This window comes from Streptomyces sp. NBC_01723, assembly GCF_036246005.1.
Taxonomy (GTDB): Bacteria; Actinomycetota; Actinomycetes; order Streptomycetales; family Streptomycetaceae; genus Streptomyces.
This window is the reverse complement of sequence record NZ_CP109171.1, coordinates 1,184,785-1,285,000: the sequence shown is the minus strand read 5'-3', so window position 1 is coordinate 1,285,000 and position 100,216 is coordinate 1,184,785. Positions and strand designations below refer to the sequence as shown.

Below are 100,216 nucleotides of genomic sequence, written 5' to 3'. Positions count from 1 at the left end.
TAAGTCGGGACCTAAGGCGAGGCCGACAGGCGTAGTCGATGGATAACCGGTTGATATTCCGGTACCCGCTGTGAAGCGTCAAACATCGAGCATCGTGATGCTAAGGCCGTGAAGCCGCCCTGATCTCTTCGGAGTTGAGGGGAGTGGTGGAGCCGCCGAACCAAGCGGTTAGTAGGTGAGTGATGGGGTGACGCAGGAAGGTAGTCCATCCCGGGCGGTGGTTGTCCCGGGGTAAGGGTGTAGGCCGCAAGGTAGGTAAATCCGCCTTGCATACGGCTGAGACCTGATGCCGAGCCGATTGTGGTGAAGTGGATGATCCTATGCTGTCGAGAAAAGCCTCTAGCGAGTTTCATGGCGGCCCGTACCCTAAACCGACTCAGGTGGTCAGGTAGAGAATACCGAGGCGTTCGGGTGAACTATGGTTAAGGAACTCGGCAAAATGCCCCCGTAACTTCGGGAGAAGGGGGGCCACATCCGGTGACGAGTCTTGCACTCCGAGCTGGGGGTGGCCGCAGAGACCAGCGAGAAGCGACTGTTTACTAAAAACACAGGTCCGTGCGAAGCCGTAAGGCGATGTATACGGACTGACGCCTGCCCGGTGCTGGAACGTTAAGGGGACCGGTTAGCTTGGATTCGTCCAGGCGAAGCTGAGAACTTAAGCGCCAGTAAACGGCGGTGGTAACTATAACCATCCTAAGGTAGCGAAATTCCTTGTCGGGTAAGTTCCGACCTGCACGAATGGCGTAACGACTTCTCGACTGTCTCAACCATAGGTCCGGTGAAATTGCACTACGAGTAAAGATGCTCGTTTCGCGCAGCAGGACGGAAAGACCCCGGGACCTTTACTACAGTTTGATATTGGTGTTCGGTTCGGCTTGTGTAGGATAGCTGGGAGACTTTGAAGCTCACACGCCAGTGTGGGTGGAGTCGTCGTTGAAATACCAGTCTGGTCGTGCTGGATGTCTAACCTGGGTCCGTGATCCGGATCAGGGACAGTGTCTGATGGGTAGTTTAACTGGGGCGGTTGCCTCCTAAAGAGTAACGGAGGCGCCCAAAGGTTCCCTCAGCCTGGTTGGCAATCAGGTGTTGAGTGTAAGTGCACAAGGGAGCTTGACTGTGAGACCGACGGGTCGAGCAGGGACGAAAGTCGGGACTAGTGATCCGGCGGTGGCTTGTGGAAGCGCCGTCGCTCAACGGATAAAAGGTACCCCGGGGATAACAGGCTGATCTTCCCCAAGAGTCCATATCGACGGGATGGTTTGGCACCTCGATGTCGGCTCGTCGCATCCTGGGGCTGGAGTCGGTCCCAAGGGTTGGGCTGTTCGCCCATTAAAGCGGTACGCGAGCTGGGTTTAGAACGTCGTGAGACAGTTCGGTCCCTATCCGCTGTGCGCGTAGGAGTCTTGAGAAGGGCTGTCCCTAGTACGAGAGGACCGGGACGGACGAACCTCTGGTGTGCCAGTTGTCCTGCCAAGGGCATGGCTGGTTGGCTACGTTCGGGAGGGATAACCGCTGAAAGCATCTAAGCGGGAAGCCTGCTTCGAGATGAGGACTCCCACCCCCTTGAGGGGTTAAGGCTCCCAGTAGACGACTGGGTTGATAGGCCGGATCTGGAAGCACCGCAAGGTGTGGAGGTGACCGGTACTAATAGGCCGAGGGCTTGTCCTCAGTTGCTCGCGTCCACTGTGTTGGTTCTGAAACCACGAACAACCCGCCCCCGGTCACAGGGGCGGCTGGTTGTCTGTTTCATAGTGTTTCGGTGGTCATAGCGTAGGGGAAACGCCCGGTTACATTCCGAACCCGGAAGCTAAGCCTTACAGCGCCGATGGTACTGCAGGGGGGACCCTGTGGGAGAGTAGGACGCCGCCGAACTCCTTTTAGAGCTCTGGCTCTTGGGCACACAGCCCGAGAGCCAGAGCTTTTTTGCGTTGAGGTAAGGTCAGTGAGCATCATTGGCTCGTTTCCCACCAGGAGGCCCCCGCGTGGAGGTCCAGGAGACCCGCGTGCAGACCGACCGGGTCCTCACCATCCCGAACATCCTGAGCATGGCGCGCCTCGCCGGCGTGCCGCTCTTCCTGTGGCTCATCCTCCGCCCCGAGTTCGGCGGCCCGCAGAGCGACGGATGGGCGCTGTTGGTGCTGGCTCTGAGCGGGGTCAGTGACTACCTGGACGGGAAGCTCGCGCGGCGCTGGAACCAGATCAGCAGCCTCGGGCGGCTCCTGGACCCCGCGGCGGACCGGCTCTACATCCTGTCGACGCTGGTGGGCCTCACCTGGCGGGAGATCCTCCCACTCTGGTTGACACTTGTACTTCTTGCCCGCGAGGCGGTCCTGCTCGTGATGGTGGGCATCCTCCGTCGGCACGGCTATCCGCCGCCACAGGTGAACTTCCTGGGCAAGGCGGCCACCTTCAACCTCATGTACGCCTTCCCCCTGCTGCTGCTCAGCGACGGCAGCGGGTGGATCGCGTCACTCGCCGCTGTTTTCGGATGGGCGTTCGCCGGATGGGGTACAACCCTGTACTGGTGGGCAGGTGTTCTCTACGTGGTGCAGGTCCGCCGCCTGGTCCGTGCGGACGCCACTGCCGATTGAACTCCCAGATGGTGCGGCCCAGTGGCCGGATGGCCCGCGCTGGAAAAGTGCGGGACCCTGGACGGGTGAAGTCGGCTTAACCGTCGTCTCTTAGAGGAGGACGCTTCCGACATGAAGGCCGTCGTGATGGCTGGAGGCGAAGGCACCCGCCTTCGTCCCATGACCTCGAGCATGCCCAAGCCGCTCCTGCCGGTGGCCAACCGGCCGATCATGGAGCATGTGCTGCGGCTGTTGAAAAGGCATGGGCTCAACGAGACCGTCGTCACCGTTCAATTCCTGGCCTCCTTGGTCAAGAACTACTTCGGTGATGGCGAAGAGCTCGGGATGGAGCTCACGTATGCCAATGAGGAGAAGCCACTCGGTACCGCCGGAAGCGTCAAGAACGCCGAGGAGGCATTGAAGGACGATGCCTTCCTCGTCATTTCCGGCGATGCCCTGACCGACTTCGATCTCACCGACCTGATCAATTTCCACAAGGAAAAGGGCGCGCTCGTCACCGTGTGTCTGACACGCGTGCCCAACCCGCTGGAATTCGGCATCACCATCGTCGACGAAGAGGGCAAGGTCGAGCGCTTCCTGGAGAAGCCGACCTGGGGCCAGGTCTTCTCGGACACGGTGAACACCGGTATCTACGTCATGGAGCCCGAGGTCTTCGACTACGTCGACCCCGATGTGCCCGTGGACTGGTCCGGCGACGTCTTCCCGCAGCTGATGAAGGAAGGCAAGCCCGTCTACGGCTACGTCGCCGAGGGCTACTGGGAGGACGTCGGCACCCACGAGAGCTACGTCAAGGCCCAGGCCGACGTTCTGGAACGCAAGGTCGACGTTGACATCGACGGCTTCGAGATGTCTCCGGGCGTCTGGGTGGCCGAAGGCGCCGAGGTGCATCCGGACGCCGTGCTGCGGGGGCCGCTGTACATCGGTGACTACGCGAAGGTCGAGGCCGGCGCCGAGATCCGCGAACACACGGTCGTCGGCTCCAACGTCGTCGTCAAGAGCGGCGCCTTTCTCCACAAGGCCGTGGTGGCCGACAACGTGTACGTCGGCCCGCAGAGCAATCTGCGGGGCTGCGTGGTCGGCAGGAACACCGACATCATGCGTGCCGCGCGGATCGAGGACGGCGCGGTCATCGGCGACGAATGCCTGGTCGGCGAAGAATCGATCATCCAGGGCAACGTGCGGGTCTACCCGTTCAAGACCATCGAGGCCGGAGCCTTCGTCAACACCTCGGTCATCTGGGAGTCCCGGGGCCAGGCGCATCTGTTCGGGGCGCGGGGCGTGTCCGGCATCCTGAACGTGGAGATCACGCCGGAACTGGCGGTACGGCTGGCCGGCGCCTATGCGACCACCCTGAAGAAGGGCTCCACCGTCACCACGGCCCGTGACCACTCCCGTGGTGCCCGTGCGCTGAAGCGGGCGGTGATCTCCGCGTTGCAGGCCAGCGCCATCGACGTACGCGACCTGGAGAACGTACCGCTGCCCGTGGCGCGGCAGCAGACCGCGCGGGGCAGTGCCGGCGGGATCATGATCCGGACCACCCTCGGGGTGCCGGACTCCGTCGACATCATGTTCTTCGACGGGCAGGGCGCCGACCTGTCGCAGGGCAGCCAGCGGAAGCTCGACCGGGTGTTCGCGCGGCAGGAGTACCGGCGCGCGTTCCCCGGCGAGATCGGGGACCTGCACTTCCCGTCCAGCGTGTTCGACTCGTACACCGGATCACTGCTGCGGAACGTCGACATCACGGGGATCGCGGACTCCGGCCTCAAGGTGGTCGTCGACGCCTCCAACGGCAGTGCCGGGCTGGTGCTGCCCAGTCTGCTCGGCAAGCTCGGTGTCGACTCGCTGACCATCAACCCCGGACTCGACGAGTCCAGGCCGACCGAGACCGCCGACGTGCGGCGGTCGGGGCTGGTGCGGCTCGGGGAGATCGTGGCGTCCTCCCGGGCGGCCTTCGGGGTGCGGTTCGACCCGGTCGGCGAGCGGCTGTCGCTGGTCGACGAGAAGGGCCGCATCATCGAGGACGACCGGGCGCTGCTGGTGCTGCTCGACCTGATCGCGGCCGAGAGGCGCAGCGGGCGGGTCGCCCTGCCCGTGACGACCACCAGGATCGCCGAGCAGGTCGCCGCGTACCACGGCACCCAGGTGGAGTGGACGACCACCTCGCCGGACGACCTGACACGGGTCGGCGGTGAGGAAGGGGCCATCTTCGGCGGCGACGGCAAGGGCGGCTTCATCGTCCCCGAGTTCAGCAGTGTCTACGACGGCACGGCGGCGTTCGTGCGGTTGATCGGGCTCGTCGCGCGGACGCAGCTCACGCTGAGCCAGATCGATGCGCGGATCCCGCGGGCGCACGTCCTCAAGCGTGACCTGGCGACTCCGTGGGCCGTCAAGGGCCTCGTGATGCGGCGCGTCGTCGAGGCCGCAGGGGACCGCTCGGTCGACACGACCGACGGTGTGCGCGTGGTGGAGGCCGACGGACGCTGGGTGATGGTGCTCCCCGACCCGGCCGAGGCGGTGACCCATCTGTGGGCCGAGGGTCCGGACGACGCCTCCGCGCAGGCGCTGCTGGACGAGTGGGCCGCGGTGGTGGACAGCGCCGGCCGCTAGACCACACCGCACGCGTGCGTGCCGGACAAGTGTCCCCAAGGGGGCCTGTCCGGCACGCCGGTGGGGCCATTCGGAGGTAGTGGCGGCGACGTGCGACGATGTGCGGCATGCCGCAGCAACCCCCCGTTCGGAGCACATCCACGCGGCCCGCGCGCCCGGACGCGTCCATGTCCTTGCTCACCAACGTCATGGACCACAGCCTCGACGACGGCTACGCCGAGGCGGCCGAGCGGAAGAAGGCCGAGGGCGGCGGCGGTATGCCGAAGACCCTGCGGGCCAAGCTCGGACTGGCCGCCGGCCTGGTGCTGGCGGCCCTGGTCGTCACGGTCGGCGCGGCTCAGGCACGGGTGGCCGCTCCCGTGGTCGCCAAGGAGCGCGAGGAGCTGATCGACCGCATAGAGGGGGAGACCTCGGCGGCCGACAAGCTGGAGACGAGCGTCGACGAGCTGCGGGACGAGGTGGGCGCGCGGCAGCGCGAGGCGCTGGACAAGAGCGGCGCCGGCGACCGGGCCGACCTGGTGGGCATCCTGTCGGGCGCGGTCGAGGTGCACGGCCCGGGCGTGAAGCTCGTGGTGAACGACGCCAAGGACGTGGGCACGGGCGGCGACGGGCAGCCGCGCGGCACCTCCGGGTTCTCCGACACCGGCCGGGTCCGGGACCGGGACATGCAGCGCGTGGTCAACGGGCTGTGGGAGTCGGGCGCCGAGGCGATCTCCATCAACGGTCAGCGTCTGACGGCACTGTCGGCGATCAGGGCCGCCGGTGACGCGATACTGGTCGACAACAGGCCGCTGGTGCCGCCGTACACGGTGCTGGCGGTGGGCGGCGGCGAGCGGCTGAGCAGCACCTTCCAGGACAGCGCCGACGGGTTGTACCTGCACGCCCTTCAGGAGAACTACGGCATCCGGACGGCCATCTCCGTGGCGAAGGACCTTCGGCTGCCCGCCGCACCGAGTGTGATCGTACGTACAGCACAGCCGATAACCGAGAAGGGCACATCGTGATCGCCGTACTGGGCCTCGTCGTGGGAGTCGTGGCCGGACTGTTGGTCCGGCCCGAGGTGCCGGCGGCCGTGGAGCCTTACCTGCCGATCGCCGTCGTGGCGGCGCTGGACGCCGTCTTCGGTGGTCTGCGGGCCATGCTCGACGGCATCTTCGACGACAAGGTCTTCGTGGTGTCCTTCCTGTCGAACGTGGTCGTGGCCGCGCTGATCGTGTTCCTGGGCGACAAGCTGGGCGTCGGTGCCCAGCTGTCCACCGGTGTCGTGGTCGTTCTCGGCATCCGGATCTTCTCCAACGCCGCGGCGATCCGACGCCACGTCTTCCGGGCGTGAGGCCGATGAGCGACCACGACGAGCAGCCCGCGAACCGGCTGCGCAAGGAACTGCCCGACGAGGTGGCGCCGGCGCAGGACGCCCCCGGCGCCGACACTCCCGAGGAGCCGCAGCCGGTGCAGGGCGGGCCGAGCGGCCGGGAGCGGCTGCTCAAGGGCCTCTGGCCGCCACGCCTGACCAGGGCCCAACTCATCGTCGCCCTGCTCCTGTTCGGGCTGGGATTCGGGCTCGCGGTCCAGGTGGCGTCGAACAGCGAGAGCGACGGCGCGCTGCGCGGTGCCCGGCAGGAGGATCTGGTGCGCATCCTCGATGAACTGGACGACCGTACTCAGCGTCTTGAAGACGAGAAGCAGGGCCTCGAGAAGCAGCGCGACGAGCTGGAGAACAGCTCCGACCAGGCGGAGGAGGCCCGCAAGCAGACGCTGGAGAAGGAGCGGCAACTGGGCATCCTCGCGGGCACCGTGGCCGCGCAGGGGCCCGGCATCACGGTGACGGTCCAGGACACGAAGGGAGCGGTCGAGGCCGACATGCTGCTCGACGCGATCCAGGAGCTGCGTGCGGCGGGCGCGGAGGCGATCCAGGTGAACGGTGTGAGGGTCGTCGCCGGCACCTACCTCGCGGACTCCGACAAGTCCGTGAGCGTGGACGGGAACAAGATCAACGCGCCCTATCGTTTCCAGGTCATCGGCAAGCCGCAGGACCTCGAACCGGCTCTCAACATTCCTGGAGGCGTGGTGCAGACTCTGGAAAAAGAACAGGCCACCGTTACTGTTGAGCGGTCGAGCAAGATCGTCGTGGACGCCTTGCGAGCGGCGGAGCGGCCTGACTACGCTCGGTCGTCCTCCCAGTGAACCGGCGGTGCATGGGGGACGTCCGGCTAGGGCATGAGGTTGCGGGGGGTCGGCGCACCGATTGGGTGGTGCGTGGTGGAAACTGTCTGGTGGAGACGGACGTTGTGAAGATGTCCGGGTCGGTCAGTACGGTCAGTCAGGGTTCGTCCTGCCCCACGGGCGGGTCTGTTTCGGTCAAGGGGAATCGCCCGTGAAGTTGTTTGCGAAGTTGTTCGGCAAGAGCGCGCGAGAGGGCAGTGACAACGCGACCGCCCGCCATCGCGCCCAGCCCGACGCGGAGGGCCGACGCCCGATGTTCCGGGACCAGGTGGGTGGTCCGGGCGGTGACATTCCCGGTGGTCAGGGCGCGCCGTCTGTTGACCCTGCACAGTCCGGCGGCATAGGTTTCGGGCAACCGTCAACCTCAGGTGCGGGTGGAGGGTTCAACCCCGGTCCGTACGCGTCGAACGCCCCGGCGGGGCAGCCGCGGCAGGAGGATCCGTCCATGTCGGCCCTGGTGTGTACGAGGTGCGGCAACCGCAACGCGGAGAACAGCCGCTTCTGCTCCAACTGCGGTGCCCCGCTGCGTGCCGGCGCGGTTCCGGAGCGTGCCTCCGAGACGACCTCCACGATCTCCATCTCGGGTCTCGAGGCGTACGACGCCGAGGTCACCGGTCAGACCGCGGTCCCGGCGCTCTCGCCCGAGGCGCAGGCGGCCGTGGACGCGTTGCCGCTCGGCTCCGCGCTCTTGGTCGTGCGCCGCGGTCCGAACTCGGGCAGCCGCTTCCTGCTGGACGGTGAGCTGACCACCGCCGGGCGTCACCCGCAGAGCGACATCTTCCTGGACGACGTGACGGTCTCGCGCCGGCACGTGGAGTTCCGCCGTAGTCCGGACGGTTCCTTCACGGTCGCCGACGTGGGCAGCCTGAACGGCACGTACGTCAACCGGGAGCGCATCGACCAGGTCGCCCTGTCGAACGGTGACGAGGTGCAGATCGGCAAGTACCGGCTGGTGTTCTACGCGAGCCAGCGGGGTTACTGACCCGAACCTCCAGGGAAGGTCCATGCTGCATACACCGAGCGGCGGTGCCGGTCACGGCGCCGCCGCCACGGACAGTGGGCTGATGAGCATCGGCACGGTGCTGAACGTGCTGCGTGACGAGTTCCCCGACATCAGCATCTCCAAGATCCGCTTCCTGGAGTCCGAGGGCCTCGTCGAGCCCCGGCGGACCCCGGCCGGGTACCGCAAGTTCAGCGCGCACGACGTGGAGCGTCTGGGCCGGGTGCTGCGGATGCAGCGGGACCACTATCTGCCGCTCAAGGTCATCCGTGAGCACTTGGACGCCGTGGAGCGCGGTGAGGCGGTGTCGTTGCCCACGGTCGGCCGGCAGCGGGACGGGGAAGCGGTTGCGGAAGCCGCCGAGAGCCCGACCGTCGCCCGGATCGGACGGGACGAGCTGCTCGCCGCGGCCGGGATCGACGACCAGGAGCTGAAGGAGTGGGAGTCCTACGGGCTCCTCGCCCCCCTGCCCGACGGGGCGTACGACGCCGAGGCGGTCACCGTGGCGTCGCTGGTGACGCAGCTGGGGCGCTTCGGGATCGAGCCGAGGCACCTGCGGGTGATGAAGGCCGCCGCCGACCGGGACGCCGGGCTCGTGGACCAGGTGGTCGCCCCGCTGAAACGACACCGCAACCCCCAGACCAGGGCACACGCGGAAGCGCGCACCAAGGAGCTGGCGGGCCTGGCGGTGAAGCTGCACGCGGCGCTGGTACAGACCGCGCTCGGCGTGCGGCTTCCCTGAAACGGGCCTGTTCGGAGCCCCGGATCGCCCAGTCGATCCCGGCCCGACTACCCAAACGTCCCGGGCACGGCCTAGGGTTGCTGTGTGAACGAGCTCGATGTCGTAGGTGTCCGGGTCGAGATGCCCTCCAACCAACCGATCGTGCTGCTGCGCGAGGTGGGAGGCGACCGCTACCTTCCCATCTGGATCGGACCGGGCGAGGCGACGGCGATCGCCTTCGCCCAGCAGGGCATGGCTCCGGCACGGCCGCTGACCCACGACCTGTTCAAGGACGTGCTGGAAGCCGTCGGCCAGGAGCTCACCGAGGTACGCATCACCGACCTGCGCGACGGGGTGTTCTACGCCGAGCTGGTCTTCGCCAGCGGCGTCGAGGTCAGCGCCAGGCCCTCCGACGCCATAGCGCTGGCCCTGCGCACCGGGACGCCGATCTACGGCAGCGACACGGTCCTCGACGACGCGGGCATCGCGATCCCGGACGAGCAGGAGGACGAGGTGGAGAAGTTCCGCGAGTTCCTCGACCAGATCTCGCCGGAGGACTTCGGGACGAGCAACCAGTAGGGTTTCCCCAAATCAGGGCACGCGAAACCACTCTTAGGGTGATTATCACTCGGCGTGCCGAGTGTGGCGATCGTTGACGCACCCTTGGTGACTGCCTACCTTCGAGGAGGCAGGTCAAGGACGGAGGTCGGCGTGAGGATCAGCGGCGACGGTACGGCTGGGGGTGGCCCCGGGCACGGTCTCGGGGCAAGTGGTCCGTACCCTCCCCAGGACTCTCGGCTCCGCGCGGGCGGGGGGTACGCCCAGCAGGCAGGCGCGCCCGATTCCGCTCCGCAGCGGCCGGCCGCCGTGCCGACCAGCGGAGGGGCGGCGTCCATGACGTCCGAGGAGATCGGCTACCGCGGGCCGACGGCCTGCGCGGCCGCCGGCATCACCTACCGGCAGCTCGACTACTGGGCCCGCACGGGGCTCGTCGAACCCAGCGTGCGTCCGGCCCACGGCTCGGGCACGCAGCGCCTGTACAGCTTCCGCGACGTGGTCGTGCTGAAGATCGTCAAACGCTTCCTCGACACCGGGGTGTCCCTCCAGAACATCCGGACCGCCGTCCAGCACCTGCGGGAGCGCGGCTTCCGTGACCTGGAGCGGATGACGATGATGAGCGACGGCGCCACGGTCTACGAGTGCACCTCGCCCGACGAGGTGCACGCCCTGCTCCAGGGCGGTCAGGGCATCTTCGGGATCGCCGTCGGGGTGGTCTGGCGAGACGTGGAGAGCGCGCTGTCCCAGCTGCACGGCGAGCGGATCGACACGGGGGAGACCCTGGTCGGGCACAATCCGGCGGACGAGCTGGCGCGACGCCGCAACAGGGCGGTCTGAGCGGCGCGCCGGTCCGCCCGGCGCGCGGGCCGTCCGGTGGCGGCCGCATTGTCAGTGGCGTAGGGCAGCATCGGAGATGTGAGAACCGCGCCCACGATCCTGCATCTCGACATGGATGCCTTCTTCGCCTCGGTGGAGCAGGCGTCCAAGCCGAGTCTGCGCGGGAAGGCCGTGGTGGTCGGCGGCCTGGGGCCGCGAGGCGTCGTCGCCACCTGCTCGTACGAGGCGCGCGTCTTCGGCGTCCACTCGGCGATGCCCATGGGCCAGGCCAGGCGGCTGGCGCCCAACGCCGCGTATCTCGTCCCGCGGTTCGAGCTGTACCGGTCGATCAGCGAACAGGTGATGCGGCTGCTCAGGGAGTTGTCCCCGCTGGTGGAGCCGCTGAGCCTGGACGAGGCGTTCGTGGACCTGGAGGCCGGTGGGACGGCCTGGGACGCGGCGTCGGCGCGGCTGGCCGGGACGCAGCTGCGCACGGACATCCGCGCCGTCACGGGCCTCACCGGTTCTGTGGGACTGGCCGCCTCCAAGATGCTGGCCAAGATCGCCTCCGAGGAGGCCAAGCCCGACGGGCTGGTCCTGATCCCGCCGGGGACGGAGCGGGCCATGCTGGAGCCCATGTCCGTGCGGACCCTGCCCGGCGTCGGCCCGGCGACCGGCGACCATCTGCGCCGGGCCGGCATCACCACGGTCGGGGAACTGGCCGAGGCGGGCGAGGACGAGTTGGTGAGGCTGGTGGGCAAGGCGCACGGACACGGCCTGTACGCCATGGCCCTGGCGCTCGACGAGCGGCCCGTGGTGGCCGAGCGGGAGACCAAGTCCGTGTCGGTCGAGGACACCTACGACGTGGACATCCACGACCGGGTGCGGGTCGGCGTGGAGGTGGGCCGGCTGGCCGACCGGTGTGTGCGCCGGCTGCGCGCGTCGGGGCTGTCCGGGCGGACCATCGTGCTCAAGGTGCGCAGATACGACTTCTCCACGCTGACGCGCTCCGAGACGCTGCGCGGGCCCACGGACGACCCGGCGGTGGTGCGGGAGGCCGCCGCCCGGCTGCTGGACTCGGTGGACACCACGGGCGGTGTGCGGCTGCTCGGGGTCGGCGTCAGCGGCCTGGCCGACTACACGCAGGAGGACCTGTTCGCGCAGGCGGCGGGGGGCAGGGCCGGTGAACTGGCCGAGGAGCCGGAGACCGAGCCCGCCGCGGAGCACCGCCCGGCACCCGCGGAGCGCCGCTGGCCGTCGGGGCACGACGTGCGGCACGCGCGGTTCGGGCACGGGTGGGTCCAGGGGAGCGGGCTGGGGCGGGTCACCGTGCGCTTCGAGACGCCGTACTCGCGGACCGGGCGGGTACGGACCTTTCCGATGGACGACCCGGAGCTGACGCCCGCGGATCCGCTGCCGCTGGTTCCGTCCGAGACGCGAAGACCCGGCGAAGGGCCGGCCAGACCGGTGGCCGGCTAGCCGTGCGTCGCGTACGTTCCGCGTCTTTCGCGGGGGCGGTGCGTCAGCTCTCCTCGTTGCCCTTGCCCGCCAGCTTGCCGAAGTCGTGGTCGGGGAGCGGGGGAGCGGCGGCCACGTCGAGGCCGTAGTGGTGGTACAGCTGGAGTTCCTGTTCCGGCGAGAGGTGGCGGCCGACGCCGAAGTCCGGTGCCTCCTTGATCAGGGCCCGGGCGAAGGGCACGCGCAGGGCGCCCTCGACCAGCTCGCTGGGCTCCAGGGGTACGAAGGCGTCCCTGCTGAAGAGGCCGGTGCGGATGGCCGCCCACTCGGGCACGCCGGTGGCATCGTCGAGGTACACCTCGTCCACGGTGCCGATCCTGGTGCCGTCGCGGTCGAATGCCTTGCGGCCTATCAGGTTCCGCGGGTCGATGTCAGTACGCACGGGCCCTCCACTTGGTCGCACTGGAATCGCACACCAGCCGCCGAATCATCCGTAAGTACTACAAAAAACTACATATGGCCGGTCGGCCACTCGAAGGTTCGTGCCGCGGGCTCGCTGGTACGCTGGCAAACGGCTGCTGACCCCGCGCGGGAGAGTCCTCCGGACATCATCGGAGGCGCCGAAGGAGCAAATCCTCCCCGGAATCTCTCAGGCTCACGTACCGCACGGACGAGGTCACTCTGGAAAGCAGAGCGGGTGTCGACGGCTTCCGCTCTCACCGACGGTGAAAGCCGGGACGCCCTCGGGCCGCCCCGGTGAAGCTCTCAGGTTGAGATGACAGAGGGGGAGGCCGTCCGGGTACCCGCGCCGTGGTGCCCCTCGCAGGTCGTCAGACCAGGAGGCCTCCGCAATGACCGCCCACCGCACTCCGCTCACCGAACTCGAACAGGCAGCGCCGTTCGAGCAGCGCCACATCGGCCCCGACCACGAGGCCCGGGCCAAGATGCTCGCGCAGGTCGGTTACGGTTCGCTCGACGAGCTGACGGCCGCCGCGGTGCCGGATGTGATCAAGAACGCCGACGCGCTGGACCTGCCCGGCGCCCGCTCCGAGGCCGAGGTACTGGCCGAGCTGCGCTCGCTGGCCGACCGCAACCAGGTCCTGGACTCCATGATCGGCCTCGGTTACTACGGCACCTTCACCCCGCCGGTCATCCTGCGCAACGTCATGGAGAACCCCTCCTGGTACACCGCGTACACGCCGTACCAGCCCGAGATCTCCCAGGGCCGCCTGGAGGCCCTGCTCAACTTCCAGACCATGGTCGCCGAGCTGACCGGCCTGCCCACCTCCGGTGCCTCCCTGCTGGACGAGGGCACCGCCGCCGCCGAGGCGATGGCGCTCTCCCGGCGCATGGGCAAGAACAAGAAGGGCCTCTTCCTGGTCGACGCGGACGTGCTGCCGCAGACCATCGCCGTGATCCGGACCCGAGCCGAGCCGACCGGCGTCGAGGTCGTCGTCGCCGACCTGAGCGAGGGCATCCCGGCCGAGATCGCCGAGCGGGAGATCAACGGCGTCCTGCTCCAGTACCCGGGCGCCTCCGGTGCCGTACGCGACATCAAGCCGGTCGTCGAGCGGGCGCACGAGCTGGGCGCGCTCGTCACGGTCGCCGCCGACCTGCTCGCCCTCACCCTGCTCACCTCGCCCGGCGAGCTGGGCGCGGACATCGCCGTGGGCACCACCCAGCGCTTCGGCGTACCGATGGGCTTCGGCGGGCCGCACGCCGGCTACATGGCCGTGCACGAGAAGTTCGCGCGGAGCCTGCCCGGCCGCCTGGTCGGCGTCTCCGTGGACGCGGACGGCAACAAGGCCTACCGCCTGGCCCTGCAGACCCGCGAGCAGCACATCCGCCGCGAGAAGGCCACCAGCAACATCTGCACCGCCCAGGTGCTGCTCGCCGTCATGGCCGGCATGTACGCCGTCTACCACGGTCCCGAGGGCCTGCGGGCCATCGCCCGGCGCACCCACCGGTACGCCTCGATCACCGCCGCGGGCCTCGCCGCGGGCGGCGTCGAGATCGTCCACGGCGCCTACTTCGACACCGTGACCGCGCGGGTGCCCGGCCGGGCCGACGCGATCGTGCACGCCGCCCGCGCGAACGGCATCAACCTGCGGCTCGTCGATGCCGACCACGTCTCCTTCGCCTGCGACGAGACCACCACGCGCGCCCAGGTCGGCGGCGTGTGGCACGCCTTCGGCGTCGAGGGCGACATCGAGGTGCTGGACGGGGAGACCGCGGAGACGTTGCCCGAGGCGCAGCTGCGCGCGGACGACTTCCTGACCCACCCCGTCTTCCACCAGCACCGCTCCGAGACCGCGATGCTGCGCTACCTGCGTCGCCTCGCCGACCGGGACTACGCGCTGGACCGCGGCATGATCCCGCTGGGCTCCTGCACCATGAAGCTCAACGCCACCACCGAGATGGAGCCGGTCACCTGGTCCGAGTTCGGCGCGCTGCACCCCTTCGCGCCCGCCGAGCAGGCGCAGGGCTACCTGACCCTCATCCGTGAGCTGGAGGAGCGGCTCGCGGAGGTCACCGGGTACGACAAGGTCTCGCTGCAGCCCAACGCCGGGTCGCAGGGCGAGTTCGCGGGCCTGCTCGCCGTACGCGGGTACCACCGGGCCAACGGCGACGAGCAGCGCACCGTCTGCCTCATCCCGTCCTCCGCGCACGGCACCAACGCGGCCAGCGCGGTGATGGCCGGCATGAAGGTCGTCGTCGTCAGGACCGCCGAGGACGGCGAGATCGACATCGAGGACCTGCGCGCCAAGATCGAGCAGTACCGTGACGAGCTGGCCGTGCTGATGATCACGTACCCGTCCACGCACGGTGTCTTCGAGGAGCACGTGGCCGACATCTGCGGCCGGGTGCACGACGCCGGCGGTCAGGTCTACGTGGACGGCGCCAACCTCAACGCCCTGGTCGGCCTCGCCAAGCCCGGACACTTCGGCGGCGACGTCTCCCACCTGAACCTGCACAAGACGTTCTGCATCCCGCACGGCGGCGGCGGCCCCGGCGTCGGCCCGGTGGCCGTACGGTCGCACCTGGCGCCGTACCTGCCCAACCACCCGATGCAGCCCGCGGCAGGCCCGCAGACGGGCGTCGGACCGATCTCGGCCGCCCCGTGGGGCTCGGCCGGCATCCTGCCGATCTCCTGGTCGTACGTGCGGCTGATGGGCGGCGAGGGCCTCAAGCGCGCCACGCAGGTGGCCGTGCTGTCCGCCAACTACATCGCCAAGCGGCTGGAGCCGCACTTCCCGGTGCTGTACACCGGCCCCGGCGGGCTGGTCGCGCACGAGTGCATCATCGACCTGCGCCCGCTGACCAAGGCGACCGGCGTGAGCGTCGACGACGTCGCCAAGCGGCTGATCGACTACGGCTTCCACGCGCCGACGATGTCCTTCCCGGTGGCCGGCACGCTGATGATCGAGCCGACCGAGTCCGAGGACCTGGCCGAGCTGGACCGGTTCTGCGAGGCGATGATCGCCATCCGCGCGGAGATCGAGAAGGTCGGCTCCGGCGCCTGGCCCGCCGACGACAACCCGCTGGGGAGGGCGCCGCACACCGCCGCGGCCCTGGGCGGTGCGTGGGAGCACGCGTACACGCGCGAGGAGGCCGTCTTCCCGGCCGGGGTGTCCGCCGCCGACAAGTACTGGCCGCCGGTGCGCCGCATCGACCAGGCCTTCGGTGACCGGAACCTCGTCTGCTCCTGCCCGCCGCTGGACGCCTACGAGGACTGATCCCCCAGACGCCCGTTACGACAGGAGGCTCCGTACCGCCCATCGGGTCGGTACGGAGCCTCCTGTCGTGTCAGGCGGTCGCGAGCGACACCTCCGTCGACTTGATCAGCGCGACGACGGGAGCGCCGACGGACAGGCCCAGGTCCTCGGCGGCCTCGTTGGTGACGACGGCGGTCAGCGCGCCGCCCTCGACGGCGATCCCGACGGACGCCATCGCACCCCCTGTGGTGAGTGCGGTGACGGTGCCGGGCAGCCGGTTGCGGATCGAGAGGCTCTCGACGCGCCCGGTGGCCAGGGCGACCTCCGTGGACTTCACCAGGGCCCGGACGGCGGTCCCCGCGGCGAGCGCCAGGTCGTCGGCGGCGTCCCGGGTGATCGCCGAGGTGAGGTCCTGGCCGCCGGAGAGGCGGACCTTGACCGTCGCCATGGCCTCGCCCGGGGTGACGGTGGTGACGGTGCCGGGGAGCTGGTTGCGGATGCTCAGGCTCATGGGCGGCACCGTAGCCCTGGGATGGAAGCTGTGCAGGGCACCCGGGGCGTTGGGTGTAACGCGATACAGCGCCAGGATGTCGTGTGGCGGGGTGTATACGGGGTGCCCCACCACCCAGCCGTCACCCCTCCCGGTGGGCGGGCCCGAGGCTTGGGGGAGGCGGCCATGACCGCGTCGGCACGGCGGATTACGGGGAGTGATCAGCCTTGGACACGCGTCGGGGCCGGTTCGCAACCGTGGCTGCGGGCCGGCCCCATGGTGCGCCGGGCGGAGTGATGTCACCCCGGCCGGCGGGTGCTCAGGCGGCGGTGATCAGACCCGCGCCGACGGGGCGGTGCGGGGCGATGATCTGGCCGTCCGGCAGAAGCTCACCGGTGTCCTCGAAGAGGACGACGCCGTTGCACAGCAGGCTCCAGCCCTGCTCCGGGTGGTGCGCCACGAGGCGGGCGGATTCCCGGTCGGCGGAGTCGGCTGACGGGCACGGTGGCTGGTGCTGACACATGAGTGGGGTCTCTCGGTCTGTGGTGATGGGTGAGTCTGCTGTCTTGTCTGTCCCGCGGCGTGAAGCGTTGTTCATGGCCGCCCCCCGTATGTTTAAGTCGGTCCGAACCCAGTGTTGCCCCACGGGCGCCGATCCGCAGGTATTTCGCAGCACCGCTTCTCACAGGTTGATGACGCATCACCCGCGCGGACGGTTCAGCCCAACTGCACTGTCACTTCGGGTGGTTCGGCATGGCCGAATGGGACTAGTCCGCGCGGGTGGAACGATGCGGGTCAGGCGGGCGAGCCCAGCAGCCCCGTCGGCGTCACCCGGTGCGTGAGGACCGGCAGCAGCTCGGCGACCCGGTGCGGACGGTGGGCCGCGATGCCCGGAGGCGCGGGCGCCAGCGGAATCAGCAGGTCGGCGGCGGCGGGGTGCCCGGCGGCGGCGTCCGCGGCGCAGTCGCCGTGCAGCCACAGCGTGAGCATGTACAGCTCGGGGACCGACAGCAGACGCGGCTGGTAGGACTGGGGCACCGACTCGGCCTGCCGCAGCGCGCGTTCGGTCGAGGCGACGTAGGGGCCCTCGAAGAAGTGCGAGAACGCCCAGCCGTCCGGGGTCAGCATGGTCTCCGCGGCCGCCACCGCCCGTTCGCCGCAGCGGATCAGGAACCGCCACCCGGCCAGCCGCGTCCCCGTCGCGCCGTCCGCCGTGACCCGGTCCAGGACGTGCACGGGCAGCGGCAGTTCGGGCGCGACGGGGCCCTGGGCGCCGAGCAGCGAGGGAGTCCGGGCCTCCCGGACCGCGGTGGGCGAGGAGAGGGCGGTGAGGACGGAGCGCAGGGCGGGCGCGGGGGCCGGCGGGACACGCAGGGGCATGGTGGGTCGCCTCTCATTCGAAGGCACGGTGGCGCGAGGGCGGAGCGGGGCGGACGACGCTGTCAGCTCACGGGGCTGGGGAGGCAGGGGCCGGGGTCCGGGAACCGAGAAGGGGGTGAGGTCTGCCGCGTGTCAGCTCGACGACGGCATCCTTCGACCGTGGGCGCCGGTCTTCTGCCTTGTTCGCGGAGTTTATACGACACGTGTTCAGACTGTGTTTCGGCTAGCCGATACCGGCAACCAGTACAAGGTTGCATTCGGTCGTGGAGATGCGGGATTTCTCCGGATTTCGAGGCGGGTGCACGACGGTGACCTCGGGGAATGTTCACCGAGCGGTCGGCCAATTGTCGTCGGCGTTTTTCACGAGTTACCCGACCCGGAAACTGCTCCACGCGCCATGCCTGGTGAATGTGCCACCGGTCACATCGGCACAGCGTAGCGGGTGCCGGGCCGCCGCGGGACGTTATCGATCGCTTCGGCTGGGCATCATCCAACCTGACCGGCCACCGGCGGCCGGATCTTCGACTGCCGCTCTCAGAAGGGAAGCTTCCATGGGGGAGAAGGTCGTGGCAGGTCAGTTCGACCTGTCCGATCGCCAGCGCTACCGCGAGAAGCTGCAGCGGTGCCTGACGGGTCTGGAGCGGCTTCTGGCGGAGAAGCGGTTCGACGAACCGAAGAACCTGATGGGGCTGGAGATCGAATTGAATCTCGTCGGTGCGGACGGGATGCCGAAAATGTTGAATGCGCAAGTCCTCGAACGCATCGCGAGTCGGGACTTCCAGACAGAACTCGCCATGTTCAACCTGGAAGTCAACATCGCTCCCCACCGGTTGGGTGGCCGGGTATTCGACCGGCTCGCCGAGGAGATCCGTACGTCCCTGGCATATGCGGACCGCAAGGCCGGCGAGGTCGACGCGGGAATCGCGATGATCGGAATTCTGCCGACGCTGGACCGGGACGATCTCGTTTCCTCCAACCTCTCCGCCGTGGACCGCTACGCCCTGCTCAACGACCAGATCGTGGCCGCCCGCGGCGAGGACTTCACCCTCGACATCGAGGGGGTCGAGCGTCTGACCTGCACCTCCAAGTCCATCGCGCCGGAGGCCGCCTGCACCTCGGTGCAACTGCACCTCCAGGTCACCCCGGACCGCTTCGCCGACGTGTGGAACGCGGCCCAGGCGGTCACCGCCGCGCAGATCGCCGTCGGCGCCAACGCGCCGTTCCTGTTCGGCCGCGAGCTGTGGCGCGAGTCGCGCCCTCCGCTGTTCCAGCAGTCCACCGACACCCGCCCGCCCGAGCTCCAGGCCCAGGGCGTCCGGCCGCGCACCTGGTTCGGGGAGCGCTGGGTGACCTCGGCCTACGACCTGTTCGAGGAGAACCGGCGGTACTTCCCGGCGCTGCTGCCGATCTGCGACGACGAGGACCCGCTGGAGGTCCTGGACGCCGGGGGAGTGCCCTCGCTCGCCGAACTCGTCCTGCACAACGGCACCGTCTACCGCTGGAACCGCCCCGTCTACGACATCGCCGACGGCGTCCCCCACCTGCGGGTGGAGAACCGCGTCCTGCCCGCCGGACCCACCGTCACCGACGTCATCGCCAACGCGGCCTTCTACTACGGTGTGGTGCGCGCGCTCGCCGAGGAGCCCCGGCCGGTGTGGACCCGGCTGCCGTTCGAGGCCGCCGCCGCCAACTTCGAGGCCGCGTGCCGGCACGGCATCGACGCCCGCTTCGAGTGGCCCCGCCGCGGCCGGCTGGGCGGCACCACCGAGGTCGACGCCGCCGTCCTCGTACGCGACGAACTGCTGCCGCTCGCCGAGGCGGGGCTGGACGCGTGGGGCGTGGAGCCCGCCGACCGGGACCTGTACCTCGGTGTGATCGAGGAGCGGTGCCGGCGCCGGGTCAACGGCGCGTCGTGGCAGGCGGCCACGTTCCACCGGGGGCTGGAGGCGGGGCTGTCCCGGGAGGACGCGCTGGCCGCCACGACCCGCCGGTACGTCGAGCTGATGCGCGAGGGTGATCCCGTGCACCTGTGGCCGGTGGGCCTGCCGGAGCCGGCGGCGCTGGGCTGACCCGCACCGGGCCGACGCCGGGTCGGCCCCGGGCCCCGCCGCGCACCGTCCCATACTGATCGGGCAAGCTGTGACGTCCCAGCTGGAGGCAGGTGTGCATGGCGGAGGCGGGCCCGGTGGACGATTCGTTCCCTCACAAGCCGGTCGTCGGGGAGCAGGGTCCCCCGGAGCGGCTCTCACGGCGGACCCTGCGTGACGAGACGCTGCTCGTCCTGGCGCTGTCGCTGGGCGCGAGCGGGGTGTCCGCCCTCATCAGTTTCATCGGCTCGGTCACCCGGCCCGGCGGGCTCAAGGACCAGGCGGCCACCCTCAACGCCTCCGCCGCGCCCGGCCGTCCCTGGCTGGACCTGGCCTGGCAGCTCTTCGGCATCACCACGGCCCTCGTCCCCGTCGCCCTCGTCGCGCACTTCCTGCTCCGGGAGGGCAGCGGCCTGCGCGCCCTGGGCTTCGACCGCACCCGGCCGTGGCCCGACCTGGGTCGCGGGGCCGCCGTCGCCGCCGTCATCGGCAGCACCGGCATCGCCTTCTACCTGGCCGCCCGTGGCCTCGGCTTCAACCTCACGGTGGTGCCCGAGGCCCTGCCCGACGTGTGGTGGAAGTACCCCGTACTGATCCTCTCGGCGGTGCAGAACTCCGTCCTGGAGGAGGTCATCGTGGTCGGCTATCTGCTGCGCCGCCTCGACCAGCTCGGCTGGAGCGCGGGCGCCTCGCTGGCGGCCAGCTCGGTGCTGCGCGGGTCGTACCACCTCTACCAGGGCATCGGCGGCTTCATCGGCAACATGGTGATGGGCGTCGTCTTCGTGTACCTGTACCGCCGTTGGGGGCGCGTGGGTCCGCTGGTGGTGGCGCACTCGCTGCTCGACATCGGGGCCTTCGTCGGATACGCGCTGCTGGCCGGCAAGGTGGGCTGGCTGCCGACGGCGTGAGCGCGCGGGGCGGGGAACGGCGTGCGCGTGCCGGATGACGCGGCGCATGAGCAGTACCGTCCGTCCCGGGTGGCGGGCGCGTGAGACTCCCCGCCCCGTCCCGACGGCCGGTCAGGCCAGCAGTTCGCCCTCGATCACCGTCACCGCACTGCCGTTGAGCAGTGTGCGCTCGCCCCGTAGCTCCGTGCGGACCAGGCCGGAGCGGGGCGATGCCTGGAGCCCCGTGAGGGCGGGGCGGCCCAGTCGCCCGGACCAGAAGGGCGCGAGGGCCGTGTGGGCACTGCCCGTGACGGGGTCCTCGTCGATGCCGACGTTCGGGAAGAAGCAGCGGGAGACGAAGTCGTACCCCTGGGCGGGGTCGTCCGCGCGTGCGGTGGCGATGACGCCCCGCTCGGAGTGGGCGCCCAGCGCCTTGTGGTCCGGCGTCAGGGCGCGCACGGTCCCCTCGTCGGCGACCTCGACCAGCAGGTCGCCGATGTTCGGCCCGGTGTCGAGGACGGTGCGGGGCTCGGCGCCGAGGGCCTCGGCGACGCCCGCCGGGGGCTCGACCGGAGTCAGCGGCGCGGTCGGGAAGTCCAGGGTGACGGAGCCGTCCTCGTGAGGCGTCGCGACGAGGACGCCGCTGCGGGTGGCGAACCGCACCGGGCCCTCGTGGGCGCCGGTGGTGCGCAGCACGTGGGCCGTGGCGAGGGTCGCGTGGCCGCACATCGCGACCTCGGTGGCCGGCGTGAACCAGCGCAGCGCCCAGTCGGCCTCGCCGCCCGTGGGCAGGGGGTGGGCGAACGCCGTCTCGGCGTGATTGACCTCCAGGGCGACCCGCTGCAGTCGGTCGTCGTCCGGGAAGGCGTCGAGGAGCAGGACCCCGGCGGGGTTGCCGGCGAAGGGCCGGTCGGTGAAGGCGTCGACGATTCGGATACGCATGCCCCGACGCTAGACGTCGCGCGGCGCCGCGGGCCAAGGCCAATCGCCGGTCGCTGGACCGGGTTTCACGTGGGTCGCGGGCCGGTGCGGGACATCCGACCGTTCAGCCGTCAGGGCTCGGGAAGCGAAACGGAGGCTTGCTCTGCGATAGGTTCCGATATATCGTTGAGGCATCGCGACAGATCAACGACTGAATGGAGTGATTGCGATGCGTACCCACGGATACGAGCGTGGACATGGTGGACAGGGCCGCGGCGAAGGCGGCCCCTACGGCCGTGGTGGCTTCGACGGGCGGCGTGCGGCCTTCGGTCCCTTCGGGCCGGGCGGTCCCGGTGGCGGCTCCGGTGGTCCGTTCGGGCCGGGCTTCGGTCACGGCGGCCCCTGGGGTGGTCGAGGGCGCGGCGGGCCCAGGGGAAGGGCGCGGAGGGGCGACGTGAAGGCGTCGATCCTGGCCCTCCTGAAGGACCGGCCGATGCACGGTTACGAGATGATCCAGGAGATCGCCGAGCGCAGCGGCGGGGCGTGGAAGCCCAGCCCCGGTTCGGTGTACCCCACCCTCCAGCTGCTGGAGGACGAGGGCCTGATCGCCAGCGAGAGCGAGGGCGGCAAGAAGCTGTTCGCGCTCACCGAGGAGGGTCGCGCCGCGGCCGGGGAAGGCCCCGACGCGCCCTGGGAAGAGGCCTCGCGGGGCGTCGACTGGGAGGCCCTGAACGACATCCGGCAGGCCGGGTTCGGGCTGATGGAGGCGTTCGGGCAGGTCTGGAAGACCGGCAGCAAGGAGCAGCGTGAGAAGGCGCTCACCGTCATCGGTGACGCCCGCAAGAAGCTGTACCTGATCCTCGCCGACGAGGACTGACGGAGTGCCGGGGTGCCCCGCGGAGTGATCCGGGGGGCACCTTCGCGTGCGCGGGCGAAACGGCTTGATCTCATCCGCAAGGAGGAGATTCCGGCCGTGCGGGTCCACTCTGTGTGGGACGCCGAAATGCTCCCCCTCGGGGATGACGCGCACGTCCGGGACTGGTGAGCTGGGAGATGTGCAACCCCGTATCCCCCGGCAGTCGGCCGGCGAGCAGGACGCCCGGCGCCCGGACGGCACCGACCTCGATCACCGGTTCACCGCGGAACTGGCGTCGGCGGTCTCCGGTGCCCGCCGACGGGCGGTGCGGGACGGGGACCGGCAGGTCGACACGGCCCATCTGCTGCACTCCCTCCTGGAATCCGACGGCGAGGTCCGGGCGGTGCTCGGGGACGGGCCCCGGATCGCCCGGCTGCTCGGCTACCTCGTGCAGCGCAGCATCGGCTACGGCCTCCGTTGGCAGAGCGCCGTCGAGGACTCCGGAGCCGTCCCCCTCGTGACCGGCGTCGCCGGTTTGTCGCCGCTGGCCGCGGCGGCCATGGAGGAGGCCGGTGCGCGTGCCGCACGGCGCGGGCACGTCCGGGCCTGTGGTGTCGACCTGCTCGCCGCCCTGGTCGCGGACCCGCAGGCGCGCGCCGTCGAGATCCTGGCCCGGGTGGCCGTCGAGCCGCGCACGGTGGTCGCCGACGTGGACCAGTACTTCGAACCGGCGTCCTGAGCCCCGGGGTTCGGCTGCTCGGCCTCAGGTGCCGCCGGCCCCCGTCCGTCGCCGACCGGCGAACCCCGCCCCCGCCCCGGACGTCCAGTCGGTGAGACAGGTGTCATTGGGGGTGACGGTCATGTCGACCCCTGTCATCATGTGCCGGTGCATACGTCTGACAGCGCTCGCGGCAGCCGCGGCAAGGGGACCGGGCTCGGCCTGGCGCTCGCGTCCGCGGTCGCCTTCGGCGGTTCCGGAGTCGCGGCCAAGCCGCTCATCGAGGCGGGTCTCGACCCGCTCCACGTGGTCTGGCTGCGGGTGGCCGGCGCCGCCCTGGTGATGCTGCCGCTCGCCGTGCGCCACCGCGACCTGCTGCGCCGCCGCCCGGGACTGCTCGCCGGGTTCGGCCTGCTGGCCGTGGCCGGTGTGCAGGCCTGCTACTTCGCGGCCATCTCCCGCATCCCGGTGGGCGTCGCCCTGCTCGTCGAGTACCTCGCGCCCGCCCTGGTCCTGGGCTGGGTCCGGTTCGTGCAGCGGCGGCCGGTGACCCGGGCCGCGGCACTCGGCGTGGTCCTCGCGGTCGGCGGTCTCGCCTGTGTGGTGGAGGTCTGGTCGGGCCTGCGCTTCGACGCCGTCGGACTCCTGCTCGCGCTCGGCGCCGCCTGCTGTCAGGTCGGCTACTTCGTCCTGTCCGACCAGGGCAGCGAAGCCGGTGACGAGGCCCCCGACCCGCTCGGTGTGATCGCCTACGGCCTGCTCGTCGGGGCCGCCGTGCTCACCGTCGTGGCCCGCCCCTGGTCGATGGAGTGGTCCGTCCTCGGCCACACCGCCCCCATGGACGGCACCCCGGTCGCAGCGGCCCTGCTGCTCGCCTGGATCGTGTTCGTCGCCACGGTCCTCGCCTACGTCACCGGCGTGGTGGCCGTGCGCCGGCTGTCTCCGCAGGTCGCCGGCGTCGTGGCCTGCCTCGAAGCGGTCGTCGCGACCGTGCTGGCCTGGGTGCTGCTCGGCGAGCACCTCTCCGCCCCGCAGATCGTCGGCGGCGTCGTGGTGCTGGCCGGTGCCTTCATCGCCCAGTCCTCGACGCCCGCCAAGGGCTCCGCGGAACCGGTGGCGAGCGGCGGGGAGGAAAGGGAGTTGTCCCGGCGGGGAACGGCGGCCTAGGTGTATTGACCCGCAACGTTGTTCACGCGGCTGATTGGTGGCTGGCCTCCGAGTGCGGTGTGGCAGCGGTGGTGGTTGTAGGTGTGGAGGAAGTCTGCCAGGGCTGCTGTTCGTTCGGTGTTGCTGGTGTAGGGCCGCAGGTAGGCCCATTCGTCGAGCAGGGTGCGGTTGAAGCGTTCGACCTTGCCGTTGGTCTGCGGCCGGTAGGGCCGGATCTTCTTGTGGGTGATGCCCGCGGTGGCCAGCGTCTGGGTGAACAGTCTGGACTTGTAGCAGGAGCCGTTGTCGGTCAGGACCCGTTCGACGGTGATGCCGTGAGCAGCGAAGAAGGCGTTCGCCCGCTGCCAGAAGCCGGCGGCGGTCTCCTTGCGCTCGTCGGTGAGGACTTCGCTGTAGGCCAGGCGGGAGTGGTCGTCGACGGCGGAGTGGATGTAGCTGTAGCCGATTACCGGTGTGCAGCTCTTGCGCTCGGTGGTGGTGGACTGGCGGTTGCGGTCACCGGCCGCGCGGCCGACAGTCCGCCATCCGCCGCCGTCGGGGATGTTGCCGAGTTTCTTGATGTCGACGTGGACCAGCTCGCCCGCTCTGGCTCGCTCGTAGCGGCGGATCGGTTCGCCGGTGGGCCGGTCGAGCCAGGCCAGACGGTTCAGACCGTGCCTGACCAGGATGCGGTGGACGGTCGAGGCGTGAAGACCCAGGATCGGTCCGATGCGTGCCGGGCCGAGCTTGCGCCCGGAACGCAGTCGGCAGACCCGGGCCTCGACCGCAGACGGCGTGCGGTGTGGAGTGGTGCGGGGCCTGCTGGAACGGTCGTGCAGCCCCGCATCGCCTTCGGTCCGCCAGCGGCGGACCCACTTGTGGGCTGTAGGACGGGATATACCCATCTCCGCGGCCACGTGCGCGACGGGACGGCCGGACAGGACGCGTTCGACCAGGATTCGTCTGCCGTGAACGGTAAGACGGGCATTACGGTGGGACACGAAGACCTCCGTGTGGTGAAGCCTAGACACCTCCACCACACCGGAGGTCTTCGCCATGATCAAGATCTCGACCCTGTTAACAACGCTCGTGGTCAATACACCTAGGGTGCGGATCATGCACTCCGACGCACTCGTCCTCCCGCCTCCGGCCGCCTGAGGCGGGCCCCTGTGACGAGCCCGGCGCGTGGTCGCCGGGCCGGACGGTGCTGCCCGCAGACGCAGTCCTCGCGCCCCCGGCAGCCCCGGGGCCGCTCCGAACGTCCGCGCCTCGTGCGCGTCTGCGGAGAGAACTCGTGTCGAATGCCGTCTCCGGCCTGCCCGTCGGGCGTGGCCTCCTCTATCTGATCGTCGCCGGTGTCGCCTGGGGCACCGCCGGTGCCGCCGCCTCGCTGGTCTACCGGTCCAGTGACATGGGCCCCGTCGCCCTGTCCTTCTGGCGCTGCGCCGTGGGGCTCGTCCTGCTGCTCGCCGTCCGTCCGTTGCGTCCGCGTGGACGGAGGGCGGCCGTGGCCGAGCCGTTCGCCCGCAAGGCGCGGCGGGCGCTCGTCACCGGTCTCGGTCTCGCGGTGTTCCAGACGGCCTACTTCGCCGCGGTGCAGTCCACCGGGCTCGCCGTGGCGACCGTCATCACCCTGGGCGCGGGGCCGGTGCTGATCGCGCTCGGCGCGCGCCTCGCCCTCGGTGAGCACCTCGGACTGGGCGGTGCCACCGCCGTCGTCGGCGCGCTCGCCGGACTCGTGGTGCTCGTCCTCGGCGGAGGGGGCACGACCGTCCGCCTGTCGGGCGTACTCCTCGCGCTGCTGTCCGCCGCCGGGTACTCGGTGATGACACTGCTCACCCGCTGGTGGGGCCGCCACGGCGGGGCGGACGCCGGCAGCACGTCGGTGGGGGCCTTCGCCGTCACCAGCCTGTGCCTGCTGCCGCTCGCCCTCGCCGAGGGGCTGCTGCCGCACACCGCCGAACCGGTCCGCCTCGGGTTGCTGCTCGCGTACGTCGCCGCCGTGCCGACCGCCCTCGCCTACGGGCTCTACTTCGCCGGAGCGGCCGTGGTCCGGTCCGCCACCGTCTCCGTGATCATGCTCCTGGAGCCGGTCAGCGCGGCGGCGCTCGCCGTCCTGCTGCTCGGGGAGCACCTCACGGCGGCGACCCTGGCCGGCACGCTGCTGATGCTCGGCTCGGTGGCGGGGCTCGCGGTGGCGGAGACCAAGGCGGCACGGACGCGGCCGGCGCCCGCCTGACGACCGGGGGCCGCTCGGTGCGAGCGGCCCCACGGGCGGTCTTCCGGCGCCGTCGGTCAGATCCCGCCGCGCCGTGCGAGGTGCGCCCGGGCCTCGGCGTCGCGCGGGCCGGCACGCTCGGCGAGCCCGACCGCGATCCGGTCCCGGACCTCCTCGGTCCGCTTGCCGGCGTACTTGAACTTCGCCCGTACGCCGGTCACCTCCAGCCGCAGCCCGCGGATGCCGGACAGCAGCCTGCCGTACGGCGCCTCGCCCGCCGCGGCCCGCGCGGAACCGCCGTCCGGCTGGAAGTGGCCGACCTGGCGGTTGAGCAGGTCGGCCTTCTCACCCGGATCGTCCACGACACGGGCGTGGCAGCGGAGCTGGACGGCCGCGTAGAAGCTGGTCGGCACACCGTGCTCGGGCGGCCCCTCCGGGGCGGCCTGCCAGGGGCCGGGGACGTACACGTAGTCGTCGACCACGCTCAGCAGGACGACCGGGTCGGCCTCCAGCGCGGACCAGAGCGGGTTGGGCCGGGCCAGGTGTGTGACCACCTCGCCGTGGGCGCCGCGGGCGGCGTCGAAGGCGAAGTGCAGCGGCTGGACGTGGGGCGGCTCGCCGGGCGGGCCGTTGACGGCGAGCTGGCCGAAGTCGTGTGCCCCGAGCCAGTCGCGCCACTCGTCGTCGTCCCGCGGCGCGTCCCAGGGGTGGACCAGCATCACAGGGCCGACAGGTAGCCGGGCAGGGCGGTGCCGGCGTCGAGGTCCGGGTCGGCGACCGGGGCGTCGTACCCCTTGCGCACCGGGACCAGACCCGCCCAGTGGGGGAGGGCGAGGTCCTCCGGTTCGTCGTTCACACCGCCGGTGCGGAGCTTGGCGGAGACCTCGTTCAGGTCGAGGCGGATCACGGCGGTGGCGGCCAGCTCCTTCTTGTTGGCGGGCCGGGAGTCCCGTGAGCGGCCGGGGACGACGTGGTCGACCAGGGCGTCCAGGGCGGTGCGCCGCTCTTCCGGGTCCGTCACCTCGTACGCCGTGCCGTGCACCACCACCGACCGGTAGTTGATCGAGTGGTGGAAGGCGGAGCGGGCCAGCACCAGCGCGTCCACGTGGGTCACCGTCAGGCACACCGGCAGGCCCGGGTCCGCGGCGCCGGTCATCCGCAGCGGGCGCGAGCCCGTCGAACCGTGTACGTAGAGCCGCTCGCCCACCCGCCCGTAGAGGGTCGGCAGGACCACAGGGGCACCGTCCCGGACGAAGCCGAGATGGCAGACGTAGCCCTCGTCGAGTATCGCGTGCACCAGTTCCCTGTCGTACGAGGCCCGGTCGGGGGAGCGGGTGGGGACGGTGCGGTCGGTGGACGGGTAGGTGGTCGCGGGCTGCGACGGCGTCTGCGCGGTCCCCTGCATGGCGTTCTCCATTGCACTAGTGCATAATGCTGTTTGTGCTAGGAGAGTATCTGATCGCAGGACGGGGCGCAGCGGAGATTTCCGCGAGCGTCGAGCGTGCGGTGGGCTCGGGGGATCTGGAGCCGGGGCAACCGCTGCCGCCGATGCGGGAGTTGGCGGAGCGGCTCGGGGTGAACCCGAACACCGTCGCCGCCGCCTACCGCACCCTGCGCGAGCGCGGGGTGATCGAGACGGCCGGGCGCCGGGGCAGCCGGGTGCGCGCGAAGCCCGCCACCACGGGCCGCGAGTTCATCCGGGTGGAGGTGCCCGAGGGGGTGCGCGACCTCTCCGACGGGAATCCGGACCCGGCACTGCTGCCCGCGCTGGGCCCGGTGTTCGCCGCGGCGGCCGAGCAGGGCGACCGGCATCCGGTGATGTACGGGCATGCGGCCGTCACCGCGGAACTCGCGGGCGTCGCCCGCGCCGAACTGGACGCCGACGGTGTGCCCGACGGGCCCGTGGTGGTCACGTCCGGCTCGCTGGACGCCATGGAACGGGTACTCGCGACCCACCTCAGACCCGGCGACGCCGTCGCCGTGGAGGACCCGGGCTGGGGCAGCCTCCTCGACCTGGTCCCCGCGCTCGGACTGCGCACGGTCCCCGTCCGCGTGGACGACGAGGGACCGCTGCCCGAGGACGTACGCCGGGTGCTGGCGGCCGGCGCCCGCGCGCTGGTCGTCACGGTCCGCGCGCAGAACCCGACGGGCGCGGCCGTCGGCGCGGCGCGCGCGGCCGACCTGCGGTCCGTGCTGAGCGACCATCCCGAGACCCTGCTGATCGAGGACGACCACGGCCACCGCATCGTCGACCTGCCCCCGCACCCCCTCGCCGGTACGACCCACAGCTGGGCCTTCGTCCGCTCGGCGGCCAAGGCCTGCGGGCCCGACCTGCGGCTCGCCGTGTTCACGGGGGACCCCGTCACGCTCGACCGGGTCCGCGGCCGCCAGCGGCTGGGACCCGGCTGGGTCAGCCATGTCACCCAGCGGGCCGTGGCCCTGCTGTGGGCGGGCAGCGCGGTGGACGCGCACGCGGTCGCGCCGGTGTACGGGCGGCGCCGGGACGCGCTGCTCGCCGCCCTCGCGGACCACGGGGTCGCCGCGCACGGCCGCAGCGGCATGAACGTGTGGATCCCGGTGCCGGACGAGACCGGTGCCGTCGCCCGGCTGCTGCACGCCGGCTGGGCCGTGGCCCCCGGCGCGCGCTTCCGCGTCAGTGCCCCGCCGGGCATCCGGATCACGGTCTCGACGCTGTCCGAGGAGGACATCGGCCCGCTGGCGGCGGCGGTTGCGGCAGCGGTGGGGCCGGGGGCGGAAGCCTCGCGGAGCTACGTCTGAGACGCGGTGGTCCGAGGGCGCTCCTGGAGCCTCGTGTCCTCGCGTTCCGGGACCGGGGCGACCGTGGGCGATCCGGCGGCCCTGGGCCGCGACTGGGTCAGCGCCGCCCCGGCGAGGACGACGACCGCGCCGACCGGGGTCGACCAGGACAGCGACTCGCCGAGGAGCGCCACGCCCGCCGCGGTGGCGATGACGGGGGTGAAGTACGTGACCATCTGGGCCGTCGTGGGTCCGACCTCCGCGACCAGGTCGTACTGGATCAGGAAGGCGAGCCCGGTGCCGAGGACGCCCAGGGCCGCGACCGACAGCACGGGAAAACCGGTCGGGACCGAGGTGAACAGCGGCGTCACGACCGCGAGTTGCAGCGTGGCGAGGCCCAGCTGGGCACCCGTCAGTGAGAGGTGGGAGTGGCTGGAGCCGGCCAGGGTGCGGCGCACGTAGATCCAGCCGACCGGATAGCTGAGGGAGGCCAGCAGCGCCAGGGCGGTGCCCGTGACGTCCAGTCCGTCGAAGCCCTGCCAGACGCCCAGCACCGTCAGGACGCCCAGGAACCCGATGCCGAGCCCTGCCACCCGGCGCCGCGTCGGCCGGTCCTCGGAGAGGGCGACCAGCGACAGGGCCATGCCCCACAGCGGCGAGGTCGCGTTGCAGATGCCGGCGAGCGACGACGGGATCGTCAGTTCCGAGAAGGCGAACAGCGAGAACGGCAGCGCGTTCAGCAGGAACCCGGCGACCGTCAGATGCACCCAGGTCCAGACACCGCGCGGCAGCCGCTCCCGCTTCACCGCCATCGCGGCCGCGACCACCGCCGTACCGAACGCCAGCCGCCCCAGCGTGACCTGGAACGGGGCGAAACCCTCCGTCCCCACCTTCATGAAGAGGAAGCTGAAACCCCAGACGAGGGAGAGAAACCCGAAGCGCAGCCGCCAGTCGAGGACGCGACGGGCCGCGGGCGAGGACGTACCACTGCTGCTCATGCGAGCAACGATGGAACAGATCCTCCTCGTAGCACAATCGAGATTTCGCACCGAGTATCTCGTAGTGTTGCTTACATGTTGAACCTGGAGCGCCTGCGCACCCTCGACGCCCTCGCCCGGCACGGTTCGGTGAGCGGCGCCGCCGCCGGTCTGCACATCACCACCTCCGCCGTCTCCCAGCAGATGGCCAAGCTGGAGCGCGAGGCCGGACAGCAACTGCTGGCCAAGAACGGGCGCGGGGTGCGGCTCACCGACGCGGGCCGACTGCTCGCCGAGCACGCGGCCCGCATCCTCTCCCAGGTCGAGCTGGCCCAGGCCGACCTGGAGGCGCAGCGCGGGCAGGTGGCGGGCGAGCTGCGGCTGTCCGCGTTCCCGACGGCCGCCCGCGGGCTCTTCCCCACGGCTCTCGCCGCCCTGCGCACCGAGCACCCCGCGCTGCGCCTGCGCTCCTGCGAGCTGGAACCGGAACGCGGCATCAACGGCGTGGTCCGCGGCGACCTCGACCTGGCCGTCGTCCTCGACTGGTACAACAAGCCGATGCCGCTGCCCGACGGCCTGGTCAAGGCGCCGCTCCTCGACGACCCCGCCGACGTGGCCATGCCGGCCGGCCACCGGCTCGCGGGCCGGGACGAGGTGGACCTCGCCGAGTTCGCCGAGGACGAGTGGATCACCTGGGGCGAGGGCGAGTTCTGCCACGAGTGGCTCATGTTCACGCTGCGCTCGAAGGGCATCGAGCCGATCGTCGGGCACCGTGCCGCCGAGACCCACACCCAGCTCGGTCTGGTCGCCGCGGGGCTCGGCGTGTGCATCGCGCCCCTGCTCGGGCGCCAGCCGATGCCCGCGGAGGTCGTCACCGTCCCCTTGAAGCAGCGGGTGCGCCGGCACGTGTACGTCGTGTGGCGCGCGGACGCGGACCGCCGCCCGTCGATCCGGGCGGCGGTGGACGCGCTGCGGGCGACCGCGGCGAAGGTGGGACAGGCGGACTGAGTCCGCCACGGTGAAGGCCAGAGCCGACGGAGTCCGCTACGGCGACGCCAGCTTGCGGAAGTCCCAGCTGACGACCTTCTCCGGCGTCAGCCGCAGCCAGGCGTGCCGGCCGTCGTGGGGCATCTCCTCCAGACCGAAGTTCTTGCGGGCGAACAGCGTCTCCGGGAAGTCGAGTTCGGCACACAGCTCACCGGTGCGCGGTGCCTCCCCCACGAACTCCACCCGGCCGGACAGCTCCGCGCCCCGCAACTCGTCGTACTCCTCACCGGTGTCCACCACGATCGCCACCCGCGGGTCGCGCCGCAGATCGGTCCAGCGCCTGCTGCGCACGACCGAGTACAGCCACATCGAGGCACCGTCCCAGGCGAACCACAGCGTGCTCACGTGCGGGGCGCCGTCGGCCGAGACCGTGGCGACCCGGCAGGTGCGCTGGGTGGTGAGGAACGCCTCCAGCTCGCCGGGGGTCATCATGATCTTCCGGCCCCGGCGCTGGGCCGCGGTCATCCGGCCAGCTGGATCGAGTCCCCGCTGACCGTGATCTGCACGGCGGGCAGCGGCTTGGGCGCCGGACCGCTCTGCACGCTGCCGTCGGTGATGGAGAAGTTGCTGTTGTGACAGGGGCAGTTGATGACCCCGTCGGACACGCTCTTCACGGCGCAGCCCTGGTGGGTGCAGGTGGCGGAGAACGCCTTGAACTCGCCCTTGGAAGGCTGGGTGACCACGACCTTCTGGTCGGCGAAGACCATCCCGCCGCCCTCGGGGATGTCGGCGGTCGCCGCGAGCGCGGCCCCCGCTCCCGCGTCCTCGCCGCCGCCCGCCTCCGCGGACGGGGAGCCCGAGGAAGCGCTGCCGGTGTCGCTCGACGCGTCCTCGTCCGAGCCTCCGCACGCCGCCAGCACGGCGGTGAGCCCCGCCGCTCCGGCCGCCGCCACGACGGTACGACGGGCCGGTCCGGCGGCGGGATGAAACGATGCGCTGGTCATGCTGGGGTTCCCTTCGGGGGGATGCGTGATGATCTGCCGAGAGGTACGGCCCCGTGGCACGTGCTGTTCAGACCGTGCGGTGATGCTGTCGGTTCGGCGGTCGGGCGGGCGTAAAACACGGCTGTCGATTCGCTGTCGACGGGTGGCTCAGAACGCCGCCGGGGGATTCACCGCTGGTCGGCGGTGTGCGCCGGTGGCGACACGGTCACGGAACCGGACGAGGGGATGGTGACCCGGCGGCTTCGGTCACCGAGGACGACGGTGGTGGTGCGGCCCGGGGCACCGTGCAGGGTCGCGGTGGTGACCTGCCCCGCCTTCCAGGCCACGTCGACCGTGAAGCCGCCGCGTACGCCGATCCCGGTGACCGATCCGGTGGCGGCCCAAGCGTCCGGGAGGGCGGGGAGCAGCTCGACGCGGCCCGGGCGGGACTGGACCAGCATCTCGATCATCGCCACCGGTGTGCCGAAGTTCGCGTCGATCTGGAGAACGGAGCTGCCTCCGAACGAGTACATGTCGAAGAAGTTGCCCGCCGTGCCGTTGCCGAAGTCCACGGACGGCTTCATGACGGTGAGCACGCACTGGTACGCCTTGTCGGCGTGCTTCAGCCGTGCCCAGCACATGGACCGCCATGCGGTGGCCCAGCCGAAGCTGTCCATGCCGCGCGCCTCCAGCAGCCTGGTGGCACCGCCGACGAGCGAGGCGGGGGAGTCCTGGAGGTTGACGCGGTCGCCGGGGAAGAGGCCCATGTGTGCGGACAGGTGGCGGTGCGTGGTCTCGCCGAGGTCGTCCTCGCTCATCCACTCCTCCAGCCGGCCGCTGCCGGCACCGACCCCGGGCAGGTGGAGCTTCTTCCGGAGACCGTCGACCGTGGCGGCGTACGCCGCGTCCCTGCCCAGCTCGGCGGCGGCCTCCCGGTAGTTCTCGAACAGCTGCCAGACCAGTTCCTGCGCGTAGGTGATGCCGCGGGCGTTCCGCGGGCCGTGCTCCGGTGACCAGTCGTGGTCGTCGACGAGGACCTCTCGCCCCGCCACCGTCGTCGTGATCAGTCGCGCTTCCCAGAACTCGCAGGCGCCCTTCAGCAGCGGGTAGATCTTCGCCAGGTCCGCGGGGTCCTGGGTGTACTCGTAGTGCTCGTAGAGCGAGTTGCACACCCACGCGTTGCCGGCCGGGTGCCACCACCAGCCGTTGCCGCCCCAGACGTTGGTGGAGATGGCGAGCGTCCAGCCGGCGACCTTGCCGGAGGTGTTCCGGAAGCCGTTGCGGGGGTCCTGGAAGAGGGCCTCCGTGGTGGCCCGCCAGCCCGGCAACTGTGCCACGCAGTAGTCCGTGAAGGCGTCGAAGCACTCGGGCAGCCCGGCCCGGTCGGGCAGCCAGTAGTTCATCTGGACGTTGATGTCGGTGTGGTAGTCGCTCATCCACGCCGGGGTGTTGCTGTCGAGCCACAGGCCCTGGAGGCCGGTGGGCAGGCCGTCCCGGGAGCCGCAGATGGTCAGGTAGCGGCCGAACTCCAGGTAGGAGGCCTCCAGCTCGGGGTCGGGGGCGGCGCCCGCCGCGGCGCGGGCGGCGAGCCGGGCGGGGGTCTCCATGGCACGCTGGGCGGCGCTGGAGCTGCCCAGGTTCACCGTCGTCCGCTTCTGCAGCCGCTGGAAGTCGGCGACGTGGCCCGCGAGCAGCGCCGATCCGCCGGCCCCCGCGGCCCGGGCGGCCTTGTCGCGGGCGACGGTGAGCGGAACGAGGTCAGCGTCCTTGTACTCGACGGACGCGTCCGCCTTGTAGTTGGTGCCGCCCGAGACGACCAGCACGACCTCGGCGCAGTCGCTGAAGGTCACCTTCGTGCCGGTCGCGGAGACGGTGCCGCCCTCGCTCGCCGCCTTCACGACGGTCGCGTACCTCAGCGAGTTGGTGAACGTCGCGGCGAAGGACGCCTCGGCGGCGCCCGCGTCGGCGGTCACCTCCTCGTCGCGTGTCCCGGCCAGCGTCAGGGAGCCGGTGTAGGAGCCGCCGCCGCTCTGGGACAGGCGCACCACGACGACGTCGTCCGGGTGGCTGGAGAACACCTCGCGGCGGTAGGTTACGCCGCCGGACTCGTAGGTGGCGGTCACCAGTCCGTTGCTCATGTCGAGCGTGCGGCGGTAGTCGCCGACGGCGGCGGTGGTGTGGGCGGGGATGTCGACGTACGCCTTGGCCAGCATGCCGAAGGTGCCGAAGTCCTCGGTGCCGTAGGGGAACTGGCCGTCGGACTGCAGCGCGGCGTTGGCGTGTCCCGTCCACAGGGTGGCGTCGGCGAGGACCAGGACGTCCCGGGACGGGTGGCCGGTGACCAGGGCGCCGAGCCTGCCGTTGCCGATGGGCAGGCCCTCCTCGATCACCTTCTCCTCGGCGCCCGGCTTCGTGTACCAGAGGGTGACCGCCTCGCTCTCCGGCACCAGCGAAGCCGCGCCGGAAGGGCTGTCGTCGGCGGCGGGGGAGGGGGTGCGGGAGCGATCGGACATGGGGATGCGGCTCCTTGCGAGGGGGAGGACGGGGGACTCCGCGACAGGCGGCAGTGCAGCCGGACGGATGGGGTGCTGTCAACACCTCCGACGCGATTCCTATAGGAAAAATCAAGATGGCTATCCTGATCCGCTGTGCTTGCCTGGTGTCTTCTCTGTCCCCGAGTTGGGATCTGAGGCCGTTTCCTATTTGATCGACGGCTGGGGATGGAGGGAGGGCGGACGCCCTCACATCGTTAAACTGCTGATGGCCCCAGCCCCCACCGCACCGACCAGTAGGAGACCCGGATGCCGGCGCACGACCCGTCCGTCCCGCCGGTCCGTCAGGTTCTGTCCGACAGTGTCTACGAGGACATCAAGGCCAAGGTCATGGACCACGAGATCGCTCCGGGCGCCCGCGTCGGCATCGAGGCCCTGGCCCGTGAGCTGGACGTCTCACCGACCCCGGTGCGCGAGGCGCTCGCCCGGCTGGAGTCCGACGGGCTCGTGGTCAAGCGCTCGCTGTCCGGGTACCGGGCGACCGAGTTGCTCACGCGCCAGGGGGTGGAGGAGCTGTTCGAGATGCGGCTGCTCCTGGAGCCGCGCGCCGCGGCCCTGGCGGCGCACAACGCCGAGGAGAGCCAGCTCGACGCCCTGGAGGCCACGCTGGAGGGCATGCAGGCCCACCCCGGGCCCACCGGGCCGTACGCCTCCTACCGGGACTTCGCCGCGCTGGACCAGCGCTTCCACGACACCGTCGCGGAAGCCGCCCACCGGCCGCTGCTCGCGGACGCGGTGGAGCGGCTCCACACGCACCTGCACATCTTCCGGCTCAGCAACGTCCAGGACATCCAGGAAGCGGACGATCCGACCCTGGGCGAACACGAACGCATCGTGCGGGCGATCCTGCGCCGCAGGGCCGAGCACGCCGCGGAAGCGATGGCCGAGCACCTCGACCGCAGCCTCGAACGCCAGCTGAGCCGGTTCGACGAGGAGTGAGAGGAGGGACCGGCACGCCGGTGCGGCCCCTCCCCGTCACCCCGGGTGTGCGCCGGGGACGCGGTAGACGCGCCGAGCGGTGCCGGACCACACCTCGGACCGCTCGGCCGGTTCCAGTGCGGCGGTGAGCGTCCGGGCCGCGTCGACGACCGCGCCGTAGCCCCCGGCGAGCGTGCTCACCGGCCAGTCGGAGCCGAACATCAGCCGCCGGGGGCCGAAGGCGTCGATCACGGTGTCGGCGTACGGCCTGAGGTCGTCGGCCGTCCATGACGACCAGTCGGCCTCGGTCACCATGCCCGAGAGTTTGCACACCGTGTTGGGCAGTGAGGCCAGCTCCCGTACCCGCCCGGCCCAGGGTTCCAGTGCCCCGGACGCGATCGGCGGCTTGCCGAGATGATCCAGGACGAAGGTGAGGCCGGGCACCGAGGCCGCCGCTCGCGCCGCGGCGGGCAGCTGGTGCGGCAGCACCACCAGGTCGTAGACGAGTCCGGCCCCGGCGACGGCACGCAGGCCGCGCAGGACCTCCGGGCGGGTCAGCCAGTCGGGGTCGGGTTCGCCCTGGACCTGGTGGCGGATCCCGCGCAGGAAGTCACCACCGGGCAGTGACCGCAGCGCGTCGAGTGCGTCGGCGACGTCCGGGGCCGTCAGATCGGTCCACCCCACGACCGCCCCGATCAGGTCGCTGTGCGCGGCCAGGGAGAGCAACTCGGGTGTCTCCTCGGCGACGTTGACCGTCTCCACCAGCACCGTGGCGGTGACCCCCGCGGCGCCGGCCGCGGCCGCCAGGTCGGCGGCGACGAAGGAGCGCCGCAACGGGGCGAGCCCGGGGCCGTCGAGCCACTCCTGGTCGCGCGCGGCGAGATCCCACAGATGGTGGTGGGCGTCGATGACGGTCACCCCGGCCTCCCATCCAGCACCGGCTCCGGCACCGGCACTCCGCCGGCCAGCAGGCCCTGAGCCCGCAGACCGTCCCACACGGCCCCGGGGGCGGGCCCGCGGACCTGTGCGACGGCGTCCACGACCTGGGCCGCCGAGCGCGCACCGACGAGGACCGACGCGACCGCCGGATGCCCGAAGGGGAAGCGGAGCGCGGCGGCCCGCAGCGGCAGTCCGTGCGCCTCGGTCACCGCGCGCATCCGCACCGCCCGGTCCAGGAGGTCCGAGGGCGCCGCCGCGTAGTCATACGTGGCGCCGGGCGCGGGGTCGGCCAGCAGCCCGGAGTTGAACACACCGCCGACGATCACGCTCTTGCCGGCGGCGGACGCGGCCGGCAGCAGCGTCTCCAGGGCGCCCTGTTCCAGCAGGGTGTAGCGCCCGGCGCAGAGCACCGCGTCGACGTCCGTGTCCGTCAGGAACCGGGTCAGCATCCGGCTCTGGTTCATCCCCGCGCCGATCGCCCGGACGACCCCCTGCGACCGCAGCTCCTCCAGCGCCGGGTACGCCTCCCGGAAGGCCTGTTCACCGTGCTCGTCGGGGTCGTGGAGCAGGACCAGGTCCACGCGGTCCAGCCCGAGGCGGGTGAGGCTCTCCTCCAGTGAGCGGCGTACGCCGTCGGCGCTGAAGTCCCACCGGCGCCGGTGGGACGCCGGTACCGCGAAGCCGTTGGCCCGGTCGTCGCCGCCGCCGTCGTGCGGTTCGAGTACCCGGCCCACCTTGGTGGACAGGACGAATTCCTCCCGGGGCCTCGTCCGCAGGGTTGCGCCCAGCCTGCGCTCCGAGAGGCCCAGACCGTAGTGCGGGGCGGTGTCGAAGTAGCGGATGCCCGCGTCCCAGGCGGCCTCCACGGTGGCCGCCGCCTCGTCCTCGCCGACGGCCTCGTAGAGTCCGGCGATGGCGGCGGCACCCAGGCCGAGGGCGGTGACCGGCACGCCGCTGCCTCCCAGGAGCGCCGCCCTCACCGTCCCTCCGGGCGCAGCCGGAGGCCCTGCATGCCGCCGTCCACGGCCAGGGCCGTGCCGGTGACGCTCGCGGCGGCCGGGCTCGCCAGGTAGGCGATGGCCGCGGCGACCTCTTCGGCGGTGACCAGACGGCCCATGGGCTGGCGGGCGTTGAGCGCCGCCCGCTCGGCCTCCGGGTCGGGCGCCCGGTCCAGGAGACGGCCCACCCAGGGAGTGTCCGCCGTGCCGGGGTTCACGCAGTTCACGCGGATGCCCTCGCGGACGTGGTCCGCCGCCATGGCGAGGGTGAGGGCCTGGAGCGCGCCCTTGCTGGCGCTGTACAGGGCCCGCTGCGGCAGGCCGGCCGTGGCCGCGATCGAGCAGGTGTTGACGACGGCGGCGTGCGCGGAGGCACGCAGGAGGGGAAGAGCCGCCCGGGTGGTGCGGACGACGCCGAGGACGTTCACGTCCAGGACCCGGTGCCACTGGGCGTCGTCGTTGTCCTCGACCGTGCCCGTCGCGCCGATCCCGGCGTTGTTGACCAGGATGTCGAGGCCGCCGAGCTCGTGGGCCGCGGCGGCGACGGCGGACCGTACCGAGGCGTCGTCGGACACGTCGGCGGCGTAGCCGCGCAGGGGTTCGTCCACGGCCGACGGGTCGAGGTCGAGGACGGCGACGTCGGCACCGCGCGCGGCCAGCAGGACGGCGGTGGCCCGGCCGATGCCGGAGGCGCCGCCGGTCACCAGGGCCTTGAGTCCGGACAGTTCGCTCATGAGGGGGTCCCCTTCTCCTGTACGGCGAGGTCGGCGGCCCAGAAGACGCCGTCGGGATAGCGGTAGGTCGCGATGGACTCGGGGTGCATCCGGGACGAGAAGCCGGGCGCGGTGGGCGCCGTGTAGTGGCCGTCGGTGATGACCACGGGGTCGTCGAAGTGCTCGTGGAGGTGGTCGACGTACTCGATGACCCGGTCCTCGGTGGTGCCGGACAGGGCGACGAAGTCGAACATCGAGAGGTGGCGGACCAGTTCGCACAGCCCGACTCCGCCGGCGTGCGGGCAGACCGGGACGCGGAACTTGGCGGCGAGCAGCAGAATGGCCAGGTTCTCGTTGACGCCGCCCACCCGTGCCGCGTCGATCTGGAGGACGTCGATCGCCTCGGCCTGCAGCAACTGCTTGAAGACGATGCGGTTCTGCACATGCTCGCCGGTGGCGACCTTGACGGGCGCGACGCCCCGGCGCACGGCCGCGTGACCGAGGATGTCGTCGGGGCTGGTGGGCTCCTCGATCCAGTACGGGTCGCTGTCGGCCAGTGCCCTGGTCCACTCGACGGCCTCGGCGACGTTCCAGCGCTGGTTGGCGTCGATGGCGATGCGGATGTCCGGGCCGACCGCCGCACGGGCCGTGCGCAGCCTGCGGACGTCGTCGGCGAGGTCGGCACCGACCTTGAGCTTGATCTGCGGGAAACCGTCGACGACGGCCTGCTTGGCGAGCCGCACCAGCTTCTCGTCGGAGTAGCCCAGCCAGCCTGGGGAGGTGGTGTACGCCGGGTATCCGCGTGACAGCAGCAGGGCTTCGCGTTCGGCGGCGCCCTTCTTCCCCTCCCGGAGCAGGGTCACGGCCTCCTCGCGGGTGAGGGCGTCCTCGATGTAGCGGTAGTCCACCTGGTCGGCGAGCCACTGGGGCTCCGCGTCGGCGAGGAGCCGCCACACCGGCTTGCCGGCCCGTCTGGCCGCGAGGTCCCAGACCGCGTTGACCACGGCGCCGACGGCCATGTGCATCACGCCCTTCTCCGGGCCGAGCCAGCGCAGTTGGCTGTCACCGTTGAGGGCCCGGCTCACCGTTCCCGGATCGGCGCACACCTCCTCCACGGACCGGCCGACGACATGGGGGCGCAGCGCGGTGACGGCCGCCGCCTGCACCTCGTTGCCGCGTCCGATGGTGAAGGTGAAGGCGTGCCCCTCGAGACGCCCCCGCGGGCCGTCGTCCGCGTCGGTCCGCAGGACGACGTAGGCGGCCGAGTAGTCGGGGTCGGGGTTCATCGCGTCCGAGCCGTCCAGCTCACGCGAGGTGGGGAACCGGACGTCGACGACCTCGACGTCCGTGATGCGGGCCGCGGGGTGGGTCTTCATCGCCGTCCTCACGCGTCCTCGAAGGTCCGACGCCGGCGGCCGAGACCGCCGATCTCCGGCTCCACCGTCTCACCGGCCCGCGCCTTGGACGGGCCGGTCGGGTTGAACGTCTCGCACGACTTGCCCAGGTCCCACCGAGGGGACGGCTCCAGACGGACGTCCCGTTCGTCGGCCAGGACCGCCGGGACGGCCAGGACGGCCGGGACGGCCGGGCGTTCGGCGCAGGTGGCGCCGAGGCGCAGCAGCTTCACGTGTTCTCCTCGCGGTCGCGGCACGGGCGGTGCCGCGGGGTCGGTGCGGTCGGGCTCGGCAGGCCGGGTGCGCTACTCCATGAGGTAGACCTGCGTCATGGACGCCCACCACTCGCCGGGCGCGGCCTCCTCGACGGGGTGCTGACAGGGCGCTGTCCGGCGCCACCACTCCTGGGTGGCCGGGTCGTCGGCCATCAGGGCGAGGTCCGCCGCCAGGTAGGCTGCCCCACTAGAATCAAATAGGATTTCGTTGCCCGCGATGCTGGGGCAGTGGTGGCGGTCACGTCAAGGGTCGTACCGGAGCGAGTGGCTGCTCGACTGCGTAGAGTCCCGATTTTCGGCCGATCGTGTGCAGATCGAGGTGGAAGGTGAAGGTCGGGTGATGGCGCGTGGATGAAGCGGCCCACTCGCTGTTCGCGACGGTGATCGCGTCAGATCATATAGAACAGAGGGGGCGAGGTCGTGGATCGGCCGATGCCGTTCCCGAGGGGAGAGCGCAACGATGTCGGTGCTGACGGTCAGCGTCTACGAGGCGGTCAAGGCCATGGTCATGGACCACGTGATCCAGCCCGGCGCACGGGTCGGTATCGAGTCCGTCTCGCGGTCCCTGGGAGTCTCGGCGACGCCGGTGCGCGAAGCGCTCGCCCGCCTGGAGTCGGACGGACTGGTGGTGAAGCGGTCGCTCTCCGGATACCGGGCCACCGAACTGCTCACCCGGCAGGGGGTGGAGGAACTCTTCGAGATGCGTCTGCTGCTGGAGCCGCGGGCCGCCGCGCTGGCCGCCGAGCACGTGGGCGAGGCGGCGCTGGACCGGATCGAGGCCGTGGTCGAGGAGATGCAGGGGCTGCCGGACAAGGGGCACAGTTATGCCGAGTACGGGCGCTTCGCGGTGCTGGACCAGCGGTTCCACGACGCGCTGGCCGTCGCGTCGGGGCGGACGATGCTCGCCGCGGCGGTGGAGCGGCTCCACACCCACCTGCACCTCTTCCGGCTCAGCCCCGTCTCGGGCGGCAGTCCGGCCACCGTCATCGAGCACGACCGTATCCTGAGGGCGGTGCTGCGGCGCAGTCCCGAACGGGCGTCGGAGGCCATGCGCGAGCATCTGGAGTCGAGCCTGCGGCGCCATCTCGACCGGTACGCGGAGGGCGAGGCGTGACGACCGGCCCGGATCACTATGCTCACTGCATGCGCGACGCAGATTCACCGACGGATGGCCCGGGAACATGCTGAAAGAGGTCACCGCGACCCGCTACATCACGCCCCTGCGCGAGGGCGGTTCGCTGCCGGGGCTCGTCGAGGCCGACGATCTCGGGACGTACGTCCTGAAGTTCACCGGCGCGGGGCAGGGACGCAAGACGCTGGTCGCGGAGGTGGTCTGCGGTGAGCTGGCCCGGCGGCTGGGTTTCCGCGTCCCGCGCATCGTGACGGTCGACCTCGATCCCGTCCTGGGGCTCGGCGAGCCCGACCAGCAGGTGCAGGAACTGCTCAAGTCGAGCGGCGGCACCAACCTCGGCATGGACTTCCTCTCCGGCGCGCTCGGCTTCGACCCGCTCGCCTTCGAGGTGAGCCCCGAGGAGGCCGGCCGGATCGTCTGGTTCGACGCGTTGGTGAACAACGTCGACCGGTCCTGGCGCAACCCCAACCTGTTGCGCCTTCGGGGCGAGACATGGCTCATCGACCACGGCGCGACCATGATCTGGCAGCACAACTGGCCCGGGGCCGAGGCCTCCGCGGCCCGCCCCTACGACGCGTCCGACCACGCCCTCGCGCGCTTCTCGCCGGACGTCCGCTCGGCCGCCGCCGCGCTCGCGCCGCTGGTCACCGAGGAACTCCTCGCGGAGGTCACCGCCGGGATCCCGGACGTGTGGCTGCGGGACGAGCCCGGCTTCGCGACCCCCGACGACCTGCGGCGGGCCTATGCCCGGCCGCTGCTCGCCCGGGCCGCCACGATTCACGAACGCGTCAAGGGGGAGCGGTGAGCGACCGCCACGTCTTCGAGTACGCGCTGGTGCGGGTCGTACCCCGCGTCGAGCGCGGGGAGTGCGTCAACGCCGGCGTCCTCGTGTACTGCCGGGCCAAGTCCTACGTCGGTGCCCGCACCCACCTCGACGAAGCCAGGCTGCTGGCCCTCGACTCGGGTGTGGACCTGCCGGGCGTACGTGCGGCGCTGCGCGCCGTGGAAAGGGTGTGCACCGGCGGGGACGCGGCGGGCCAGGCGGCCCAGGACGATCCGGGCCGCCGCTTCCGCTGGCTGATCGCGCCCCGCTCGACCATCGTCCAGCCGGGCCCCGTGCACACCGGCCTGACCGCCGATCCGGCGGCCGAGGCGCAGCGGCTGCTGGACCTGCTGGTGCGGTGACGCCGGGCGGGTTCGCTCCGGCCCGGAGCCGCTGCGGGGGTCAGGCGCGCCGGCGGCGCCTGAGCGCGTAGCCGGCGGCGAGCGTGGCGCTGGCCACGCAGCCCAGCCCGATGGCGATGTCCGAGCGGCTCGGCCCGCCGCTGAAGGAGCCACCCAGGCCGCCCTGGGTGCCGCGCGTCGGAGTGACAGTGGGGGAGGCCGACGGACTCGTGGCGGTGGTCGGTGCGGGCGTGACCGGGAGCGGCACCGAGGTCGAGGAGGTGGTCGGGAGCGAGGCGATCTGCACCTCGACGCGCTGGTTCTGCTCCACCCGCTGGTTCTGCTCCACCTGCCGGCCCTGGTCGCCCCGGTCTTCGTCCCGGCCGCCGTTGTTCCCGCCCTGGTCGAAACCGCCCTGGTCGAAACCGCCCTGATCATTCCGGCCCTCGTCGTGCCGACCGTCGTTGAACCCGCCTTGGTCGGCTCCGCCCTCGCCGAACCCGCCCTGGTCGTTTCCGCCCTGGTCATTACCGCCAGGGTCGTTACCACCAGGGTCGAACGAGCCCGCGCCGAAGTCGCTGCCGTCGGGTTCTCCCTGGTCGAGTGGGTCCGGGGCGAACAGGTCCTCGGTGAACGCGTCCGGCGCGTTCGGATCGCTTTCGAAGGCGGCCTGGCCCGCCTGCTGCTGGGTGAGACTCCGGGAGTCCAGTTCCTGGGTGTGTGCGGTGTCGGCCATCGGCACGATCGCGGCTATCGCGACGGCTATGCCTGCGGCACCGGTTAGACGGCGCATGGACGTCTCCTTTCCGGCCACGAGTGGCTCGCGCTTCGACGCTAGGGGCCCGGGGGCCCGGGGGCGCGCAGCGCTGGTCCGATCGGGTAGGCCGGGGATGGTGACGCACCGGGGAGCCCGGGTAATGGATCACACCGGCCCGGTGTCCCGTTGACACCGGGTGCCAGGGCTTCTAGCGTCACGTCTGCGGAAGGTACTAAGCGGTCGCTCACCCAAGGGCGCACGCTCCGCACGGGCCGCATCCCCAGGACGAGGAGAGCAGCAATGTCCACCACTGAGCAGCGGGTCGCCGTCGTCACCGGAGCCGCGCGCGGCATCGGTGCCGCGACCGCCGTACGACTGGCCGCCGAGGGCCGCGCCGTCGCCGTCATCGACCTCGACGAGGCCGCCTGCAAGGACACCGTGGAGCAGATCACCGCGGCCGGCGGCAAGGCGATCGCGGTCGGTTGCGACGTCTCCGACGAGGCGCAGGTCGAGGCGGCCGTCGCGCGGATCGCCGGGGAGCTGGGCGCGCCGACGATCCTCGTCAACAACGCGGGCGTACTCCGCGACAACCTGCTCTTCAAGATGAGCGTCTCCGACTGGGACACCGTCATGAACGTGCACCTGCGCGGCGCCTTCCTGATGTCCAAGGCGTGCCAGAAGCACATGGTGGACGCCGGCTTCGGCCGCATCGTCAACCTGTCCTCCTCCTCCGCGCTCGGCAACCGCGGCCAGGTCAACTACTCCGCCGCCAAGGCCGGTCTCCAGGGCTTCACCAAGACCCTCGCCAAGGAGCTGGGCAAGTTCGGCGTCACCGCCAACTCCGTCGCTCCGGGCTTCATCGCCACCGAGATGACCAAGGCCACCGCCGACCGCGTGGGCATGGGCTTCGACGACTTCAAGGCCGCCGCCGCCACCCAGATCCCGGTCGCCCGCGTCGGTGAGCCCGACGACATCGCCAACGCCATCGCCTTCTTCACCGGCGAGGCGGCCGGCTTCGTCTCCGGCCAGGTGCTGTACGTGGCCGGCGGACCGCTCGACTAGGGACACGGAGAACACGGACACTAGGGAACACGGACATGACTGAACTCCCCGTACTCTCCGGCAAGGTCGCGCTCGTCACGGGCGCCAGCCGCGGTATCGGCCACGGCGTCGCCGAGGCGCTCGTCGCGCGCGGCGACCGGGTCTGCATCACCGGCCGCAACGAGGACGCCCTCAAGGAGGCCGTCGAGAAGCTCGGCGCCGACCGGGTCATCGGTGTCGCCGGCAAGGCGCACGACGAGGCCCACCAGGCCGTCGCCGTCGAGCGCACGATGGAGGCCTTCGGCCGCGTCGACTTCCTGGTCAACAACGCCGGCACCAACCCGGTGTTCGGGCCGATCGCCGACCTGGACCTGAACGTCGCGCGGAAGGTCTTCGAGACCAACGTGATCTCGGCGCTCGGCTTCGCCCAGCGCACCTGGCACGCCTGGCAGAAGGAGAACGGCGGTGCGATCGTCAACATCGCGTCCGTCGCGGGCCTCTCGCCCTCGCCCTTCATCGCCGCGTACGGCGTCAGCAAGGCCGCGCTGATCAACCTCACCGCGCAGCTGGCGCACGAGTTCGCGCCGAAGGTGCGGGTCAACGCGATCGCCCCGGCGGTCGTGAAGACCAAGTTCGCCGCCGCCCTGTACGAGGGCCGGGAAGAGGAGGCGGCCGCCGGCTACCCGCTGGGCCGGCTGGGCGTGCCCTCCGACATCGGCGGTGCCGCCGCCTTCCTCACCTCGGCGCAGTCCGACTGGGTCACCGGTCAGACCCTCGTCGTCGACGGAGGCATTTTCCTGAACGCCGGCGTGGCCTGATCTCGCCTGTCGACAGCACTGAGGACCGGCCCGTGACACGGGCGCCGTTGACGGAAACGGCGCCCGTGTCCGCGTTTCGAGACCGCCGGGAGGATGACAACGTAGTCATCGCCAAATGATCAAAACCCCTGTTCAGAAGGGGGTTCAGGTGGCGCGGCGCTGCGGTATGGTCTGCCGACCCTTGGCACGGCGGATCGAGGAGCGTGCGCGTGTTCAACCGGAACCGAGGCCTGCGTCGGGTGGCGGCCATCGTGTCCATATCGTCGCTGGTGACCGGCTGCGGCATTCTGTCGTCCGACAGCTCCGAGGACGAGGGGCCGATCGCCGTGGGGACGACGAGCGCGCCCAGCACCCTGGACCCGGCGGCCTCCTGGGACGGCTCCTGGGAGCTGTTCCGGAACATCTACCAGACGCTCCTCAGCTATCCGAACGGTGCGACCGCGCCCCAGCCCGACGCCGCCGAGGAGTGCGCCTTCACCGACTCCACGAACCAGGTGTACCGCTGCGAGCTGCGCGACGGCCTGACCTTCTCCAACGGGGACCGGCTCGACGCGCGCGCCGTCAAGCACTCGATCGACCGGATCAAGGACATCAACGTCAACGGCGGCCCCGCCGGACTGCTGGGCAGCCTGGAACGCGTCCAGGCGCCGAGCGAGCGCGAGGTGGTCTTCCACCTCAACAAGCCCGACGCCACCTTCCCGTTCGTGCTCGCCACGCCCGCCATGTCGATCGTCGAGCCCGGCAGCTACCCCGCGAACGAGCTGCGCGAGGACGGCCAGGTCGTGGGTTCGGGTCCGTACACGCTGGAGTCGTACGAGGACGGCGAGCGCGCCGAACTCGTGCGCAACGACCGCTACGACGGCTTCGCCGACCGGCAGAACAAGGCGGTGACGATCCGCTACTTCAAGGACTCCGCCGGCATGGTGAAGGCGCTGCGCGACGGCGACATCCAGGTGACGTACCGGGGACTCGCGGCCGACGACGTCGTCACGCTCCAGGGCAAGGCCGGCAGGGACGAGGAACTCCAGCTGGTCGAGGGCAGCGGCACGGAGATCAGCTACCTGGTGTTCAATCCCGAGGACCCGTGGGCGGGCCGCAAGGAGGTCCGCCGGGCCGTCGCCCAGGTGCTCGACCGGGCGGCGATCGCGCACACGATCTACCAGGACACGGTCGACCCGCTGTACTCGATGGTCCCCAAGGGCCTGACCGGACACACCACGGGCTTCTTCGACGACTACGGCGACCCCAGCGTCCCCAAGGCCCGCGAGATCCTCACCGGCGCGGGCATCACCGAGCGCGTCCCGCTCACCCTCTGGTACACCACCGACCGCTACGGCTCCGAGACGGCGAAGGAGTTCAAGGAGATCAAGCGGCAGCTCGACGCCTCGGGCCTGTTCCAGGTCACCCTGAAGAGCCGCCCCTGGAAGACGTACGTCACGGGCTACCAGAAGGGCGAGTATCCGGTGTTCGGTCGCGGCTGGTCCCCGGACTTCCCGGACGCCGAGAACTTCATCGCCCCGTTCGTCGGTGAGCAGAACGCGCTCGGTACGCCCTACCCCGCGCCGGAGATCACCGGTGAGCTGCTGCCGCGCTCCCGCCGGGAGAGCGACCGGGCCAACGTGGAGCGGGAGTTCGAGCGGGCGCAGCAGATCATGCTGGACGACGCGCGGTTGCTGCCGTTGTGGCAGGGCAAGCAGTACGTGGCCGCGAATGCCGACATCTCGGGCGCGGAGCAGGCCATGGACCCGTCGACGATCATGATGATGTGGCGGCTCTCCCGGAAGACCAGTTGGTAGGCGGCCCGGTTGTCAGTGGTCGCCGGTAGGTTCGTGAGGAGTGGAAAGCGACCGCACAGCGTAAGGAAGTTGACGTGACCGACACCGCCATGCTGCCCGAGTCCTGGCGCGAGGTGCTGGGCGACGAGCTTCAGCAGCCCTACTTCAAGGAGCTGACGGAGTTCGTCGAGGAGGAGCGGGCGAACGGCCCCGTCTACCCGCCGCGCGAGGAGGTCTTCGCCGCGCTGGACGCCACGCCGTACGACCGGGTCAAGGTGCTGGTCCTCGGGCAGGACCCGTATCACGGCGAGGGCCAGGGCCACGGGCTGTGCTTCTCCGTCCGGCCCGGGGTGAAGGTCCCGCCGTCCCTGCGGAACATCTACAAGGAGATGCACGCGGAGCTGGGCACGCCCGTCCCGGACAACGGATATCTGATGCCCTGGGCGGAGCAGGGCGTCCTCCTGCTCAACGCGGTGCTCACGGTCCGGGCGGGTGAGGCGAACTCGCACAAGGCCCGCGGCTGGGAGCGTTTCACCGACGCGGTGATCCGCGCGGTGGCCGACCGGCCGGACCCGGCGGTGTTCGTGCTGTGGGGCAACTACGCGCAGAAGAAGCTGCCGCTGATCGACGAGACCCGGCACAGGGTGGTCAAGGGCGCGCACCCCTCCCCGCTGTCGGCGAAGAAGTTCTTCGGCTCGCGTCCGTTCACGCAGATCAACGAGGCGGTCGCGGCCCAGGGCCACGAGCCGATCGACTGGACCATCCCGAACCTGAAGTGACCCGGAGCCGCGGGCCGGGTCCGCCGTCGGCCGGCCGTGCCTCCCGGTGCGGCCTGAGCGGGATCGTGGCCGCCTGCGGTCAGGGCCTGTCCGGCGGATCTGGTCGCAGGGAAGGAACAGTGCATGATCATCGCCGGTGAGCGGGGTCTGGTGCGTCCAGCTGCAAGGCGGAGGAGGGCGACAGGGCGGAGCCCCGGCAACCGACGGCAACGCGGCAGATGGGCGTGCCAGACCCCGCGTCTGCGGCATGATCCGCCGGACAGGCCCTACCGTCGGTCGTGACAGCCGACGAGGGCACGGAGGACGTGGTGGCCAAGGGACGGGAGCAGGCGGCGCCGGATGCCGTGCTGACGCGCATCGGCCAGGTCGTCATGCTGCATCACGCGGGCGACCGCGAGGAGGCCCGGGACCGCTTCCTCGGCCTGTGGGCGGAGATCGGCGAGCACGGCGACCCCCTGCACCGGTGCACGCTGGCCCACTACCTGGCCGACACCCAGGACGACCCGGGCGACGAACTGGCCTGGGACCTGCGCGCGTTGGCGGCCGCCGAGGAGATCACCCGGGACCCGCTCGCCGATCGCCAGGAGGGCAGGCTCGCCGCGCGCGCCCTGTACCCCTCGCTCCATCTGAACCTCGCGGACGACTACGACCGCCTCGGCCACCGCGAGGCCGCCCGCCTGCACCTGCGGCGCGCCCGGGGCGCGGCCGAGTCACTGGCCCCCGACCGTTACGGCGAGGGTGTACGCGCGGCGATCGGCCGGCTGGAGCGCCGCCTGGACGGCGCGGGCCGTGGTACGGACGGGCCCGACCGTCCCGGCGGATGGCCGAGGCCACCGCGGCAGCGGCCCTAGGCATGCGTGGCGCCCGTGCGCCGTCCCGCTCAGGGGCCGTACGCCTGCTCGCAGATGCGGGATTCCGGGCTGCCGGGGCGCCAGCCGCCGTACCGCTTGCCGAGCGAGCACACGTCCGCGTTCCGGCTGGTGTCCCGGCCGGTCGAGGGAGCGTGGGGGAGCGCGGGGGCCTCGGGGCCCGGCACCCTCGGCCGTTCGGGCCGCGCCGCTGTCTCGGGCCGGGCGGGCCGTGGCCGCGGTTCGGGGCGGGCCCGGGCGGCCGGGGTCTCCTGCCGGGGCGGCCCGGCGGCCGGGGGTTCCGTACCGCGCAGTTCCCGGGCCCCGCGGCCCGGGGTCGGCGAGGGGCCGATCATCTCCAGCGCCTCCCGGGCCGGGGCCTGTACGGCCCGCGGTTCGGCCGGTCCGTCCGGGCGCGGCGCCTGGGAGCGGGCGTCCGCCGGGGTGGGGTCGGCGGCGGCCGGGGCGTGGACCGTCGTACAGCCGGTCAGGGCGCTGACGGCCAAGGTCACCAGGAGCGTCGCTGTGGTCCTCGTTCGATGCACCCGCGTCACTCTGCTGGTTCGGGTCCGTTCCACGACGCCTGACAAGCGGAGGTTGCCCCGCACGGGTGATCTCCGGCCCCGTACGGAGGCCCGGTGGCCGTCGGGGGTGACGTCAGTCGCCCGTGGCACCGTCCAGGCACTCACGGATCAGGTCGGCGTGCCCGTTGTGACGGGCGTACTCCTCGATCATGTGGGTGTGGATCCAGCGCAGGTTGAAGCGCTCACCGGTGCGGGCGTGCTTTCCCCGGCCCATGTCGTCCAGGGAGAAGCCGGCCGCGTTGCGCCGGGCCGTCTCGATCTCGGCCTGCCAGGTCGCGCGCGCCTCCTGCCAGGTGTCCGACGCGGTCACCCGGAACTCCCCGTTCCGATCCGCGTCCGAGTAGTAGATCGGGCCCGCCTCCTCGGCCGCCAGCACCCTGCGGTACCAGCTGCGCTCCACCTCCGCCATGTGTCGGACCAGTCCCATCAGGGTCAGTCCCGACGGGCTCACGGAGGCCGTGCGCAGTTGTTCGTCGGTCAGGCCCTCGCACTTCCAGGCGAGGGTCTGGCGGTGGTACTCGAGCCAGCCCTCCAGCATGGTGCGTTCGTCGGCGTCGGTGTCGGGCTCGCGGCGTTCGGTAGTCATGCCGGCATCCTCGCCCGGCGCCGTCCCCGTGCGCCAGGGAGTTTCAGCCGCCCAGCATGCCGTCCAGGATCTCCCGCAGTCCCGACCGCACGTCCTGGAGGCCGGGCACCTCGGCGTGGAAGCTGCCGGCCACGCAGCTGAACATCAGTCCGTCCGCCCAGGCGACCAGCGAGAGCACGTGGCGCTCCGGGTCCGGCGAGCCCAGCTCCGTGACGAGACCGCCCAGCCGCTCCCGGAATCGGGCGCCCGCGGCGTCGAAGTGGGCCCGCAGCTCGGGGCGGCGGGTGGCCTCCAGGGCCAGTTCGTAGCGGGCCAGCGTCAGCTCCCGGTTGAGGGTCAGCGCGCGGTGCGTCGCCAGTGCCAGCGCGTCCACCAGGGAGTCGAGGCCGGCGCGCGGGTCCGGCATCTCGTGCAGCGCCAGCACCCGTTCCTCCCGGTCGGCCAGGCGCCGCACCGCCAGTTCGAGCAGGGCCTGCCGGGTGCGGGCGAGGTTGGAGGTGGAGCCCTGCGGGAGCCCGGCCGTCTCGTCGACCGCGCGGTGCGTCAGCCCGCGCATCCCGCGCTCGGCGAGCAGGGCCAGCGCGGCGTCGGCGACCAGGTCGGCGCGGGAGGCGGCGGCGGGGGTGGCGGGGGCCGCGGAGGCCGGTGTCGAGGGGGGCATGGAGGTCAACCTACCGGACGGTACTACGGCTGTAGTACAGTCGGTGGCAGAAGTTACTACATCTGTAGTGAAGAGAACGGTGGGGAGAGCCATGGCACGGACAAGGCGGGCCGTCGTGATCGGCGGTGGCATCGGTGGCCTCACCGCGGCGGTGGCCCTGCACCAGGACGGACTGCGGGTCACCGTCCTGGAGCGGGCCCCCTCCCTGCGGCCGATCGGCGCGGCCATCTCCCTGTCGCCCAACGCCCTGCGCGCGCTGGACGTCATCGGCCTCGGCGACGAGATCCGCGACCTCGCCGCCTGGCAGGGCGACGGAGGACTGCGCACCCCGGGCGGACGCTGGCTCTCCCGGTCCAGCGCGGAGGCCGCCGCGGCCCGGTTCGGCGGCCCGCTGGTGCTGCTGCACCGGGCCACCCTCATCGACCGCCTGTCCGAGCGGCTGCCCCCGGACGCCGTCCGCACGGCCGCCGACGCGATGCTCACCGACCCCGGCGACCACGACCGCCCGGCCAGGGTGCGCACCGCGGACGGCGAGTGGGAGGCCGACCTGGTCGTCGCCGCCGACGGCATCCACTCCGCCGTACGCCGCACCCTGTTCCCGGACCACCCCGGCACCGTCTACTCCGGCTTCACCACCTGGCGGGTCGTGATCCCGCTGCCCGGCGTCGAGTTCGCCTCCCACGAGACGTGGGGGCGGGGCCGCATCTGGGGCACACACCCGCTCAAGGACGGCCGGGCCTACGCCTACGCCGCCGCCGTCACCGCGGCCGGCGGACACGCGGCGGACGAGCGGGCGGAGCTGCTGCACCGCTACGGCGACTGGCACGACCCGATTCCCGCGGTGCTCGCCGCGGCCCGCCCCGAGGACGTCCTGCGGCACGACGTGCACCACATCGCCGCACCGCTGCCCGCCTACCACCGCGGCCGGGTCGCCCTGCTCGGCGACGCCGCGCACGCCATGCCGCCCAACCTCGGGCAGGGCGGCAATCAGGCCGTCGAGGACGCGGTCGTCCTCGCCCACCACAGCCGGGACCTCGCCGCCTACACGGCCGCCCGGCAGCCCCGGGCCGGTGCCGTCGCCCGCCAGGCCGTCCGGGTCGCCCGTCTCAACCTGATGACCAGCCGGGCCGGGATCGCGGCCCGTGACGCCGCGCTGCTCGCGCTGTCCAGGGCGGCACCCGGCCTCTTCCTGCGGGGCTTCGACGGCATCGCCGACTGGCGGCCACCGCAGCCCCCGTATGCTTCAGCGCGGACCCGGACCGGCGAACGATAGAGGAGCACACCCCGTGAAGGTCGGCTGCATCGGACTCGGCGACATCGCGCGGAAGGCGTACCTGCCGGTGCTCTCCGCCCTGCCGGGGGCCGAACTGCACCTGCAGACCCGCACCCCCGCCACCCTCACCCGGGTCGCCGACGGACTGCGCCTGCCCGAGACCCAGCGCCACGCCGACCTCGGCTCACTGCTCGCCCAGGGCCTCGACGCCGCGTTCGTGCACGCGCCGACCGCCGTCCACCCCGAGATCGTGACCGGGCTCCTGGAAGCCGGCGTCCCGACCTACGTCGACAAGCCGCTCGCCTACGAACTCGCCGATTCCGAACGGCTGGTGGCCCTCGCCGAGGAGCGGCGGACCAGCCTCGCCGTCGGCTTCAACCGCCGTTACGCGCCCGGGTACGCGCAGTGCGCCGAGCACCCGCGCGAGTTGATCCTCATGCAGAAGAACCGCACCGGGCTGCCCGAGGAACCGCGCACGATGATCCTCGACGACTTCATCCACGTCGTGGACACGCTCCGCTTCCTGGTACCGGGACCGGTCGACGACGTGACCGTGCGTGCCCGCGTCCAGGACGGCCTCCTGCACCACGTCGTGCTCCAGCTTGCCGGGGAGGGCTTCACCGCGCTCGGCGTCATGAACCGCCTCAGCGGTTCGGCGGAGGAGATCCTTGAGGTCTCCGGCCAGGACACCAAGCGCCAGGTGGTCAACCTCGCCGAGGTGATCGACCACAAGGGCCAGCCGACCGTGCGGCGGCGCGGCGACTGGGTGCCGGTCGCCCGGCAGCGCGGCATCGAGCAGGCGGTGCTCGCCTTCCTCGACGCGGTGCGCGCGGGGCGGGTGCTCAGTGCCCGGGACGCGCTGGAGACCCACGATCTGTGCGAGCGGGTGGTACGCGCGGTCCACGAGCGTTCCGCCTGAGCCGCACCGCCCGAACGCCCTCGCCGGCGCCCCACGCCGCGAGGATCACCAGCGCCGCGTGCACGGTCCAGTCGCCGAGACGCACGTACGGCGTGGTGCCGTGCGTGAGGGGGAGCTCGTACACCCGCGCGGTGCTCGCGTCGGTGCCGAGCCAGGAGCCGATCCGCTTCCCGTTCGCGTCGTACACGGCGGAGACGCCGGTCAGCGTCGCGTGCACCATCGGCCGGCCGGTCTCCGCGGCGCGCAGCGCGGCGAGCGAGGCGTGCTGCTCGGGAGCCCAGGTGTGCTGGAACGTCGACGTCGACGACTGGGCGACCAGCACCTCCGCGCCGTCGGCGGCCAGCTGGCGGCTCATGTCGGGAAAGGCGCTCTCGAAGCACACCATCGGGCCGATCCGCAGCCCGTCCCCGACCTTCATCACCACCTGCTCGGTGCCCCGCCTGCGGTCCTCGCCCGCCGCCTCGCCGACGGAGGTGGCCCAGCCGAGCAGGGAGCGGGCCGGCACGTACTCCCCGAAGGGCACCAGCCGCATCTTGTCGTACCGGTCGCCGGTCGGGCCGTCGGGGCCGACCAGCACCGAACTCTTGTAGATGCCCGGCTTGTCCGAGCGCCGCGCGTCCACGTTGACGAGGATCTCCGCGCCGGTCTCCCGGGACAGCGCCGCAAGCCGGCGGGCCAGGTCGGGCCGGTCGTCCAGGTCGAAGCCGACGCTGCTCTCGCCCCAGACGATCAGATCGAGGTCCCGGTCGGTGAGCCCGCGGGTGAGCTGTTCCTCGCGGTCGAAGCGCCGGTCGGCGCTGGCCGCGCCCTCCACGACGCCGGGCTGCACCACGGCGATCGCGGCGCGCTCGTCGGTGTCGGGGCGCGGCGACCAGACCCAGGCCGCGGAGGTGGCGGCCGCGGTGGCGACGAGCCCGGCCAGCGCGGGCACCCGCGCCCGGCGGACGGCGACGAGCACGGCGAGGGCGACGTTCACCGCCACCACCAGGAAGCTCAGCAGCCAGACCCCGCCGACCGAGGCCAGCCGCAGCGCCGGGGCCACCTCCCACTGGCTGGAGCCGAGCATCCCCCAGGGGCCGCCGAGCCCCTGCCAGGAGCGGACCAGTTCCGCGGCCAGCCAGCCCGACGGCAGTACCAGGAGCGCCACCGCGACCCGGCCGGCCGAGGGTGCGCCGCCCAGCAGCCGCCGCACCAGCCAGCCCCAGGGCGCCCACAGCGCGCCGAGCAGCGCCGCGATCACGAAGGTGAACACGTGCAGGTTCGGCAGCAGCCAGTGGTGCATGGCGAGCATGAAGCCGAAGCCGGCGCACCACCCGTCGTACGCCGCCCGCTTCCCGGTCGGGGCGGTGCGGGCCAGCAGGATCCAGGGGACCAGCGCGAACCAGGCCCACCACCACAGGGCGGGGCCCGGGAAGGCGAGTACGGGCAGCGCTCCGGCGAGCACGGCGGCGGCCGAGCGCCACCACGGGGAGGCGAGCCGGCGGTCGAGCGTCTTCATGGGCGCCTCCCTACCCCCCGATGCCTACAGTGTGCGCCCGCGACGAGGGCGAATTTCAGTTGATCACACCGGGTGCCGATGGTGCGCAAGGCATGTGCAAGGCGTTCTCCGCGTCCTAGAGTGATCGATGATCGATCAAATCGGAGGTGCTCATGAACCGACCCATCACCGTGGTCACCGGCGGCAGCCGTGGCATCGGCGCGGCGACCTGTCTGCGCCTCGCGGCGGACGGGCACGACCTGGCCGTGGGCTACGCGCGGGACTCGGCGGCCGCCGAAGCCGTCGTCTCGGGCGTGCGCGAGGCGGGCGGACGCGCGGTGGCGGTGCGCGCGGACACCGCGGTCGAGGCCGACGTCGAGCGCCTCTTCGACGTGGCGGAGGAACGGCTCGGGCCGGTGACGGGCCTGGTGAACAACGCGGCCGTGACCGGGCCGCTGGGGCGCCTCGCCGACAGCGACACCGCCGACCTGCGCCGGGTCCTGGACGTCAACCTGCTCGGGGTGCTGCTGTGCGCCCGGCGTGCCGCGCGGCTCATGACGGCGCGGGGGAGCGGTGTGATCGTGAACGTCTCGTCGGGCGCCGCGACCCTCGGCAGCCCGGGGGAGTACGTCCACTACGCGGCGGCCAAGGCGGGCGTCGACACGCTGACGCTGGGCCTGGCCAAGGAGCTGGGGCCGGACGGCGTCCGGGTCAACGCGGTCGCGCCCGGCGTCATCGACACCGAGATGCACGCGGCGGCGGGCGCGCCGGACCGGGCGCGGCGGATGGGGGCGGCGGTGCCGATGGGCCGTGCCGGACGGGCGGAGGAGATCGCGGCGGCGATCTCCTGGCTGATGTCGCCCGACGCCTCGTACACGACGGGGACGGTGCTCCGGGTGGCCGGCGGGCGCTGACGGCGGGCGGGTGCCGGGCGGGCGGCTCCGGGTCAGGCGGCCTCGATGACCTCGCCGCGGATCGCGGTCGCCCACTCGACCACCAGCAACTCGTACTCCACACGCTCCTGCGCCGACAGGGTCCCGCCCGCGCGGTGCCAGAGCGCACGGATCTTCTCGTTCAGTTCCGCGGACGAGCGCACGGAACCAGGAGTCGTGTAATCGGGGGACATGCGGACAAGCCTAGGGGCAAGCACTGACAGTGCGCTACCGGACGGCTACGGAAGCGGTGGCGGTCAGCCCGCCGACTCCGCGGCGTGCGGGCTGAGGGCGCCGGTGCTGACCAGGGCGATGATGACGATGCCGAGCGCGATGCGGTACCAGACGAACGGCATGAAGCTCTTCGTGGAGATGAACTTCATGAACCAGGCGATCACCGCGTATCCGGTGCCGAAGGCGATGACCGTCGCGAACAGCGTCGGCCCCCAGGAGACGTGGTCGCTCTCCATCGCGTCCGTCAGCTCGAACAGCCCGGAGGCGAGCACCGCCGGGATCGCGAGCAGGAACGAGTACCGGGCCGCCGCCTCGCGCCGGTAGCCCATGAAGAGGCCGCCGCTGATCGTGGCCCCGGACCGGGAGACGCCCGGGATGAGGGCCGCCGCCTGGCAGACGCCGTAGATCAGGCCGTCCCGGACGGTCAGGTTCTCCAGCTCCTTGCGCGCGCGGGGAGCGCGGTGCCGGCCGCCCTTCTCGTCCCGCGCGGCCATCCGGTCCGCGATGCCGATGATCACACCGACGACGATCAGCATCGTCGCGGTGATCCGCAGGTCGCGGAAGGGCCCCTCGATCTGGTCCTTCAGCGTCAGGCCGAGCACGCCGATCGGGATCGAGCCGACGATCACCAGCCAGCCCATGCGCGCGTCGGGGTTGTGGCGCATCGACTTGTCGGTCAGCGACCGTGTCCACGCCGAGATGATGCGCCCGATGTCCTTGCGGAAGTAGATGAGGACCGCGGCCTCGGTGCCGATCTGCGTGATCGCCGTGAAGGCGGCGCCCGGGTCGTGCCAGCCGGAGAACGCCGCCGTCAGGCGCAGGTGCGCGCTGGAGGACACGGGGAGGAACTCGGTCAGCCCCTGGACGAGTCCGAGGATGAGTGATTCGAACCAAGACATGAAATTACGGAGTCCAAGTGCCGAGCGAGAAAAGGGCGATGGGCGCACCGGACCCCGAAGTCGGATGATCGGGACCGGCTGTGCCGAGGGGCAGCGTAGCGCCCCAAAGTGAAGTCCGGCCCACAGGGGTCAAAGGTCTCCTAGGCGGCCGTCGGGCCCGTCACGGTCCAGCCGTCGGCCTGCGGATGGGCGGTCAGGTCCTCGTGCCGGACGGTGTCGCCGCAGGCGCGGCAGGTGATCCGCGGGACCAGCTCGCTGCCGCAGACGTGCTCGATCACCATGGGGCGGTCGTCGTCCGCGCGCAGGTGCCGGTCGCCCCAGGCCATGAGGGTCATCAGTACCGGTTCCAGCTCCAGTCCCGCCCGGGTCGGCCGGTACTCGAAGCGCTGCGGGCGCTCGCTGTACGGCTGCTTGGTCAGGATGCCCGCGTCCAGGAGCCGCCGCAGCCGGGTGGCGAGGATGTCGCGCGGGGCGCCGGTGTTGCGGACCAGCTGGTCGAAGCGGCCGTTGCCGAGGCAGACCTCACGCAGGACGAGCAGGGAGTACTTCTCCCCGACGAGCGCCAGGGTGTCGGCGATCGAGCAGGGTCGCGGGTTCTTGGGGGCGGCGGCCATGGCGCCCAGCATAGGGGAGGGTTTGTTTTTCCAACGCATGGGGCTACGGTGAGTCCAGAAAACCTACTCACTGGTAGTCGCCGGCAGCCGGAGGCCCGCAGCATGCGTGAAGCAGTCGTCGTCGAAGCCGTACGCACCCCGATGGGCAAGGGCAGGCCGAACGGCGCCCTCGCCCACGTCCACCCCGTGGAACTCCTCGCGCACACGCTGCGCACCCTCGTCGAGCGGTCCGGCGTCGACCCGGCGCTGATCGACGACGTCATCGGCGGCACCGTCGACCAGGTCGGCGAGCAGGCGATGAACACCACCCGCTACGCCCTGCTGTCCGCCGGCTTCCCCGAGTCCGTGCCCGCGACCACCGTGGACCGGCAGTGCGGCTCCTCCCAGCAGGCCGTCCACTTCGCCGCGCAGGGTGTCATGGCCGGGGCGTACGACCTGGTCGTCGCCTGCGGGGTCGAGTCGATGAGCCGCGTCCCGATGTGGTCGAACGTGCCGGCCGGCGCGGACCCCTTCGGCCCCGGCGTCGCGGCCCGCTACCCGGACGGACTCGTCCCGCAGGGCATCAGCGCCGAACTGATCGCCGCCAAGTGGTCGCTCTCCCGGGAGCGGATGGACGCCTTCGCCGTCTCCTCGCACCGGAAGGCCGCCGCGGCCTGGGAGTCGGGGCGCTTCGACGCCGAGATCGCGCCCCTGGACGGTGTCTCGCGCGACGAGTGCGTACGCCCCGCGAGCAGCGTGGAGGTCCTCGCCGGTCTCCGGCCCGCTTACCACGACCCGGCCTTCGCCGAGCGCTTCCCGCAGATCGAGTGGAACGTCACCGCGGGTAACGCCAGCCCGGTCAACGACGGCGCCTCGGCCGTGCTGATCACCTCGGCCGAGACCGCCGCCCGCCTCGGCCTGCGCCCGCTCGCCCGCCTGCACAGCTTCGCCGTCACCGGCTCCGACCCGCTGCTGATGCTGACGGGCGTGATCCCCGCCACCGAGAAGGTGCTGCGCCGGGCGTCGCTCTCCCTGGGGGACATCGACCTGTTCGAGGTCAACGAGGCGTTCGCGAGCGTGGTGCTGGCCTGGCAGCAGGAGACCGGCGCCGACCTCGACAAGGTCAACGTGCACGGCGGGGCCATCGCGCTGGGCCACCCCCTCGGCGCCAGCGGCACCCGGCTGACCACCACCCTCGTCCACGCCCTCAGGGAGCGCGGAGCGCGCTACGGGCTCCAGACCATGTGCGAGGCGGGCGGCCTCGCCAACGCCATGATCCTGGAGGCCGTGTAACGCGCCGTCAGTGCCCGCGCAGCCGGTGGCGCTTGCGCCAGGCCACCGCCGCGCCGGCAAGCCCCGGCAGGGCGATGCAGGCCAGCGCGATCAGGAAGGCCGGAGACGTCGGTGTCGAGGCGCGGGCCCCGGCGACCACGTAGGCGGCGGTGTTGGGGATGGACCCCAGTCCCGTCGCCAGGAGGAAGGGGAGCAGGCCCATGCGGGACACCGCCGCGCAGTAGTTGGCCGCGGCGAACGGCACCCCGGGGAACAGCCGGGCCGCCAGCATCGAGCGGAAGCCGTGCCGGCTGAGCTGCCCGTCCGCGGCCCTCAGCCACTTGCCCCGCAGCAGCGGACGCAGCGCCTCCTGGCCCAGTACCCGGCCCAGGCAGAAGGCGATCCCGGCGCCGAGCACCGTTCCCGCCAGCGCGGAGGCGAGGCCGAGCTGCGAGCCGAACAGCGCACCCGCGGCCAGGTTCAGCAGCGGACGCGGCACGAAGGCGACGGTGCACAGCCCGTAGGCCACCGCGTAGGCGACGGCCGCCGCGGCTCCACCGAGCTGTGGCGGCCAGCCGTCGGTGAGCAACTGCTGCGGCTGGAAGAGCAGGACCGTGGTCGCGGCCGAGGCCAGCAGGGCGACGAGCAGGGAGAGCCGGGACCACGGCGAGAGCAGGACTCTGGTCACGCGGGCGGCGAACCCGGTCGGTGCGGCCGGTGGGACCGGCCCGCCGGCGGTGGCGACGGCGAGCTCCGTTGCGGCGGTCCGGGGAGTGACCGTGGCGGTGCCCCCAGAGCGGGTGGTGGCATCGAGCATCCGGTGACACTAACCGACAAATGTGTGTGATCGCCGTATGGAGCGTCTCACCAGCGTCACAGCCGAGTGAATCCCCGCCCCGCGCCCTGCCGGTTCCGCCCTGCTCACCAGGCCGTTGGACGCACCGTCGTTGTCTCCACACCACTCCCGAAAACCATTCGACGTGGAACGGGGCGTCGGCGAAGATCTGCCTCATGTTCCGGTACGCCTTCCACCTCGCAGCATCCGCCGTCGCGGATGCGCCGAAGGCTGCCGTCCTCTTCTTCCCGGCCGCCGCCGACGGCGCCCGAAGCTGACCCTCCCCGGACACTCCGGCGGACCCCCCAGGGGGAGGGTCGGCCGGACACCGGGGTCCCCACCACCGCCACGAGGCTTCGAGGTACCGCCATGTCCAAGACGGCGTACGTCCGCACCAAACCGCATCTGAACATCGGCACGATGGGCCATGTCGACCATGGCAAGACCACCCTGACCGCCGCCATCACCAAGGTCCTCGCCGAGCGCGGCGCCGGCACGTTCGTGCCGTTCGACCGCATCGACCGGGCCCCTGAGGAGGCGGCGCGCGGCATCACCATCAACATCGCGCACGTCGAGTACGAGACCGACACCCGGCACTACGCGCACGTCGACATGCCCGGCCACGCCGACTACGTCAAGAACATGGTCACCGGCGCCGCCCAGCTCGACGGGGCGATCCTCGTCGTGTCCGCGCTGGACGGGATCATGCCGCAGACCGCCGAACACGTCCTGCTCGCCCGGCAGGTGGGCGTCGACCACATCGTGGTCGCGCTCAACAAGGCCGACGCCGTCGGAGACGGCGACGACGCGGTGCTGGCCGACCTCGTCGAACTGGAGGTCCGCGAGCTGCTCACCGCGCACGGCTACGGCGGCGACTCGGTGCCCGTCGTGCGGGTCTCGGGACTGAGGGCCCTGGAGGGCGACCCCCGGTGGACGGCGTCCGTCGAGGCGCTGCTCGACGCCGTGGACACCTACGTGCCCATGCCGGAGCGGTACTTGGACGCGCCGTTCCTGCTGTCGGTGGAGAACGTGCTCACCATCACCGGCCGCGGCACGGTCGTCACCGGCGCGGTCGAGCGCGGCACGATCCGCGTCGGCGACCGGGTCGAGGTGCTCGGGGCGTCCGTCGAGACGGTGGTCACCGGTCTGGAGACCTTCGGCAAGCCGATGGAGGAGGCCCAGGCCGGGGACAACGTCGCGCTGCTGCTGCGAGGTGTCGGCCGCGACGCCGTGCGCCGGGGGCACGTGGTCGCCGCGCCCGGCAGCGTCGTGCCCGCGCGGCGCTTCTCGGCGCGGGTGTACGTGTTGTCGGCGCGGGAGGGAGGGCGTTCGACACCCGTCGCCACGGGGTATCGGCCGCAGTTCTACATCCGTACGGCTGATGTCGTCGGAGACGTCGATCTCGGGGAGGTGGCCGTGGCGCGGCCCGGGGACACGGTCACGATGACGGTGGAGCTGGGGCGGGATGTGCCGTTGGAGACCGGGCTCGGGTTCGCGATCCGTGAGGGGGGACGGACCGTGGGGGCGGGAACCGTGACGGCCGTCGGGTGACTGCCGCTTGCTGCGGGTGGGGGGCCGCGGGTCCATCGTGGCTGGTCACGCAGTTCCCCGCGGCCCTGTCGGGGCGCTGTCGCACAGGCACAATAGGGAGGTGAACCAAGCCATCCCCGTAAGCCGCGTCACCGACCACGGCACCGCCAAGCTCATGCCCGACGTCGACCGGCGGCGGGCCTGGCTGCTCACCGTGGACGGGGCGCCGCAGTCCTACGTCGACCTGGACGAGCCGGCGCACCTGGAGTTCGAGTACACGCGCCGGCTCGGCCACGTCCTGGACACCGTGGCCGAGCCGGGCCGCGCGCTGGACGTGCTGCACCTCGGCGGCGGCGCGTTCACCCTGCCGCGGTACCTGGCCGCCACCCGGCCCGGGTCGCGCCAGGACGTCGTGGAGGTGGACCGGGGGCTGCTGGACCTGGTCGCCGAGCACCTGCCGCTGCCGGACGGCGCGGACATCACCGCGCACGGCGCCGACGCCCGCGCCTGGCTGGCCGCGGCCCCCGCGGACTCGGCCGACGTGCTGGTCGCCGACGTCTTCGGGGGCTCACGCGTGCCGGCGCAGCTGACCTCCGTCGAGTACGCCCGCGAGGCGGCACGGGTCCTGCGCGCCGACGGCGTGTACGTGGCCAACCTCGCCGACGGGGCGCCGTTCGGCTTCCTGCGCGGCCAGCTGGCCGGCTTCGCCACGCTCTTCGGGGAACTGGCGCTGATCGCCGAACCGGGGGTGCTGCGCGGGCGCCGGTTCGGCAACGCGGTCCTCATCGCCGCGGGCCGGCCCCTGGACATCCCGGCGCTGGCCCGGCGCACCGCCGCCGACGCCTTCCCGGCCAGGGTCGAACACGGGGCGGCCCTGCGGGACTTCATCGGCGGCGCGCGGCCGGTGCGGGACGCGGACGCCGTACCGTCGCCCGAGCCTCCCGCCGGGGCGTTCGGCATCGGCTGAGCGGCGCCTACGACTCGGTCGGAGGTTCCTCGGTGAGCCGCACGGTGCTGAGGATCTTCTGGATCGTCGCCTCCGGGACCTCCTCGTCGACGCCCTTGGCGCCGTACAGGTTCCAGGTGACGAAATCGCCCGCGCTGTTCTGGAACCCGAAGGTGATCGCCTTGCCCTCGGTGTCGCACTTGCCCTTCTGGGGCGTGCCCTGCGAGTACGCGGTGATGACGCTGCCCTTGATGCCGGACGTGGTGGTGTACGCCTTCGGCTTGCCGTACTTCACGCTCTTCTTGTCCGGCTGGGTGTAACCGCCGTAGATCCACCACGGCACCCGCGTCTCGGCCGCCTGGTCGGTGTCCTTGGCGCCGCTCTCACCACGGGTACCGGTGGTCGCGAGGGCGGTGCTCTCCTTGCGGCCGTCCTTGTTCTCGTCCGTGGTGCACCACTCGGACTTCAGGTAGGCGGGGGCGGTGACCGTCGTGCGGTCGGTCTTGCCCTTCTCCTCCCACTCGAAGCCGACGCTGGTGTCCTTGCTGTCGATCTCCCAGTCCGCGGGCACGTCGAACATGGTGCCGAAGCGCGGGTTGGCGACGACCTTCCAGCCGTCGACGGTGGCCTGCGCCTCGTCGCCGCCGCGCGGGTTGTCGTCGGAGCCGGACGCGCTCGGATCCGTGGACGGCGCCTCGGACTTGTCCGCGGACGCGCTCGCGGACGGCTTCTTGTCCTTGCCGTCGTCCGCCTGGTCGTCCTTGTCCCCGCCGAGTACCAGGAACCCGGTGACACCGGCGGCCACCACCACGGCGAGGGCCGCGACGATCGCGACCAGCTTCGTCCGGTTCCCGCCACCGCCACCGCCCGGAGCGGGCTGCGGAGCCCCTGCGGGCTGCGGCGCCCCCCACTGCTGTTGCCCGTACTGGCCGGGCTGCTGCTGGTAACCCGGCTGCTGGTAGGGATTCGGCTGTTGGTACCCCGGCTGCTGGTACGGATTGTTCTGCGGGTTCTGCTCGCCCCCGGGCGGCTGCTGTCCTGGCCACATGAGCAGTCACCCTAATGCCGCCCAGGACACGATTCGGTCACCGGGCCTTGTCAGGGACGTACCGAAGTGCGGAAGGTTCGTCTCCGCTTGCACACACCGCCTCCTCAGGAGTCCGCCGGGGTGTACTCCCTGACGGTGGCGAGGATCCTGCGGACGGTGGCGTCGGGCACCTCGTCCGTGACGTCCGCGGGGCCGACGAACGACCAGGAGACGAAGTCGCCGTCCGCGGACTCGAAGGCGAAGGTGGTCGCCTTGCCGTTCACGTCGCACTTGCCCTTCTTCTCCACCCCGGACGACCGGGAGGTGGCGACGCTGCCCCTGATACCGGAGGAGGTGGTGAAGGACGTCACCGGTTCCGTCGAGACCTTGTCCCGGTCCGGCTGGGTGAAGGAGCCGTAGACCCAGTCCGCCGAGTCGTCCCGGGCGATCTCCTCGGTGCTCCGCGCGCCGTTGTTGCCCCGGGTACCGGCAGTGGCCAGGGGAATGTGGTCGACCGAGCCGTCCCGGTCGCCGTCCGAGCCGCACCACTTCTCCTGGAGGACGGCGGGGGCCTTCATGGCGACCAGGGGCTTCTCGTCGGGGTCGTCGTCCTCCGCGACGTAGGTGACCCACGTGGGCGACTGCCGCACCCAGGAGGCCGGTACGTCGAAGGCGATGCCCTGGCCGGGATTGGCGACGACGTTCCAGCCGGCGAGGGTCGGCTTCAGCTCGTCGTCACCACCGCGCGGGTCGTCGGCGGGGGACGAGGACGGCGCGGAGGCGGTGGGGCCGGGCCGGGCCCCTTCGTCCTCGCCGCCGCCCAGGAGGACGGCCCCGGTCACGGCGGCGGCGACCACGACGGCCACGGCGGCGACGATCGCCACCGCCTTCGTACGGCCGTTGCCGGGCCCCCGGCCGGGCGGTCCGCCGGACGTGACCGTGGGGGCGTTCCACGGCGCGGGCTGCTGGTACGGGTTGGGCTGCCGCGGGTCCGGTCCGCCGGTGGGTGACTGCTCTCCTGGCCACATGGGCGCACAGCTTACGACGATCTTCCAAGCAGCCTGGCCCTGGATGCTACTCACGGGTAACCTACCCCCATGAGCGCAGATCAGATGTCGATCGGCGAGTTGCTCGCCGCCACGGTGCCGATGGTCAGGACCCTGAACCTCGAGTACCTGGAGACCACTCCGGAGAAGGCCGTCCTGGCCCTCCCGGACCAGAGCGAGTACCGCAATCACGTGGGCGGACCGCACGCCGGGGCCATGTTCACCCTGGGCGAGTCGGCCAGCGGCGCGATCGTGCTGGCCGCCTTCGGCGACCAGCTCTCCCGGGCCGTTCCGCTGCCGGTCACCGCCGAGATCGCCTTCAAGAAGATCGCGCTCGGCCCGGTCACCGCCACCGCGACGCTCGGCCGCCCCGCCGCCGACGTCGTCGCCGAGCTGGACGCCGGGAACCGCCCCGAGTTCCCGGTCAGCGTCGCCATCCGGCGCGAGGACGGCGCGGTGACCGGTGAGATGACCGTCATATGGACCCTGCGTCCCAACAGCTGACCTCCCGTGAACCGGTAGGCTTCCCGGGTGCGCCTCGGCCGAGGCGCACCCGGGAACAGGTACGCGAAGCGGAGGATGGGCGTTGCACGTCCAGGAGTGGCTCGACACGGTGCCCGCGGTGGCCGTCTACGCGGTCGTCGGACTGGTCATCGGTCTGGAGAGCCTGGGCATCCCGTTGCCCGGTGAGATCATCCTGGTGTCGGCGGCCCTGCTGTCGTCGCAGCACGGCGGCATCGACCCGCTGGTCCTCGGTGCCTGCGCCAGCGCGGGCGCGGTGATCGGCGACTCCATCGGGTACGCCATCGGCCGCAAGGGAGGCCGGCCCCTGCTGGCCTGGCTGGGCCGCAAGTTCCCGAAGCACTTCAGCGAGGGCCACATCGCCACCGCCGAGCGGTCCTTCCAGAAGTGGGGCATGTGGGCCGTGTTCTTCGGCCGTTTCGTCGCCCTGCTGCGCATCTTCGCGGGCCCGCTGGCCGGTGTGCTGCGGATGCCGTACTGGAAGTTCCTGATCGCCAACGTCCTCGGCGGCATCGTCTGGGCGGGCGGCACCACCGCCGTCATCTACTACGTCGGAATCGTCGCGGAGTCGTGGCTCAAGCGCTTCTCGTGGCTGGGCCTGGTGCTGGCGGTCGTCATCGGGGTCGCCTCGATGCTGATCGTCAAGCGCAAGGCAGCGAAGGCCCAGCCGCTCCCTGTCGGGGAGTGAAGCGCCCCGTCAGGGGCGCGGGGCTGTGACATCGTGCGGCTCCGCCGCGGGGCGCGAGCAACCACCCACAAGCCGCGGACGGCAGACTACGGAACCTCCCCCAACGCCCCCCGATGCTCCCCGGCCAGCGCCGCGTACATCGTGCCGTTCAGCGACACCCCGGCCCGCTCCTCCTCCGTCAGCTCCCGCCTGACCTTCGCCGGCACCCCCGCGACCAGCGAGCCCGGCGGCACCCGCATCCCCTGCGGCACCAGCGCCTGGGCCGCGACCAGCGAACCCGCGCCGATCACCGCGCCGTTGAGGACCGTGGACCCCATGCCGATCAGGCAGTCGTCCTCGACGGTCGCGCCGTGCACCACGGCGTTGTGACCGATGGAGACCCGCTCGCCGACCGTGACGGGGAAACCGGGGTCGGCGTGCAGCGTGCAGTTGTCCTGGACGTTGCTGTCCGCGCCGACCGAGATCCGCTCGACGTCGCCGCGCAGCACCGCGCCGTACCAGACGCTCGCCCCGGCGTGCAGGGTCACGTCCCCGATGACCGAGGACGTCGGTGCCACGAAGGCCCCCGCGTCCACCTTGGGCTCCTTGCCGGCGATGCCCGTGATCAGCGCCTTCTGCGTCATCTCCGCCTCCTGTTCGGGTGATGTACGGCACCGTACGCCACCCGGTGGGGTGAAGATCACAGCACTCCGCGGTCATGGCCGCACCGCCCGCCGACTACCGTGAGCGGGTGCCCAAGCGCAAGAACACGTTCTCGTCCTGGCGGAGCCGCCTGGCGCAGCGGGCCGTCCACGCGGGCTGGGCCTGGGTGCAGCGCACCGGCTCCGTGACCGCCGCACACCCCGGACGCTTCCGCTTCGGCGCGCTGGGCACGGGCACCCGGCTCGCCTTCCCGCTCGGCACGGTCTTCGGCGAGCCCTGGATCCACGTCGGCGCCCACTGCATCATCGGCGAGCAGGTCACGCTGACCGCCGGGCTCATGCCCGACCTCGACCTCGGTCCCGAGCCGATCCTGCGCATCGGTGACGGGGTCGTCCTCGGCCGCGGCAGCCACGTCATCGCCGACACCACCGTCACCATCGGCAGCGACTGCTACTTCGGCCCGTACGTCTACGTCACCTCCACCAACCACTCCTACGACGATCCGCACCAGCCCATCGGCAAGCAGTGGCCCCGGATGGACCCGGTCGAGATCGGCCCCGGCTGTTGGATCGGCACCGGCGCGGTGATCCTGCCCGGCGCGCGGATCGGGCGGAACGTGGTCGTGGCCGCCGGCGCCGTGGTGCGGGGCACCGTCCCCGACCACGCCGTGGTGGCGGGGGCGCCCGCCAAGGTCGTACGGCGCTGGACCCCCGCCGAGGGCTGGCAGCCGCCGCTGCGGACCCCGGCCCCGGTACCGATTCCCGACGGGGTCACGCCGGGACAGCTGCGGGAGTTGTCGGGGCTGGACGGCGAGGCGCTGGCCAGGCTGGCGGAGCTGGACGACGACCGGCCGGAGGTGACGGACAGGCTCGCGGAACCGGCCGCCGAGAGCTGAGCGTCCGCGGCGACCGTGCGGCGGCCGGGTCAGCCCGTGGCCAGTAGCAGGGTGCCCGCCAGGGCGAGGCCCGCGCCCGCCGCCTGCACGGCGCGCAGCCTTTCGCTGAGGAACCCGCGCGCGGCCAGCGCGGTCACCACCGGATACAGGGAGGCGAGCACGGCCGCCACCGTCACCGGGCCGTGCTGGGCGGCGATCGAGTACGTGCCGTTGGCCGCGACGTCGGCGAGCCCCACGAAGCCCAGCGCGGGCAGCGAGCCCCAGGGGAAGCCCTCCGGCGGCAGCGCGGGGGCGCCGCGCCGGACGGACACCCACAGGGCCAGTCCGCCGGCGGCGACGTTGGTGACGCGCTGGACGAACAGGGCGAGGAAGAGGCCGGTGAGCGTGGTCGACGCCTCCGCGATCAGGGCCATCACGGCACCGAACCCGAAGGCCGCGACGAGGGTGAGGGCGACCGTCCGCCGCTGGACCGGCGCGCCGCGCAGTTGCGGACCGCCGGCGAGCACCACGCCCGCGACGGCGACCAGGATGCCGGCGAACTGCGGCAGCCCGGGGCGCTCGCCGAGGACGAGACCCACGCCCACCGGGACGGCCACACCGAGCGAGCCCAGCGGCGAGACGACGCCCATCGGGCCCAGGGCGAGCGCCTTGTAGAAGGCGAGCATCGCCACCGGACCGACCAGACCGGCGGCGACCGCGAACCAGAGGTGCGCGGACGCCTCGCTCCAGGCGCCGGTCGCGGCCACGATCGTGCCGAGGACGACGACCGCGACCGACTGGGAGACGACGACCACCGTGAGCGCGGGCGTGCGCCGGGTCAGTACCCCGCCGCCGAAGTCGGCCATGCCCCACAGGAGGCTGGTGGCCAGGGCGAACAGCGCTGTCATGATCCGGTCGCCTCGCAGTACAGTTCGGTGAACCTTCGGGTGCAGCAGACCATAGTTCACTGAACTGCACTGAGTCATCCAGAATAATGCACTAATCGGTGCGCCAAACGGTGCACGAACGTGCGCGAACCCAAGAAGGCAATGGACGGAACGTGGCGGACCTCGACCTGCTGACCCAGTCCCTGGCGCGCAACGTCAAGCGCTGGCGCACCGAGCGCGGCTTCACCCTGGAGGCGCTGGCCGCCCGCGCGGGCGTCAGCCGCGGCATGCTCATCCAGATCGAGCAGGCCCGCACCAACCCCAGCCTGGGTACCGTCGTCAAGATCGGCGACGCGCTCGGCATCAGCATCACCACCCTGCTGGACTGGGAGCAGGGCCCCAAGGTCCGCGTCGTCCCAGCCGAACAGGCGGTACGCCTCTGGCACACCGACGCCGGCAGCTTCAGCAGGCTGCTCGCCGGGGTGGAGGCGCCCGGGCCGCTCGAGATGTGGGAGTGGCGGCTGATGCCGGGGGAGAGCAGCCCCTCCGACCCGCACCCCACCGGCACGGTCGAGATGGTGCACGTCACGGCCGGGGAGCTGACGCTCACCGTCGACGGGGCGGCGCACAGCGTCCCGGCCGGCGCCAGCGCCTCCTTCGAGTCCGACACCCCGCACACGTACGGCAACGAGGGCGCGGAGCCGATGGAGATGATCATGGCGGTGTCGGTGCCGCCCGTCCGCTGAGACGGCCGTCCCACGCACCGGTACCTGTTGTTAGCGTGCGGCCATGCACGCACCCATCGGGAACTTCGACAGCGCCACGCCCGCACCGGACTGCCTCGACGAGCTGACCCGCCCGGTCGCCGACGCCGTACGACACTGGCGCGGCGGCGTCCCCGCCGAGCAGATCGTCTACGTCGACACCGACCCGGAATGGGCCGACACCGCCACCTTCGTCGAGCACTACGGCCGTGACCTGCTCGAACGCTCCGCGAACTGCGTGGTGGTCACCGGCAAGCGGGCCGGCGGCAACACGCTCGCCGCCTGCCTGGTCCTCTCCACCACCCGCGTCGACGTCAACGGCGTCGTCCGCCGTCACCTCGGCGCGCGCAAGGCGTCCTTCGCCCCGATGGAGACCGCGACCGGTGAGACCGGCATGGAGTACGGCGGCATCACCCCGGTCGGACTGCCCGGCGACTGGCCCCTGCTGGTGGACTCGGCCGTCGTCGACCTGCCCTACGTCCTCGTCGGCAGCGGGCGCCGGCGCGGCAAGCTGCTGGTGCCCGGCAAGGCGTTCGCCGAACTGCCGGGCGCCGTCGTCCTGGAGGGGCTGGGCGTCGCCTGACCGTCACCCCGGTGCGTGGTGGGCCAGCGCCAGATGCGGGTCTTCCTCGCCCGGCACCGGTGCCGGGTCGGCGTGGACCAGTGCGGCGGTCAGCCGCGGCACGGCGTGCAACAGGGCGTGCTCGGCCTCGACGGCGATGGCGTGGGCGCGGCGGACGGTCGCCTCGCCGTCGACGACCAGGGCGACCTCGGCGCGCAGCCGGTGCCCGACCCAGCGCAACCGCAGCTCACCCACCCCGCGCACGCCGGGTACCTCGCGCAGCACCTGTTCCGCCCGGTCCACCAGCGCCGGATCGACGGCGTCCATCAGCCGCCGGAACACCTCGCGCGCCGCGTCCCGCAGGACCAGCGTGATCGCGGCCGTGATCGCCAGCCCCACCAACGGGTCGGCGAGCCGCCACCCCAGTGCGGCGCCGCCGGCGCCCAGCAGCACGGCCAGTGACGTGTAGCCGTCCGTCCGCGCGTGCAGCCCGTCGGCGACCAGCGCCGCCGAGCCGATCTCCCGGCCCACCCGGATCCGGTACCGGGCCACCCACTCGTTGCCCGCGAAACCGGCCAGCGCGGCCGCCGCGACCGCCGGGACGTGCGTGACCGGGCGGGGGTCGAGGAGCCGGTCCACCGCCGTCCACCCCGCGAGGACCGCGGACGCGGCGATCGTCAGGACGATCACGATGCCGGCCAGGTCCTCCGCCCGCCCGTAGCCGTAGGTGAAGCGCCGGGTCGCCGCGCGGCGGCCCAGGACGAAGGCGATGCCGAGCGGTACGGCGGTCAGCGCGTCGGCGGTGTTGTGCACCGTGTCGCCGAGCAGCGCCACCGACCCGGAGACCGCCACCACGACCGCCTGGACGAGCGCCGTGGCGCCCAGCACCGCCAGCGACACCCACAGCGCGCGCAGCCCGCGGGCGGAGGACTCCAGGGCGGAGTCCACCTTGGCGGCGCTCTCGTGGGAGTGCGGGGTCAGCCGGTGGGTGAGACGGTGCCATCGGCCCGCGGGGGGACGGTGGCCGTCGTGGGGGTGATGCCGGTGCGGGTCGCTCACGGGATGCCCCTTCCGGTGGTCCGGGTGGTCCGGGTGGTCCGGTGCGGTGGGTGGACGCATGACGCCCACGGCGCCATTATGTGCGTATGAGCGCACGCATGCACCTGTCAGATGCGGACGACGCGCACCCGCGCACACCGGGCGAGGAGCAGTTCGCGCTCGCCGCCGAACTCCTCGCCCTGCTCGGCGACCGCACCCGCCTGACCCTGCTGCACGCCCTGACCGACGGCGAGGCCGACGTCACCACCCTCACCGAGGCGTGCGACGCGGCCCGGCCCGCGGTCAGCCAGCATCTGGCCCGGCTGCGGCTCGCGGGGCTGGTGAGCACCCGCAAGGAGGGGCGCCGGGTCGTGTACGCGCTGCGGGACGGGCATCTGCGCCGCCTGGTGGACGAGGCGCTGAACGTCGCCGACCACCGGCTCGGCGACCGGCCGCTGCACGACTGACCGGCAGCCTCGGCTGCCGGTCCGCACGCCCAGGTAGCGCTCGGCGAAGTCCCTCGCCGCGACCGGCGAGTCGAACAGGCGGCGGAGCCTCGCCGGCGCGGCACCCGCGCGGTACGGGTCGCCCGACGCCGTGCCGTGGTACGCCTCCGACAGCCACTGGGAGAACTCCTGGCAGTCCCAGGCCCGGGCGAGGCACGCCTCCGCGTACCCGGACAGCCCAGTGTCGTCGCCCTTCGTGAAGTGGGCCGCCAGCCCGTCGCCGGGCACGAACGGAGCCGCCTGGTTCGGTACGTAGCCGAGCTCCGCCACCGCTTCCCGAACGCGTTCGGCGACCGCGGCCCGCACCCTCGGCTCGCCGTTGATCACCCGCGGCACCGTGGACTTCGACACCCCGCCCGCCGCGCCACATCCTCAAGTGTGGGGCGTTGCCCGATCAGCCGTTCAGCCAACTCGGTCTCCGATGCAGCGCAGTTCACCGTTGCCGCGGAAGGCGTGAGCCGTCCGCCGGACCACGCGTACCGGGCGACGGCTGCCCGCGCGGAGCGCGCCGGCGCCCGGCGGAGCAGAGCGGCGGGCTCGGCGGCGACCTGGCCTTCCGGGCGGAGGCCCGGTGATCCCGGCGTCAGCCCAGTCGGGGAATCTCGATGGCCGGGCAGCGGTCCATGACCATCTCCAGACCCGCGGACCGGGTCCGTTCGTACGCCGCCTCGTCGATCACGCCGAGCTGGAACCAGACCGCCCCGGCGCCCTTCGCGACCGCCTCGTCGGCGACCGGGCCGGCCAGGTCGCCGTTGACGAAGACGTCGACGACGTCCACGTCGAAGGGGATGTCGGCGAGCGAGGCGTACCCCTGCTCGCCGTGGACCGTCTCCGCCTTGGGGTGCACGGGCACGACGCGCTTGCCGAAGCGCTGAAGCACCTCGGCGACGCCGTACGCCGCGCGCTGCCGGTTGGACGAGAGGCCCACCACGGCCCAGGTGTCTCCCAGCTCGGTGAGGATCTTGCGGACTGCTGCCTCGTCGCCGTACACCGGCGGCCTCCTTCGGCTCCTGGGCGACCCGCGTGTCGCGTCTCCCGGTCTGGTCAACGGAGCGCGGGGAGCCGAGATTCCCCGCTCGGCGCCGCAGCGGCGCGCGCGCCCCCCGTGCGTCACCGCGTCACCCCGCCTACGCTCACCCCGTGCTGCGCATCATCGACGCCCGGACCGGAGAACCCGCCCCCGCCGCCCCCGCCCGGCGGGCCCCGACGCGGGTCGTGGCGCACGCGCCGGAGGGAGACGCGACGACGCTGCGTGTGCTGCTCGTCGCCGACCTCCTGGTCCGTGCCCTGGAACTCGCCGGCACGCCCGCATGGGCACTGCTGACCGCCGCGCGGGAGCCCCGCGGGCTGCGGGAGCGGGCGGCGGCCCTGGGTATCCGGCCCTTCGAGGACGTCGGCGCCGGACCGGACACCGGCCAGACCGTGCACGTCCGGCGCACGGGCGGAACCGTCCCGGACGGCCTCACGATCGCCGTCGCCCCCGTGCACCCGGCCGGACTCGACCTCGCCGACCCGGACGCCGTGCGTCTCGCCCTGCTGGAACGGCACCACCACGCGAGCGTGGAGCTGGACGCGACCGCCCTGGACGAGGCCCGCGACACCCTCGCGCGCCGGCGGAGCGCGGTCGCCGCCTGGGCGCGGCAGCCTTCCCGCCCGGTACCGGCCGAGGTGCGCGACCGGTTGCGGGCCGCCTGGGAGGACGACCTGGACGCGCCCGGGGTGCTGCGGGTCCTGCGCGGCGTGGAGACCGACCCGGACCTGCCGGACGGAGCCCGCTTCGAGATCTGCGCCTACGCCGACCGTTTCCTCGGCCTCCACCTCACCCGCGACCTCGGAGCCCCCGAGTGATCGCGCGCCCCGGCTCCGGCCCGCTCCGCCGCCTGGTGGTCCTGCGGCACGCCAAGTCGGTCCGCCCCGAGGGCGTCGCCGACCACGACCGCCCGCTCGCCCGGCGCGGACTGCGCGACGCCCCCGCGGCCGGACGCGCCCTCGCGGAGCACGACTGGCTGCCCGGCCTCGCCCTGTGCTCCACCGCCCTGCGCGCCCGGCAGACCTGGGAACTGGCCTCCGCGCAGTGGGGCACGCCCCCGCCGGTGCGCCACGACCCGCGCCTGTACGCCGCAGGCGTACCGGAGCTGCTGGACGTCGTGCGCGAGGCCCCCGCCGACGTCGAGACGCTGCTCCTGGTGGGCCACAACCCCGGCCTGGAGGACCTCATCGGCACCCTGGCCGGCGACGCCCTCGACGACGCGCTGGACCGGGCCCGGGCCAAGTACCCCACGTCGGCGGTGGCCGTACTGGACTGGCACGGCGCCACCTGGCGGGCGCTCGCCCCCGGAGCGGCCCTGCTCACCGCGATGACGGTGCCGAGGGGCGGGCGGAAGTGAGCGCATAGGCTGGCCGCATGCAGGACGAGTACCGCACGGTCGCCCGCGCGGGTGTGCACGAGACCGAGATCAACCGCTCCCGCTTCCTGTGCGCCCTCGCCCCCGCCGCCACCGAGGAGGAGGCCCAGGCGTTCGTCGCGGGCGTACGCAAGGAGCACGCCGACGCCAGTCACAACTGCTGGGCGTACGTCATCGGCGCCGACGCCGCCGTCCAGAAGGCGAGCGACGACGGCGAGCCCGGCGGCACGGCCGGCGTCCCGATGCTCCAGATGCTGCTGCGCCGCGACATGCGGTACGTCGTCGCCGTCGTCACGCGCTACTACGGCGGCGTCAAGCTCGGCGCGGGCGGACTCATCCGCGCCTACGGCGGCGCGGTCGGCGAGGCGCTGGACGACCTCGGCACCCTCACCCGGCGCCGGTTCCGGCTGGCCACGGTGACCGTCGACCACCAGCGGGCCGGGCGGCTCCAGAACGACCTGCGCGCTGCGGGCCACGCGGTGCGCGACGTGCGCTACGCCGAGGCGGTCACCATCGAGGTCGGCCTGCCCGAGACCGAGGTGGAGACCTTCCGCTCCTGGCTCGCGAACGCCACCGCCGGGTCGGCCGGGTTCGAACTGGGCGGGGAGGCGTACGGGGACGCGTGACGGCGGTGGCGACCGACGAACGACTGAGGTTCGTGGTGGATCAGGGGCCGGCGGGCGTTAGCGTGGTGGATGCCGGTGGCGGGAGTCGCGCCGGGTATGGGGCGGAGTGAGGGCAAACATGCGGGTCGGGGCGATTCTGTGAGAATTCTGCACACTTCCGACTGGCATCTCGGCCGTGCGTTCCACCGGGTGAACATGCTCGACGCCCAGGAGGCGTTCATCGGCCACCTCGTCACGACCGTGCGCGAGCACGCCGTCGACGTCGTGGTCGTGTCGGGGGACGTGTACGACCGCGCGGTGCCGCCGCTCGCCGCCGTCGAGCTGTTCGACGACGCCCTGCACCGTCTCGCCGGGCTCGGCGTGCCCACCGTGATGATCTCCGGAAACCACGACTCGGCCCGCCGCCTCGGCGTCGGTGCCGGACTCATCGACCGCGCGGGCATCCACCTGCGCACCGACCCGGCCGGCTGCGGCACCCCGGTGGTGCTGCCGGACGCCCACGGGGACGTCGCCTTCTACGGCCTGCCGTACCTCGAACCGGCCCTGGTGAAGGCGGAGTTCGGAGTGGAGAAGGCGGGTCACGAGGCGGTGCTCGCGGCCGCCATGGACCGGGTGCGGGCCGACCTCGCCACGCGCGCGACGGGCACCCGTTCCGTCGTCCTCGCGCACGCCTTCGTCACCGGCGGCGAGCAGAGCGACAGCGAGCGGGACATCACCGTCGGCGGGGTCGCCGCCGTCCCCTCCGGTGTCTTCGACGGCGTCGACTACGTGGCACTCGGCCACCTGCACGGCTGCCAGACCATCGGCGAGCGCGTCCGCTACTCCGGCTCCCCGCTGCCGTACTCCTTCTCCGAGCACCGGCACCGCAAGACCGTGTGGCTCGTCGACCTGGACGCGGCCGGGACCGTCACCGCCGAGCGAGTCGACTGCCCGGTGCCGCGCGCGCTGGCCCGGCTCCGCGGCACGCTGGACGACCTGCTCGCCGACCCCGGGCTGACCCCGCACGAAGAGGCGTGGGTGGAGGCGACCCTCACCGACCCGGTCCGCCCGGACGATCCCATGGCCCGGCTCACGGAGCGCTTCCCGCACACCCTCAGCCTCGTCTTCGACCCCGAGCGCGCCCCCGACGGACCCGGCGTGTCCTACGCCCGGCGCCTCGCCGACCGCAGCGACCAGCAGATCGCCGAGGACTTCGTGGCCCATGTGCGCGGCGCCGGACCCGACGACCACGAACAGGCCGTACTGCGGGACGCCTTCGACGCGGTGCGCGCCGACCAGACCGTGCGGGAGGTGGCCCGGTGAGGCTGCACCGGCTGGACCTCACCGCCTTCGGCCCCTTCGGCGGCGAGCAGAGCGTCGACTTCGACGACCTGTCCGGGGCCGGCATCTTCCTGCTGCACGGTCCCACCGGCGCGGGCAAGACGTCCGTCCTCGACGCCGTCTGCTACGCGCTGTACGGCTCCGTGCCCGGAGCCCGGCAGAGCGGCCAGGGCATGACCCTGCGCAGCGACCACGCGGCGACCGGCACCCGCACCGAGGTCCGGCTCGAACTCACCGTCGCCGGACGGCGCCTCGAGATCACCCGGCAGCCGCCGTGGCAGCGGCCGAAGCTGCGCGGCAAGGGCACCACCGTCGACAAGGCCCAGACCTGGCTGCGCGAGTACGACGCGACCGCCGGGGCCTGGAAGGACCTGAGCCGCTCCCACCAGGAGATCGGCGAGGAGGTCACGCAACTGCTCGGCATGAGCCGCGAGCAGTTCTGCCAGGTCGTGCTGTTGCCCCAGGGCGATTTCGCGCGCTTCCTGCGCGCCGACGCGGAGGCCCGCGGCAAGCTGCTCGGCCGCCTCTTCGACACCCGGCGCTTCGCCGAGGTCGAGCAGCGCCTCGCCGAACGGCGCCGGACGACCGAGGCCCGGGTCCGGGACGGCGACGCCGCGCTCCTGGCCGACGCCCACCGGATGCAGCAGGCGGCCGGCGACGCCATGGAACTGCCGGAACTGGCACCGGGCGAGCCGGGCCTGGCCGAGACCGTCCTCGGCGCCGCCGCCGTCGCCCGCTCCACGGCCCGCGAACTGCTGACCGTCGCCGACTGCCGCCTCACCACCGCCGAGTCCGCACACGCCGCCGCCGACCGCGCCCTCGCCGACGCACGCGAACTGGACCGCTTGCAGCGCCGGTTCGCCCAGGCGCGGGAGCGGGCCGAGCGGCTGGCGGAGCGCACCGAGGCCCACCAGGCCGCGCAGCGGCGCATGGAGCGGTCCCGCAAGGCCGAGGCGGTCGCACCCGCACTGGAGCTGCGGGACGCCGCGGACGCCGACCACGGGCGGGCGGCGGCCGCGGAGGCACGCGCGCGTGCCCAGTTGCCGGCGGCCCTCGCCGACGCCGGTGCCGCCGGACTGGCCGCCGCCGCCCGCCGGGCCGCCGAGGAACTGGGCGGCCTGGAGTCGGCCCGCCGGGCCGAGCGGCGCCTCGCCGAACTGGTCGAGGAGCGGGACGTACTGGACCGTCAGGAACGCGCCGACGACGACGTCCGGCACGAGGCGGAGACCTGGCTCGCCGACTGGGAGGCCACCCGCACCGGCCTCCAGGCACGCGTCGACGACGCCCAGGAGGCCGCGACCCGCGCCGAACAGCTCGCCGTGCAACGCGACCCCGCGCGGCGGCGGCTGACCGCGGCCCGGCAGCGTGACCAGTTCGCCGCCGACACCGACGAGGCCCAGCGCCGGGCACTCGCCTCGGCCGAGGAGGCCGTCGCGGCCCGCGCCCACTGGCTCGACCTCAAGGAGCAGCGGCTGAGCGGCATCGCCGCCGAACTCGCGGCCGGCCTCACCGACGGAGCGCCCTGCGCGGTCTGCGGCGCCACCGAACACCCCGCCCCCGCCCGCCGGATCGACGGCCACGTCGACCGCGCGGCGGAGGAGCGGGCCCTGACCGCCTACCAGCAGGCCGACGAGCGCCGCGCGGACGCCGAACGGCGCCTGGGCACCGTACGCGAGGCGCTGGCCGCCGCGACGGCCGAGGCCGGGGACGCGCCCACCGCCCGGCTGGCCGAGGAGGCCGAGGAGCTGGAGCGCGAGTACGAGCGGATGCGCGCGGCCGGTTCCCGGCTGCACGCGGCGCAGGAGGAGCTGCGCCGCGCGGGGGACGAACGCGAGCAGCGCGTCGCCGCCCAGCAGCAGGCCGCCGTACGGTCCGCCTCCCGGGTCGCGGGCCGCGAGCGGCTGGAGAGTGAGCGGGCCGCGCTGGAGCAGGAGCTGACCCGGGCCCGCGGCACCGCCGGGAGCGTCGCGGCACGAGCCGCCCAACTGGAGCACCGGGCCGCCCTGCTCACCGACGCCGCCGACACCGCCCGCGCCGCGGAGGAGGCCGCCCAGCGGCTCAAGGACGCCGACGCGCGCCTCGCCGACGCCGCCTTCCGGGCCGGCTTCGACACCCCGGCGGACGCCGCCGCCGCGCTGCTCGACGACGACGCCCACCGCGAGCTGCAGCACCGGCTCGACGCCCGGGACGCGGAGGAGACCGCCGTCCGCGCGGTCCTCGCCGAGCCCGACACCGCCGACGCGGCCCGCCGCCCGCAGGCCGACCCCGCCGCGGCCGAACGCGCCGCCGCCGACGCGGGCCGGCGCCTGCGCGAGGCGTCCTCCGCCCACGACGCCGCCGCCCGGCGCTGCGCCGAGCTGGACCGGCTCTCCGCGCGGGCCACCGACTCGGTGCACCGGCTCGCCCCGCTGCGCGAGGAGCACACCCGCGTCGCCCGGCTGGCCGGCCTCGCCGCGGGCACCTCCGCGGACAACGACCGCCGGATGCGCCTGGAGTCCTACGTCCTGGCCGCCCGCCTCGAACAGGTCGCCGCGGCCGCGACCGCGCGGCTCACCCGCATGTCCGCCGGCCGCTACACCCTGGTCCACTCCGACGACCGCACCGGCCGCGGCCGCAGCGGCCTCGGTCTGCACGTCGTCGACGCCTGGACCGGCCGGGAGCGCGACACGGCCACGCTCTCCGGCGGCGAGACGTTCTTCGCCTCGCTGGCCCTCGCGCTCGGCCTCGCCGACGTCGTCACGGACGAGGCCGGCGGCGTCCGCCTGGACACCCTCTTCATCGACGAGGGCTTCGGCAGCCTCGACGACCAGACCCTCGACGAGGTCCTCGACGTCCTCGACTCCCTGCGCGAACGGGACCGCAGCGTCGGCATCGTCAGCCACGTGGCCGACCTGCGGCGCCGGGTCCACGCCCAACTGGAGGTCGTGAAGGGACGGTCGGGGTCCGCGCTGCGCCAACGGGGCACCGGCTGACCGGCCCCGGCGGGCCTCAGCGGCCCAGGGGGCGGCGGGGGAGCGGCGAGGAGTACACGACGCTCGTCGTGACCGAGCCCAGGGCGCTGATCCGGCCGGACACCTCCTCCAGGTGCCGCATCGAACGGGCCGCCACCTTGATGACGAAGCAGTCGTCGCCCGTGACGTGGTGCGCCTCCAGGATCTCGGGCATGACCGCGACCAGGTCGTGGAACGGCTTGTAGTTGGCGACCGGATAGCGCAGCCGCACGAACGCCAGGATCGGCAGCCCCAGCCGCTCGGGGTCGACGACCGCCGCGTACCCCTGGATGATCCCGGCCTCCTCCAGCCGCCGCACCCGCTCGGTCACCGCGCTCGCGGACATCGACACGGCACGGGCCAGCTCGGCGAAACCGGCCCGCCCGTTGCGCTGCAGCGCGTCGAGGATGAGCCAGTCGGTGGCGTCCGGGGAATACTCGGCCATGGGGGATGGATAGCAGGGAATCCCCGGCACGACAAACGAAAGGCCGGGGAATCGCCGTTCAGGTTGATGGTTGCCGACCGTAGATTTCTGAACCGGAAGATCCATCGAGGAGAGGCCGGACCATGAGCGTCACCACCGTCAACCCCGTCCTGCGCGTCGCCCCCGCGCCGCCCGCCGAGGCCGCCGCGTACTTCCGGGCGAGCCTCGCCTTCCACACCGACGTCTCCGACGTCGCCGCCGCGATGGCGGCCGACGGCGGCCCCGGATTCACACTGGTGGACTGCCGGTCCACCGAGTCCTGGGACCAGGGCCACGTACCCGGCGCCGTCCATCTGCCCACCGCGCACGTCGCCGAACAGGCCGGGCACCTCCTCGACCCCGCCGTACCGGTGGTCACGTACTGCTGGGGACCCGCCTGCGACGGCGCCACCCGCGCGGCCCTCGCCCTCGCCGAACTCGGCTACCCCGTCAAGGAGATGCGCGGCGGCTTCGAGTACTGGGTGCGCGAGGGCTTCGCCTACGAGACCCGGCGGGGCACCGAACACCCTGCCGCCGACCCCCTCACCGTCCCGGTGGACGCGGACGACTGCGGCTGCTGACCGGCGTGTAGGTTCTGCCGCATGGTGCGATACGCGGAGCCGGGCGCGGTGGAGTGGGTCGAGTCGGGCGGGGGCCCGCTCATAGCGGTTCCGGAGACGGTCCTGCCGTTCTGGACCGGTGCCGACGGCGAGGACGCGGACTCCGACTACGACCGGGCCTGCGAGGTCGACGGCTACGTCGGACTCCTCCCGGTCGGCGACTCCACCGCCCTGGTGCTCGGCGACGAACCCGCCTCGACCGCCTATCTGCCCGAGCACGGGACCTTCGTCCGCTGGTGCGCCGCCGACTCCGAGGACGAGGTGCTGGCCGGGGTGCCCGCCGCCCTCCACACGGCCGAGTGGGAGCCCGAGGTGGCCTGGCGCGTGCCGGGACCGGTGCTCCTGTTCGACGCCGCCTGGCCCGGCGCCGCTTCGGAGCGTGCGGGGCGCGTGCGGGTCGCGCTCGACCCCGGCCGGTACGCGGTGCGCGCGGCCGAGGCTCGCCCGGGCGCGGAGACATGGCTGAGCCTGGTCCAGCTGCGGCGGCTCGCCGACCGGTAGCCGCCGCGATATTGACGTGCGGGGCCGCCGCGGCCCGCCCATCATGGGTGCCCATGCCTCCACTTCCGCACCCCACCCCCGAAGAGCTGCGCCGCGACCCGCTGCCCCTGCGCGGCCGTACCGCCCTCGTCACCGGTGCCAGCCGGCGCGGCGGCATCGGCCACGCCGTGGCCCGCCGGCTCGCCGCCCACGGCGCGAGCGTCTACCTGCACCACCACGTCCCGCACGACGCCGCCATGCCCTGGGGCGCCGACCGCGTCGAGGACGTCACCGCCTCCGTCCGCGCCGCCCTGGGGGACCCGGACGCCGCCGTGCACGAGGGCCCCGCCGACCTCTCCGCCCCGGACGCGCCCGCCCGCCTCGTCGCCACCGCCGCCGAGGAGCTCGGCGGGCGACTGGACGTCCTGGTCGCCAATCACGCCCTCAGCGGCTCCGACGGCACCCTGCACACGATCGACGCCGCGATGCTCGACGCGCACTGGCAGGTCGACACCCGCTCGGTACTGCTGCTGGTCCAGGCGTACGCCCGGCACCGCGCCGCACTGCCGCCCCGGACCCCGGGCGGACGCGTCGTGATGATGACCTCCGGCCAGGACATCGCCGGCGGCATGCCGGGCGAGATCGCCTACGCGCTCCAGAAGGGCGCGCTGGCGTCCGTCACCCGCTCCCTGGCGACGACCCTCGCCGAGCACGCCGTCACGGTGAACGCGGTCAACCCCGGTCCCGTGGACACCGGTTACCTGACCGGCGACGCCTACGAGGCCGTCGCCGCGTGCTTCCCCGGCGGACGCTGGGGCATGCCCGACGACCCGGCCCGCCTCATCGCGTGGCTTGCCACGGACGAGGCGGAGTGGGTCACCGGTCAGGTCGTCGACTCGGAGGGAGGCTTCCGCCGGTGACCGCCCGTCAGAGCCGGGACAGCTCGTCCACCAGGTCGTCCAGGCCCAGCGAGCCCTGGGAGAGGGCCGCCATGTGCCACGCCTTCGGGTCGAAGGCGTCGCCGTGCCGCTCGCGGGCCTTCTCCCTGCCCAGCAGCCACGCCCGCTCCCCGAGCTTGTAGCCGATCGCCTGGCCCGGGATCGTCAGATAGCGGGTCAGCTCGCTCTCCACGAAGTCCGCCGGTCGGCTGCTGTGCGCGCCGAAGAACTCCTGCGCCAGCTTCGGCGTCCAGCGCTCGCCCGGGTGGAACGGCGAGTCCGCCGGGATCTCCAGCTCCAGGTGCATGCCGATGTCCACGATGACCCGGGCGGCCCGCATCATCTGCGCGTCCAGGTACCCGAGGCGCTGCTCCGCGTCGGTGAGGAAGCCCAGCTCGTCCATCAGCCGCTCCGCGTACAGCGCCCAGCCCTCGGCGTTGGCGCTGACCATGCCCACGGAGGCCTGGTAGCGGGAGAGGTCCGCCGCGACGTGCGTCCACTGGGCCAGCTGGAGGTGGTGGCCCGGAACGCCCTCGTGGTACCAGGTCGACACCAGGTCGTACACCGGGAAGCGGGTCTGGCCCATCGTCGGCAGCCAGGTGCGGCCGGGACGGGAGAAGTCCTCCGACGGCGACGTGTAGTACGGGGCCGCCGCGCTGCCCGGCGGGGCGATCCGCGACTCCACCCGCCGCACCCGCTCGGCGAGTTCGAAGTGCGTGCCGTCCAGCTGCTCGATCGCCTGGTCCATCAGGCCCTGCAGCCAGTCGCGGACCTCGTCGACGCCCTCGATGTGCTTGCCGTGCTCGTCCAGGTGGGCCAGCGCCACCCACGGCGTCCCGGCCCCGGGGAGGATCTTCTCGGCCTCCGCCTTCATCTCGGCGAGCAGCCGGTGGTACTCGGCCCAGCCGTACGCGTACGCCTCGTCCAGGTCCAGGTCGGTGCCGTTGTAGTAGCGCGACCAGCGGGCGTAGCGCTCCCGGCCCACCGTGTCGGGGGCGCCCTCGACCGCCGGGGCGTACACGTCGCGCATCCAGTCCCGCAGCTCCACCACCGACGCCGTCGCGCCCCGCGCGGCCTCGTCCAGCTCCGCGCGCAGCGCGTCCGGCCCGTCGGCGGCGAAGTCCTCGAACCAGCCGCGCCCCTCGCCGGTGTCCGCCCACTCGCCGAGCTGCTCGACGAAGGTCGCGGTCGGCCGCGGCCCCGCGTACAGCTTCCGCTCCAGGCCCAGGGCCAGCGACGCGCGGTAGCCCGCGAACGCCGCCGGTACCGCGCGCAGCCGCTCGGCGACGCGGGCCCAGTCCTCCTCGGTCTGCGTCGGCGTGATGGTGAAGACCTCGCGCACCGAGTGGGCGGCGGTGCCCATGTTGCCGACCGAGCGCAGGCCCTCGTCGGCCTCGTGCACGGCCAGTTCCGCCGTGAGGCGCTCGCGCAGCAGCCGGGCGCAGCGCCGCTCCACGTCGCTGTCCCCGCCGGGCCGGCGCTCCGCCTCGTCCAGCCGGGCCAGGGTGGTCCTGGCCAGCTCCGCGAGGGCCTCCTGCCCCGCGGGCGAGAAGTCGGGCAGGAGGCTCGAGCTCTCGGCGACGCCGAGATAGGTACCGGTGACCGGGTCGAGGGCGATGAGGTCGTCGACGTAGGCGTCGGCGACCTCGCGGGGCAGCGGGCTCTTGGTCTCTGACATGCGGACATCCTCATACGGATACCGGTGCCGCGTCAGCCCGGTGAACCGGGCCCGCAGCCGTGCGCGGCCGGATTTCGCTCAGGGCGTGGCCGTCGGCGGGGAGGGTGGCAGCAGCGGGCCGCACTCCCACTGCTGGAAGATCAGCCGCGTCTCGACCCGGGCCACCTCCGGCCGGGAGGTGAAGCCGTCCAGCACCAGCCGCTGGAGGTCCGTCATGTCCGCCACCGCGACATGGACGAGGTAGTCGTCCGGGCCGGTGAGGTGGAAGACCGTGCGCGACTCCGGCAGCGCCCTGATCCGCTCCACGAAGGGGCCGACCAGCTCCCGCCGGTGCGGGCGCACCTGCACCGAGAGCAGCGCCTGGAGACCCCGGCCCAGCTTGGCGGGGTCCAGTTCGAGCCGGTGGCCGAGGATCACTCCGGCCCGCCGCAGCCGGGTCACCCGGTCCAGGCAGGTCGACGGGGCGACGCCCACCTGGGCGGCGAGATCGCGGTAAGTGGTCCGGGCGTCGTTCTGCAGCAGCCGCAGCAGATGGAGATCCACCGGATCCAGTACGACGGAGTCGGCCATGGGCCGAACGTAACACGGTCGGACACCATGCCGACCCGGTCGGTGTTCATTCTTCGACCCATGGACTCTGCGCGCACGCCCACGTCACCACCCGACGACGTACGCATCACCGCCGCCACGAGCAGGGCACTGGCCACCGAGGCCGTGCACGCCGGCCGCGACGACCTCGCCGGCCGGGGACTGCACGCCCCGCCCATCGACCTGTCCACGACCTACCCGTCGTACGACAGCCGCGGCGAGGCCGCCCGGATCGACGCCTTCGCCGCCACCGGCGCCGAACCCGACGGCCCGCCGGTCTACGGGCGGCTCGGCAACCCCACCGTCGCCCGCTTCGAGACGGCGCTGGCCAAGCTGGAGGGGACCGAGTCCGCGGTCGCCTTCGCCAGCGGCATGGCCGCGCTGAGCGCCGTCCTGCTGGTCCGCGGCTCGATGGGGCTGCGGCACGTCGTGGCCGTACGGCCCCTGTACGGGTGCAGCGACCACCTGCTGACCGCCGGGCTGCTGGGGTCCGAGGTCACCTGGACCGACCCGGCGGGCGTCGCGGACGCGCTGCGCCCGGACACCGGCCTGGTGCTGGTCGAGTCGCCGGCCAACCCCACGCTGGCCGAGGTCGACCTGCGGGCCGTGGCCCACGCCTGCGGATCGGTGCCGCTGCTCGTGGACAACACCTTCGCCACACCGGTGCTCCAGCGCCCCGCCGAACACGGGGCCCGGCTGGTGCTGCACAGCGCCACCAAGTACCTCGGCGGGCACGGTGACGTGCTGGCCGGCGTGGTCGCCTGCGACGAGGAGTTCGCCGGGCGGCTGCGGCAGGTGCGCTTCGCCACCGGCGGGGTGCTGCACCCGCTGGCCGGCTATCTGCTGCTGCGGGGCCTGTCCACCCTGCCGGTGCGGGTGCGGGCCGCCTCCGCCAACGCCGCGGAGCTGGTCGCCCGGCTCGCCGCCGACCCGCGGGTGGCCCGCGTCCACTATCCGCGCATCGGCGGCGCGATGGTCTCCTTCGAGGTCCACGGCGACCCGCACGAGGTCATCGGCCGCGTCCGCCTGATCACCCCGGCGGTGAGCCTCGGCAGCGTCGACACGCTCATCCAGCACCCGGCGTCCATCAGCCACCGCATCGTGGACGCCGACGACCGGCGGGGCGCCGGGGTCGGCGACCGGCTGCTGCGGCTCTCGGTGGGCCTGGAGGACGTCGAGGACCTGTGGGCCGACCTGGACGGCGCGCTGGGGGAGCGGGCGCCCGGCGCGATCCCCCTGCGGGAGGCGTTGGCGGGGGCCGAGTAGAGACCGGCGGGGCGGGGCCGGGGGCGCCGGTCGCCCGCCTACTCCCCGCCGATCCGCTCCCCGTGCGGCACCGGCGCGGTGGCCGTCCGGGGGGCCGGGTTCAGACGGGCGGTGACGACCAGGGTGCCCTCCTCGATCTGGTAGTCGAGGGGGAGGCCCAGGCCGCGCATCGCGGCGACCATGCCGGTGTTGGAGGCCTGGGTGACCGCGTACACGCTCGCGCAGCCCGCCTCGGTCGCCATCGCCACGAGCCGGCCGAGGAGTTCGCCGCCGATGCCCCGGCGCTGCCACGCGTCCTCGACGAGCAGCGCGACCTCCGTCTCGTCCCCGTCCCACAGCAGATGACCGAGGCCCACGATCCGCCCCGAGGCGGTCTGCACGGCGAGGGTGCGGCCGAAGCGCGGGCTGAGCAGGTGGTTCATGTACCGGTCGGCGTCCCCGACCGGACCGTGGTACCGCATCCCGAGGGTGCGCGGCGAGCACCGCTCGTGCATCGCCGTCGCGGCCGCGACGTCCCGGGTGTCGGCGCGGCGGACGGTGATGTCGCGCCCTTCGGGCAGCGTCAGCGAGTCCCGGCCGCGCGGTACCCGCGGACCGAGCCGCGCGTCCAGCTCGACCAGCGCCCGTGCCCGGGCGAACTCCGCGGGGGTGAAGGGCAGATACGGCCGTTCCACGCTGATCACCCCGCCCTCCGGGGCGCGCAGCCGCAGCACGGTGTCCTCCAGCGCGCCCTCCGGCGGTACGTCGTTCCCGGCGCCGCCGACGGCCGCGGGCAGCGACCGGATGGTGCACCGGCCCAGCAACTGGCGCAGCGCCAGCGGGAGTTCCGCGGCGTCCAGGGCCGTCCGGGCGGCCAGGGCCAGCACCCGCGTCGGCGCGTCCACCAGGTCGTGCGCGTCCGCCCGCTCCGTCCAGGTGTGGTCGCCGCCCGCCGTCGTCACCACGTCGGCCAGCTCGGACCCGGTCAGTCCGGCCGGGGCGCGGAGCAGGAACTCGTCGACCGTGCCCTGGGCCAGCGGGTGCGTCTGGAGGCTCAGGATGTCGATCCGCCGGTCGGCCAGGGCCGCGCACAGCACCGCCAGCGAACCCGGCGCGTCCCGCACCGTCGTCCGCATCCGCCACAGCGCGCTCTCCTCGGCACCGGCCGGCCGCGCGGGCCCGCCGTCCTCCTCGGCACGCCCGGCCCGCCGCCCGTCGGTCGGTGGCCGGGCGCCGGTATCGTCCGCGGGCGGCGCCTGCCCGTGGCGGCGTGACCAACGGGTGTGGAACCCCGCCGTGGCGATCAGGGCGGCCACCGAGGCCAGCAGCATCAGGGGCACCGCCGGACCGTGCTCGGCCACGCGCGCCACGGCGTCCGTCACTTCAGACATGTCTCGACTCATGCACCCACTGTGAAGGAGCGGTGTTGCCCGATCGCGAACGCACTGTGACCGATGGGTAAAGAAGGCTTCTGGTGCATTTGGGGGGAGTTGGCGGAATTCCGCGCCACCGTCACCGACCGCGCACCGGGGGATGACGCCGGTGCGCGGTACACCCCACAGGCTACGGGACTACTGCCCCACCCGCCCCGGCCGCAGCACCTTCGTGTACAGCACCGTGCCGTCCTGCTCGCGCAGACGCACCGTCATCTCGGCACTGTCGCCGTCGATGTCGACCTCGCCGAAGAACTGGTAGCCCTCCGCGGGCGAGACGTTGGAGGCGGTTGGCGCCTTCACGAACACCCGCTCAGGACCGAAGGTGCCGTCGAGTGAACTGGCCGGGAAAGCACCCGAGTTCAGCGGTCCGGACACGAACTCCCAGAACGGCTCGAAGTCGGAGAACGCGGCTCGCGAGGGCTGGTAGTGCTGGGCGGACGTGTGGTGCACGTCGGCCGTCAGCCACACCGTGCCGGTGATCCGCCGGTGCTTGACGAACCGCAGCAGCTCGGCGATCTGCAGCTCCCGCCCCAGCGGCGCGCCGGGGTCGCCCTGCGCGATCGCCTCGATGTTGGGCGCGCCCTCGGTGGCGTCGGGCACGACCAGGCCGATCGGCATGTCGGCGGCGATCACCTTCCACACCGCACGCGATCGCGACAGCTCCCGCTTGAGCCACTCCAGCTGCTCGCGGCCGAGGATGCCCTGCGGGTCCACGCGCTGCCCGCCGGGGGAGTTGGCGTTGCGGTACGTCCGCATGTCCAGCACGAACACGTCGAGCAGCGGGCCCTGGCGCAGCACCCGGTGGACGCGGCCCTCGCGCGCGCCGGGACGCAGGGTGGAGAGGGGGAAGTACTCGCCGAAGGCCCGCCGGGCCCGGGCGGCCAGCACGTCCACGCTCTTCTCGGTGTACCGGTCGTCCGTGTCCGCGATCACCTGTCCCGGGTACCAGTTGTTGCGGACCTCGTGGTCGTCCCACTGGACGACCGACGGGACCCGCGCGTTGAAGCGCCGCAGGTTCTCGTCGAGCAGGTTGTAGCGGAAGTTGCCGCGGAACTCGGCGAGGGTCTCGGCGACCTTGGACTTCTCCTCGGTCGTGACGTTCCGCCAGGTGCGGCCGTCGGGCAGGGCGGCGGTCTCCGCGATGGGCCCGTCGGCGTAGATGTTGTCGCCGCTGCACAGGAAGAAGTCCGGGTCCAGGGCGCCCATGGCGTCGTAGATGCGGTAGCCGCCCAGGTCCGGGTTGATGCCCCAGCCCTGTCCCGCGAGGTCGCCGGACCACACGAACCGCACACCGTCGCGCCGGCGGACCGGCACGGTGCGGAAGGTGCCGGTCACCGGCTCGCCGGTGCGGCGCGGGTCGTCGGGGTCGGCGAGGAGGACGCGGTAGTGGATCTGCTCGCCGGGCGGCAGGCCATGCAGCCGGGTGGTGCCGGTGAAGTCGGTGCCCCCGCCGAGCAGCGGACCGTGCCACCGGTGCGGGCGGCGGAACGACTCGGTCGCGGACGTCTCGACGATCATCCGCGCCGGGCGGTCGGACCGCACCCACACCAGGCCGGAGTGGGAGGTCACGTCCCCCGTCTGCACACCCCAGCCCGCCCCGGGACGCCCGGAACGGGCGAACGCCGGCGCCGCCCCGAGCGAGGTGGGCAGGGTCAGGGCCGCCGACGCGGCGAGCGAGCCGCGCAGCACACTGCGGCGGCCGGGCAACGGACGGTGTGACATGGACGCGCCTCCAAGGACTCCTGGGCAGGGATCCGGCCGGGTGCGTGGCCGGTGTGCACGGCAAGGCCTACTGGTCCGGCGCGGCGCGCACGGAAACTCCGCGTGAACAACCCGCCGCCCCGACCCGCGAGGCGGCCGGTCAGGCGGCCGCCGCCATCGCCCGCACCCCCGCCCGGATCCGCCCCGGCGTCAGATGCGCGTATCCCAGCACCAGCCGCACCTCCTTCCGCCCCGCCGCCCCACTGTCCACCCCGTGCCCGTACTCCGCCAGGGAGCGCACCGCCACTCCCGCCTCCGTCACCCGGGCGAGGAAGCGCTCGGTGGGCCCGTACCGCTCGGGGAGCGCGGCGATCGCGTGCAGACCGGCGGCGACGCCGGTGACCTCCGAGCCGGGGAAGTGCTCCGCCAGCGCCGCCACCAGCGCGTCGCGCCGCTCGCGGTAGGCGCGCTGGCAGACGCGCAGCTGGCGGTCGTAGTCGCCGCGCTCGACGAACCGGGCGAAGACCGCCTGGTCCAGCGTCGGGTGCCCCAGATCGGTGGTGCGCTTGCGTGCCACCACCTCCTCCGCCAGCCACTCGGGCACCAGCAGCCACCCCAGCCGCAGACCCGGGGCGAGGGACTTGCTGACCGAGCCGGTATAGGCGACGCGTTCCGGATCGAGACCCTGGAGCGCGCCCACCGGGGCGCGGTCGTAGCGGAAGTCGCCGTCGTAGTCGTCCTCCAGGACCAGACCGTCCACGGACCGAGCCCAGTCGAGGAGTTCGCCGCGCCGCCGCGCCGAGTAGGCGATCCCGGTGGGGAACTGGTGGGCCGGCGTAGTCACCACGACCCGTACGCCCGAGCCGCGCAGCGCGCCGACGGCCAGCCCCTCCGCGTCCAGCGGCAGCGGCACGGTGGCGACGCCCGCCGACGCGTACAGGTCGCAGTGCTGCGGGCTGCCGGGATCCTCGACACCGGCGGTGCGAGTCCCGCGCGCGTGCAGCACCCCCGCGAGCAGTGCCGTCGCCTGCGCCACCCCGGACACGACCACGATCCGCTCCGGGTCCGCCACCACGCCCCGGCGCCGCGCCAGCAGCTCGGCCAGCGCGGCGCGCAGCCGGGGCAGGCCGCGCGGGTCGGGATAGCCCAGAGCCTCGTGCGGCAGCTCCGACAGCACCCCGCGCTGCGCGGCGGCCCACGCCGAACGCGGGAAGAGCGACAGGTCGGGCGTCCCCGCCACGAAGTCCGCGCGGTGACCGGGGGAGCGCGGGGCGAGGTCACGCGCGCGCGGGCGGGCCGCCCGCACCGCGTCGCCCACCCAGGTCCCCGCACCCCGCCCGCTGCGCAGATAGCCCTCGGCCGTCAGCTGCTCGTACGCGTCCGTCACCAGCTTCCGCGACACCCCGAGGTCGGCCGCGAGGTCCCGGCTCGACGGCAGCCGGGTGCCCGGGGCGAGCCGGCCCGAGCGGACCGCGTCCCGCAACGCGGCCTGGAGGGCGCGGCCACGCGCGCGTGCCGGCGCCGAGGCGGCGGGCAGCAGCAGCTCCCAGGCCGACGTCATGCGATCAGTCCCCCGCGTATCAGTTCTCTCCAATCGCCTCCACTTTACGAGGGGTTGGACCCACCGGTGCGTAAACCGAGTGACAGACCACAGCGAGGGGGCAGGCCCGCTGCCGGCCCCGGAATCGTACGCGCAATCCAGGAGCGCCCGTGGACGCCAAGAACCGCTTCGAGACCAAGGTCACCTTCGCCCTTTCCCGACTCGAATGGCTGAGCTTTCTCACCGTTTCGCTCGTGCTCGCCTTCCAGCACCACACGGAAATCCGCTGGACCGTCTTCATCCTGCTGTTCGCGGTGATCGACGTCATCGGATATCTCCCCGGCGCGATCGCCTTCCGGCGCAGCCCGGACCGACGCGTTCCGCGGGGCTGCTACGTTGCCTACAACCTGATGCACAGCCTGGTCACGGCGGGTGTCCTGGCCGGGGCATGGGCACTGTTCGTCCGGCCGGAATGGGCGCTGCTCGCCCTCCCGATCCATCTCATGGGCGACCGGGCGCTGTTCGGTAACTCCCTCAAACCCTTCGGGGTCGCCTTCGAACCGGAAACCACACCGGCATTCCTGATGTTCGAGCAGCGGTACCGGTCGTCGGTGGATTCCGGCGAATTCGGTACGGCGCGCACTTCCACGAACGACACGGAGGACACCGATGCCGTCCGTGCTTGACACCCTCGCCGCCCACAGCGACAACCCCAGTTCCTTTCTCGCCCTCAACAGCGGCAACTCGTACTTCCACGACGACCGGTTCGAGGGCGCCTGCGCCTATCGGACCTGCGGCCGCTACACCCTGCAATTCGGCGGCCCCTTCACGGCGCCCGAACACCGCGCGCGGCTCCTGGACGCCTTCGCCGCCCACACCGGACGCCGCCTGGTCGCCGTACAACTGCAACGCGCGGACGCCGAGCTGTACGCGGCGCACGGGTTCACCGTCAACCAGATCGGCGCCTCCTACGCCGTCGACCTCGGCCGCTTCACGCTGCGCGGCTCGCGGTTCGTCCGGCTGCGGAACAAGATCTCCCGCGCCCGGCGGGCCGGCCTGGAGGTCGTCGAGGTCCGGGACGGCGACGACTGCGCCGAGCTGGACCACATCGACCAGTGCTGGCTGCGGGAGAAGGGCCGGCACGTCAAGGAACTGCGCTTCCTGGTCGGCCAGCGGACCGGGGGCCTCCAGCGCCACCGCCGCCTCTTCGTCGGCCGCATCGACGGCGAGGCGGTCGGCTACATCAACTACTCGCCGGTCTACGGCAGCCGCCCCGGCATGCTCCACGACCTCAGCCGACGCAGCCCCGGCGCGCCGCCCGGCGTGATGGAGGCGCTCAACGCGACCGTGATGGAACAGCTGACCGCCGAGGGCGCGGGCTGGCTGCACTTCGGGTTCACTCCCTTCACGGGACTCGACCCGGAGCACGAACTCCCCTGCGCAAGCGCTCTGTTCACCCGGTTCGCCCACCTCCTGGCGGAGCACGGCGGCGCCGTCTACCCGGCCGCCTCCCAGCTCGAGTACAAGCAGAAATGGGCCCCGCACGCGGTCCTCCCGGAGTACATCGCCTTCCGCGGCAGGCCCCGCCCCGGCGCGGTCTGGCAACTGCTGCGCGCCACCAACGCCGTGTGATCCACACCGCCGCCACCGCCTCACCCAGGAGGACCGCACACCCCATGAGATTCCTCGAACGCGAACGCACCACCCTCGCCAAGCTGCTCCCCGACCTGGACCCCGCCCTGCGCGAGACCCCGCTGATGGAACTGGAGCGGCCGGGCAGCCAGGGCGTCCGGCACTTCCGGGACAGCGGCGGGCCCGGACTGCTCGTCCCGGAGTCCCACCAGGGGCGCGGCGCCACCGCACTGGACGCGCTGCGGGTGCAGCGGGCCATCGGCAGCCGCTCACCCTCGCTGGCCGTCGCCACCACCATGCACCACTTCTCCATGGCCACCCTGGTCGGCCTCGGCGGCCTCGGTGACGGCCTGGAGTGGATGCTGATCGAGGGAGTGGCCGCCGGCAACCGCATCATCGCCTCCGGCTTCGCCGAGGGCCGCAGCGGTGCCGGCATCCTGGATCCCTCGATGACCGCCACCGCGACCGCGGACGGTATCCGGATCAACGGCGTCAAACGCCCGTGCAGCCTCGCCCGTTCCATGGACGTGCTCACCGCCGGCGTCGTGATCCCGCGCGAGGACGGACAGGGCGACGAACTCGCCGTCGCCCTGGTCCCCGCCGACAGCGAGGGCCTGAGCGTCAGCGGCTTCTGGTCCAGCACCTTCCTGGCCGGCGCCGAGAGCGACCAGGTCACGCTCACCGACGTCCTCGTCCCGCCGGAACTCGTCCTGCGCACCGCGACCGCCTCCGGCGAGCGCCTCGACGAACTCCAGACCGCCGGCCTGATCTGGTTCCAGGTCCTGATGACGGGCAGCTACCTCGGCGCCGCGAGCGCCCTGGTGGAGCGCGTGCTGCTCAACGAACGCGTCCCCGACCACGAGCGGGTACGGCTCTTCGTCGAGACCGAGGCCGCCATGGCCGCCGCCGAGGGCGTCGCCCGCCGCGTCGACGGCGGCGACCTCGACGAGTCCGCCCTCGCCCAGGCCCTGTGCGTGCGGTACGGCGTCCAGGACGCCCTCGCCCGCATCGTCCCGCGCGCGGTCGAACTGCTCGGCGGGCTGAACTTCATGACGTCCGACGAGGTGGGCCACCTGGCCGCCTGCGCCAACGGACTCTCCCTGCATCCGCCGTCCCGCTCCCGGATGTCCGCACCGCTCGGCGCGTACCTGGCCGACGGCCCGCTGGCCATCGCCTGAACCCGACCCACCCCGCCCCACCGGCCCACCGGTGGCCGAGACCCGTTGGGAGAACACACTCATGCCCTCGGACAACCCGCGTCTCACCGTCCTGCCCGCCGGCCGTACGGGACCGCGCGACCGCCCCACCCTGCTGCTGACCGGCGGCTCCGGAGTGCTCGGGCGGGCCCTGATCGACGAACTGGCACCCGACTACGACCTGCTGTGCCTGCGCCGCACCACACCGCTGCGCGACCCGCGGGTGCGCGAAATCCAGGGCGACCTCGTCGCCCCCCGGCTCGGACTGAGCCCCCGGGCCTGGCACGAACTGGCCCTCGAGGTCGACGTGGTGCTGCACTCCGCCGCCGAGACCAACTGGCGCACCCCGCCGGAGGACATCACGCGCACCAACGTGCGCGGCGCCGACAACGTGCTCGACCTCGCGGCCCGCGCCGACGCCCCGCTGTACCTCATGAGCACCGCGTTCGTGGCCAACACCCCCACCGACGAGGACCGCAGGCGCTTCCCCGGCGCCGCCGCCTACCTCGACTCCAAGAGCCGGGCCGAGCAGATGACCCGCGAGGCCGGCGTGCCGGGCGTCATCGTGCGGCCCTCGGTCGTCATGGGCGACTCCGCGACCGGACGGATCGCAGGCCAGCAGGGTCTGACCAAGACGATCGGGTCGATGGTCCTCGGGCAGGTGCCGGTGCTCCCCGGAGCACCCGACGCCCGGATCGACATGGTGCCCCAGGACTACGTCGCACGGGCCGTCGGCAGCCTGGTCCGGGGCGGGGTCGGCGGCGGCGAGTACTGGCTGACGGCGGGCAGGGAGGCCATCGAACTGCGGGAGTTCGCCGACGTCTGCGCCGACGTCGCCGTACGCCACGGCCTGCCCCGCCCCCAGCGCCCCCGGCTGATCCCCGTCGAGGCGGTGCACCGGCTGCTGCTGCCCATGCTGGAGGGCACCGCGCTGCCCGCCTCGGTCCGCCGCCGGCTGGAGCACTACGCGGAACTGCTGCTGGTCTTCCAGCGCGAACTGCCCTTCGACACCTCCCTCGGCGAACCGCACTGCGGCACCCGTCTGACCCGCGCCGGCATCCGGGCCGCGCTGGTACGCAACGCGGAGAGCTGGGCCGAGGACCGGTCCGCCCTGTTCAGCAGGCACCGGGCCGCCACGGCCGCCCCGGCGGAGGTGGCGTCATGACGATGTCACCCCCCTCCGCCCCGCCCGCCGACGCGACCGACGTGGTCGACCTCTACCTGAAGCACATCGGTACCGGCCGCGCCGTCATGGGCCGGGTCATGGGCGGCATGGCCGAGGTCCGTTCCGAGGGAGTCTGGATCCACGCCGACGACGGCCGCCGCTTCCTGGACTTCGGCGGCTACGGCGTGTTCCTCCTCGGCCACCGGCACCCGGCCGTCGTCGAGGCGGTGCACCGGCAGATCGACACCCATCCGCTGGCCAGCCGCGTCTTCCTCGAACCGGTCGCCGCCCGGGCCGCCCAGGCTCTCGCCGCCCACACCCCGCCCGGCCTCGACTACGTCCACTTCGTCAACTCCGGTGCCGAGGCCACCGAGGCCGCCCTGAAACTGGCCCGCGCCCAGGGCCGCACCTCGGTGATCACCACCCGCCGGGGCTTCCACGGCAAGACCCTCGGCGCGCTCAGCGTCACCGCCAACGCCACCTACCAGACACCGTTCCGGCCCCTGCTGCCGGACGTCACCGAGGTCGACTACGACGATCCCGCCGACCTCGAACAGGCGCTGTCCGCCCGCCGCGACCGGGCCTGCGTCATCGTGGAGCCCGTCCAGGGCGAGGGCGGTGTCCGCATCCCCCGCCCCGGCTACCTCCGTCAGGTGCGGGCGCTGTGCCGGACGTACGGCGCCCTGATGGTCGTCGACGAGATCCAGACCGGCATGGGGCGGCTCGGCACCTGGTGGGGCGTCGACGCCGAGGACGTGCGCCCCGACGTGCTGCTGGCCGGCAAGGGGCTCAGCGGTGGTGTCGTACCGATCGCCGCGATGGCCGCCACCGAGGAGGCGTACGCGCCCTTCAGCCGCGACCCCTACCTGCACACCTCCACCTTCGGCGCCTCGCCGATCGCCTGCGCCGCCGCCCTGGCCACCGTACGGGCGATGGAGGACGAGAACACCGTGGCCCGCGCGGCCGCGCTCGGCGCCCGCATCCTCGAAGCCGTGCGGGCCGTCTGCGCGCCCTACGAGGGCGGACTGGTCCGCGAGGTGCGCGGCAGGGGGCTGCTGATCGGCATCGAGTTCGCCGAGGAACAGGCGGTCGGCGAGATGCTGCTGGAGCTGATCGCCCGCGGCGTGCTCGTCAACCACTCCCTCAACTCCACCCGGGTGCTGCGGCTGACACCGCCCGCCGTGGTCGAGGACGGTGCGCTCGACCTGTTCCGCACCACCCTCGCCGAGGCCCTGCACCGCACCGCCGGCCGCATGGCCGGCTGACCCCCGCGTCCGCGAACCCTCCGGGAAGGAACCGACCCACCCATGCGCCACGTGGTCCTGCACGCCCTCGCCGACGGCCTGGCACCCGCCGAGGTCTACCGCCGCATCAGCGACTTCCCCCGCTACCCCGAGTACAGCGCCACCTTCCGCGAGGTGCGGGTGGAACCGCCGCTGCCCGACGGCTCCACCGTCTCCGACTGGACCGTCGAGTTCCGGGGCGGCCTCATGCGGTGGCGGGAACGCGACACCTACTCGCCCGAGACGTACTCCCTCACCTTCGAACAGCTCAGCGGCGACTTCCAGACCTTCGAGGGGAGCTGGCGCTGCGAGGCGCGGGACGGCGGCACGCTCGTCGTCTTCACCGCCGCCTTCGACCTGGGCATCCCGTCCCTCGCCGAGATCCTCGACCCGGTGGCCGAGTCGACGGTACGGGCCAACATCGCCCGGGTGCTGCGGGGCCTGGCGGACGCGGAGGTGATCGATGAACGCGCGGCTGCGGCTCGTCGCTGACCGGACGGCCGAGCGGCCCGCGGACCCCCTCCACGAGGAGCCGGGACCCGGCGCCGTCCGCTGCCTCGGCCTGTACGCGAAGCTGGCCGCCGGAGTGACCGTCGTGACCGCCCGCGGCGAGGACGGACCGCTCGGCATGACGGTTTCCGCCGTCACCTCGCTCTCCGCCCGCCCGCCACTGCTCCTGGCCTGTCTGCGCGACGGCTCCCGCACCCTCGCCGCCGTCCGCGCACGCCGGGCCTTCGCCGTGCACCTGCTGCGCGAGGAACAGCAGGACCTGGCGGGCCGGTTCGCCTCACCGACGACCACCGCGGCCGAGCGGTTCGCCGGCACCGACACCCGGCAGGTCCTGGGCGTCCCGGTGCTGGCCGGGGCGCTCGCCTGGTCGGTGTGTCTCACCGAGGACGTACGCCGCTACGGCGACCACCACCTCGTCGTCGGCCGGGTAGCCGCCGTGCACGTGGGCGCCGGCCGCCCGCTGCTGTGGCACGACCGCCGGTTCGGCGCGCTGACCGATCCGGTCCCGGACGCCGCCGGATGACCGGGATGCCGGCCGGAACGCCGCGCTGGGCCCCGGCGGAACTGCCGTCCCACCCCCAGCTGCACGGCGTGGTCACCGCGGACGTGGCCGTCGTCGGGGCCGGTCTGGCCGGACTGTCCTGCGCCTACCACCTCGCGGAGCGCGCGCCCGGCCTCGACATCGCCGTGGTGGACGCCGCGCAGCCCGCCGCCGGGGCCAGCGGCCGGGGCACCGGCCTGCTCGGCCCGCGCGCCGGACCCGCCCTCGACCGAGCCGTGCAGCGGTTCGGCCCGCGCGCCGCGCGCCGCATGCACCGCGCCGGTGAGCGGGCGGTGCGGGACGTCCTCGACCTGTGCGCGCGGCTGGACGTGCCCTGTGCGCCGCGCCCCGGCGACCAGCTCATCGCCACACGCTCCCCGGCGGGCCTGGTGGCACTCGCCCGCCAGGCCCGCGCCGCCCGCGAACTCGGCCTGGACATGCCGGTCCTCACCCCGGCCGGCATCCGCGAACGCGTCGGCGTGCCCTACCGGGCGGCGCTCCTGCACCGGCCCGCCGCCACGCTCGACCCGGCCGCGCTGACCTGCGCCCTCGCCCGAGCCTGCGCCGAGAAGGGGGTGCGGTTCTACGGCCGCAGCCCGCTGCTGGCCGTGCGCCCGGGCGACCTGGTCGGCCCGGAGCTGGTCTTCCCGCACGGCCGGCTCTACGCCGGGCAGGCGGTGCTCGCCGTCAACTCCGCCGCCCAGGCACTGGACCTGCCGGTCGGCACGGTCCTGCCGCTGGAGGTGTACGCCGTCGCCACCGAGCCGCTGAGCCACACCGCGTACGAGGCGCTGGGCGGGCGCGCGGGCCACGCCGTCGTCGACGCCGTGCCGCTGGCCCCGTACTTCCGGCTGCTGCCGGACCGGGGACTGGTCGCGGGCGGCGGCACCGCCACCGTCCCGGCCGGGCTCGGCGCTCCGCGGCTCCAGGCGCTCCGTGAGCGCGCCTGGGCCCGGCTGGAGGGATGGCTGCGGTCCCTGCACCCCGGCCTCGCCCGGATCCGGGTCACCCACCGCTGGTCCGGCCGGATCGGCATGACCGGCGACGACCTGCCGGTGGTCGGGCCGGTCCAGGGCCTGCCCGACGTCTGGTACGTCGGCGGCTGCTGCGGCCACGGCCTCGCCCTGTCCGTGGCGCACGGAGCGCACGTGGCCGCCGGCCTGCTGGGCGAGCCGGACCCCGGCGAACCGCTGCCGTGGCACCGCTCCCGGGCCCCCCGTCTGCCCGTGGGCGGGCCCGGCGGCCGGTTCGTGCTGCGCGGGTACGTGGACACGCTCGGGCGTGTCGCGCGGTACGCGTGCTGACGGGCCGGTCCGGCGCGGTAGCCATGTCCCGCAACCGAACGAGAGGTTCCCGATGCACGACCCCCGTCCCCGCGCCCACGACGCCCTGCCGGCATCCCTGCCCATGGGCACCGCCGACGTCGCCTACCACCTGGCCATGGGCGGCAGACCGCTGCCGGCCGGCTTCCTGTTCGGGTTCTCCGGCCGGGCGCCCACCCTGGACTCGGTCCGCGCCCGGGTCGCCGAACGGGCCGCCCGCATCCCGGCGCTGCGCTACCGCATCGCGCGGCAGAGCCGCACCTTCTCCCGGGTCGACGGGATCGACGTCGAACGGCACGTGCACGAGGCCTGGCTGCCCGGGGACGACGACGGCGCGGGCGCCGGACGGCTGATGCTCTCCCGGCCCATGGGCGGCGACGGCCGTCCGCCCTGGGACGTGTGGCTGGTGCACGGCCCCACCGGCGGACACAGCCTGTGCTACCGCACCGACCACACCTTGCAGGACGGCGTGGGTGCCGCGCACACCGCCCGGGCCCTGCTCGACGACCACCCCGCGGGCGGGCCGCCGGCGTATCGCCCCCGCACACCGGCGCCCGCCGGACTCGCCGGGGCCCTCGGCGACATGGCGGCCTCCTTCCGCGCCAGCGACAAGCCCGCCTTCGACGTACCGGTGAGCGGTCGGACCACCCTGTGCCAGGCCGTCGTCCCGGTCGCCCGGCTGAGGGCCGTCGGCCGCGCGCACGGCGCCACGGTGAACGACATCTTCCTCGCCGCGCTCGCCCACGCGATCGGCACCTGGCACCGGAAGAGCACCGGCGCCGCCCACCCCCCGCTGCCGGTCGCGGTCCCGATGTCGGTGCGGCCCCGGGGCGAGGAGTACGCGCCGGGCAACCGGCTCGTCGTCGCCCGCGTCCTGCTGCCCTGCGACGCGCCGTCCCCGCTCCACGCCCTGACCCGGGTGGTCGCCCGCACCGACACCCTGCGCACCGGCCGGCAGCGCGACGCCCTGCGGCTGCTGCTGACGGCCGGCCCACGAGGCATCGGCGCCCGGGTCGGCACCCGGATGGTCAACGGCCGTTCCGTCGCCGGTCCGGTGAGCAGCGTCGACTTCGGCAGCGCCCTCGTCCACCAGGGCAACCCCGCCCGCCGGTCCGTCGTCTACTCCGGGCTCGGCGCCGGCATCCGCTGCCTCACCACCCTGACGCTCCAGCACGACACCGCCTGCCTCGCGGTGATCCACGACGAGGCCCTGACGAGTGCCGACGCCCTCCCGGACCTGTGGCTCGCGGCGCTGCTGGAACTGGAACGGCCGTAGCGGCACGCGGCAGGGCGAGGGCCCCGGGCGGCGTGTGCCCGGGGCCCTCGCCGTGCGCCCGCCGGTCAGCGCTCGTGCAGCGTCCCCGTCGTCAGGAACACGCACTTCGCCGCGGCCTCGGTGAGCAGTGGCAGGTAGGGCGCCAGCCGCTGCACCACGTACGGCAGCGTGAACAGGTCGGCGACCTCGGCGTCCCAGCCCTGCTGCGCCCACCAGCCCCGCGGATCGGCGAGCTGCCAGTGCCAGGAGATCCCGGTCGCCGACAGGGCGTCCAGGAACGGCGCCACGAACGACGACGAGGCGGCGTCGGCGTTCACGCACTCGGCGCCGAAGACGCTGCCGGGCGCGGACAGCTCCGTCATCGTGCGCACGACGGACTCCACCGTGCGCGGCGGGAGGTGGTACAGGTACGTCTCGGACAGCCACGCGGTGGGCCGCCGCGGATCCAGCCCCGCGGCGAGCAGTTCCCCGCCCCACGACGGTCCGGCCGGGTCGGCCCCCACGGTGCTGCGGCGCCCGCAGGACGGCGCTGCCCAGTCCAGCACGTGCTCCTTGAAGGCCAGCAGCGCCGGATCCTCGACCTCGAAGACGTGTGTCCCCGTGGGCCAGTCGAGGCGGAACGCGCGGGTGTCCAGACCGGCGCCGAGCAGCACCACCTGGCGGCAGCCGGCCCGGGCCGCGCCCACCAGGAACTCGTCGTAGAAGTGGGTGCGCACCACGGCCCAGTCGGGCAGCAGCCGTTGCAGCGGGCCGTCGCCCGGGGGGCCGCCGGTGAGGCCGGCCGCGCTGACGAAGTCGGCGGCCCACGGGTCGCGGACGTACGGCGCGGACCGTCCGAACTCCCGGGCGTGGGCCGACGCCGTCCAGAGGGCGACCCGCGAGAGCCCGTCCGGCAGGGCGGCGCCCGGCGCGGGCGGGGGCTGGGGCCGTGCGGGGTCCGGCATGGGAAACCTCCGTGTCGGTGGGTTCGGGTACGGCGGACGGGGCGGGGTCAGGAGGACCGGCGGCGGCTGAGCAGCACGGCCAGCGCGCCGAGGGCCAGCAGTCCGCCGGAGGGGCGGGAAGGCCGCTGGCCCCCCATCGCGGCGGGGGTACGCGGCTCGTGGATGTTGAGCGCGAACTGGCGGTTGGCGATGTCGGACAGCACTCCGCGGGCCTGGTCGGGGCTGGTGACCGCGGCCAGCAGCAGTTCCATGGAGTTGCGGGCGAACTGGTTGCGGCCGAGGAACTCGCGGCCCAGCGCGAAGAGGATCTTTGGCACCTCGCCCTGGAACACCTCCGGCAGCGTGATCTCCGGAGCCAGGCAGCGCACCGAGCCGTCCAGGTTCGCGAAGGACTTGCCCAGCAGCGACACGGACGGCGGTGACCCGATGCCCCGCTTGGTCGCCTTCGCCAGCACGGTGGTGAGCGAGACGCCGAAGTTCATGTCCTCCAGGGCCAGATGGGAGACCTTGGGCACGAAGGCCGCCATGTCGGCGGCGAACGCCGGCATGTTGGCCCACGGGGTGATCCGGCCCATCTCCGCCCAGTGCTGAGCCAGGCCCGCGCCGTCGTTCTGCGCCAACGTCATGAACAGCGGCAGCAGTTGCAGGCTGGTGCGCCGGTCCAGGCGGCCCACCATGCCCCAGTCGATCAGCGTCGCGGGCCCGCCGGGGGCGGCGAAGACGTTGCCCGCGTGCGGGTCGGCGTGGAAGAAGCGGTGCACGAAGTACCCGTGGTACATGAAGCGCAGCAGGTCCTTGCCGATCTCGACGCGTTCGTCGTCGGTGAAGTGGGCGCGGTCGATGTGCCGTACCGACCTGCCGCCGGCCAGCGACTGGACCAGGACCCGGGGGCTGGAGTACAGGACCCGGGGCACCTCCAGCGAGCGGAAGGGCCGGACGTGCTCGCGGGCCTCGTCCATGTTGCGGGCCTCGCCGTTGAAGTCCAGCTCGGGCTCCATGGCGTCGAAGACCGAGCCGAGCATCGCCTCGATGTCGATGACCTCGTTGAACCGGGGCGCCACCCGGGCCACGATCTTCGACGCCCGGCGCATCAGGGCCATGTCCGCCAGCACGCCGTCCCGGATGCCGGGCCGCTGGATCTTCACCACGGCCGGGCGCCCGCCGGGCAGGGTCACCCGGTACACCTGGGCGAGGGACGCGGCCCCGAGCGGGGCGACGGTCTCGACGTCGTCGAAGCGCAGCTTCCAGTCCGGCCCGAGGTCGTGCGCCAGCACCGGCTCGAACACCGAGAACGGCTGGATGTCCACCTGGTCGTGCAGGTTCTGCAGCTCCTCGCGGATCGCCTGCGGCACCATGTCCGGTCGCGTGGACAGGATCTGACCGAGCTTCACGTAGAACGGCCCCAGGCTCTCCAGTGCCTGCCGCACCGCCTTCGCACGGCGCAGCTCGGACCCGGCGGAGGCGTCGGTGGCCTCCGCCGGGGACCGCAGGTCCTGTCGGGTGCGCCTCCGCAGCCGTGTCGCCTGTCCGACCTCGTCGGCAACGAGGCTGCCCAGGACCTTGACCACGAGACGCAGCCGGTCGCCGACGACAGACGCCATCGTGTGTCCTCCTTGAAGGTGGAACGGTGGGACGACGGGAGGGTGGTGCGACGGTCAGCCGGTCGTCGAGGGCTTTCCGCCCTGGGAGGCGCCGCCGCCACCCTGCTGGCCGGTCAGGCCCTGGAGGGCGCCGAGACCCTGCTGTCCCGCCTGGGCCGGCAGGTTGGTGAGGTTCTGCAGGCCCTGGAGGGTCTCGATGAGCTTGGGCAGCACGTGGAGCAGCTGGGTGAGCTGGCTCGGCAGCGACATCAGGTCGCCGACCCCGCCCGCCGCGTGCCCGAGTCCTCCGGCGAGCTGACCGAGCCCGCCGAGGGCGCCGGCCGCGCCGCCGAAGGCGGCCAGCGGGTTCGCCGCACCGCCCAGCGCCGCCAGCGGGTTGCCCGCGCCGCTGAGCGCGGCGAGCGGGTTGGCCGACCCGGCGACGGCCGCGAGCGGGTTGCCCGCGGCGCCGGTGAGGGCGGCCAGCGGGTTCTGCGCCGCGTTCGCGATGTTGGCCAGCTGGGTCGCGGCGTCCGCGCCCAGCCCGGCGAGGGGGTTGCCCGCGCCGGCCAGGCCGCCGACACCGCCCGCGAGGGCCGCCAGCGGGTTCGCCGCACCGGCCAGCGCGGTCGCCGGGTTGACGGCGCCGGCCAGGGCGCCCAGGGCGTTCGCGGGCAGCCCGGCCAGCGTGTCGACGGGGTTGCCGGAGTGGGACGAGCCGCACTTCTCCGGGCGGTTGAGAATGTCGTCGAACGCCTCCTTCCCGCTGTCGGCCATATTGCCGACGAGGTCCTTGAAAATGTCCTGGATGTTCTTGTTGTTGGACATGGGTGGTCTCTCTTTCCGTTTCTCTTCGATGGGGGAGTTGTCGCTCGATGGATTACTGGATGCAGCCTTCCAGGGCCTTTGCGCACACGTTCTTGAGCCGTGCACGGCCCCGGGTGAAGGCGGCCTCGGCCGCCTTGACGGAGATGTTGTGCATGCGGGCGAATTCCGCTGTGGAAATTCCCTTTGAGCGGGCGAGTATGACTTCCTGCTCCCGCCCCCGCAGGTGTTGCACCTGGGCCAGGAGCCATGTGCCGAAGTCCCTGTCGCAGACGTCCTCCTCGGTCGTGCCGGAGGCGTCCAGGAGGACCGCGCGCTGGAGAAGTCTGCTGCGACGGTCCATGTCACGGTAGAAGTCGATGCAGAGGCGAAGCGCCACGGACGTCAGAAAGGCACCGAGTCGATTCCTGTCCAA

General features: G+C 72.6%; 101 protein-coding genes, 2 rRNA genes, 2 pseudogenes and 1 riboswitch (2 of these 106 running past the window's edge). Of the genes and pseudogenes, 60 read left to right on the top strand and 45 right to left on the bottom strand.

Annotated features, from left to right (window positions below):
• The 12 genes from OIE75_RS06155 to OIE75_RS06100 all read left to right on the top strand — a co-directional run.
• A 23S ribosomal RNA gene (locus tag OIE75_RS06155) occupies positions 1-1,668 on the top strand (it extends 1,455 nt beyond the left edge of the window).
• Positions 1,669-1,755: 87 nt separating this feature from the next.
• Positions 1,756-1,872: ribosomal RNA gene (gene rrf, locus OIE75_RS06150) — 5S ribosomal RNA — on the top strand.
• Between the two features lie 110 nt (positions 1,873-1,982).
• A complete protein-coding gene (locus OIE75_RS06145; protein ID WP_073731463.1) occupies positions 1,983-2,591 on the top strand; it encodes a CDP-alcohol phosphatidyltransferase family protein in 609 nt (202 codons plus the stop codon).
• Between the two features lie 111 nt (positions 2,592-2,702).
• A complete protein-coding gene (locus OIE75_RS06140; protein WP_307010360.1) occupies positions 2,703-5,198 on the top strand; it encodes a mannose-1-phosphate guanyltransferase in 2,496 nt (831 codons plus the stop codon).
• Between the two features lie 167 nt (positions 5,199-5,365).
• Positions 5,366-6,202 carry a DUF881 domain-containing protein gene (locus tag OIE75_RS06135; protein WP_307010358.1) on the top strand — a complete coding sequence of 279 codons (837 nt, stop codon included), beginning with the start codon at positions 5,366-5,368 and terminating at the stop codon, positions 6,200-6,202.
• On the top strand, positions 6,199-6,531 hold the full coding sequence (locus tag OIE75_RS06130) for a small basic family protein (protein WP_003977440.1): 333 nt from the start codon (positions 6,199-6,201) through the stop codon (positions 6,529-6,531). The genes OIE75_RS06135 and OIE75_RS06130 overlap by 4 nt, the downstream gene beginning before the upstream one ends.
• A 5-nt stretch (positions 6,532-6,536) precedes the next feature.
• Complete coding sequence (locus tag OIE75_RS06125; protein ID WP_329469856.1) at positions 6,537-7,382, top strand: DUF881 domain-containing protein; 846 nt, start codon at positions 6,537-6,539, stop codon at positions 7,380-7,382.
• A gap of 61 nt (positions 7,383-7,443) precedes the next feature.
• Positions 7,444-8,403 carry an FHA domain-containing protein gene (locus OIE75_RS06120; RefSeq protein WP_307010336.1) on the top strand — a complete coding sequence of 320 codons (960 nt, stop codon included), beginning with the start codon at positions 7,444-7,446 and terminating at the stop codon, positions 8,401-8,403.
• Between the two features lie 22 nt (positions 8,404-8,425).
• Positions 8,426-9,163: a transcriptional regulator FtsR gene (ftsR, locus tag OIE75_RS06115; protein WP_307010334.1), complete on the top strand. Its 738-nt coding sequence runs from the start codon at positions 8,426-8,428 to the stop codon at positions 9,161-9,163.
• A gap of 84 nt (positions 9,164-9,247) precedes the next feature.
• Entirely contained in the window at positions 9,248-9,721 is a 474-nt protein-coding gene (locus OIE75_RS06110) for a bifunctional nuclease family protein (RefSeq protein ID WP_030189411.1), read from the top strand.
• Positions 9,722-9,853: 132 nt separating this feature from the next.
• Positions 9,854-10,537, top strand: coding sequence for a MerR family transcriptional regulator (locus OIE75_RS06105; RefSeq protein ID WP_329469854.1), 684 nt, complete (start codon positions 9,854-9,856; stop codon positions 10,535-10,537).
• 78 nt (positions 10,538-10,615) lie between these two features.
• Positions 10,616-11,995, top strand: coding sequence for a DNA polymerase IV (locus tag OIE75_RS06100; protein ID WP_329469852.1), 1,380 nt, complete (start codon positions 10,616-10,618; stop codon positions 11,993-11,995).
• Between the two features lie 43 nt (positions 11,996-12,038).
• On the opposite strand, the gene OIE75_RS06095 is transcribed toward OIE75_RS06100, so the two are convergent.
• On the bottom strand, positions 12,039-12,416 hold the full coding sequence (locus OIE75_RS06095; RefSeq protein ID WP_122621021.1) for a PRC-barrel domain-containing protein: 378 nt from the start codon (positions 12,414-12,416) through the stop codon (positions 12,039-12,041).
• 137 nt (positions 12,417-12,553) lie between these two features.
• Positions 12,554-12,649, top strand: a riboswitch (glycine riboswitch).
• A 176-nt stretch (positions 12,650-12,825) separates the two neighbouring features.
• On the opposite strand from OIE75_RS06095, the gene gcvP reads away from it, so the two are divergent.
• Positions 12,826-15,711, top strand: coding sequence for an aminomethyl-transferring glycine dehydrogenase (gcvP, locus tag OIE75_RS06090; protein ID WP_329469851.1), 2,886 nt, complete (start codon positions 12,826-12,828; stop codon positions 15,709-15,711).
• A gap of 70 nt (positions 15,712-15,781) precedes the next feature.
• Here gcvP and OIE75_RS06085 read toward each other — a convergent pair whose 3' ends face one another.
• The 3 genes from OIE75_RS06085 to OIE75_RS06075 all read right to left on the bottom strand — a co-directional run bounded on the left by OIE75_RS06085 (position 15,782) and on the right by OIE75_RS06075 (position 17,560).
• Positions 15,782-16,201 carry a TOBE domain-containing protein gene (locus OIE75_RS06085; RefSeq protein ID WP_329469850.1) on the bottom strand — a complete coding sequence of 140 codons (420 nt, stop codon included), beginning with the start codon at positions 16,199-16,201 and terminating at the stop codon, positions 15,782-15,784.
• Positions 16,202-16,499: 298 nt separating this feature from the next.
• Positions 16,500-16,703, bottom strand: a complete 204-nt coding sequence (locus tag OIE75_RS06080) for a DUF5999 family protein (protein ID WP_125494525.1) — start codon at positions 16,701-16,703, stop codon at positions 16,500-16,502.
• A gap of 272 nt (positions 16,704-16,975) precedes the next feature.
• Complete coding sequence (locus tag OIE75_RS06075) at positions 16,976-17,560, bottom strand: hypothetical protein (RefSeq protein WP_307010319.1); 585 nt, start codon at positions 17,558-17,560, stop codon at positions 16,976-16,978.
• 551 nt (positions 17,561-18,111) lie between these two features.
• Between OIE75_RS06075 and OIE75_RS06070 the strand changes: the two genes are divergently transcribed.
• Positions 18,112-19,629 carry a glutamate--cysteine ligase gene (locus tag OIE75_RS06070; RefSeq protein WP_161326671.1) on the top strand — a complete coding sequence of 506 codons (1,518 nt, stop codon included), beginning with the start codon at positions 18,112-18,114 and terminating at the stop codon, positions 19,627-19,629.
• Positions 19,630-19,727: 98 nt separating this feature from the next.
• Positions 19,728-20,555 (top strand): CPBP family intramembrane glutamic endopeptidase, encoded by an 828-nt coding sequence (locus OIE75_RS06065; protein ID WP_307010315.1) that lies wholly within the window; start codon positions 19,728-19,730, stop codon positions 20,553-20,555.
• 111 nt (positions 20,556-20,666) lie between these two features.
• Here the strand turns inward: OIE75_RS06065 and OIE75_RS06060 are convergent, their stop codons facing one another.
• A complete protein-coding gene (locus tag OIE75_RS06060) occupies positions 20,667-21,476 on the bottom strand; it encodes a PhzF family phenazine biosynthesis protein (RefSeq protein WP_307010312.1) in 810 nt (269 codons plus the stop codon).
• Between the two features lie 208 nt (positions 21,477-21,684).
• Here OIE75_RS06060 and OIE75_RS06055 point away from each other — a divergent pair, with 208 nt between their 5' ends.
• The 3 genes from OIE75_RS06055 to OIE75_RS06045 all read left to right on the top strand — a co-directional run bounded on the left by OIE75_RS06055 (position 21,685) and on the right by OIE75_RS06045 (position 24,196).
• Positions 21,685-22,332: a PadR family transcriptional regulator gene (locus OIE75_RS06055; RefSeq protein ID WP_329469844.1), complete on the top strand. Its 648-nt coding sequence runs from the start codon at positions 21,685-21,687 to the stop codon at positions 22,330-22,332.
• 178 nt (positions 22,333-22,510) lie between these two features.
• The gene (locus OIE75_RS06050) at positions 22,511-23,050 is read left to right on the top strand and encodes a Clp protease N-terminal domain-containing protein (RefSeq protein ID WP_329469842.1); all 540 of its coding nucleotides are present in this window, start codon (positions 22,511-22,513) and stop codon (positions 23,048-23,050) included.
• 141 nt (positions 23,051-23,191) lie between these two features.
• Positions 23,192-24,196 carry an EamA family transporter gene (locus OIE75_RS06045; RefSeq protein WP_307010306.1) on the top strand — a complete coding sequence of 335 codons (1,005 nt, stop codon included), beginning with the start codon at positions 23,192-23,194 and terminating at the stop codon, positions 24,194-24,196.
• Here the strand turns inward: OIE75_RS06045 and OIE75_RS06040 are convergent.
• On the bottom strand, positions 24,193-25,176 hold the full coding sequence (locus OIE75_RS06040) for an IS481 family transposase (protein WP_307017759.1): 984 nt from the start codon (positions 25,174-25,176) through the stop codon (positions 24,193-24,195). The two genes, OIE75_RS06045 and OIE75_RS06040, sit on opposite strands and share 4 nt — an antisense overlap.
• Positions 25,177-25,469: 293 nt before the next feature.
• Between OIE75_RS06040 and OIE75_RS06035 the strand changes: the two genes are divergently transcribed.
• Positions 25,470-26,414: a DMT family transporter gene (locus OIE75_RS06035; protein WP_307010305.1), complete on the top strand. Its 945-nt coding sequence runs from the start codon at positions 25,470-25,472 to the stop codon at positions 26,412-26,414.
• A 56-nt stretch (positions 26,415-26,470) separates the two neighbouring features.
• Here the strand turns inward: OIE75_RS06035 and OIE75_RS06030 are convergent, their stop codons facing one another.
• Both OIE75_RS06030 and OIE75_RS06025 read right to left on the bottom strand, forming a co-directional pair.
• On the bottom strand, positions 26,471-27,112 hold the full coding sequence (locus tag OIE75_RS06030; RefSeq protein WP_307010302.1) for an FMN-binding negative transcriptional regulator: 642 nt from the start codon (positions 27,110-27,112) through the stop codon (positions 26,471-26,473).
• Positions 27,112-27,798: a pyridoxamine 5'-phosphate oxidase family protein gene (locus tag OIE75_RS06025; protein WP_329469841.1), complete on the bottom strand. Its 687-nt coding sequence runs from the start codon at positions 27,796-27,798 to the stop codon at positions 27,112-27,114. The genes OIE75_RS06030 and OIE75_RS06025 overlap by 1 nt, the downstream gene beginning before the upstream one ends.
• Before the next feature lie 35 nt (positions 27,799-27,833).
• Here OIE75_RS06025 and OIE75_RS06020 point away from each other — a divergent pair, with 35 nt between their 5' ends.
• Complete coding sequence (locus OIE75_RS06020) at positions 27,834-29,171, top strand: aminotransferase class I/II-fold pyridoxal phosphate-dependent enzyme (RefSeq protein ID WP_329469840.1); 1,338 nt, start codon at positions 27,834-27,836, stop codon at positions 29,169-29,171.
• Here OIE75_RS06020 and OIE75_RS06015 read toward each other — a convergent pair.
• Positions 29,162-30,148, bottom strand: coding sequence for a DMT family transporter (locus OIE75_RS06015; RefSeq protein ID WP_329469839.1), 987 nt, complete (start codon positions 30,146-30,148; stop codon positions 29,162-29,164). The genes OIE75_RS06020 and OIE75_RS06015 overlap by 10 nt on opposite strands.
• A gap of 75 nt (positions 30,149-30,223) precedes the next feature.
• On the opposite strand from OIE75_RS06015, the gene OIE75_RS06010 reads away from it, so the two are divergent.
• On the top strand, positions 30,224-31,135 hold the full coding sequence (locus OIE75_RS06010; protein ID WP_307010297.1) for a LysR family transcriptional regulator: 912 nt from the start codon (positions 30,224-30,226) through the stop codon (positions 31,133-31,135).
• A gap of 36 nt (positions 31,136-31,171) precedes the next feature.
• Here the strand turns inward: OIE75_RS06010 and OIE75_RS06005 are convergent, their stop codons facing one another.
• From OIE75_RS06005 to OIE75_RS05995, 3 genes are all read right to left on the bottom strand, one after another.
• The gene (locus OIE75_RS06005) at positions 31,172-31,639 is read right to left on the bottom strand and encodes a pyridoxamine 5'-phosphate oxidase family protein (RefSeq protein ID WP_329469838.1); all 468 of its coding nucleotides are present in this window, start codon (positions 31,637-31,639) and stop codon (positions 31,172-31,174) included.
• Positions 31,636-32,118, bottom strand: a complete 483-nt coding sequence (locus OIE75_RS06000; RefSeq protein ID WP_329469837.1) for a Rieske (2Fe-2S) protein — start codon at positions 32,116-32,118, stop codon at positions 31,636-31,638. Before OIE75_RS06000 ends, OIE75_RS06005 begins: the two co-directional genes overlap by 4 nt.
• Positions 32,119-32,285: 167 nt before the next feature.
• Positions 32,286-34,610, bottom strand: coding sequence for a glycoside hydrolase family 95 protein (locus OIE75_RS05995; RefSeq protein WP_329469836.1), 2,325 nt, complete (start codon positions 34,608-34,610; stop codon positions 32,286-32,288).
• A 288-nt stretch (positions 34,611-34,898) separates the two neighbouring features.
• On the opposite strand from OIE75_RS05995, the gene OIE75_RS05990 reads away from it, so the two are divergent.
• Complete coding sequence (locus OIE75_RS05990) at positions 34,899-35,588, top strand: GntR family transcriptional regulator (protein ID WP_307010290.1); 690 nt, start codon at positions 34,899-34,901, stop codon at positions 35,586-35,588.
• Positions 35,589-35,624: 36 nt separating this feature from the next.
• Here OIE75_RS05990 and OIE75_RS05985 read toward each other — a convergent pair whose 3' ends face one another.
• From OIE75_RS05985 to OIE75_RS05960, 6 genes are all read right to left on the bottom strand, one after another.
• On the bottom strand, positions 35,625-36,485 hold the full coding sequence (locus tag OIE75_RS05985; RefSeq protein ID WP_329469835.1) for an amidohydrolase family protein: 861 nt from the start codon (positions 36,483-36,485) through the stop codon (positions 35,625-35,627).
• Positions 36,482-37,486: an aldo/keto reductase gene (locus tag OIE75_RS05980; protein WP_329469834.1), complete on the bottom strand. Its 1,005-nt coding sequence runs from the start codon at positions 37,484-37,486 to the stop codon at positions 36,482-36,484. Before OIE75_RS05980 ends, OIE75_RS05985 begins: the two co-directional genes overlap by 4 nt.
• Positions 37,483-38,238 (bottom strand): SDR family NAD(P)-dependent oxidoreductase, encoded by a 756-nt coding sequence (locus OIE75_RS05975; RefSeq protein ID WP_307010284.1) that lies wholly within the window; start codon positions 38,236-38,238, stop codon positions 37,483-37,485. The genes OIE75_RS05980 and OIE75_RS05975 overlap by 4 nt, the downstream gene beginning before the upstream one ends.
• Positions 38,235-39,593, bottom strand: a complete 1,359-nt coding sequence (locus tag OIE75_RS05970; RefSeq protein ID WP_329469833.1) for an enolase C-terminal domain-like protein — start codon at positions 39,591-39,593, stop codon at positions 38,235-38,237. The genes OIE75_RS05975 and OIE75_RS05970 overlap by 4 nt, the downstream gene beginning before the upstream one ends.
• Before the next feature lie 8 nt (positions 39,594-39,601).
• A complete protein-coding gene (locus tag OIE75_RS05965; RefSeq protein ID WP_329469832.1) occupies positions 39,602-39,844 on the bottom strand; it encodes a hypothetical protein in 243 nt (80 codons plus the stop codon).
• Between the two features lie 72 nt (positions 39,845-39,916).
• Positions 39,917-40,060 carry an L-rhamnose mutarotase gene (locus tag OIE75_RS05960; protein ID WP_443078443.1) on the bottom strand — a complete coding sequence of 48 codons (144 nt, stop codon included), beginning with the start codon at positions 40,058-40,060 and terminating at the stop codon, positions 39,917-39,919.
• A 286-nt stretch (positions 40,061-40,346) separates the two neighbouring features.
• Here OIE75_RS05960 and OIE75_RS05955 point away from each other — a divergent pair, with 286 nt between their 5' ends.
• From OIE75_RS05955 to OIE75_RS05945, 3 genes are all read left to right on the top strand, one after another.
• Positions 40,347-41,000 (top strand): GntR family transcriptional regulator, encoded by a 654-nt coding sequence (locus OIE75_RS05955; protein WP_329469831.1) that lies wholly within the window; start codon positions 40,347-40,349, stop codon positions 40,998-41,000.
• A gap of 67 nt (positions 41,001-41,067) precedes the next feature.
• A complete protein-coding gene (locus OIE75_RS05950; RefSeq protein ID WP_329469830.1) occupies positions 41,068-41,823 on the top strand; it encodes a HipA family kinase in 756 nt (251 codons plus the stop codon).
• A complete protein-coding gene (locus tag OIE75_RS05945; RefSeq protein ID WP_329469829.1) occupies positions 41,820-42,203 on the top strand; it encodes a DUF3037 domain-containing protein in 384 nt (127 codons plus the stop codon). Before OIE75_RS05950 ends, OIE75_RS05945 begins: the two co-directional genes overlap by 4 nt.
• Positions 42,204-42,243: 40 nt before the next feature.
• On the opposite strand, the gene OIE75_RS05940 is transcribed toward OIE75_RS05945, so the two are convergent.
• Positions 42,244-42,975 carry a hypothetical protein gene (locus tag OIE75_RS05940; RefSeq protein WP_307010274.1) on the bottom strand — a complete coding sequence of 244 codons (732 nt, stop codon included), beginning with the start codon at positions 42,973-42,975 and terminating at the stop codon, positions 42,244-42,246.
• A gap of 264 nt (positions 42,976-43,239) precedes the next feature.
• Here OIE75_RS05940 and fabG point away from each other — a divergent pair, with 264 nt between their 5' ends.
• From fabG to OIE75_RS05915, 5 genes are all read left to right on the top strand, one after another.
• The gene (fabG, locus tag OIE75_RS05935; RefSeq protein ID WP_122620991.1) at positions 43,240-44,001 is read left to right on the top strand and encodes a 3-oxoacyl-ACP reductase FabG; all 762 of its coding nucleotides are present in this window, start codon (positions 43,240-43,242) and stop codon (positions 43,999-44,001) included.
• Between the two features lie 35 nt (positions 44,002-44,036).
• Positions 44,037-44,798: an SDR family oxidoreductase gene (locus OIE75_RS05930; RefSeq protein ID WP_329469826.1), complete on the top strand. Its 762-nt coding sequence runs from the start codon at positions 44,037-44,039 to the stop codon at positions 44,796-44,798.
• 209 nt (positions 44,799-45,007) lie between these two features.
• A complete protein-coding gene (locus OIE75_RS05925) occupies positions 45,008-46,594 on the top strand; it encodes an ABC transporter substrate-binding protein (RefSeq protein WP_307010269.1) in 1,587 nt (528 codons plus the stop codon).
• A 74-nt stretch (positions 46,595-46,668) separates the two neighbouring features.
• Positions 46,669-47,352 (top strand): uracil-DNA glycosylase, encoded by a 684-nt coding sequence (gene ung / locus OIE75_RS05920; RefSeq protein ID WP_125494973.1) that lies wholly within the window; start codon positions 46,669-46,671, stop codon positions 47,350-47,352.
• A 308-nt stretch (positions 47,353-47,660) separates the two neighbouring features.
• Positions 47,661-48,203 (top strand): hypothetical protein, encoded by a 543-nt coding sequence (locus OIE75_RS05915; protein ID WP_307017770.1) that lies wholly within the window; start codon positions 47,661-47,663, stop codon positions 48,201-48,203.
• A 29-nt stretch (positions 48,204-48,232) separates the two neighbouring features.
• Here OIE75_RS05915 and OIE75_RS05910 read toward each other — a convergent pair whose 3' ends face one another.
• The 3 genes from OIE75_RS05910 to OIE75_RS05900 all read right to left on the bottom strand — a co-directional run bounded on the left by OIE75_RS05910 (position 48,233) and on the right by OIE75_RS05900 (position 50,031).
• Positions 48,233-48,712 (bottom strand): hypothetical protein, encoded by a 480-nt coding sequence (locus tag OIE75_RS05910; RefSeq protein ID WP_329469824.1) that lies wholly within the window; start codon positions 48,710-48,712, stop codon positions 48,233-48,235.
• 145 nt (positions 48,713-48,857) lie between these two features.
• Positions 48,858-49,370, bottom strand: a complete 513-nt coding sequence (locus OIE75_RS05905; protein ID WP_329469823.1) for a DinB family protein — start codon at positions 49,368-49,370, stop codon at positions 48,858-48,860.
• Between the two features lie 43 nt (positions 49,371-49,413).
• Complete coding sequence (locus tag OIE75_RS05900) at positions 49,414-50,031, bottom strand: TetR/AcrR family transcriptional regulator (RefSeq protein ID WP_329469821.1); 618 nt, start codon at positions 50,029-50,031, stop codon at positions 49,414-49,416.
• A gap of 91 nt (positions 50,032-50,122) precedes the next feature.
• On the opposite strand from OIE75_RS05900, the gene OIE75_RS05895 reads away from it, so the two are divergent.
• Both OIE75_RS05895 and OIE75_RS05890 read left to right on the top strand, forming a co-directional pair.
• On the top strand, positions 50,123-51,304 hold the full coding sequence (locus OIE75_RS05895; RefSeq protein WP_329469819.1) for an FAD-dependent monooxygenase: 1,182 nt from the start codon (positions 50,123-50,125) through the stop codon (positions 51,302-51,304).
• 13 nt (positions 51,305-51,317) lie between these two features.
• A complete protein-coding gene (locus tag OIE75_RS05890) occupies positions 51,318-52,223 on the top strand; it encodes a Gfo/Idh/MocA family protein (protein WP_307010259.1) in 906 nt (301 codons plus the stop codon).
• Here the strand turns inward: OIE75_RS05890 and lnt are convergent.
• Complete coding sequence (lnt, locus tag OIE75_RS05885; protein WP_307010258.1) at positions 52,147-53,721, bottom strand: apolipoprotein N-acyltransferase; 1,575 nt, start codon at positions 53,719-53,721, stop codon at positions 52,147-52,149. The genes OIE75_RS05890 and lnt overlap by 77 nt on opposite strands.
• Positions 53,722-53,873: 152 nt before the next feature.
• Between lnt and OIE75_RS05880 the strand changes: the two genes are divergently transcribed.
• On the top strand, positions 53,874-54,614 hold the full coding sequence (locus OIE75_RS05880; RefSeq protein WP_329469818.1) for an SDR family oxidoreductase: 741 nt from the start codon (positions 53,874-53,876) through the stop codon (positions 54,612-54,614).
• Between the two features lie 32 nt (positions 54,615-54,646).
• On the opposite strand, the gene OIE75_RS05875 is transcribed toward OIE75_RS05880, so the two are convergent.
• From OIE75_RS05875 to OIE75_RS05865, 3 genes are all read right to left on the bottom strand, one after another.
• Entirely contained in the window at positions 54,647-54,826 is a 180-nt protein-coding gene (locus OIE75_RS05875; RefSeq protein WP_307010255.1) for a hypothetical protein, read from the bottom strand.
• Positions 54,827-54,889: 63 nt separating this feature from the next.
• Positions 54,890-55,765, bottom strand: coding sequence for an undecaprenyl-diphosphate phosphatase (locus OIE75_RS05870; protein ID WP_307010253.1), 876 nt, complete (start codon positions 55,763-55,765; stop codon positions 54,890-54,892).
• Positions 55,766-55,905: 140 nt separating this feature from the next.
• The gene (locus OIE75_RS05865) at positions 55,906-56,379 is read right to left on the bottom strand and encodes a winged helix-turn-helix transcriptional regulator (protein ID WP_307010252.1); all 474 of its coding nucleotides are present in this window, start codon (positions 56,377-56,379) and stop codon (positions 55,906-55,908) included.
• A gap of 102 nt (positions 56,380-56,481) precedes the next feature.
• Here OIE75_RS05865 and OIE75_RS05860 point away from each other — a divergent pair, with 102 nt between their 5' ends.
• Positions 56,482-57,651 (top strand): thiolase family protein, encoded by a 1,170-nt coding sequence (locus OIE75_RS05860; protein WP_307010249.1) that lies wholly within the window; start codon positions 56,482-56,484, stop codon positions 57,649-57,651.
• A gap of 7 nt (positions 57,652-57,658) precedes the next feature.
• Here the strand turns inward: OIE75_RS05860 and OIE75_RS05855 are convergent, their stop codons facing one another.
• A complete protein-coding gene (locus OIE75_RS05855; RefSeq protein WP_307010248.1) occupies positions 57,659-58,447 on the bottom strand; it encodes a TVP38/TMEM64 family protein in 789 nt (262 codons plus the stop codon).
• Between the two features lie 387 nt (positions 58,448-58,834).
• Between OIE75_RS05855 and tuf the strand changes: the two genes are divergently transcribed.
• Both tuf and OIE75_RS05845 read left to right on the top strand, forming a co-directional pair.
• Complete coding sequence (gene tuf / locus OIE75_RS05850; RefSeq protein WP_329469817.1) at positions 58,835-60,016, top strand: elongation factor Tu; 1,182 nt, start codon at positions 58,835-58,837, stop codon at positions 60,014-60,016.
• A 100-nt stretch (positions 60,017-60,116) separates the two neighbouring features.
• Positions 60,117-60,962 (top strand): spermidine synthase, encoded by an 846-nt coding sequence (locus OIE75_RS05845; protein ID WP_329469816.1) that lies wholly within the window; start codon positions 60,117-60,119, stop codon positions 60,960-60,962.
• A 7-nt stretch (positions 60,963-60,969) separates the two neighbouring features.
• Here the strand turns inward: OIE75_RS05845 and OIE75_RS05840 are convergent, their stop codons facing one another.
• Positions 60,970-61,989, bottom strand: coding sequence for a hypothetical protein (locus OIE75_RS05840; RefSeq protein WP_329469815.1), 1,020 nt, complete (start codon positions 61,987-61,989; stop codon positions 60,970-60,972).
• A 104-nt stretch (positions 61,990-62,093) separates the two neighbouring features.
• Positions 62,094-62,996: a hypothetical protein gene (locus OIE75_RS05835; protein ID WP_329469814.1), complete on the bottom strand. Its 903-nt coding sequence runs from the start codon at positions 62,994-62,996 to the stop codon at positions 62,094-62,096.
• 84 nt (positions 62,997-63,080) lie between these two features.
• Between OIE75_RS05835 and OIE75_RS05830 the strand changes: the two genes are divergently transcribed.
• Complete coding sequence (locus OIE75_RS05830; RefSeq protein WP_125493734.1) at positions 63,081-63,518, top strand: DUF4442 domain-containing protein; 438 nt, start codon at positions 63,081-63,083, stop codon at positions 63,516-63,518.
• Between the two features lie 82 nt (positions 63,519-63,600).
• Positions 63,601-64,224, top strand: coding sequence for a DedA family protein (locus OIE75_RS05825; protein ID WP_329469813.1), 624 nt, complete (start codon positions 63,601-63,603; stop codon positions 64,222-64,224).
• An 86-nt stretch (positions 64,225-64,310) separates the two neighbouring features.
• Here the strand turns inward: OIE75_RS05825 and OIE75_RS05820 are convergent, their stop codons facing one another.
• Positions 64,311-64,847 (bottom strand): gamma carbonic anhydrase family protein, encoded by a 537-nt coding sequence (locus OIE75_RS05820; protein WP_329469812.1) that lies wholly within the window; start codon positions 64,845-64,847, stop codon positions 64,311-64,313.
• Between the two features lie 107 nt (positions 64,848-64,954).
• On the opposite strand from OIE75_RS05820, the gene OIE75_RS05815 reads away from it, so the two are divergent.
• The gene (locus tag OIE75_RS05815; protein WP_329473937.1) at positions 64,955-65,761 is read left to right on the top strand and encodes an acyltransferase; all 807 of its coding nucleotides are present in this window, start codon (positions 64,955-64,957) and stop codon (positions 65,759-65,761) included.
• A 29-nt stretch (positions 65,762-65,790) separates the two neighbouring features.
• Here OIE75_RS05815 and OIE75_RS05810 read toward each other — a convergent pair whose 3' ends face one another.
• Positions 65,791-66,648, bottom strand: a complete 858-nt coding sequence (locus OIE75_RS05810; RefSeq protein WP_307010236.1) for an EamA family transporter — start codon at positions 66,646-66,648, stop codon at positions 65,791-65,793.
• A 152-nt stretch (positions 66,649-66,800) separates the two neighbouring features.
• Between OIE75_RS05810 and OIE75_RS05805 the strand changes: the two genes are divergently transcribed.
• Positions 66,801-67,373 carry a helix-turn-helix domain-containing protein gene (locus OIE75_RS05805; protein WP_125493716.1) on the top strand — a complete coding sequence of 191 codons (573 nt, stop codon included), beginning with the start codon at positions 66,801-66,803 and terminating at the stop codon, positions 67,371-67,373.
• Between the two features lie 43 nt (positions 67,374-67,416).
• On the top strand, positions 67,417-67,974 hold the full coding sequence (locus OIE75_RS05800) for a YbaK/EbsC family protein (RefSeq protein WP_307010233.1): 558 nt from the start codon (positions 67,417-67,419) through the stop codon (positions 67,972-67,974).
• 3 nt (positions 67,975-67,977) lie between these two features.
• Here the strand turns inward: OIE75_RS05800 and OIE75_RS05795 are convergent, their stop codons facing one another.
• On the bottom strand, positions 67,978-69,012 hold the full coding sequence (locus OIE75_RS05795; protein WP_329469810.1) for a cation diffusion facilitator family transporter: 1,035 nt from the start codon (positions 69,010-69,012) through the stop codon (positions 67,978-67,980).
• Positions 69,013-69,098: 86 nt separating this feature from the next.
• On the opposite strand from OIE75_RS05795, the gene OIE75_RS05790 reads away from it, so the two are divergent.
• The gene (locus tag OIE75_RS05790; protein WP_329469809.1) at positions 69,099-69,458 is read left to right on the top strand and encodes an ArsR/SmtB family transcription factor; all 360 of its coding nucleotides are present in this window, start codon (positions 69,099-69,101) and stop codon (positions 69,456-69,458) included.
• Between the two features lie 24 nt (positions 69,459-69,482).
• On the opposite strand, the pseudogene OIE75_RS05785 reads toward OIE75_RS05790, so the two are convergent.
• From OIE75_RS05785 to OIE75_RS05775, 3 genes and pseudogenes are all read right to left on the bottom strand, one after another.
• Positions 69,483-69,728: pseudogene (locus tag OIE75_RS05785) on the bottom strand (4-hydroxybenzoate 3-monooxygenase); the annotation flags it as partial.
• Positions 69,729-69,731: 3 nt separating this feature from the next.
• A pseudogene (locus tag OIE75_RS05780) lies at positions 69,732-69,907 on the bottom strand (LacI family DNA-binding transcriptional regulator); the annotation flags it as partial.
• Between the two features lie 173 nt (positions 69,908-70,080).
• Positions 70,081-70,488, bottom strand: a complete 408-nt coding sequence (locus OIE75_RS05775) for a CoA-binding protein (protein ID WP_329469808.1) — start codon at positions 70,486-70,488, stop codon at positions 70,081-70,083.
• Positions 70,489-70,637: 149 nt separating this feature from the next.
• Between OIE75_RS05775 and OIE75_RS05770 the strand changes: the two genes are divergently transcribed.
• The 5 genes from OIE75_RS05770 (at position 70,638) to OIE75_RS05750 (ending at position 76,820) form a co-directional block, all read left to right on the top strand.
• Positions 70,638-71,345, top strand: a complete 708-nt coding sequence (locus OIE75_RS05770; protein WP_329469807.1) for a hypothetical protein — start codon at positions 70,638-70,640, stop codon at positions 71,343-71,345.
• Positions 71,342-71,884, top strand: coding sequence for a SixA phosphatase family protein (locus tag OIE75_RS05765; RefSeq protein ID WP_329469806.1), 543 nt, complete (start codon positions 71,342-71,344; stop codon positions 71,882-71,884). Before OIE75_RS05770 ends, OIE75_RS05765 begins: the two co-directional genes overlap by 4 nt.
• A 17-nt stretch (positions 71,885-71,901) precedes the next feature.
• Complete coding sequence (locus OIE75_RS05760) at positions 71,902-72,528, top strand: YigZ family protein (protein ID WP_307010222.1); 627 nt, start codon at positions 71,902-71,904, stop codon at positions 72,526-72,528.
• A 138-nt stretch (positions 72,529-72,666) separates the two neighbouring features.
• Positions 72,667-73,830, top strand: a complete 1,164-nt coding sequence (locus tag OIE75_RS05755; protein ID WP_329469805.1) for an exonuclease SbcCD subunit D — start codon at positions 72,667-72,669, stop codon at positions 73,828-73,830.
• Entirely contained in the window at positions 73,827-76,820 is a 2,994-nt protein-coding gene (locus tag OIE75_RS05750) for an SMC family ATPase (RefSeq protein WP_329469804.1), read from the top strand. The genes OIE75_RS05755 and OIE75_RS05750 overlap by 4 nt, the downstream gene beginning before the upstream one ends.
• A 16-nt stretch (positions 76,821-76,836) precedes the next feature.
• Here the strand turns inward: OIE75_RS05750 and OIE75_RS05745 are convergent, their stop codons facing one another.
• A complete protein-coding gene (locus OIE75_RS05745) occupies positions 76,837-77,283 on the bottom strand; it encodes an Lrp/AsnC family transcriptional regulator (protein ID WP_329469803.1) in 447 nt (148 codons plus the stop codon).
• A 122-nt stretch (positions 77,284-77,405) separates the two neighbouring features.
• On the opposite strand from OIE75_RS05745, the gene OIE75_RS05740 reads away from it, so the two are divergent.
• From OIE75_RS05740 to OIE75_RS05730, 3 genes are read left to right on the top strand one after another with little or no spacing between them, the layout of a single operon-like run.
• On the top strand, positions 77,406-77,882 hold the full coding sequence (locus OIE75_RS05740) for a rhodanese-like domain-containing protein (RefSeq protein WP_329469802.1): 477 nt from the start codon (positions 77,406-77,408) through the stop codon (positions 77,880-77,882).
• 21 nt (positions 77,883-77,903) lie between these two features.
• A complete protein-coding gene (locus OIE75_RS05735) occupies positions 77,904-78,422 on the top strand; it encodes an immunity 21 family protein (RefSeq protein WP_329469801.1) in 519 nt (172 codons plus the stop codon).
• Between the two features lie 53 nt (positions 78,423-78,475).
• Positions 78,476-79,321 (top strand): SDR family oxidoreductase, encoded by an 846-nt coding sequence (locus tag OIE75_RS05730; RefSeq protein WP_329469800.1) that lies wholly within the window; start codon positions 78,476-78,478, stop codon positions 79,319-79,321.
• 7 nt (positions 79,322-79,328) lie between these two features.
• Here OIE75_RS05730 and OIE75_RS05725 read toward each other — a convergent pair whose 3' ends face one another.
• Entirely contained in the window at positions 79,329-81,017 is a 1,689-nt protein-coding gene (locus OIE75_RS05725) for a DUF885 domain-containing protein (RefSeq protein ID WP_307010211.1), read from the bottom strand.
• Positions 81,018-81,095: 78 nt separating this feature from the next.
• Positions 81,096-81,587, bottom strand: a complete 492-nt coding sequence (locus tag OIE75_RS05720; protein WP_122620957.1) for an Lrp/AsnC family transcriptional regulator — start codon at positions 81,585-81,587, stop codon at positions 81,096-81,098.
• Positions 81,588-81,647: 60 nt separating this feature from the next.
• Here OIE75_RS05720 and OIE75_RS05715 point away from each other — a divergent pair, with 60 nt between their 5' ends.
• A complete protein-coding gene (locus tag OIE75_RS05715; RefSeq protein WP_329469798.1) occupies positions 81,648-82,871 on the top strand; it encodes a trans-sulfuration enzyme family protein in 1,224 nt (407 codons plus the stop codon).
• Positions 82,872-82,909: 38 nt separating this feature from the next.
• Here OIE75_RS05715 and OIE75_RS05710 read toward each other — a convergent pair whose 3' ends face one another.
• The 3 genes from OIE75_RS05710 to pdxR all read right to left on the bottom strand — a co-directional run bounded on the left by OIE75_RS05710 (position 82,910) and on the right by pdxR (position 87,548).
• Positions 82,910-84,241, bottom strand: a complete 1,332-nt coding sequence (locus tag OIE75_RS05710; RefSeq protein ID WP_329469797.1) for a GNAT family N-acetyltransferase — start codon at positions 84,239-84,241, stop codon at positions 82,910-82,912.
• Between the two features lie 180 nt (positions 84,242-84,421).
• The gene (locus OIE75_RS05705; RefSeq protein WP_329469796.1) at positions 84,422-86,008 is read right to left on the bottom strand and encodes an alkaline phosphatase D family protein; all 1,587 of its coding nucleotides are present in this window, start codon (positions 86,006-86,008) and stop codon (positions 84,422-84,424) included.
• Between the two features lie 139 nt (positions 86,009-86,147).
• On the bottom strand, positions 86,148-87,548 hold the full coding sequence (pdxR, locus tag OIE75_RS05700; protein WP_329469795.1) for a MocR-like pyridoxine biosynthesis transcription factor PdxR: 1,401 nt from the start codon (positions 87,546-87,548) through the stop codon (positions 86,148-86,150).
• Between the two features lie 149 nt (positions 87,549-87,697).
• Between pdxR and OIE75_RS05695 the strand changes: the two genes are divergently transcribed.
• From OIE75_RS05695 to OIE75_RS05655, 9 genes are all read left to right on the top strand, one after another.
• Complete coding sequence (locus OIE75_RS05695) at positions 87,698-88,213, top strand: hypothetical protein (RefSeq protein ID WP_329469793.1); 516 nt, start codon at positions 87,698-87,700, stop codon at positions 88,211-88,213.
• Positions 88,197-89,159, top strand: a complete 963-nt coding sequence (locus OIE75_RS05690; RefSeq protein WP_329469791.1) for a bifunctional lysylphosphatidylglycerol flippase/synthetase MprF — start codon at positions 88,197-88,199, stop codon at positions 89,157-89,159. Before OIE75_RS05695 ends, OIE75_RS05690 begins: the two co-directional genes overlap by 17 nt.
• Before the next feature lie 44 nt (positions 89,160-89,203).
• Positions 89,204-90,337, top strand: coding sequence for an acyl-CoA dehydrogenase family protein (locus tag OIE75_RS05685; RefSeq protein WP_329469790.1), 1,134 nt, complete (start codon positions 89,204-89,206; stop codon positions 90,335-90,337).
• 61 nt (positions 90,338-90,398) lie between these two features.
• Entirely contained in the window at positions 90,399-91,520 is a 1,122-nt protein-coding gene (locus OIE75_RS05680) for an SDR family oxidoreductase (protein WP_329469788.1), read from the top strand.
• Positions 91,517-92,785 carry an aspartate aminotransferase family protein gene (locus OIE75_RS05675; protein ID WP_307010193.1) on the top strand — a complete coding sequence of 423 codons (1,269 nt, stop codon included), beginning with the start codon at positions 91,517-91,519 and terminating at the stop codon, positions 92,783-92,785. Before OIE75_RS05680 ends, OIE75_RS05675 begins: the two co-directional genes overlap by 4 nt.
• A 42-nt stretch (positions 92,786-92,827) precedes the next feature.
• Positions 92,828-93,295 (top strand): aromatase/cyclase, encoded by a 468-nt coding sequence (locus tag OIE75_RS05670; RefSeq protein WP_125492008.1) that lies wholly within the window; start codon positions 92,828-92,830, stop codon positions 93,293-93,295.
• Positions 93,267-93,836, top strand: a complete 570-nt coding sequence (locus tag OIE75_RS05665; RefSeq protein WP_329469786.1) for a flavin reductase family protein — start codon at positions 93,267-93,269, stop codon at positions 93,834-93,836. The genes OIE75_RS05670 and OIE75_RS05665 overlap by 29 nt, the downstream gene beginning before the upstream one ends.
• Positions 93,833-95,158, top strand: a complete 1,326-nt coding sequence (locus tag OIE75_RS05660) for an NAD(P)/FAD-dependent oxidoreductase (protein ID WP_329469785.1) — start codon at positions 93,833-93,835, stop codon at positions 95,156-95,158. The genes OIE75_RS05665 and OIE75_RS05660 overlap by 4 nt, the downstream gene beginning before the upstream one ends.
• Before the next feature lie 52 nt (positions 95,159-95,210).
• Complete coding sequence (locus tag OIE75_RS05655; RefSeq protein WP_329469784.1) at positions 95,211-96,452, top strand: wax ester/triacylglycerol synthase domain-containing protein; 1,242 nt, start codon at positions 95,211-95,213, stop codon at positions 96,450-96,452.
• Positions 96,453-96,517: 65 nt separating this feature from the next.
• Here the strand turns inward: OIE75_RS05655 and OIE75_RS05650 are convergent, their stop codons facing one another.
• The 4 genes in view from OIE75_RS05650 to OIE75_RS05635 are tightly spaced (at most 54 nt apart) and all read right to left on the bottom strand, a layout consistent with a single transcriptional unit that may run on beyond the window.
• Positions 96,518-97,396, bottom strand: a complete 879-nt coding sequence (locus tag OIE75_RS05650) for an SAM-dependent methyltransferase (protein WP_329469783.1) — start codon at positions 97,394-97,396, stop codon at positions 96,518-96,520.
• A gap of 47 nt (positions 97,397-97,443) precedes the next feature.
• Entirely contained in the window at positions 97,444-98,997 is a 1,554-nt protein-coding gene (locus OIE75_RS05645) for an ABC1 kinase family protein (protein WP_307010181.1), read from the bottom strand.
• Between the two features lie 54 nt (positions 98,998-99,051).
• On the bottom strand, positions 99,052-99,804 hold the full coding sequence (locus tag OIE75_RS05640) for a hypothetical protein (protein ID WP_329469782.1): 753 nt from the start codon (positions 99,802-99,804) through the stop codon (positions 99,052-99,054).
• Between the two features lie 52 nt (positions 99,805-99,856).
• Positions 99,857-100,216: the 3' portion of an RNA polymerase sigma factor gene (locus tag OIE75_RS05635; RefSeq protein ID WP_307010177.1), read on the bottom strand. It continues 165 nt past the right edge of the window; only the last 360 of its 525 coding nucleotides appear in the window; the start codon falls outside the window, past its right edge; it ends in the stop codon at positions 99,857-99,859.

What these genes read in the sequence shown, in the direction of transcription:
- OIE75_RS05730 (WP_329469800.1), top strand. Translation starts at nt 78,476, where the DNA reads ATGCCTCCACTTCCGCACCCCACCCCCGAAGAGCTGCGCCGCGACCCG.
- OIE75_RS05875 (WP_307010255.1), bottom strand. Translation starts at nt 54,826, where the DNA reads ATGTCCCCCGATTACACGACTCCTGGTTCCGTGCGCTCGTCCGCGGAA.
- OIE75_RS06030 (WP_307010302.1), bottom strand. Translation starts at nt 27,112, where the DNA reads ATGCTGGTCCACCCCTGGGACGCGCCGCGGGACGACGACGAGTGGCGC.
- OIE75_RS06065 (WP_307010315.1), top strand. Translation starts at nt 19,728, where the DNA reads ATGGCGGAGGCGGGCCCGGTGGACGATTCGTTCCCTCACAAGCCGGTC.
- OIE75_RS06125 (WP_329469856.1), top strand. Translation starts at nt 6,537, where the DNA reads ATGAGCGACCACGACGAGCAGCCCGCGAACCGGCTGCGCAAGGAACTG.
- OIE75_RS05840 (WP_329469815.1), bottom strand. Translation starts at nt 61,989, where the DNA reads ATGTGGCCAGGACAGCAGCCGCCCGGGGGCGAGCAGAACCCGCAGAAC.
- OIE75_RS06060 (WP_307010312.1), bottom strand. Translation starts at nt 21,476, where the DNA reads ATGCGTATCCGAATCGTCGACGCCTTCACCGACCGGCCCTTCGCCGGC.
- OIE75_RS05670 (WP_125492008.1), top strand. Translation starts at nt 92,828, where the DNA reads ATGCGCCACGTGGTCCTGCACGCCCTCGCCGACGGCCTGGCACCCGCC.
- OIE75_RS06000 (WP_329469837.1), bottom strand. Translation starts at nt 32,118, where the DNA reads ATGACCAGCGCATCGTTTCATCCCGCCGCCGGACCGGCCCGTCGTACC.
- OIE75_RS05735 (WP_329469801.1), top strand. Translation starts at nt 77,904, where the DNA reads ATGGTGCGATACGCGGAGCCGGGCGCGGTGGAGTGGGTCGAGTCGGGC.
- OIE75_RS05870 (WP_307010253.1), bottom strand. Translation starts at nt 55,765, where the DNA reads ATGTCTTGGTTCGAATCACTCATCCTCGGACTCGTCCAGGGGCTGACC.
- OIE75_RS05950 (WP_329469830.1), top strand. Translation starts at nt 41,068, where the DNA reads ATGCTGAAAGAGGTCACCGCGACCCGCTACATCACGCCCCTGCGCGAG.
- OIE75_RS05745 (WP_329469803.1), bottom strand. Translation starts at nt 77,283, where the DNA reads ATGGCCGAGTATTCCCCGGACGCCACCGACTGGCTCATCCTCGACGCG.
- OIE75_RS06025 (WP_329469841.1), bottom strand. Translation starts at nt 27,798, where the DNA reads ATGCAGGGGACCGCGCAGACGCCGTCGCAGCCCGCGACCACCTACCCG.
- lnt (WP_307010258.1), bottom strand. Translation starts at nt 53,721, where the DNA reads ATGAAGACGCTCGACCGCCGGCTCGCCTCCCCGTGGTGGCGCTCGGCC.
- OIE75_RS05660 (WP_329469785.1), top strand. Translation starts at nt 93,833, where the DNA reads ATGACCGGGATGCCGGCCGGAACGCCGCGCTGGGCCCCGGCGGAACTG.
- OIE75_RS05725 (WP_307010211.1), bottom strand. Translation starts at nt 81,017, where the DNA reads ATGTCAGAGACCAAGAGCCCGCTGCCCCGCGAGGTCGCCGACGCCTAC.
- OIE75_RS05990 (WP_307010290.1), top strand. Translation starts at nt 34,899, where the DNA reads ATGCCGGCGCACGACCCGTCCGTCCCGCCGGTCCGTCAGGTTCTGTCC.
- OIE75_RS05640 (WP_329469782.1), bottom strand. Translation starts at nt 99,804, where the DNA reads ATGTCCAACAACAAGAACATCCAGGACATTTTCAAGGACCTCGTCGGC.
- OIE75_RS05830 (WP_125493734.1), top strand. Translation starts at nt 63,081, where the DNA reads ATGTCGATCGGCGAGTTGCTCGCCGCCACGGTGCCGATGGTCAGGACC.
- pdxR (WP_329469795.1), bottom strand. Translation starts at nt 87,548, where the DNA reads ATGACGTCGGCCTGGGAGCTGCTGCTGCCCGCCGCCTCGGCGCCGGCA.
- OIE75_RS06070 (WP_161326671.1), top strand. Translation starts at nt 18,112, where the DNA reads ATGGGGGAGAAGGTCGTGGCAGGTCAGTTCGACCTGTCCGATCGCCAG.
- gcvP (WP_329469851.1), top strand. Translation starts at nt 12,826, where the DNA reads ATGACCGCCCACCGCACTCCGCTCACCGAACTCGAACAGGCAGCGCCG.
- OIE75_RS05955 (WP_329469831.1), top strand. Translation starts at nt 40,347, where the DNA reads ATGTCGGTGCTGACGGTCAGCGTCTACGAGGCGGTCAAGGCCATGGTC.
- OIE75_RS05720 (WP_122620957.1), bottom strand. Translation starts at nt 81,587, where the DNA reads ATGGCCGACTCCGTCGTACTGGATCCGGTGGATCTCCATCTGCTGCGG.
- OIE75_RS05680 (WP_329469788.1), top strand. Translation starts at nt 90,399, where the DNA reads ATGCCCTCGGACAACCCGCGTCTCACCGTCCTGCCCGCCGGCCGTACG.
- OIE75_RS06135 (WP_307010358.1), top strand. Translation starts at nt 5,366, where the DNA reads ATGTCCTTGCTCACCAACGTCATGGACCACAGCCTCGACGACGGCTAC.
- OIE75_RS05975 (WP_307010284.1), bottom strand. Translation starts at nt 38,238, where the DNA reads ATGAGCGAACTGTCCGGACTCAAGGCCCTGGTGACCGGCGGCGCCTCC.
- OIE75_RS05800 (WP_307010233.1), top strand. Translation starts at nt 67,417, where the DNA reads ATGCACGCACCCATCGGGAACTTCGACAGCGCCACGCCCGCACCGGAC.
- OIE75_RS05645 (WP_307010181.1), bottom strand. Translation starts at nt 98,997, where the DNA reads ATGGCGTCTGTCGTCGGCGACCGGCTGCGTCTCGTGGTCAAGGTCCTG.
- fabG (WP_122620991.1), top strand. Translation starts at nt 43,240, where the DNA reads ATGTCCACCACTGAGCAGCGGGTCGCCGTCGTCACCGGAGCCGCGCGC.
- ftsR (WP_307010334.1), top strand. Translation starts at nt 8,426, where the DNA reads ATGCTGCATACACCGAGCGGCGGTGCCGGTCACGGCGCCGCCGCCACG.
- OIE75_RS05665 (WP_329469786.1), top strand. Translation starts at nt 93,267, where the DNA reads ATGAACGCGCGGCTGCGGCTCGTCGCTGACCGGACGGCCGAGCGGCCC.
- OIE75_RS05895 (WP_329469819.1), top strand. Translation starts at nt 50,123, where the DNA reads ATGGCACGGACAAGGCGGGCCGTCGTGATCGGCGGTGGCATCGGTGGC.
- OIE75_RS05685 (WP_329469790.1), top strand. Translation starts at nt 89,204, where the DNA reads ATGAGATTCCTCGAACGCGAACGCACCACCCTCGCCAAGCTGCTCCCC.
- OIE75_RS05930 (WP_329469826.1), top strand. Translation starts at nt 44,037, where the DNA reads ATGACTGAACTCCCCGTACTCTCCGGCAAGGTCGCGCTCGTCACGGGC.
- OIE75_RS05740 (WP_329469802.1), top strand. Translation starts at nt 77,406, where the DNA reads ATGAGCGTCACCACCGTCAACCCCGTCCTGCGCGTCGCCCCCGCGCCG.
- OIE75_RS05855 (WP_307010248.1), bottom strand. Translation starts at nt 58,447, where the DNA reads ATGCTCGATGCCACCACCCGCTCTGGGGGCACCGCCACGGTCACTCCC.
- OIE75_RS05880 (WP_329469818.1), top strand. Translation starts at nt 53,874, where the DNA reads ATGAACCGACCCATCACCGTGGTCACCGGCGGCAGCCGTGGCATCGGC.
- OIE75_RS05900 (WP_329469821.1), bottom strand. Translation starts at nt 50,031, where the DNA reads ATGCCCCCCTCGACACCGGCCTCCGCGGCCCCCGCCACCCCCGCCGCC.
- OIE75_RS06010 (WP_307010297.1), top strand. Translation starts at nt 30,224, where the DNA reads ATGTTGAACCTGGAGCGCCTGCGCACCCTCGACGCCCTCGCCCGGCAC.
- OIE75_RS05675 (WP_307010193.1), top strand. Translation starts at nt 91,517, where the DNA reads ATGACGATGTCACCCCCCTCCGCCCCGCCCGCCGACGCGACCGACGTG.
- OIE75_RS06080 (WP_125494525.1), bottom strand. Translation starts at nt 16,703, where the DNA reads ATGTGTCAGCACCAGCCACCGTGCCCGTCAGCCGACTCCGCCGACCGG.
- OIE75_RS05760 (WP_307010222.1), top strand. Translation starts at nt 71,902, where the DNA reads ATGCAGGACGAGTACCGCACGGTCGCCCGCGCGGGTGTGCACGAGACC.
- OIE75_RS05710 (WP_329469797.1), bottom strand. Translation starts at nt 84,241, where the DNA reads ATGTCTGAAGTGACGGACGCCGTGGCGCGCGTGGCCGAGCACGGTCCG.
- OIE75_RS06015 (WP_329469839.1), bottom strand. Translation starts at nt 30,148, where the DNA reads ATGAGCAGCAGTGGTACGTCCTCGCCCGCGGCCCGTCGCGTCCTCGAC.
- OIE75_RS05820 (WP_329469812.1), bottom strand. Translation starts at nt 64,847, where the DNA reads ATGACGCAGAAGGCGCTGATCACGGGCATCGCCGGCAAGGAGCCCAAG.
- OIE75_RS05690 (WP_329469791.1), top strand. Translation starts at nt 88,197, where the DNA reads ATGCCGTCCGTGCTTGACACCCTCGCCGCCCACAGCGACAACCCCAGT.
- OIE75_RS05715 (WP_329469798.1), top strand. Translation starts at nt 81,648, where the DNA reads ATGGACTCTGCGCGCACGCCCACGTCACCACCCGACGACGTACGCATC.
- OIE75_RS05940 (WP_307010274.1), bottom strand. Translation starts at nt 42,975, where the DNA reads ATGCGCCGTCTAACCGGTGCCGCAGGCATAGCCGTCGCGATAGCCGCG.
- OIE75_RS06140 (WP_307010360.1), top strand. Translation starts at nt 2,703, where the DNA reads ATGAAGGCCGTCGTGATGGCTGGAGGCGAAGGCACCCGCCTTCGTCCC.
- OIE75_RS05790 (WP_329469809.1), top strand. Translation starts at nt 69,099, where the DNA reads ATGAGCGCACGCATGCACCTGTCAGATGCGGACGACGCGCACCCGCGC.
- OIE75_RS05905 (WP_329469823.1), bottom strand. Translation starts at nt 49,370, where the DNA reads ATGACTACCGAACGCCGCGAGCCCGACACCGACGCCGACGAACGCACC.
- OIE75_RS06005 (WP_329469838.1), bottom strand. Translation starts at nt 31,639, where the DNA reads ATGACCGCGGCCCAGCGCCGGGGCCGGAAGATCATGATGACCCCCGGC.
- OIE75_RS05970 (WP_329469833.1), bottom strand. Translation starts at nt 39,593, where the DNA reads ATGAAGACCCACCCCGCGGCCCGCATCACGGACGTCGAGGTCGTCGAC.
- OIE75_RS05995 (WP_329469836.1), bottom strand. Translation starts at nt 34,610, where the DNA reads ATGTCCGATCGCTCCCGCACCCCCTCCCCCGCCGCCGACGACAGCCCT.
- OIE75_RS05860 (WP_307010249.1), top strand. Translation starts at nt 56,482, where the DNA reads ATGCGTGAAGCAGTCGTCGTCGAAGCCGTACGCACCCCGATGGGCAAG.
- OIE75_RS05705 (WP_329469796.1), bottom strand. Translation starts at nt 86,008, where the DNA reads ATGTCACACCGTCCGTTGCCCGGCCGCCGCAGTGTGCTGCGCGGCTCG.
- tuf (WP_329469817.1), top strand. Translation starts at nt 58,835, where the DNA reads ATGTCCAAGACGGCGTACGTCCGCACCAAACCGCATCTGAACATCGGC.
- OIE75_RS06085 (WP_329469850.1), bottom strand. Translation starts at nt 16,201, where the DNA reads ATGAGCCTGAGCATCCGCAACCAGCTCCCCGGCACCGTCACCACCGTC.
- OIE75_RS06075 (WP_307010319.1), bottom strand. Translation starts at nt 17,560, where the DNA reads ATGCCCCTGCGTGTCCCGCCGGCCCCCGCGCCCGCCCTGCGCTCCGTC.
- OIE75_RS05835 (WP_329469814.1), bottom strand. Translation starts at nt 62,996, where the DNA reads ATGTGGCCAGGAGAGCAGTCACCCACCGGCGGACCGGACCCGCGGCAG.
- OIE75_RS05810 (WP_307010236.1), bottom strand. Translation starts at nt 66,648, where the DNA reads ATGACAGCGCTGTTCGCCCTGGCCACCAGCCTCCTGTGGGGCATGGCC.
- OIE75_RS05865 (WP_307010252.1), bottom strand. Translation starts at nt 56,379, where the DNA reads ATGGCCGCCGCCCCCAAGAACCCGCGACCCTGCTCGATCGCCGACACC.
- OIE75_RS05650 (WP_329469783.1), bottom strand. Translation starts at nt 97,396, where the DNA reads ATGCCGGACCCCGCACGGCCCCAGCCCCCGCCCGCGCCGGGCGCCGCC.
- OIE75_RS06055 (WP_329469844.1), top strand. Translation starts at nt 21,685, where the DNA reads ATGCGTACCCACGGATACGAGCGTGGACATGGTGGACAGGGCCGCGGC.
- OIE75_RS05655 (WP_329469784.1), top strand. Translation starts at nt 95,211, where the DNA reads ATGCACGACCCCCGTCCCCGCGCCCACGACGCCCTGCCGGCATCCCTG.